The sequence below is a fragment of the Rugamonas aquatica genome (assembly GCF_009380215.1).
GTDB classification, from domain to species: Bacteria; Pseudomonadota; Gammaproteobacteria; order Burkholderiales; family Burkholderiaceae_D; genus Rugamonas; species Rugamonas aquatica_B.
In genome coordinates this window covers 1-113,608 of the sequence record NZ_WHUG01000008.1, presented here as the reverse complement: position 1 = coordinate 113,608, position 113,608 = coordinate 1, and the positions used below count along the sequence as shown (strand labels likewise).

Annotated in this window: 109 protein-coding genes, 1 tRNA gene and 1 pseudogene (1 of these 111 cut by a window edge); 44 read left to right on the top strand and 67 right to left on the bottom strand. The window is 63.6% G+C overall.

Annotation, left to right across the window (positions count from 1 at the left end; translation table 11 throughout):
- The 10 genes from GEV02_RS19720 to GEV02_RS19675 form a co-directional block, all read left to right on the top strand.
- On the top strand, positions 1-167 hold the 3' portion of the coding sequence (locus tag GEV02_RS19720; RefSeq protein ID WP_152839600.1) for a hypothetical protein. 64 nt of this gene lie to the left of the window's left edge; only the last 167 of its 231 coding nucleotides appear in the window; the start codon falls outside the window, past its left edge; its stop codon occupies positions 165-167.
- A 15-nt stretch (positions 168-182) separates the two neighbouring features.
- Positions 183-1,139, top strand: coding sequence for a beta-ketoacyl-[acyl-carrier-protein] synthase family protein (locus tag GEV02_RS19715; RefSeq protein ID WP_152839598.1), 957 nt, complete (start codon positions 183-185; stop codon positions 1,137-1,139).
- Positions 1,140-1,150: 11 nt separating this feature from the next.
- Positions 1,151-2,797: an asparagine synthetase B family protein gene (locus GEV02_RS33705; RefSeq protein ID WP_152839596.1), complete on the top strand. Its 1,647-nt coding sequence runs from the start codon at positions 1,151-1,153 to the stop codon at positions 2,795-2,797.
- Entirely contained in the window at positions 2,784-4,325 is a 1,542-nt protein-coding gene (locus tag GEV02_RS19705) for a class I adenylate-forming enzyme family protein (protein WP_152839594.1), read from the top strand. Before GEV02_RS33705 ends, GEV02_RS19705 begins: the two co-directional genes overlap by 14 nt.
- Complete coding sequence (locus GEV02_RS19700; RefSeq protein ID WP_174999189.1) at positions 4,322-5,035, top strand: phytanoyl-CoA dioxygenase family protein; 714 nt, start codon at positions 4,322-4,324, stop codon at positions 5,033-5,035. The genes GEV02_RS19705 and GEV02_RS19700 overlap by 4 nt, the downstream gene beginning before the upstream one ends.
- Positions 5,032-5,643, top strand: coding sequence for an alpha/beta hydrolase (locus GEV02_RS19695; protein WP_152839590.1), 612 nt, complete (start codon positions 5,032-5,034; stop codon positions 5,641-5,643). Before GEV02_RS19700 ends, GEV02_RS19695 begins: the two co-directional genes overlap by 4 nt.
- Positions 5,631-6,620, top strand: a complete 990-nt coding sequence (locus tag GEV02_RS19690) for a TauD/TfdA family dioxygenase (RefSeq protein WP_174999187.1) — start codon at positions 5,631-5,633, stop codon at positions 6,618-6,620. Before GEV02_RS19695 ends, GEV02_RS19690 begins: the two co-directional genes overlap by 13 nt.
- The gene (locus GEV02_RS19685; RefSeq protein WP_152839587.1) at positions 6,617-7,378 is read left to right on the top strand and encodes a class I SAM-dependent methyltransferase; all 762 of its coding nucleotides are present in this window, start codon (positions 6,617-6,619) and stop codon (positions 7,376-7,378) included. Before GEV02_RS19690 ends, GEV02_RS19685 begins: the two co-directional genes overlap by 4 nt.
- 14 nt (positions 7,379-7,392) lie before the next feature.
- A complete protein-coding gene (locus tag GEV02_RS19680; RefSeq protein ID WP_152839586.1) occupies positions 7,393-9,093 on the top strand; it encodes a 2-isopropylmalate synthase in 1,701 nt (566 codons plus the stop codon).
- Positions 9,094-9,213: 120 nt separating this feature from the next.
- Positions 9,214-9,507: a hypothetical protein gene (locus GEV02_RS19675; RefSeq protein WP_152839584.1), complete on the top strand. Its 294-nt coding sequence runs from the start codon at positions 9,214-9,216 to the stop codon at positions 9,505-9,507.
- A 2-nt stretch (positions 9,508-9,509) separates the two neighbouring features.
- Here GEV02_RS19675 and GEV02_RS19670 read toward each other — a convergent pair whose 3' ends face one another.
- From GEV02_RS19670 to GEV02_RS19655, 4 genes are read right to left on the bottom strand one after another with little or no spacing between them, the layout of a single operon-like run.
- Positions 9,510-10,484, bottom strand: a complete 975-nt coding sequence (locus tag GEV02_RS19670; protein ID WP_152839583.1) for a ribonuclease T2 family protein — start codon at positions 10,482-10,484, stop codon at positions 9,510-9,512.
- A gap of 47 nt (positions 10,485-10,531) precedes the next feature.
- Entirely contained in the window at positions 10,532-11,143 is a 612-nt protein-coding gene (locus tag GEV02_RS19665) for a response regulator transcription factor (RefSeq protein ID WP_217433150.1), read from the bottom strand.
- Entirely contained in the window at positions 11,140-12,255 is a 1,116-nt protein-coding gene (locus GEV02_RS19660; protein WP_328595868.1) for a sensor histidine kinase, read from the bottom strand. The genes GEV02_RS19665 and GEV02_RS19660 overlap by 4 nt, the downstream gene beginning before the upstream one ends.
- Positions 12,256-12,270: 15 nt before the next feature.
- Positions 12,271-14,082: a CIA30 family protein gene (locus tag GEV02_RS19655; RefSeq protein WP_152839579.1), complete on the bottom strand. Its 1,812-nt coding sequence runs from the start codon at positions 14,080-14,082 to the stop codon at positions 12,271-12,273.
- 170 nt (positions 14,083-14,252) lie between these two features.
- Here GEV02_RS19655 and torT point away from each other — a divergent pair, with 170 nt between their 5' ends.
- The gene (gene torT / locus GEV02_RS19650) at positions 14,253-15,413 is read left to right on the top strand and encodes a TMAO reductase system periplasmic protein TorT (RefSeq protein WP_235922841.1); all 1,161 of its coding nucleotides are present in this window, start codon (positions 14,253-14,255) and stop codon (positions 15,411-15,413) included.
- On the opposite strand, the gene GEV02_RS19645 is transcribed toward torT, so the two are convergent.
- Complete coding sequence (locus GEV02_RS19645; protein WP_174999185.1) at positions 15,414-18,944, bottom strand: indolepyruvate ferredoxin oxidoreductase family protein; 3,531 nt, start codon at positions 18,942-18,944, stop codon at positions 15,414-15,416.
- A gap of 118 nt (positions 18,945-19,062) precedes the next feature.
- Between GEV02_RS19645 and GEV02_RS19640 the strand changes: the two genes are divergently transcribed.
- Positions 19,063-19,530: an Lrp/AsnC family transcriptional regulator gene (locus GEV02_RS19640; protein ID WP_152839575.1), complete on the top strand. Its 468-nt coding sequence runs from the start codon at positions 19,063-19,065 to the stop codon at positions 19,528-19,530.
- Positions 19,531-19,576: 46 nt separating this feature from the next.
- Here the strand turns inward: GEV02_RS19640 and GEV02_RS33135 are convergent, their stop codons facing one another.
- Positions 19,577-20,164 carry a PEP-CTERM sorting domain-containing protein gene (locus GEV02_RS33135; protein ID WP_217433149.1) on the bottom strand — a complete coding sequence of 196 codons (588 nt, stop codon included), beginning with the start codon at positions 20,162-20,164 and terminating at the stop codon, positions 19,577-19,579.
- Between the two features lie 252 nt (positions 20,165-20,416).
- Between GEV02_RS33135 and GEV02_RS19630 the strand changes: the two genes are divergently transcribed.
- A complete protein-coding gene (locus GEV02_RS19630) occupies positions 20,417-22,444 on the top strand; it encodes a M13 family metallopeptidase (RefSeq protein WP_328595867.1) in 2,028 nt (675 codons plus the stop codon).
- 74 nt (positions 22,445-22,518) lie between these two features.
- On the opposite strand, the gene GEV02_RS19625 is transcribed toward GEV02_RS19630, so the two are convergent.
- Positions 22,519-23,016 (bottom strand): DUF4240 domain-containing protein, encoded by a 498-nt coding sequence (locus GEV02_RS19625; protein WP_152839572.1) that lies wholly within the window; start codon positions 23,014-23,016, stop codon positions 22,519-22,521.
- A gap of 325 nt (positions 23,017-23,341) precedes the next feature.
- Between GEV02_RS19625 and GEV02_RS19620 the strand changes: the two genes are divergently transcribed.
- Positions 23,342-24,070, top strand: coding sequence for a substrate-binding periplasmic protein (locus tag GEV02_RS19620; RefSeq protein ID WP_235922840.1), 729 nt, complete (start codon positions 23,342-23,344; stop codon positions 24,068-24,070).
- Positions 24,071-24,453: 383 nt separating this feature from the next.
- Here the strand turns inward: GEV02_RS19620 and GEV02_RS19615 are convergent, their stop codons facing one another.
- From GEV02_RS19615 to GEV02_RS19525, 19 genes are all read right to left on the bottom strand, one after another.
- The gene (locus tag GEV02_RS19615; protein ID WP_152839568.1) at positions 24,454-25,488 is read right to left on the bottom strand and encodes an HNH endonuclease signature motif containing protein; all 1,035 of its coding nucleotides are present in this window, start codon (positions 25,486-25,488) and stop codon (positions 24,454-24,456) included.
- A 407-nt stretch (positions 25,489-25,895) separates the two neighbouring features.
- Entirely contained in the window at positions 25,896-26,669 is a 774-nt protein-coding gene (locus tag GEV02_RS19610) for a hypothetical protein (protein WP_152839566.1), read from the bottom strand.
- A 60-nt stretch (positions 26,670-26,729) separates the two neighbouring features.
- Positions 26,730-27,140, bottom strand: coding sequence for a hypothetical protein (locus tag GEV02_RS19605; protein WP_152839565.1), 411 nt, complete (start codon positions 27,138-27,140; stop codon positions 26,730-26,732).
- 60 nt (positions 27,141-27,200) lie between these two features.
- Positions 27,201-27,623, bottom strand: a complete 423-nt coding sequence (locus tag GEV02_RS19600) for a hypothetical protein (RefSeq protein WP_152839564.1) — start codon at positions 27,621-27,623, stop codon at positions 27,201-27,203.
- A gap of 343 nt (positions 27,624-27,966) precedes the next feature.
- A complete protein-coding gene (locus tag GEV02_RS19595; protein WP_152839563.1) occupies positions 27,967-28,452 on the bottom strand; it encodes a hypothetical protein in 486 nt (161 codons plus the stop codon).
- A gap of 73 nt (positions 28,453-28,525) precedes the next feature.
- Positions 28,526-28,855, bottom strand: coding sequence for a hypothetical protein (locus GEV02_RS19590; protein WP_152839562.1), 330 nt, complete (start codon positions 28,853-28,855; stop codon positions 28,526-28,528).
- A gap of 51 nt (positions 28,856-28,906) precedes the next feature.
- Complete coding sequence (locus GEV02_RS19585; protein ID WP_152839561.1) at positions 28,907-29,365, bottom strand: SMI1/KNR4 family protein; 459 nt, start codon at positions 29,363-29,365, stop codon at positions 28,907-28,909.
- An 87-nt stretch (positions 29,366-29,452) separates the two neighbouring features.
- The gene (locus tag GEV02_RS19580; RefSeq protein WP_152839560.1) at positions 29,453-29,908 is read right to left on the bottom strand and encodes a hypothetical protein; all 456 of its coding nucleotides are present in this window, start codon (positions 29,906-29,908) and stop codon (positions 29,453-29,455) included.
- Between the two features lie 67 nt (positions 29,909-29,975).
- Positions 29,976-30,251, bottom strand: a complete 276-nt coding sequence (locus tag GEV02_RS19575; RefSeq protein WP_152839559.1) for a UbiA prenyltransferase family protein — start codon at positions 30,249-30,251, stop codon at positions 29,976-29,978.
- Positions 30,252-30,306: 55 nt separating this feature from the next.
- Positions 30,307-30,993 (bottom strand): hypothetical protein, encoded by a 687-nt coding sequence (locus GEV02_RS19570; RefSeq protein ID WP_152839558.1) that lies wholly within the window; start codon positions 30,991-30,993, stop codon positions 30,307-30,309.
- A gap of 238 nt (positions 30,994-31,231) precedes the next feature.
- On the bottom strand, positions 31,232-31,378 hold the full coding sequence (locus GEV02_RS19565; protein ID WP_328595866.1) for a DUF1737 domain-containing protein: 147 nt from the start codon (positions 31,376-31,378) through the stop codon (positions 31,232-31,234).
- A gap of 174 nt (positions 31,379-31,552) precedes the next feature.
- On the bottom strand, positions 31,553-32,287 hold the full coding sequence (locus GEV02_RS19560; protein ID WP_152839557.1) for a serine protease family protein: 735 nt from the start codon (positions 32,285-32,287) through the stop codon (positions 31,553-31,555).
- Between the two features lie 80 nt (positions 32,288-32,367).
- A complete protein-coding gene (locus tag GEV02_RS19555; RefSeq protein ID WP_152839556.1) occupies positions 32,368-32,997 on the bottom strand; it encodes a hypothetical protein in 630 nt (209 codons plus the stop codon).
- 67 nt (positions 32,998-33,064) lie between these two features.
- Positions 33,065-33,469, bottom strand: coding sequence for a WapI family immunity protein (locus tag GEV02_RS19550; RefSeq protein WP_152839555.1), 405 nt, complete (start codon positions 33,467-33,469; stop codon positions 33,065-33,067).
- A 482-nt stretch (positions 33,470-33,951) separates the two neighbouring features.
- A complete protein-coding gene (locus GEV02_RS19545) occupies positions 33,952-34,404 on the bottom strand; it encodes an HAD domain-containing protein (protein WP_152839554.1) in 453 nt (150 codons plus the stop codon).
- Positions 34,405-34,454: 50 nt separating this feature from the next.
- Positions 34,455-34,874, bottom strand: coding sequence for a hypothetical protein (locus GEV02_RS19540; protein ID WP_152839553.1), 420 nt, complete (start codon positions 34,872-34,874; stop codon positions 34,455-34,457).
- 374 nt (positions 34,875-35,248) lie between these two features.
- Positions 35,249-36,586, bottom strand: coding sequence for a M20 metallopeptidase family protein (locus tag GEV02_RS19535; RefSeq protein ID WP_217433148.1), 1,338 nt, complete (start codon positions 36,584-36,586; stop codon positions 35,249-35,251).
- An 883-nt stretch (positions 36,587-37,469) separates the two neighbouring features.
- Entirely contained in the window at positions 37,470-38,696 is a 1,227-nt protein-coding gene (locus GEV02_RS19530; protein ID WP_152839552.1) for a tyrosine-type recombinase/integrase, read from the bottom strand.
- 165 nt (positions 38,697-38,861) lie between these two features.
- Positions 38,862-38,946 (bottom strand) — tRNA-Leu (locus GEV02_RS19525).
- A 106-nt stretch (positions 38,947-39,052) separates the two neighbouring features.
- Here GEV02_RS19525 and GEV02_RS19520 point away from each other — a divergent pair.
- Positions 39,053-40,699, top strand: coding sequence for a mechanosensitive ion channel family protein (locus GEV02_RS19520; RefSeq protein WP_152839551.1), 1,647 nt, complete (start codon positions 39,053-39,055; stop codon positions 40,697-40,699).
- Here the strand turns inward: GEV02_RS19520 and GEV02_RS19515 are convergent.
- From GEV02_RS19515 to GEV02_RS19500, 4 genes are all read right to left on the bottom strand, one after another.
- Positions 40,668-41,435 (bottom strand): hypothetical protein, encoded by a 768-nt coding sequence (locus GEV02_RS19515; RefSeq protein WP_152839550.1) that lies wholly within the window; start codon positions 41,433-41,435, stop codon positions 40,668-40,670. The two genes, GEV02_RS19520 and GEV02_RS19515, sit on opposite strands and share 32 nt — an antisense overlap.
- Positions 41,436-41,502: 67 nt before the next feature.
- The gene (locus GEV02_RS19510; RefSeq protein ID WP_152839549.1) at positions 41,503-42,762 is read right to left on the bottom strand and encodes a voltage-gated chloride channel family protein; all 1,260 of its coding nucleotides are present in this window, start codon (positions 42,760-42,762) and stop codon (positions 41,503-41,505) included.
- Between the two features lie 60 nt (positions 42,763-42,822).
- Positions 42,823-43,062, bottom strand: coding sequence for a DUF6566 family protein (locus tag GEV02_RS19505; protein WP_070272096.1), 240 nt, complete (start codon positions 43,060-43,062; stop codon positions 42,823-42,825).
- An 83-nt stretch (positions 43,063-43,145) separates the two neighbouring features.
- Entirely contained in the window at positions 43,146-44,588 is a 1,443-nt protein-coding gene (locus GEV02_RS19500; RefSeq protein ID WP_152839548.1) for a M20/M25/M40 family metallo-hydrolase, read from the bottom strand.
- Between the two features lie 135 nt (positions 44,589-44,723).
- Here GEV02_RS19500 and GEV02_RS19495 point away from each other — a divergent pair, with 135 nt between their 5' ends.
- The 8 genes from GEV02_RS19495 to GEV02_RS19460 all read left to right on the top strand — a co-directional run bounded on the left by GEV02_RS19495 (position 44,724) and on the right by GEV02_RS19460 (position 54,366).
- Positions 44,724-45,254 carry a GNAT family N-acetyltransferase gene (locus tag GEV02_RS19495; protein WP_152839547.1) on the top strand — a complete coding sequence of 177 codons (531 nt, stop codon included), beginning with the start codon at positions 44,724-44,726 and terminating at the stop codon, positions 45,252-45,254.
- Between the two features lie 141 nt (positions 45,255-45,395).
- Entirely contained in the window at positions 45,396-45,827 is a 432-nt protein-coding gene (locus GEV02_RS19490; RefSeq protein WP_152839546.1) for a glycine zipper 2TM domain-containing protein, read from the top strand.
- Between the two features lie 109 nt (positions 45,828-45,936).
- On the top strand, positions 45,937-46,974 hold the full coding sequence (locus tag GEV02_RS19485; RefSeq protein ID WP_152839545.1) for a protein kinase domain-containing protein: 1,038 nt from the start codon (positions 45,937-45,939) through the stop codon (positions 46,972-46,974).
- 125 nt (positions 46,975-47,099) lie between these two features.
- Entirely contained in the window at positions 47,100-49,430 is a 2,331-nt protein-coding gene (locus tag GEV02_RS19480) for an FtsW/RodA/SpoVE family cell cycle protein (protein ID WP_328595865.1), read from the top strand.
- Between the two features lie 3 nt (positions 49,431-49,433).
- Positions 49,434-51,038 carry a hypothetical protein gene (locus tag GEV02_RS19475; RefSeq protein WP_152839544.1) on the top strand — a complete coding sequence of 535 codons (1,605 nt, stop codon included), beginning with the start codon at positions 49,434-49,436 and terminating at the stop codon, positions 51,036-51,038.
- A 17-nt stretch (positions 51,039-51,055) separates the two neighbouring features.
- The gene (locus GEV02_RS19470; RefSeq protein WP_152839543.1) at positions 51,056-51,595 is read left to right on the top strand and encodes an SH3 domain-containing protein; all 540 of its coding nucleotides are present in this window, start codon (positions 51,056-51,058) and stop codon (positions 51,593-51,595) included.
- A gap of 89 nt (positions 51,596-51,684) precedes the next feature.
- Positions 51,685-52,692, top strand: a complete 1,008-nt coding sequence (locus GEV02_RS19465; RefSeq protein WP_152839542.1) for a PP2C family protein-serine/threonine phosphatase — start codon at positions 51,685-51,687, stop codon at positions 52,690-52,692.
- A gap of 138 nt (positions 52,693-52,830) precedes the next feature.
- Positions 52,831-54,366 (top strand): FHA domain-containing protein, encoded by a 1,536-nt coding sequence (locus GEV02_RS19460; protein WP_152839541.1) that lies wholly within the window; start codon positions 52,831-52,833, stop codon positions 54,364-54,366.
- 10 nt (positions 54,367-54,376) lie between these two features.
- Here GEV02_RS19460 and GEV02_RS19455 read toward each other — a convergent pair whose 3' ends face one another.
- From GEV02_RS19455 to GEV02_RS19445, 3 genes are all read right to left on the bottom strand, one after another.
- Positions 54,377-55,255 carry a pirin family protein gene (locus GEV02_RS19455; RefSeq protein ID WP_152839540.1) on the bottom strand — a complete coding sequence of 293 codons (879 nt, stop codon included), beginning with the start codon at positions 55,253-55,255 and terminating at the stop codon, positions 54,377-54,379.
- Positions 55,256-55,259: 4 nt separating this feature from the next.
- On the bottom strand, positions 55,260-55,658 hold the full coding sequence (locus tag GEV02_RS19450; protein ID WP_008447752.1) for an OsmC family protein: 399 nt from the start codon (positions 55,656-55,658) through the stop codon (positions 55,260-55,262).
- Positions 55,659-55,734: 76 nt separating this feature from the next.
- Positions 55,735-56,022 (bottom strand): DUF1330 domain-containing protein, encoded by a 288-nt coding sequence (locus GEV02_RS19445; RefSeq protein WP_152839539.1) that lies wholly within the window; start codon positions 56,020-56,022, stop codon positions 55,735-55,737.
- A gap of 101 nt (positions 56,023-56,123) precedes the next feature.
- Here GEV02_RS19445 and GEV02_RS19440 point away from each other — a divergent pair, with 101 nt between their 5' ends.
- A complete protein-coding gene (locus tag GEV02_RS19440) occupies positions 56,124-57,008 on the top strand; it encodes a LysR substrate-binding domain-containing protein (protein WP_152839538.1) in 885 nt (294 codons plus the stop codon).
- Here GEV02_RS19440 and GEV02_RS19435 read toward each other — a convergent pair whose 3' ends face one another.
- The 8 genes from GEV02_RS19435 to GEV02_RS19400 all read right to left on the bottom strand — a co-directional run bounded on the left by GEV02_RS19435 (position 57,009) and on the right by GEV02_RS19400 (position 69,753).
- Entirely contained in the window at positions 57,009-57,353 is a 345-nt protein-coding gene (locus GEV02_RS19435; RefSeq protein WP_152839537.1) for a zinc ribbon domain-containing protein YjdM, read from the bottom strand. It lies immediately after the preceding gene.
- A gap of 44 nt (positions 57,354-57,397) precedes the next feature.
- Positions 57,398-59,707 (bottom strand): SUMF1/EgtB/PvdO family nonheme iron enzyme, encoded by a 2,310-nt coding sequence (locus GEV02_RS19430; RefSeq protein WP_152839536.1) that lies wholly within the window; start codon positions 59,705-59,707, stop codon positions 57,398-57,400.
- Positions 59,708-59,741: 34 nt separating this feature from the next.
- Positions 59,742-62,009 carry a hypothetical protein gene (locus GEV02_RS19425; RefSeq protein WP_152839535.1) on the bottom strand — a complete coding sequence of 756 codons (2,268 nt, stop codon included), beginning with the start codon at positions 62,007-62,009 and terminating at the stop codon, positions 59,742-59,744.
- Positions 62,010-62,110: 101 nt separating this feature from the next.
- Positions 62,111-63,241 (bottom strand): hypothetical protein, encoded by a 1,131-nt coding sequence (locus tag GEV02_RS19420; RefSeq protein ID WP_152839534.1) that lies wholly within the window; start codon positions 63,239-63,241, stop codon positions 62,111-62,113.
- Entirely contained in the window at positions 63,238-64,338 is a 1,101-nt protein-coding gene (locus GEV02_RS19415; protein ID WP_152839533.1) for a hypothetical protein, read from the bottom strand. The genes GEV02_RS19420 and GEV02_RS19415 overlap by 4 nt, the downstream gene beginning before the upstream one ends.
- 3 nt (positions 64,339-64,341) lie before the next feature.
- A complete protein-coding gene (locus tag GEV02_RS19410) occupies positions 64,342-64,926 on the bottom strand; it encodes a hypothetical protein (RefSeq protein ID WP_328595864.1) in 585 nt (194 codons plus the stop codon).
- Between the two features lie 11 nt (positions 64,927-64,937).
- Positions 64,938-66,290 carry a hypothetical protein gene (locus GEV02_RS19405; RefSeq protein WP_152839531.1) on the bottom strand — a complete coding sequence of 451 codons (1,353 nt, stop codon included), beginning with the start codon at positions 66,288-66,290 and terminating at the stop codon, positions 64,938-64,940.
- A 100-nt stretch (positions 66,291-66,390) separates the two neighbouring features.
- Positions 66,391-69,753: a penicillin-binding transpeptidase domain-containing protein gene (locus GEV02_RS19400; RefSeq protein WP_152839530.1), complete on the bottom strand. Its 3,363-nt coding sequence runs from the start codon at positions 69,751-69,753 to the stop codon at positions 66,391-66,393.
- Between the two features lie 223 nt (positions 69,754-69,976).
- On the opposite strand from GEV02_RS19400, the gene GEV02_RS19395 reads away from it, so the two are divergent.
- The 3 genes from GEV02_RS19395 to GEV02_RS19385 all read left to right on the top strand — a co-directional run bounded on the left by GEV02_RS19395 (position 69,977) and on the right by GEV02_RS19385 (position 71,952).
- The gene (locus tag GEV02_RS19395) at positions 69,977-70,234 is read left to right on the top strand and encodes a hypothetical protein (protein WP_152839529.1); all 258 of its coding nucleotides are present in this window, start codon (positions 69,977-69,979) and stop codon (positions 70,232-70,234) included.
- Between the two features lie 255 nt (positions 70,235-70,489).
- The gene (locus tag GEV02_RS33825) at positions 70,490-71,242 is read left to right on the top strand and encodes a chromosomal replication initiator protein DnaA (RefSeq protein ID WP_408014859.1); all 753 of its coding nucleotides are present in this window, start codon (positions 70,490-70,492) and stop codon (positions 71,240-71,242) included.
- Positions 71,242-71,952, top strand: coding sequence for a ribonuclease HI family protein (locus GEV02_RS19385; protein WP_152839528.1), 711 nt, complete (start codon positions 71,242-71,244; stop codon positions 71,950-71,952). The genes GEV02_RS33825 and GEV02_RS19385 overlap by 1 nt, the downstream gene beginning before the upstream one ends.
- 19 nt (positions 71,953-71,971) lie before the next feature.
- Here GEV02_RS19385 and GEV02_RS19380 read toward each other — a convergent pair whose 3' ends face one another.
- The 3 genes from GEV02_RS19380 to GEV02_RS19370 all read right to left on the bottom strand — a co-directional run bounded on the left by GEV02_RS19380 (position 71,972) and on the right by GEV02_RS19370 (position 74,524).
- Entirely contained in the window at positions 71,972-73,606 is a 1,635-nt protein-coding gene (locus GEV02_RS19380) for a methyl-accepting chemotaxis protein (protein WP_152839527.1), read from the bottom strand.
- On the bottom strand, positions 73,606-74,100 hold the full coding sequence (locus tag GEV02_RS19375) for a chemotaxis protein CheW (RefSeq protein ID WP_152839526.1): 495 nt from the start codon (positions 74,098-74,100) through the stop codon (positions 73,606-73,608). The genes GEV02_RS19380 and GEV02_RS19375 overlap by 1 nt, the downstream gene beginning before the upstream one ends.
- 94 nt (positions 74,101-74,194) lie before the next feature.
- Positions 74,195-74,524 (bottom strand): hypothetical protein, encoded by a 330-nt coding sequence (locus GEV02_RS19370; protein WP_152839525.1) that lies wholly within the window; start codon positions 74,522-74,524, stop codon positions 74,195-74,197.
- Positions 74,525-74,683: 159 nt separating this feature from the next.
- On the opposite strand from GEV02_RS19370, the gene GEV02_RS19365 reads away from it, so the two are divergent.
- Genes GEV02_RS19365 through GEV02_RS19355 form a run of 3 tightly spaced genes read left to right on the top strand, consistent with a single transcriptional unit; the run spans position 74,684 to position 77,428 of the window.
- The gene (locus GEV02_RS19365; protein ID WP_152839524.1) at positions 74,684-75,343 is read left to right on the top strand and encodes an HD domain-containing protein; all 660 of its coding nucleotides are present in this window, start codon (positions 74,684-74,686) and stop codon (positions 75,341-75,343) included.
- 19 nt (positions 75,344-75,362) lie between these two features.
- Positions 75,363-76,631 carry a TCR/Tet family MFS transporter gene (locus GEV02_RS19360; protein WP_152839523.1) on the top strand — a complete coding sequence of 423 codons (1,269 nt, stop codon included), beginning with the start codon at positions 75,363-75,365 and terminating at the stop codon, positions 76,629-76,631.
- On the top strand, positions 76,628-77,428 hold the full coding sequence (locus GEV02_RS19355; RefSeq protein ID WP_152839522.1) for a substrate-binding periplasmic protein: 801 nt from the start codon (positions 76,628-76,630) through the stop codon (positions 77,426-77,428). The genes GEV02_RS19360 and GEV02_RS19355 overlap by 4 nt, the downstream gene beginning before the upstream one ends.
- Before the next feature lie 7 nt (positions 77,429-77,435).
- On the opposite strand, the gene GEV02_RS19350 is transcribed toward GEV02_RS19355, so the two are convergent.
- Positions 77,436-79,349, bottom strand: a complete 1,914-nt coding sequence (locus GEV02_RS19350) for a CocE/NonD family hydrolase (protein WP_152839521.1) — start codon at positions 79,347-79,349, stop codon at positions 77,436-77,438.
- Positions 79,350-79,646: 297 nt separating this feature from the next.
- On the opposite strand from GEV02_RS19350, the gene trpS reads away from it, so the two are divergent.
- Genes trpS through GEV02_RS19335 form a run of 3 tightly spaced genes read left to right on the top strand, consistent with a single transcriptional unit; the run spans position 79,647 to position 81,987 of the window.
- On the top strand, positions 79,647-80,699 hold the full coding sequence (gene trpS, locus GEV02_RS19345; RefSeq protein ID WP_152839520.1) for a tryptophan--tRNA ligase: 1,053 nt from the start codon (positions 79,647-79,649) through the stop codon (positions 80,697-80,699).
- A 5-nt stretch (positions 80,700-80,704) separates the two neighbouring features.
- Positions 80,705-81,013, top strand: coding sequence for a DUF1294 domain-containing protein (locus GEV02_RS19340; protein WP_328595863.1), 309 nt, complete (start codon positions 80,705-80,707; stop codon positions 81,011-81,013).
- A gap of 11 nt (positions 81,014-81,024) precedes the next feature.
- Positions 81,025-81,987 (top strand): DMT family transporter, encoded by a 963-nt coding sequence (locus GEV02_RS19335; protein ID WP_152839518.1) that lies wholly within the window; start codon positions 81,025-81,027, stop codon positions 81,985-81,987.
- Here the strand turns inward: GEV02_RS19335 and GEV02_RS19330 are convergent.
- Both GEV02_RS19330 and GEV02_RS19325 read right to left on the bottom strand, forming a co-directional pair.
- Positions 81,984-82,613, bottom strand: a complete 630-nt coding sequence (locus GEV02_RS19330; RefSeq protein ID WP_152839517.1) for an FMN-binding negative transcriptional regulator — start codon at positions 82,611-82,613, stop codon at positions 81,984-81,986. The two genes, GEV02_RS19335 and GEV02_RS19330, sit on opposite strands and share 4 nt — an antisense overlap.
- Before the next feature lie 104 nt (positions 82,614-82,717).
- Complete coding sequence (locus GEV02_RS19325; protein WP_152839516.1) at positions 82,718-83,332, bottom strand: LON peptidase substrate-binding domain-containing protein; 615 nt, start codon at positions 83,330-83,332, stop codon at positions 82,718-82,720.
- Between the two features lie 218 nt (positions 83,333-83,550).
- On the opposite strand from GEV02_RS19325, the gene GEV02_RS19320 reads away from it, so the two are divergent.
- Complete coding sequence (locus GEV02_RS19320; RefSeq protein ID WP_152839515.1) at positions 83,551-84,294, top strand: PEP-CTERM sorting domain-containing protein; 744 nt, start codon at positions 83,551-83,553, stop codon at positions 84,292-84,294.
- 232 nt (positions 84,295-84,526) lie between these two features.
- Here the strand turns inward: GEV02_RS19320 and GEV02_RS19315 are convergent, their stop codons facing one another.
- The 6 genes from GEV02_RS19315 to GEV02_RS19290 form a co-directional block, all read right to left on the bottom strand.
- The gene (locus GEV02_RS19315) at positions 84,527-84,817 is read right to left on the bottom strand and encodes an H-NS histone family protein (protein ID WP_008447725.1); all 291 of its coding nucleotides are present in this window, start codon (positions 84,815-84,817) and stop codon (positions 84,527-84,529) included.
- Positions 84,818-84,995: 178 nt separating this feature from the next.
- Positions 84,996-86,159: a PepSY-associated TM helix domain-containing protein gene (locus tag GEV02_RS19310; protein ID WP_152839514.1), complete on the bottom strand. Its 1,164-nt coding sequence runs from the start codon at positions 86,157-86,159 to the stop codon at positions 84,996-84,998.
- A gap of 74 nt (positions 86,160-86,233) precedes the next feature.
- Positions 86,234-87,148: a LysR family transcriptional regulator gene (locus tag GEV02_RS19305; protein WP_328595862.1), complete on the bottom strand. Its 915-nt coding sequence runs from the start codon at positions 87,146-87,148 to the stop codon at positions 86,234-86,236.
- On the bottom strand, positions 87,145-89,472 hold the full coding sequence (locus GEV02_RS19300; protein WP_152839513.1) for a GAF domain-containing protein: 2,328 nt from the start codon (positions 89,470-89,472) through the stop codon (positions 87,145-87,147). The genes GEV02_RS19305 and GEV02_RS19300 overlap by 4 nt, the downstream gene beginning before the upstream one ends.
- Positions 89,469-89,744 (bottom strand): hypothetical protein, encoded by a 276-nt coding sequence (locus tag GEV02_RS19295; RefSeq protein ID WP_286159256.1) that lies wholly within the window; start codon positions 89,742-89,744, stop codon positions 89,469-89,471. Before GEV02_RS19295 ends, GEV02_RS19300 begins: the two co-directional genes overlap by 4 nt.
- 126 nt (positions 89,745-89,870) lie before the next feature.
- A complete protein-coding gene (locus GEV02_RS19290) occupies positions 89,871-92,132 on the bottom strand; it encodes a TonB-dependent receptor plug domain-containing protein (protein ID WP_328595861.1) in 2,262 nt (753 codons plus the stop codon).
- A gap of 151 nt (positions 92,133-92,283) precedes the next feature.
- Between GEV02_RS19290 and asd the strand changes: the two genes are divergently transcribed.
- A complete protein-coding gene (gene asd / locus GEV02_RS19285; protein WP_328595877.1) occupies positions 92,284-93,132 on the top strand; it encodes an archaetidylserine decarboxylase in 849 nt (282 codons plus the stop codon).
- Between the two features lie 3 nt (positions 93,133-93,135).
- On the opposite strand, the gene GEV02_RS19280 is transcribed toward asd, so the two are convergent.
- Entirely contained in the window at positions 93,136-94,047 is a 912-nt protein-coding gene (locus tag GEV02_RS19280) for a LysR family transcriptional regulator (RefSeq protein ID WP_152839510.1), read from the bottom strand.
- 117 nt (positions 94,048-94,164) lie between these two features.
- Here GEV02_RS19280 and GEV02_RS19275 point away from each other — a divergent pair, with 117 nt between their 5' ends.
- Both GEV02_RS19275 and GEV02_RS19270 read left to right on the top strand, forming a co-directional pair.
- Positions 94,165-94,764, top strand: coding sequence for an FMN-dependent NADH-azoreductase (locus GEV02_RS19275; RefSeq protein ID WP_152839509.1), 600 nt, complete (start codon positions 94,165-94,167; stop codon positions 94,762-94,764).
- A 46-nt stretch (positions 94,765-94,810) separates the two neighbouring features.
- Entirely contained in the window at positions 94,811-95,680 is an 870-nt protein-coding gene (locus GEV02_RS19270; RefSeq protein ID WP_152839508.1) for a pirin family protein, read from the top strand.
- Positions 95,681-95,720: 40 nt separating this feature from the next.
- On the opposite strand, the gene GEV02_RS19265 is transcribed toward GEV02_RS19270, so the two are convergent.
- Positions 95,721-98,108: an acylase gene (locus tag GEV02_RS19265; protein WP_174999183.1), complete on the bottom strand. Its 2,388-nt coding sequence runs from the start codon at positions 98,106-98,108 to the stop codon at positions 95,721-95,723.
- Between the two features lie 128 nt (positions 98,109-98,236).
- Positions 98,237-98,503: a hypothetical protein gene (locus GEV02_RS19260; RefSeq protein WP_152839506.1), complete on the bottom strand. Its 267-nt coding sequence runs from the start codon at positions 98,501-98,503 to the stop codon at positions 98,237-98,239.
- A gap of 119 nt (positions 98,504-98,622) precedes the next feature.
- On the opposite strand from GEV02_RS19260, the gene GEV02_RS19255 reads away from it, so the two are divergent.
- Positions 98,623-99,087: a hypothetical protein gene (locus GEV02_RS19255; RefSeq protein ID WP_152839505.1), complete on the top strand. Its 465-nt coding sequence runs from the start codon at positions 98,623-98,625 to the stop codon at positions 99,085-99,087.
- Here the strand turns inward: GEV02_RS19255 and GEV02_RS19250 are convergent.
- The 3 genes from GEV02_RS19250 to GEV02_RS19240 are packed head-to-tail and all read right to left on the bottom strand — an operon-like array spanning position 99,084 to position 101,190.
- On the bottom strand, positions 99,084-100,244 hold the full coding sequence (locus tag GEV02_RS19250) for an acyltransferase family protein (protein ID WP_152839504.1): 1,161 nt from the start codon (positions 100,242-100,244) through the stop codon (positions 99,084-99,086). The genes GEV02_RS19255 and GEV02_RS19250 overlap by 4 nt on opposite strands.
- Before the next feature lie 17 nt (positions 100,245-100,261).
- Complete coding sequence (locus GEV02_RS19245; protein WP_152839503.1) at positions 100,262-100,552, bottom strand: hypothetical protein; 291 nt, start codon at positions 100,550-100,552, stop codon at positions 100,262-100,264.
- Entirely contained in the window at positions 100,552-101,190 is a 639-nt protein-coding gene (locus tag GEV02_RS19240) for a DUF1906 domain-containing protein (RefSeq protein ID WP_152839502.1), read from the bottom strand. Before GEV02_RS19240 ends, GEV02_RS19245 begins: the two co-directional genes overlap by 1 nt.
- Positions 101,191-101,364: 174 nt before the next feature.
- Between GEV02_RS19240 and GEV02_RS19235 the strand changes: the two genes are divergently transcribed.
- The 3 genes from GEV02_RS19235 to GEV02_RS19225 all read left to right on the top strand — a co-directional run bounded on the left by GEV02_RS19235 (position 101,365) and on the right by GEV02_RS19225 (position 106,068).
- Positions 101,365-104,637 (top strand): nSTAND1 domain-containing NTPase, encoded by a 3,273-nt coding sequence (locus tag GEV02_RS19235; protein ID WP_328595860.1) that lies wholly within the window; start codon positions 101,365-101,367, stop codon positions 104,635-104,637.
- The gene (locus GEV02_RS19230) at positions 104,634-105,002 is read left to right on the top strand and encodes a hypothetical protein (RefSeq protein ID WP_152839501.1); all 369 of its coding nucleotides are present in this window, start codon (positions 104,634-104,636) and stop codon (positions 105,000-105,002) included. The genes GEV02_RS19235 and GEV02_RS19230 overlap by 4 nt, the downstream gene beginning before the upstream one ends.
- 106 nt (positions 105,003-105,108) lie before the next feature.
- Complete coding sequence (locus GEV02_RS19225; RefSeq protein WP_152839500.1) at positions 105,109-106,068, top strand: M14 family metallopeptidase; 960 nt, start codon at positions 105,109-105,111, stop codon at positions 106,066-106,068.
- Here GEV02_RS19225 and sugE read toward each other — a convergent pair whose 3' ends face one another.
- Positions 106,069-106,386 (bottom strand): quaternary ammonium compound efflux SMR transporter SugE, encoded by a 318-nt coding sequence (sugE, locus tag GEV02_RS19220; protein ID WP_008447704.1) that lies wholly within the window; start codon positions 106,384-106,386, stop codon positions 106,069-106,071.
- A 115-nt stretch (positions 106,387-106,501) separates the two neighbouring features.
- Between sugE and GEV02_RS19215 the strand changes: the two genes are divergently transcribed.
- Positions 106,502-106,858: a DUF1304 domain-containing protein gene (locus tag GEV02_RS19215; RefSeq protein ID WP_152839499.1), complete on the top strand. Its 357-nt coding sequence runs from the start codon at positions 106,502-106,504 to the stop codon at positions 106,856-106,858.
- Between the two features lie 34 nt (positions 106,859-106,892).
- Here the strand turns inward: GEV02_RS19215 and GEV02_RS19210 are convergent, their stop codons facing one another.
- A complete protein-coding gene (locus GEV02_RS19210) occupies positions 106,893-107,951 on the bottom strand; it encodes a hypothetical protein (RefSeq protein WP_152839498.1) in 1,059 nt (352 codons plus the stop codon).
- Positions 107,952-108,079: 128 nt separating this feature from the next.
- Here GEV02_RS19210 and GEV02_RS19205 point away from each other — a divergent pair, with 128 nt between their 5' ends.
- Positions 108,080-108,376 (top strand): ArsR/SmtB family transcription factor, encoded by a 297-nt coding sequence (locus GEV02_RS19205; protein ID WP_008447701.1) that lies wholly within the window; start codon positions 108,080-108,082, stop codon positions 108,374-108,376.
- A gap of 10 nt (positions 108,377-108,386) precedes the next feature.
- Positions 108,387-109,442, top strand: coding sequence for an alkene reductase (locus GEV02_RS19200; RefSeq protein ID WP_152839497.1), 1,056 nt, complete (start codon positions 108,387-108,389; stop codon positions 109,440-109,442).
- Between the two features lie 9 nt (positions 109,443-109,451).
- On the opposite strand, the gene GEV02_RS19195 is transcribed toward GEV02_RS19200, so the two are convergent.
- The 6 genes and pseudogenes from GEV02_RS19195 to GEV02_RS32950 all read right to left on the bottom strand — a co-directional run.
- Positions 109,452-110,405: an MBL fold metallo-hydrolase gene (locus GEV02_RS19195; protein WP_152839824.1), complete on the bottom strand. Its 954-nt coding sequence runs from the start codon at positions 110,403-110,405 to the stop codon at positions 109,452-109,454.
- A 73-nt stretch (positions 110,406-110,478) separates the two neighbouring features.
- On the bottom strand, positions 110,479-111,528 hold the full coding sequence (locus GEV02_RS19190; RefSeq protein ID WP_152839496.1) for an acetate kinase: 1,050 nt from the start codon (positions 111,526-111,528) through the stop codon (positions 110,479-110,481).
- Between the two features lie 21 nt (positions 111,529-111,549).
- The gene (locus GEV02_RS19185) at positions 111,550-112,041 is read right to left on the bottom strand and encodes a hypothetical protein (RefSeq protein WP_152839495.1); all 492 of its coding nucleotides are present in this window, start codon (positions 112,039-112,041) and stop codon (positions 111,550-111,552) included.
- A gap of 12 nt (positions 112,042-112,053) precedes the next feature.
- Positions 112,054-112,728, bottom strand: a complete 675-nt coding sequence (locus tag GEV02_RS19180; protein WP_152839494.1) for a C39 family peptidase — start codon at positions 112,726-112,728, stop codon at positions 112,054-112,056.
- Positions 112,725-113,126: a hypothetical protein gene (locus tag GEV02_RS19175; RefSeq protein WP_152839493.1), complete on the bottom strand. Its 402-nt coding sequence runs from the start codon at positions 113,124-113,126 to the stop codon at positions 112,725-112,727. Before GEV02_RS19175 ends, GEV02_RS19180 begins: the two co-directional genes overlap by 4 nt.
- Positions 113,127-113,182: 56 nt before the next feature.
- Positions 113,183-113,608: pseudogene (locus tag GEV02_RS32950) on the bottom strand (hypothetical protein); the annotation flags it as partial.

Here is a 113,608-nt window from a genome sequence, read left to right as displayed (position 1 = left end):
CGTCGACCCTGTTGGCGGACGTGCTCGATTCGCTGACGTTCCTGGATTTTTTCCTGTTTCTCGAACAGGCGCTGGACGACACGCTGACGCTGGACCAGGTCGCGCAGTGCGCCACCGTCGGCGAGCTGGTGTCGTTGCTGGACACGGCCGCTTGCCCACCCAAATAGGCCCCGGAGCCACGCATGTCAGCTAAACAAGCCTTTTTGCATTCGATCGATTACGCCGTCGGCGCCGCCGTGCCGATAGCCAGCCTGGCGGACCAGGGGGTCGCCATCGAGACCGTCGATGAATTGCTGGCCAAGGGGGTGCAAGCGTTCTCGCTGCTGGAGCGGCCGCTGGACCAGGTGATCGGCGAGTGCGTGCGCGCTTCGCTGGACCGGGCCGGCTTGCAGGGCGACGCCATCGACAGCGTCATCCTGGTCACCGAAAGCTTTGCCGAACTGTTTGACGGCGGCCAGACGGATCTGAGCTTCCGCCAAATCCGCAACCGCTGTTTCGATCTGTTTTACGGGCTCGGCATCACCAAGGCCTCGCTGCTGTGCGCGACCTATGGCGGCTGCACCAATTTCCTGCAAGCGAGCCTGATGGCCAAATCGATGATCCAGCAAGGCCTGGGCCGGCACGTGCTGCTGGTGGCGGCCGAGCGCTTCAGCACGCTGGCATCGCGCTTGATGGACGAGGCCGTGTCTGTCGCCGGCGATGGCGTGGCGGCCTGCGTGGTCAGCGCCGAAGCGCCGGCGGGCAGCGCCTTCCGGCTCGATTTCATCGGCCTGGCGCCCTACAAGAATATCGTCCCCGACGCCGACATGGCGGCCAAGCTGCTGGAAATGTTCCGGTCGATGAAGCACGCGGCGGCCGACTGCTACGACAGTTGCCGCATGCAGCCCGGCGACTTTCGCTGGGTGGTGCTGGGCGACTATAACCGCAGCACCACGCTGACCTATTCCAAGCTGCTGGGCTTTCCGCCGGAGCGCGCGTTTCTGGACAATGTCGGACGGCTCGGGCACATCCCGTTCGACCCGCTGATCAACCTGGCGGACCTGCACCGCTCACGCCAGGTCAGCCAGTGCGACGCCGTGCTGCTGTTCCTGTGCGGCCCGCTGTCCTGCGGCGCCGTCGCCGTCACCCTCTGCCCATAGGAGCGCCATCCATGTGCGGCATCGCAGGATCATTTGGCACGGCCCCGGCCAGCGTCTTCGACGCGGTCTTCGACGGCATCCGCCACCGCGGCCCGGACGGCCTGGGCGTCTTTCGCGACCAGCGCCTGGCGCTGGGCATGAACCGGCTGCGCTTTCGCGGCGCCGACATCGCGCTGCCGGTCCGCCAGGCCGACGCGGTGTCGGCCTACAACGGCCAGGTCTACGGCCAGCACGCCGGCCGCCGCTATCTGACCGCGGTCGAGGGCCTGGACAGCGAAATCGCGCTGGCGGCGCACACCCCCGGCGCGGACGGCATGTACGCCTACTCGCGCTATGCACCGCGGCAGGGGCAAGTGACGCTGGCCACCGACTGGCACTTCATCAAGCCGCTGTTTGTGCGCCAGCTTCCCGACGAGATCGTCTTCGCCTCGGAAATGGCGGCGCTGCTGCGGCAGGGCGCGCCGGCGCGGCTGCACCGGGGCGCGCTGGCCGAGCTGTTTGCCTACGGCTGGTACCTGAGCGACCAGACCTGCGCGGCCGGCGTTTCCCTGGTGTGGAAGGACGATGTCGCCATCGACGCCGACGGCCTGCGGCGCACGCCCAAGCGCGCGCAACGCCCGGCGCCGCCGGCGGCGCCGGACGCCGCGCAGCTGCGGCAGGCGATCGCGGCATCGGTGCGGCGCAGCGCCCAGGGCTCGGGGCCGCTGGGGCTGGCCCTCAGCGGCGGCCTCGATTCCAGCATCCTCGCCTGCGAGCTCAACGCCCAGGGCGTGGAAAACGTGGTCTGCGTCACCGTGCAGACCGCGGACGGCGACGACGACCTGGGCGCGCTGGCGCAGCTGGGCCTGCCCCCGGCAGGCGCCTGGCAGACCTGGAAGCACGTCGTGGTGCCGGTCGGCGACCAGGATTTCCTGACCGGCTTCGCCGCCGCCACGCGCGCCTTCGGCCAGCCGACCACGATGTCCAGCCTGCCCCTGTATCAGCGCCTGGCCGATGCCGCCGCCGCCCACGGCGTGCGGGCGATGCTGCTGGGCGAAGGCGTGGACGAGTACTTCGGCGGCTATGGCAGTTACGCCAAGGTCGACGGTCACGCCGCGGTGCAGGACTACTACCGCAACGCCGCCAGACGCCGGCTGGTCGGCGACCTGTTTGGCGACGCCGCCGCGCACGCCGTCGAGCAGCGCTTTGCGCAGCAATACGGCGCCTGCCATGACTTGCGGGCGATCGAAACCCAGATGCGGCTGACCAGGCTGCTACTGCGCAGCGACGTCTGCCTGATGTCGCGCTCGATCGAAGGGCGGGTGCCCTTCCTGTACAACCACATCCCCGACCTGGCGCTCAGCCTGGACTGGCGCACCCTGACCGGCGGCCTCGGCAAGACTTTCCTGCGCCAGGCCTACCACCAGCAGCTGGGCCCGCGCGCGCTGCGGCCCAAGGTGCGCTTCAAATCGTCCGACGCCATGTTGCTGCGCTGCCTGGCGCGCGACGAGATGGCGCTGCGCATCCGCCGCCAATGCGGCCGCCTGTTCGGCGCCGGCGCCGTGGCGCAGGCGCTGGCCCGCCTGCATGCCGCCGACGGCTTCGACGCCGACATCCTGTGCCTGCTGATGTCCCTGACCTTTTTACTGGAAAGCGAACTGCTCGATGCAAACACCTGAATCCCATCTGGCTCCGGCCGATTTGCGCCTGGACCAGGTTGTCAGCTACTGGGCCGCCCGCCGCCCCGAGCACAGCGTGCTGCGCGATGCCGCCGGCCGCACCGGCCTGGTCTGGCGCGAATTCGAGGCGGCGGTCGCCAGCGTCGCCCGCCAGCTGGACGGCGCCATCGCCCCCGGCCAGGTGGTGGCGCTGGTCTGCGCCAACGACGCCCCCTTCCATGTGCTGCTGAACGCGCTGTGGCGCATCGGCGCCGGCGTGCTGCTGCTCGATCGCCACTGGCGCGCCGCCATCGTCGACGACCTGTTGACGCTGCTGGGCTGCGACACCGTGTTTGCCGACGCCGAGGCCAGCGTGTCGAGCAACCTGGCCGGACTGCGGCGGCATGCGTTTCCCGGCTGGCAGGACGCGCCAGCCCTGCCGCCGGCGGCCGGCGCCGCGCGCGGCCACGGCCTCGACCAGGTCGCCCTGTATGCGACCACCTCCGGCACCACCGACAACCCCAAATGCGTGGCGATCACGCACCGCCAGATCCGCAGCGCCTACCGCAGCTGCCTGGCCAGCCATGATTTCAGCACGGTGACGCGCTGCGCCTGCCTGTTCGACATCAATTCGCTGGGCGTGCTGGGGGTCTGCTTCCTGTTGCCGCGTGAAGTAGGCGCCGGCACCCGCCTGTTCCCCAGTTTTACGCTGGCCAATGTGGCCGCCAGCTGGAACGCCGTGCTGGACGATGCGAGCGATTTCGTCTACCTGGTGCCGCCCCTGGTACGGCTCATCAACACCCTGCCCGCGCGCCCGTCCGCCGGCCCGGCCGCGACGCTGGCCTTCTGCTCGGCGGCGCCGGTCGCGGAGCAGGAATTGCAGACGCTGGAGGCGCGCTTCCCGGTCCGCGTCTTCAATTGCTACGGCCTGACCGAGCTGACCTTTGCCGTGTTCTTCGGCAGCCGCAGCGACGATGGCCTGGCCAGCGCCACCATCGGCCCCGCGCACGGCGTCGCCGCCCGCCTGGTCGACGCCGACGGCCGCATCCTCGACGGCCCGGCCCAGGGCGAGCTGCACCTCAGCGGCCCGATGGCGACCGGCGCCTATCTGCACAATGCCCGCGCCACCGGCGACAGCTGGGAGCATGGCTGGCTGAAGACCGGCGACATCGCCGAACGCGACAGTGCGGGCCGTTACTACATCCGCGGCCGCCAGAAGGATATGGTGCTGCGCGGCGGCTACACCTACTATCTGCACGAGCTGGAACACTATCTGCGGCGCGCGCCCGACGTCGTCGATGCCTGCGCCTTCAAGGGCCGCGACCTGCCGTCCGGCGACGAATTGTGCGTGGTGGTGCAGACGGCGGCGGCCACCACGGCCTCGCCCCTGCTGCAATGGATACGCGACAACCTCGGCGTCACCAAGGTGCCGAACGCGCTGTACGTATCGGCGCGCGGGCTGCCGCGCAACTCGAACGGCAAGATACTGCGCAACGATCTGTCGCGCATGCACCTCGACGGCACCCTGGGCCGGTGGGTGAGCGCATGACGCCCGAGCGCTACCAGGCCGAGGGCTACGCGCGCTTCGACGCCGCCATCGGCCGCGCCGCCGCGGCGCAGGCCGCCGCCTGGATCGTCACCCATCGCCAGCGCGCGGACCTGGCCGCCACCCGGGATCCCCTGAACCGGCACAACGCGCTGCCGATCAAGCTGCGCCGGCTGTGGCACAGCGATCCGGCGTTCTGGCAGGGCTTCCTGGCCGACAGCGGCGTGCTGGCGCTGCCGCGCGCCCTGCTGGGGCCGGAGTTTTTCCTGATCCGCAGCGCCGCCTTCATCAAGTATCCGCACAGCAGCTCTTACGTCGGCTGGCATTGCGACGCCGATCTGTGGGGACATCCGTGCGACGCCGGCCTGACCGCCTGGGTGCCGTTGACGCCGATTCCCCAGCAGAGCGGCTGCCTGCAGTTTTTACCCGGCAGCCACCTGGCGCCGCCCGGCAAGCTCTATTGGGACTTGCGCCACCCGTTTCATAAGGTCATGGACGTCAGCGGCCTGGCGGCGCCGCAGGCGCTGACGGCCGAGGTCGGCGACTGCATCGTGATGGACCGGCGCACCGTGCATGCCAGCGGCCCGAACACCTCGGACTGCGAGCGCATCGGGCTGGTGCTGGCGTTCGCCCGCTGCGGCCGCGGCGATCTCAACGAACCGGCCGTGGCCTTCGGCCCCGGCCAGCGGCAGGAGGAGGTCTTGCCGCCATGATCTGGATCTGTTTGCATGGCTGGGGCAGCTCGGCGCAGCTGTTCCAGGCCGAATGGGAGGCCGCCGGCAGCGGCGCGCTCGGGGACGACGCGCCGACCCGGCTGTTTCTGGACGGGCTGGAAGCCGAGCCGGTCAGCGGCAACCGGCGCTGGTTCCCCTTCACCGGCCGGCACGACCGGCTGGCGGCGGCGCTGCGCGACTGCGGGCCCCGGCTGGAAGCGCTGGTGGCGCACAGGCTGGAGCAGGCCGGTATCGCGCCGCAGACGCCGCTCGGCATCCTGGGCCACTCCCAGGGCGGCATGCTGGCGCTGGCGCTGGCGGCGCGCCAGCGCCTGAATATCGTCCGCGCCGCCGCGTTTGCGGCATTCTTGCCGGCGCCGTATATGGAGCGGGCCGAACCGGGCCGGCGCGGCGGCGTCAGGGTGGCGCTGTACTCGTCGACGCTGGACCCGTATGTGACGCGGGCGCCGGTGCACGCCACCGCTGAATGGCTGCGTTCGCTGGATATCGGCAGCGTCGACCACCATATCGTGGCCGGCCTGCCGCACGCCTTTTCACCCGCCTGGATACAGGCCGCCACCGGGGAGCCCACACCATGCCCGCTTTAAGCTGTGCCGCCCCGTCCGCCGCGCTGCGCGCCCAGGTCCTGCGCTGGCTCGCCCGGCCCGTCCCGGACGGCGCCGACGCGGCCGAACTGGCGCAAGCCGTGGTGGCCGCCGTCGCCGCGCCGCTGGCCCGGCATGGCGTGGCCAGGCTGGCGCTGGTCGAGCGCCCCGAGCTCTATCCGCTGGAGCGCATCGAACAGTTGCTGTTGCTGGTCTCGCGCCAGATCGGCTTCGTGCTGCCGCAGTCCTATTCGGAGGGCGAGCTGGCCCACGTCCAGGACCAGCGGCGCGACTATGCGCTGCCCGGCACCCGCGGCCACCAGACCAATAACGCGCTGGCCTTCCACAGCGACCGCTGCGACCTGAACCTGTTGCTGTACGTGCGGACCAGCAGCAACGGCGGGCAGCTGAGCGTCGTGCCCTATGCGCAGGCGGTCGAGCAAGTGCGGGCCCAGGCGCCGGCCATGCTGCCCGATCTGTTCGACGGCTTTCCGCTCGACCTGCGCGAGGAGCGGATTTTCCCGTCGCTGCTGTGGCACTGGCGACCCATCCTGTGGGAACGGGACGGCGTCGTCTACGGCCACTACATTCGCCGCTTCATCGCCGACTCGCAGCGCCATGCCGATTGCCCGCGCCTGAGCACACGCCAGCTGCAGGCCCTGGACCGCTGGGATGCCGTACTCGACGATCTGCGCCAAGCGCACAGCTTCGCCCCCGCGCCGGGCGAGCTGCTGCTGCTGGATAACTACCGCGTGATGCATGCGCGCAGCGCGTATGTCGACGCGCCGGCGCACGACGCCCAGCGTCTGGCGCTGCGCACCTGGGTGGCGCCGTTCGACAGCCCGCCGTTGCCGCTGGCGCTGCATCCGCTGGCCGGTTCCTGCACCGCCGGCAGCTTCCGCGGCGGCGTCGGCCAGGGGTCATCGTATCTGAACCGGCTGGGCAGCACCGGCCACGTCCATTCCACGGAGTCCACATGACGCAACCGCCCAATACCTTCGCCCAACGCTCGGACCAATACGCGCTGGCGCGTCCGCACTATCCACCCGCGCTGTTCGACTGGCTGCGGCAGCAGACCGCCGCGCACGACCTAGCCTGGGACTGCGCCACCGGCAACGGCCAGGCCGCGGTCGACCTGGCCCGCCACTACGGCCAGGTCATGGCGACCGACCTCAGCCCGGAACAGGTCGGCCAGGGCCTGCCCGCGCCCAATGTCCAGTATTCCGCGCAACCGGCCGAGCGCACCGCGTTCGCCGCGCATAGCTTCGACCTGATCACCGTGGCCCAGGCGCTCCACTGGTTCGACTACGCCGCGTTCTGGCCGGAGGTCCGCCGCGTCGCCAAGCCCGGCGCCCTGTTCTGCGCCTGGGGCTATGCCTGGTTTGACTGCGAAGCGGAGGTGATGGCGGCGCTGGTGATGCCCATGCGCGAATTGCTCGCGCCTTACTGGGCGCCCAACAACCGCATACTGTGGGACGGCTATCGCGACGCCGACATCGCCTTCCCCTTCGCGCATGTCGCGCCGCCGCCGCTGGAGATCCGCGAACGCTGGAGCGTCGCGCAACTGATCGGCTATATGCAGACCTGGTCCTCGTATAAAAAGGCCATGCTCGACAGCGACGTCGCCGCCCGCCTGACGACGCTGGTGGCGGCGGCGCAAGCGCGCTTCTCGCAGCTGGCGCCGCTGCACATCAGCATGCCGCTGGCGATCGTCGCCGGGCGGGTCCATCCAGATTGAACAGGGATAGTGCCATGCAAAAGATCCGCATCGTCGACGCCACGCTACGCGAGGGCAACCAAGCGCCGGCAGTCCGTTTTTCTGTCGAGCAGGCCTGCCATATCGCCACCCTGCTGGAGGCGGTGGGCGTGGACATGATTGAATGCGGCCACGCACTGGCGGGCGAAGAGGAGCGCCGCCGCATCCGCGCGCTGCGCGGGCTCGGACTGGCCACGCCGCTGCTGTCGCACGCGCGGGCGCAGCGCGCCGACATCGACGCCGCCGCGGACAGCGGCGCCCAGTGGGTGGGCATCTTTTGCGGCATCAACCGGGTGTCGCGCCTGACCCGGCTGGGCGGGCGGCCAGCCGCCTCGGTGATGGAGATGGTGCGCCGCAGCGTGGCGTATGCGAAATCGCGGGGGCTGGGCGTGCGCTACACGGTGGAAGACGCTTCCCGCACGCCGGACGAGCTGGTGATCCGGGTGCTGCGCGCCGCCATCGACGAGGGCGCGGACCGCATCTGCTATGCCGACACGCTGGGCGCCATGACGCCCAGCGTGTTTGGCGCCAAGGTGGCGGCGCTGCGCGCGGCGCTGCCCGGCGTCGACCTGGAGGTGCACATCCATGACGATCGCGGCTTTGCGATGGCCAACGCCTGGGCCGCGCTGGAGGCCGGCGCCAACTGGATCTCCACGTCGGTCAACGGCATCGGCGAACGCTGCGGCATCACCGACCTGGCGCTGCTGCTGGCCAACCTGGATCTGGAAGGATACCAGCCGCTGCGGCAGCCGCAGGCGCTGCAACACCTGTCGGCCTTCGTGGCGGCCGCCACCCGTTCCGCGCCCGACCATCGCCGCCCCGTGGTCGGCCAGAACGCCTTCACGCACACCGCCAGGCTGCACACCCAGGCGATGCAGCGCAGCCCGCTATCCTATGCCGTGTTCGACGCCCAGCGCTGCGGCCGCGCCGTGCAACTGGCGCCGCCGCCCACGCCACGCACCATAGACAGGCTGGTGGTGTCGCCGCAGGTGATCAGTGCGACCGAGCTGAAGTATCACCGCGCCGGACCGGGTTCCCGCTATGTGATGGTCGACAACCGTTTCGTCGACGACGCCCGGCAGTACTGCATCGTCCGCGACATTCCGCCGCAACACACGCCGGCGGCGGCCCATGTCGATCCCCACCGGCATGGCTGCGACAGCCTCTTCCTGTTCATCGGCAAGGAAGACGGCCTGACCGGATTGAGTGTCGAAGTGTTGTTGGACGGCGAAATCCGCGTCTTGCACAGCCCGGCCTCCATGCTGATTCCGGCCGGCGCCGAGCATAGCTACCGCGTGCTCGGCGGCAGCGGCCTCTACATCAATCATGTGCTGGCCGGCGACTACAACGCCAGCCTGCTGGAGATGCCGGACCGGGCGCCGCAGGACGCCGTCGCCGTCGCCGACACCTCGTCGATCACCCTGCTGCGCCAGTTCCTGGCCGATTTGTCGGGCGTCCGCGGCGACAGCCTGGGCATGGACGCCGATCTGATCGAGGGCGGCGTCATCGATTCGATCGGCATGCTGGAACTGTTCGTCTTCATCGAGACCCACACGCGGCGGCCGCTGCCCGACAGCGGCCTGAACACGGAATACCTGCGCACCATCCGCTCGATCGCCGATACCTTCTTCACCGGGCCGGCCGGCGTGCAGCCGAACGCCGCGCAAGCGGCCACCGCGCACTGCGCGGCAGACTGAACAGGCATTGATCCCATTTGGCATGCCGCCGCGGGCGGCGCGTTTTCCATCGTCCAATGGAGGGTTGCATTTGCAGAAAGCTTGGCGCATGATTCATGCTTCCTCAATAAGGGCGTGACCATGATCAACTACATAATCTATGTGTCCTTTACCGATGCTGCGCCAGACTCGATCACGCGGCTCAGCACCGAACTGGCGAAATACAACATCGCCGGCGGCATCAAGGCCGACGACGGCCGCGGCTACTTCCTGCCGCCGGGCACCTTCATCTACCACGGCAAGGAAACCATCAACGAAGTGCGCGACGCCATCCACCGCCTCGCCGAAACCATCCAGCCCGGCGCTTCGGTCGTGGCGACCGAAACGACGACGATCTCCTGGACTGGCTTGAAGGAAGTGCCGAACCCCGCCTAGTTCTAGTGCTTGCCGGCTGCCTCGACGTAGACTTCGTCGTCGCAGCCGATCTCGCGCGGCGCCGCCTGTCCGCCGCTGCCCACCAGTTGCGGCAGCTCGCGCTCGGTGCTGAAGTCCAGCGGCAGCGCTACCCTGATCTCTTGCAGGTACTTACGGTCGGTGCACACCAGCGTGACGCGCGCCGCCACCTGCTCGCCGTAGCGCGCCTTGAGGCGGTCGAAGAAGTCGCCGACGCGGAAGCTCTTGCCCGCGCTGCCCAGCACGATCTTGCCCACTTCCGAATCATTCACCACCCGCACCGCCGACACAGCCCTGATGAAGTACGCGTCCGGCGGCAGCGCCTGGCACTTGCCGTGCTTGTTCCACTCATAGGCGCCGAAGGTGCGCTCGAAATAGAAGTTGGGCATCCACGGCGAGATCTGATCGATGGTTTCCTTGGTCAGCGCGAACTGCGGGCCGTCGCAGCTGCCGTAGTGCGTGCCGCATTCCTTCTTGTTCGGCCACAGGCCGTGCAGGCTGAGCGTCTTCGCCGCCAGCGCGCCGCTGTTCATGGCGTCGCATTCCGGCTTCTTGCCCTTGTACTGCACATGCTCGCAGAAGCCCGGCTGCCAGGTGATGGCCAGCACGTAGCTGTCCTGCTGGTTGGGGATGCTGCAGCTGTCGCCGCCGCCCGACGGCGCCTTGGCCGGGTGCTCGGCCAGCGCAGGCGTGCCGCAGCTGCGCTGCACCCAACGCAGTTGCGGCTCGGCGCCAGGCACCTCCACCCGCAGCCAGTCGTAATCGACCTTGTTAATTTCGCGCACCGTGTAGGCGGTGCCGGCGACCACATGCGCGTCGCCCGGATTGCTGCGCTTGGCGAAGGACGAGTAAGCCTCGCAACTGGCGTTGGCGGTGAACTTGCCGCTGGCCGATTCGCTGGCGTGGGCGGCAACGACAAACAGCGTGAGGAATAAGGCGGCGGAGAGTTGGCGGGACATGGCGACTCCAGTATTGGACGGAAAGGCGCTCATTTTACCGGAGGCGCTTAAAGCCAGCCCGCGTCACGTGCGAGGCGGAAGGCTTCGACCCGGTTGCCGGCGTCGAGCTTGCTGATCGCCTCCGACAGATAGTTGCGCACCGTGCCCTCGGACAGGTGGATCTGGCGGGCGATCTCGCCGCTGCTCCTGCCTTCCCCGGCCAGGCGCAGCACCTGGCGCTCGCGTTCGTTGAGCGGATCTTCCCGGCCGCTCCAGCTTTCCAGCGCCAGCTCCGGCGCGATGGCGCGGCCGCCCGCATGCACGGTGCGGATGGCCGCCGCCAGCGTCTCGGCCGGCGCATCCTTGAGCAGGTAGCCGCGCACGCCCGCGCCCAGCGCACGCCGCAGATAGCCGCTGCGGGCGAAGGTGGTGACGATCATCACCCGCGTCGGCAGGCTTTCGCCGGCCAGCGCGGCGGCCAGTTCCAGGCCCGTCATCAGCGGCATCTCGATATCGGTCAGCAGGATGTCCGGCCGCAGCGCGCGGCACAGCGCCAGCGCCTCCTGGCCGTTCGAGGCGCGCCCCACCACATCCAGATCGCCCTCCAGTTTCAACAACGCCGCCAGCGCGCCCAGCACCAGCGCCTGGTCTTCCGCGATCACCACACTAATCATCGTCATGCAACCCCTCCCATGGGCAAACTCAATTCCAGCGCCACGCCGCGGTCCACCCGCAAAGCCAGCCGGCCGCCCAGCGCCGCCACCCGCTCGCGCATGCCGCGCAAGCCGTTGCCATGCTCGATGGCGCCGCCGTCCGGCAGCGCGCGGCCATTGTCGCGCACCCGCAGCACCACCATACCCGACTCCAGCGACATCCGCACCTCGCAGTGGCTGGCGCCTGCGTGGCGCAGGATGTTCGTCACCGCCTCGCGCAGCGCCAGCGACAGCACGCTCTCCAGCGTGGCCGGCAAGGCGCACGGCTCCACGTCCTCGGTGAGGCCGACGCTGGCCGCCGCCAGGCTGGCGCGCGCCGTCGCCAGTTCATGCGAGAAGCCGGTCTGGCGTATGCCCGTCACCGCCGACCGCACCTCGCTCAGCGCCTGGCGCGCGGTCTGCTCGATATCGCGGATCTCGCTGCGGCAGGCTTGCGGGTCGCGTTCCAGCAGCTTGCCGGCCAGTTCGGCTTTCAGCGTAATCATCGACAGCGTATGGCCCAGCAGGTCGTGCAGGTCGCGCGAGATGCGTTCACGCTCGGCGATGCGGGCGATGTGGGCCACTTCCTCCTGCTTGTGCATTAGCTGCAAGCGCGAGCGCCGCAGGCTTTCTTCGACGATCGCCGCCACGCCGACCGGCGCACCGACGATCAGCACCGGCACCAGGAAGTTGATCTTCAGGCTCACATACGGCGTAATCAGGCAGGCGCACAGCAGGACCAGCGCGATGCCCAGATAAGCGTAGCGCCGGCGCTCGATGCGCGCGCACATGGCCGCGGCAAAGATGAAGAAGTTGCTGGCGCCCGGATTGTAGGGTGCCCACAGCACGCCCAGCATCAGCACCACCAGCAGCTGCGGCATCGCCTTCAGGTTGCTGTGCCAGAAGCTGTTGAAGTACACCGGGAAGAACACCAGCAACGTCAACGCCAGCAAGGCCAGCTCCAATGCGCCGGGACGAACGTAGGCATACTTCCACAGCATGAACATCAGCGACAGCGTCCACATATACGGTGCCTTGCCCAACGCCGGCGGCACCCACGGGCCGCGCAGCGTGGCCGCCAGGCTGTGTTGTATTCCCACGTTCATCCGCTCCCTTTACTCGTTCAGCAGACGCACGTCGGCGATCTGGAAGCTGTACTCGCCCAGTTCAGGCCCGGCGTTAAAGGCGATCATGGTGACGGCGCCGAAGTCGATGCCCTTGAAGCCGTCGAACGGCAGCACCACTTCCTGCCACTGCTCCGACGCCTGGAACGACTGGTTGACCGGGATCGACACGCCGGTCGACATCACGGCGACGTTGTAACGGCGGCCATCGCCCTTGACGCGGAAGCGCAGCACCTTGGCGCCGCGCAGGTCGGCCGGCTGCATGGGCTGCGCGCCCGGCATGAAGGCCAGGCCCGCCCATGGATAGGCAAAGCCCTGCGCCACTTTCGCATTCACCGCCAGCGGACGCTGGCCGTCCGCACCGGCGTCCTGCACCTTCAACTCGACGCTGGACTGGCCGCCCATGAACTTGTCGACCGACGGTCCCCAGCCCAGGCCGAACGGGCTGGCCAGCTTGTCGGCCGTGAATTGGCTGATGCGGCCATCGGCCGGCAGCGCCAAGGGCTGCTGCGTGCGCGGCGCCAGTTCGGCCGCGACCTTCTCCTGCTGCGCCTTGCGCAGCGGGCTGACGGCGTCGCCGTCCTTCCACACTTCGACGATGTTGTGCAGCGCGCCGATATCGCTGCCGGCGTCGCCCTGCACCAGCAGCAGATTGGCCTTGTAGCCTTTGGCGATGCGGCCACGGTCGGCCAGCTTGAAGGCGCGCGCCGGCGCCGACGTGGCGGAGGCCAGCGCCTGCGGCGGCGTCAGGCCTGCCTGCACCAGCGAGCTCAGTTCGTGCAGCAGGCTCACGCCGTACTGGGTGCCGGAGTTGCCGGCGTCGGTGCCGGCCAGCAGCGGTACGCGCGCCTTGTTAAGCGCGGCCACCACCTGTCGCGGCGCCTCCATCAGCACCGGATTGGCCTGCTTGCCATAGGTGACTTTGAGCGGCGCCGTCTGCTCCTTGTTCAGCAAACCGGTCAGGCCGGCGTCGCCCAGCACATCCTCCTCGCGCAGGCCGGCGACACTCTCCAACACGCTCATGGTCGGCACGATGAAGGCGTGCTTCTGCCGCGCCAGTTTGACGAAGGCGGCCAGTTCCTGATCGCTCAGACGGCCGCGTTCGAACAGGTGGGCCAGTCCGTCCGCGCCGGCCTCCAGCGCGGCGCTGGCGCTGGCCAGGCTGCTGATGTGGACCACCGCCAGCTTGCCGCGCGCATGGGCGGCGGTGATCACCGCCTTCACCGTCGGCAGGTCCAGCGTTTTCATCGGGTGGGCGGGCGAGCCCTCTTCCATCACGATCTTGATGAAGTTGGAACCCTCGGCGATGCGGGCGTCGACGAAGGCCTGGGCATCCTCGGGGCGGGTCAGCGTCGGAATCGCCATGCCGTATTCGGTGCCGTGGCCGCCCGGCGCCGTGATCAGGGTGCCGGACGAGTAGACGTCGGCCTCGCCGCGGTTGTCGTTGCTGCGCATCTTCTGGTTCATCTGCTGCATGGTGGCGACGGCGGTGAACATGTCGATCTGCGTGGTCACGCCGAACATCAGCGGCAGGTCGAGGAAGCGGTAGGCGTGGACGTGGGCGTCGATCAGGCCTGGCATCAGCGTGCGGCCGGCGCCTTCGACGATGCGCGCACCGGCCGGCGCGCGGCCACGGAAATCTGCATCGACGATCTTGTCGCCCTTGACCAGCACCGAGCGCTTGGCGTGCATCTGTTCACCGTCGAACACGCGGGCATCGCGTATCAGCCAGGTATCGGCCAGCGCCGGAATGGTCAGGCCCAGGCCACAAACAAACAACACTTTCGACAATACAGGTTTCATGGAACTCTCCAAGGTTGGTATGGTGTCAGTGTGCCGCCATGAGGACGATGCGGCCAGAAGCAAATGCCACAACTTTGACATGACAATTGTCAGCTTGCCCGGCGGCCTGCCGATGCGGTTAGAATTGTACTAAACAAGTCCTGTCCGCCGATATGGAAGAAAAACACCGCATGCTCACCCGCCGTTTACGAAACTTCGCCTGCATCGGCGCGCTCGGCCTGTGCGCCTGGCCGGCGCTGGCCGTGCCGCCCGCGCCCGCGCTCGCGCCCACGGTCAAGTTCGCGCCGGTGCCGGTGGACTCGATTTTCCGTCCGCTGCAAGCGAAGGGCTCGGCCGACGACGCGCTGGCCAGCGGCCGTGTGGTGCCGGGCACCTATCCGATGGCCGCCAAGGCCGGCAAGCACTGGCGCATCGCCTTCCTCTTCCCCCATTTGAAAGACCCGTACTGGGCCGGCTGCAGCTATGGCGTCATCAGCGAAGCACGCCGGCTGGGCGTGGCCGTCGACATCCTGCCGGCCACCGGTTACGACGACCTGAAAGGCCAGCTGCGCCAGATGGACGCCGCCATCGCCGCCAAATACGACGCCATCGTCATCTCGCCGATCGGCATGACGGCCAATAACGCCTCCATCGCCAAGGCGCGCGCCGCCGGCATACCGGTGTTCGAACTGGCCAACGACAGCCGCAGCGACGACCTGGCGATCAAGGTGACGACCTCGCTGCGCAGCATGGGCATGGAAGCGACCCGCTGGGCGGTGCGCGACGCCCAGCAGCGCGGCCTGAAGTCGATCAACATCGCGCTGCTGCCCGGCCCCATGGGCGCGGGATGGGTCAAGGGTGAAGTGGATGGCACGCGCATCGCCGCGCAAGAAGCGCAGATCGCGGTGAACATCATCGATATCCGCTACGGCGACAGCGACCGCAAGGTGCAGACGCAGCTGGCCACGCAGATGCTGGCCAAGCACGGCGCCAAGCTCGATTACCTGATCGGCTGCACCGGCTGCGCGCCGGCGGCGGTACAGCCGGTGAAGGACGCGCGCCTGAACGGCAAGCTGCGCGTGGTCGCCTACGACCTGACCGGCGAGATCGCCCACATGATACACAGCGGCGACATCTACGCCGCCGCCGACACCAAGGGCGTGAGCCAGGCGCGGGTGGCGATCAACGCCGCCGTCAATCTGCTCGAAGGGCGCGGCAAGGAGCTGCCGCACACCATCCTGATCAAACTGGGACTGGTCGACCAGCAGAACTTTGCCACCTACCCCTTCGACACTTCGATCGCGCCGGAAGGCTACAAAGTCGTGCTGTCCTACGACCCGGCCAAGAACTGATCAGGCCTGGCGCTTCAGCTCCACCACCGGCGCGGCGCGGTGGCGGGCTGTCAGCGCGGCCCATTCCGCATCCGCCTTGTCCAGCGCCGCCAGCTTCACGTGGCCGTAGCCGCGTACCTGGTCCGGCAACTGCGCCAGTTTCAATGCCACTTCCTTGTTGTCCGCCCACGCGCCGGCCGCCACTTCGCGGGCAAAGGCCAGGTAGCGGTCGCGCAGCGCGCGCTCGCGCTTGCGCTCCTGCGTGTAGCCGAAGACATCGAACGCCGTGCCGCGTAAGCCCTTGAAGCGAGCCAGCGCGCCGAAGGCCGGCATCATCCAGGCGCCGAAGGTCATCTTGGCCGGCACATCGGAGCCGGGCTTGCGGCGCGCCAGCAGCGGCGGCGCCATATGGAAGGCCAGCTTGTAGTCGCCGTCGAACTGCGCGGCGATCTGCGCGCGGAAGGCAGGATCGGCATGCAGGCGGGCCACCTCGTACTCGTCCTTGTAGGCCATGACCTTGAACAGATTGCGCGCCACCGCCTTGCTGAGCTGCCGGCGCGAGCCGCTGCCATCCAGCGCCAGCTCGCGTTGTTCGACGGCGGCCACCGCGTCGGCGTACTGGCGCGCGTAGGCGGCGTTCTGGTAGCCGGTGAGCCAGTCGACGCGGAAGGCCACCATCTCGTCCAGCGATTTCGGCGCGGCGAACTGGATCACCTGCTGCGCCGGTTGCGCCAGGCGGTTCAGCGCCGAGCTGTCCGCAGCGGCCAGGCGGCCCAGCATGAAGGCGCGCTTGTTCATGTCGACGGCGACGGCGTTCAGCTCTATCGCCCGCATCAGCGCCTCCAGCCCCACCGGCACCAGGCCCAGTTGCCACGCGTAGCCCATCAGCAGGATGTTGCCGCCGATAGGATCGCCGAGGAAGCGCGCTGCGGTTTCCTGCGCGTCGAGCTGCAGCACATTGGCCGCGCCGGCGGAGGCGGACAGCTTCTCCAGCAGGCCGGCCTTGTTGATCGAGGCGTCGCGTTCGCGGGTGAATTCGGCGGTCGGGATCTCGCGTTCATTGGCCACGACCTTGGTGTGACCTTGGCGCATGACGGACAGGCTATCCGGCATGGCCGCCACCACCAGGTCGCAGGCGAACACCGCGTCGGCCTGGCGCAGATCGATGCGCACCTGGTTCAGGCGCGACGGCGACGACGCCACCCGCACATGCGACAGCACCGCGCCGCCTTTCTGCGCAAAGCCCATGAAGTCCAGCGTCGAAGCGCCCTTGCCTTCCAGGTGAGCCGCCATCGTAATCAGCGCGCCGACCGTGACGATGCCGGTGCCGCCGACGCCGGCCACCAGAATCTCGAACGGCTTGGCCAGCGCGTGGTGCGGCGGCGTTGGATAGGCGGCCAGCGCCCGTTCCAGGTCCGCCAGCGACAGCTGCACGCTGGCAGGCTTGCGCAGCGAGCCGCCCAGCACCGAGACAAAGCTCGGGCAGAAGCCTTCAACGCAGGAGTAGTCCTTGTTGCAGGACGATTGCTCGATCTGGCGCTTGCGTCCCAGTTCCGTCTCCAGCGGCAGGATGGACAGGCAGTTCGACTGCACGCCGCAATCGCCGCAGCCTTCGCACACGGCCGGGTTGACCACCATGCGCCGCGCGGGATCGGGGAAGACCACCTTGTCCGGCTTGTTCTTCTTGCGGCGGCGGCGCTTCTCGGCCGCGCAGGTCTGGTCGTACACCAGCACCGTCACGCCGGCGATCTCGCGCAGCATGCGCTGCATCGCATCGAGCTCGCTGCGGTGGTGCACCGTCACGCCTTCCGGCAGCGCCACGCCCTGATAGTTTTCCGGCGCGTCCGTCACCACCACCACCTTCTTCGCGCCCTCGCTGCAGACCTGCTGCACGATCTGCGGCACCGACAGGCTGCCGTCCACCGGCTGGCCGCCGGTCATCGCCACCGCGTCGTTGTAGAGGATCTTGTAGGTGATGTTGGTGCGCGCCGCAATCGCCTGCCGTATCGCCAGCGATCCCGAATGGTAGAAGGTGCCGTCGCCCAGGTTCTGGAACACGTGCTTCTCGCCGACGAAGCGCGACGAACCCACCCAGCTGATGCCCTCGCCGCCCATCTGCGCCAGGTAGTTGGTGTCGCGCTTCATCCACGTCGCCATGAAGTGGCAGCCGATGCCGGCCAGCGCGCGGCTCCCTTCCGGCACGCGGGTCGATGTGTTGTGCGGACAGCCGGAGCAGAAATACGGCGTGCGCTTGACGCTGTCCGCGCCGTTGGACAGCAGCTCGGCCGCGCAGAAGTCGGGCAGCATGCGCGCCAGGTCCAGCTGCGGGAACACCGGCGCCAGCCAGCGCACCAGCGCCGGCGCGATGCGCGAAGGCCGCAGCTCGCCCAGCGCCGACAGCAGCGCATGGCCATCACGGTCTTGCTTGCCGACGACGATGGGGCGCTGCGCTTGCGGCAGATTGTAGAACAGGTTCTTGACCTGCTGTTCGATGACGGCGCCCTTCTCTTCCACCACCAGGATTTCCGTCAGGCCTTCGGCGAATGCGGCCAGGCGGGTGCGCTCCAGCGGATAGGTCAGGCCCGGCTTGTACAGCCGCACGCCCAACTGCTCCAATTTTTCAATCGGCAGCGCCATGCGCTCCAGCGCCTCGATCAGATCGAGGTAGGCCTTGCCGGCGCTGATGATGCCGATGGTGGCCTGCGGCGCCCGCACCACCATGCGGTCGATCGAATTGGCGCGGGCGAAGGCTTGCACCGCCTCCAGCTTGGCGGCCACGCGCACCTCCAGCGCCAGGCCGGGCAAATCGGGCCAGCGGTTGTGCAGGCCGTCCGGCGGCGCCACGTAATCGGTCGGCTCGACGTAACGCGGCAGCGGCGGCAGCTCGACCACGGCGCCGCCCTCGACGGTTTCCGAGATGGCCTTGAAGCCGCTCCACGCGCCGGAGTAGCGCGACATGGCCCAGCCGTACAGGCCGAACTCCAGGTACTCCTGGATGTTGGCCGGATTAATCACCGGCATGCCCCAGGCGATCAGCGCCTGCTCGCTCTGGTGCGGCATCGACGACGATACGCAACCATGGTCGTCGCCCAGTATCACCAGCACGCCGCCATGCGGCGACGAGCCGTACACGTGGCCGTGCTTGAGCGCGTCGCCGGCGCGGTCCACGCCCGGCCCTTTGCCATACCACATGGCGAACACGCCATCGACCTTGCGCGTGGGGTCGGCCTCGACCTGCTGCGAGCCCATCACGGCGGTCGCGCCCAGCTCTTCGTTAATCGCCGGCAGGAACTCGACGTGGTGGCGTTGCAGCAGCTCCTGGGCGCGCCACAGTTCCTGGTCGACGGCGCCCAGCGGCGAGCCGCGGTAGCCGCTGACAAAGCCGCCGGTGTTGAGCTGTTGCGCTTCGTCGCAAATCTTCTGCATGCACAGCAGGCGCACCAGCGCCTGCGTACCGGTCAGGAAGACGCGGCCTTCGGCGCGGGTCAGGTTGTCGTCGAGCGCATAGTGCGGGTCGGCCAGGAACGGCGCCGGGATGGTCATGGTATTCATAGTCTCGTTATAGGTTTTTTGATGAGGAAGGATATGCCGCACGGGGCGAAAAATTATTTCTATCTCATCGATTTCCAGCGCTAGAATGGCGAAAATCTTTCTCAAAACGAGCAAATAAATGAAAAACACTTCTATCGACCCGGCCTCGGTCAAAATCCTTGCCGAACTGCAAAAAAACGGCAGGATTTCATCGAACGAACTGGCAGAGAAGATCGGCATGTCGGCCAGCCCGTGCTGGCGCCGGCAGAAGGAGCTGGAAGACAGCGGCTATATCGTCCGCTACACCGCGCTGGTCGACCGCCGCAAGCTGGGGTTGGCGGTGGTGTGCCTGCTGCACATCTCGCTGCTGCGGCATGCGGAAGGCGTGGTCGAACAGTTCGAGGAAGCGATGCGGCTGCGGCCGGAAGTGGTGGAATGCTACGAAACCACGGGCAGTTCGGACTACATGGTCAAGGTCATCGTGGCCGACATGGATGCGTATCACGACTTCCTGCACAATGTGCTGGTCAAACTGAACGGCGTATCGCAGGTCAACACCAGCGTGGCGCTGCGCGAGGTGAAGTACGAAACGGCGCTGCCGCTGTAGGCGAAAAAAAAAGCCGCCCGCAGGCGGCTTTAGCGAGCGCGGGGGCTCAAGCGCGCTGCTTGCGCCGCGCGACCACGCCGACCAGGGCCAACCCGGCCAGCATCATGCCGTAGGTTTCGGGTTCAGGCACGGTGGTGATCTGCACATCGTCGATGCCCGCCTGGCTCGCGTTGCCACGCAAAACGAAGGACTGCGCGACGCCGCTGAACGTCACCGAAGTAGCAGAAAAGGAGAAAGGATCGGTGCCCAGTTGTACCGAACCCAGCAACGTTCCGCTGCCGCCCAGGCCCGAATACACGTCCATATAGGCAGTCGTAAACGCGCCGGAGGTAAACGACAGGCTGGTGAAACCCGCCGCCACGTTGGCCACAGCCAACTCCGCACCGTTGTAAGCCAGGTTGGGCAAGGAGGTCTGGCCGAACGCACCATCGGTCGCAATGAAATCGTGATAACTAACGCCGTAATTCACGCCCGACGCGCCGGCGCCGTCGGTTCCGCCGTTGTAGAACTCGTTGACCGCGGCGTTGGAGGTGACGCCGTCAAAATTCATAATGATCGTCGCGGCCTGCGCTTGCAGCGCCAAACCCAACAGCCCGGCCAACACACTAGTCTTCAATGCAGATTTCACCGTCATGATATCCCCGTTTCGTAGTTTATTGATAGTATTGAAAGATAATTGCCATTTTGAAAACACAGCAAGTCAACAATAGCACGCTGTCGAAATAATAACAATCGATAGCGGACTGGACTGTAGCGTGCCTGCAAAAGCGGCTTGACTTTCACTGATTTATGGTTTTTTAATCATCTTTACCAAAACTGTCCGGCGAGTATAATCTGGGGTCGCATGCCTGGTCCCGGCATGCTCTTTAACATTAAAGGAATCTTCGTGAAACGTTCGCTTATCAGCGCCGCCTGCTGCGCCCTGCTCGTCCTTTCCGCGCCATCGCTGCACGCCCAGCAGACCTCCGGCATCGATCTGAAAACCCTGGATACGGCGGTACGTCCTCAGGACGATTTCTACGGTTACGTCAACGGCATCTGGACCCGCAACACCGACATCCCGGCCGACAAATCGACCTGGGGCACCTACATCGAATTGCGCGAAACCGCGCAGGTTCAGCTGCGCGCGCTGATCGAAGCCACACTCAAGAATCCGGGCAAGCCAGGCAGCGACGCGCACAAGATCGCCGACCTGTACACCAGCTTCATGAACGAAAAAGCCCGCGACGCCGCCGGCTTCAAGCCATTGCAGGCCGATCTGGCCCACGTGGCCGCCGTCAAGGACAAGAAGGATTTGCCGGCGCTGTTCGCCTACCTGCAACGCAACGGCATCCAGACGCCGTTCTCGGCCGGCGTCGCCGCCGATGCGCAGGATCCAGAGCACTACACCGTCAACGTCAGCCAGTCCGGACTGGGCCTGCCTGACCGCGACTATTACCTCAAAGGCGACGACGCCAAGCTCAAGGCCGTCCGCACCAAGTACCAGCAGCACATCGAGACCATGCTGGCCATGAGCGGCGACAAGGAGGCCGTCGCCCACGCCGCCCAGATCCTCGACATCGAGACCCGCTTGGCCGAAGCGCAATGGACCCGCGTGCAGATGCGCGACCCGGTCAAATCGTACAACCGCGTCGACTTCGACAAATTCACCGCGCTGGCGCCGGCCTTTGACTGGAAGGCATACTTCGCCGCCGCCGGCCTCGCGACCAAGGCATCGTCGGCCGTGGTGCGTCAGCCGAGCTTCCTCGGCGGCTTCTCCGAGACCGTGGCCAACATCCCGCTGGAATCGTGGAAGAGCTACTTCACCTGGCGCATTATCGAAAGCTACGCATCCTATCTGGACAGCGCAGCCGTCAAGGAACGCTTCGCCTTCGAAGGCACGGTGGTGCGCGGCGTCCCGCAAAGCGAACCGATGTGGCAACTGGCCCTGCGCTTCACCGACGGCGCGCTGGGCGATGCGGTCGGCAAACTGTATGTGCAGATGTACCTGCCGCCGGAAACCAAGCCGCGCGTGATGGCCATGTTCAACAACTTCGTCGCCTCATTCAAGGACGGCATCGAGAAGCTGGACTGGATGGGTCCGGAGACCAAGAAGGAAGCCCAGCTCAAGCTGGCGGCCCTGAAGCCGAACATCGCCTATCCGGAAAAATGGCGCGACTACAGCGCCATGAAAACCCAGCCGAACGACCTGATCGCCAACGTGCGCGCGGCGCGCGTGTGGAGCCGCCAGCGCAACCTCGAAAAACTGGGCAAGACGGTTGATCGTGACGAATGGTCGATGACGCCGCAAACCGTCAACGCCAGCTACAGCCCTGCGCTGAACGCGATCACGATCCCGGCCGCGATTCTGCAGCCGCCGTTCTTCAACGTGAAGGCTGAAGATGCGGTCAACTACGGCCTGCTCGGCATCACCTTCGGCCATGAGATCAGCCACGCCTTCGACGACTCCGGCAGCCAGTACGACGCCAAGGGCCGCCTGCGCAACTGGTGGACTGCCGAAGACCGCACCGCCTTCAAGGCGCGCGCCAACGGCCTGGTCAAGCAATACGGCGCTTACAGCCCGGTGCCGGGCTACTTCATCAACGGCGAGCTGACGCTGGGTGAAAACATCGGCGACAACTCCGGTCTGTCGATCACCTACCAGGCGTATCAGCGTTCGCTGGGCGGCAAGCCATCGCCGGTGCTGGACGGCCTGACCGGCGAGCAGCGTCTGTATATCGGCTTCGCCATGAAGTGGCGCGCCAAACTGCGCCCTGAAGCGGCGATCGCCCAGATCAAGAGCGATCCGCATTCGCCGGGAGAGTTCCGCGCGAAAGGCACCGTGATGAACCAGCCTGGCTTCTATCAGGCGTTCGACATCAAGCCGGGCGATCCGATGTACCTGCCGCCTGAGCAGCGCGTGATCATGTGGTAATGCGATAGTTCAAATTGAAAAAACCGCGTTCTCCTTGGAGATGCGCGGTTTTTTTTGTCCGTCTCATGAACGAACTACTTTCCAGTATATTTTGCGGCCAACGCAGGAAACAGCTGAGGCAACTCCGATTCGAGCCATTCATGTCCGGCGGTGACGGCATATTCCACTTTGAAATCGCGCTCCAACTCTCCTGCTCCCTTTGCGGCGTATGCCTTCAGAGCGGCATACCCGAATAGCTCAAGTTCAAAATGGTCGAGACGCGCAACCGAGGCCAGCGAGTCAGGGTTCGCAACCGCTTCCTTGAAGCGTTTTTCACCTTCAGAAATCAGCCAGTCACGGAAGTACTTAAATCCATCGTCGGAGCATCCTTCGTTCATGAGGTAAGCCGCGCCCCACAGACTCCAGCTATTGGCTTCGAGCAGGAGAGCTTCGTATCGTTGCTGGAAGGCCTGAATTTCCTCGGGTCGGAGTGATGAGAGATGCTTTTGTAAAACTGCCGGTCTGGACTCGATGTGGATGCCCGCCTCATTTTTTACTGCGTCAATTAACTGCCAAAATATTTTTTCGTTCATAGGTGCCGAAGCTGCAAAAATTGATGGCGACAAACCACACGTCGCAAGGAAACTCGCCATAAGAAGGATGGAACGACGTTGAAAGAACATAGGTACAAGTAGTAAAAGTGATCAATTCATGCGGGGCGCAGCATATCATTCTGCCCCACGGAAAAAGTCACAGATTCTCACGCAACAGGAAATCATGTGGCATTTGCGGGACAGCTTCCGCATATCGCTACTAGCAAACAGTGACTGACGTTGATAATGTGTGCTTCGGCACATATCTCAATTGGCGGGCAGGTTCTCAATGCGTGGATGTAAATTTCTTGTAGGCGTCTTCTCCTTGTTCACCGCTGCAATGCTGTCCGCGCATGCGGTTCAGCCTGTCCGGTTTCTCATGCTGGAGAACCGCACCATGCCGTTTGGCCTGGTGGAGCGGGGACCGAACGCGCGCTTGATACTGGCTGCCGGCATCACCAAGGATTGGCAGGATGCGCTGGCTAAGGAGTTGGGACGGACGCCTGCTTACGTGCTGTTGCCGCGCAAGCGCCAGGATATGGCGGTGGCCCAAAAATTGGTGGATTTGCGTTGCTTCATCAGCCCTGATTGGCTCACAAGCGAACAGGTCGAGCAGTATGATTGGCCGGCCCCGTTCTTCGATGTCGAGGAACGTCTGATCGGCCCGTTGAACGGCAAGCCTGTGGAAAGCATAGATGAGCTATCCGGAGCGCGCATCGGAACCGTGCTCGGCTATAGCTACCGTAGCCTGGACCCGTTGTTCGCCGATGGCCGCGCCAAACGGGACGATGCGAGCAACGAAATGTCCTCGTTACTCAAGCAAGTGGCCGGACGGACCGATTTCATGGTCATGCGTACCTTGGACTTCGAGTATCAACAAAAGACCGATCCTACCCTTAAAGGGCTGCGGCTCACCCCGGTTGTGGTCAGCCGTTTTTCCATGTATTGCGCGCGCCCCAAATACAGCAGCGTGACGCTGCGGGACTTGAGCAACGCGCAAACCCGTTTGCTTAACACCGGCGTGCTGAGCGGGATTTTGGCCAAGTATCGCTAGCAATGTGATGAGCTGATGCAGAGGAATGGAGCCCGAGCCGGAATCGAAAATCGGCTTGGAAGCGTGATGAATCCAAGCTTTGGGCTGGGTCCACAAGGAGCTCCCCCCCTCAAGTGCTCCCTCGAATAAAAGCAGAAATTCTCGTTCTTATACACTTTATTTATTTTATTTCAAACGATAAAGAAGTGCCAGAACTGATTAGGCAGATAAAATATCTGGCGCATATAAAAATTTAAAAAATTAAAAAAACCACATAACTTCATTACAAATGCTGGGTCCGCTTTCGCCCCGAAGCCGCCTGTGGCCTCGAAGCTAACTTTGCCTAGCAAAGCGGCTATTATTACTTTTCAATAGTTCCCTTCATCGCCCTTGGAAATAAGTTTTCAGTTGCCAGTGCCAGCCAGCGCCTTTCGTGCATTTAACCAACCTATGCGATCTCCTTTGGCTAAAGCAAGCAACTCTCGGAATAACAGATTATTTTCGCTTTCTAATATCGCCTTCTCGTTCTGTAGAACGAGGTCTCGGGAATCGTCATAGCGGCCTAATTCTTCGAGTGCACGCACCTGCCACCAAAGGTCATTCCGTTTTTCGGCATCGTGCAATGCTAGCTCAAAGAGTCGCTCTATAAGTCCAGACTCGGCAAGTTCTTTAAGATAGTACGCTGCGGTGAAATACCTCTTCTCTTGAAGACGAGTTGAAATTCCCTCCAGATAGTCAGAAGTAGCGGCAAGCGGATCCCCGATATGTTTAAAAAAACGCGCCTTTGCAAGAATCCACTTCTTATCTTCGAGTTCGCTTAAACGTTGTTTCAAAACGTCTTCAGGAATAATTTCTGTCTTCTTCTGAATACTCCGAAGATACACATGAGTTGCCGCATCACAGCCTACCGCTATCGCTTTCTCTACGTACTTATCCCTAAGCTCATTATTTCCCAAAGCATGATAGTGGCGTGCTAAAGCTTCAAAGTTTTCATCTTCTCGATAAATTTCAGCGATAGTTGTTGCATATGTAATGTCGAATAGCGATTCGTCCTCATTATGCGAATCATGATTGCTTGCTCGCGAATTCTTTACAATCTGATGCCAGTCATTCCGATAAAGAATCACTTGATCAGCATCTAGTTTTCGACTAAATCCGCCACGAATCATAGTCTCATTATGACAATCCAAGCATAATACGGCTAAGTTAACATCGGCATGATTGTCTGGATTGTCGTCAATGTGATGAATCTGGATTGGCTTATCAGGCAGACGGCAAACACAGCAAATTCGATCAGAAAAAAACTGAACACGCGCTGCAACATCTCGCGGAATTTCTGTTCTAACCTTCTTTGGTTTTTTTTGCGGAGGCGGAACTTTAGCAGTGGGTTTTTTTGTTTTCTTTGGGGCGGGCGGAGCTTTAGTAGTGGTAGGCGACATTTCTATATTAATTTTCTTGAATGAACTATTAAGGAAATTTCTTACTTTGATATTTATCGAACGGATTTCGCGCCAACGGTTTTATGAGATGGATTTGATTTCATAGTGTCTGAATTTTTTTTACGGCAGCCTTTGTACGTTAGGCACCGGCTCTCTCCGCATGCTTGCTGCATTTTTGAGCGGGAGAAAGCATGAGTTGACCGCTTCCCATAAAGCTAATTCGGCACGAGCAATGCGAGCAAATCATATACGGACCTTCCGCATCTTGCTCAAGCGGAGGTCCGCTAACTTTACCGAAATATGGCCCTTCAATTTGGGCCGTTGCATATAACTCTTTGGCGCAACACGGACAAGGCACTGATTTCATAACTCTTTCTCCCATATATTGAATGGCTGCTGCTGGCCGATTACGGCAAGCTAACTGCATCGGCCTTGGTAGCGTTATTCGGAACCGTTAATTCAAATTCCACCAGCGTGTCATCCGGCCAGCTTTGATCATGCAGCGGTGGCGCATAACGCGCGCGGTCTTTTGCATCTAGACGCTCTGCCGGAAGCCTTTCGCGGCGCGAGCCCGACACCAGCGTAGCTCCCGTAATGGGGGCGTTAGTCGAATAAAAAACTCGGCTTCTAGAGGTGTGACAAACTCCGCCCAACGGAACTAGATAGGCCAGTTTGATCAACGACGCGTCAAATTTGTCGACAGCCCATCTCACTTCGCATTCCAGACGTAGATCACCCAGGCGCCTTGTTCCGGGAGGGATGCCAGCGGAATGGATGTCGGGCCGCCAGCGAAACAAGCCCTTTTTGGCGCTGAGTCGGAGGTCTGCATCATCTTTTGCTGCAGAATCGTCGCGGGGTACTGAGAAAGTCATGTCGGCCGCAATCGGAATCTCGACGCTCACATTATCCCCGACGATGCGAAGTTTGAGATCGGCTGTTGCCAGCTGAGGCTGTTGTGGGCGTAAAATAAATTTCAGCTGGGCTTGCGGCGCCAAAGAATGGTAGCGGTCGAATGCATCGATACCGTCCAGCATCTTACGGTACGGCTTCCAGTCCGGATCTCGGCTGCTTGCCACATTCACTTGCTGAGTTGCTTCCGTAAGGGGCAGGTCCGTCTCGGCCTGCGCCATGACAGAACTGGATACTGACGACAGCAGAATGAGTGACAGAGCGATATGCATAAATAGGGAATCATTTTTGTTAGGCGCGGACTCGATTGAGCTAAGGTCCGCATGTGGCCGTTATGCGCCACATCCACCGGCAACTAAGAAGTGCTTCCTCACGCTGCCACGTTGTACATCGACCGTGCCCCTGAACGAGGCTGAGTCATCGCCTCGTCCGGTTTCAACCAAGTCTATGTAGACAGTGACTTCATCAGCTTTTAATACCTCATGCCAGCGTTTATTTTTCAGCTGACTCTCAACTTCGACATCTTTCTTCTGGCCTTCGAACTCGACTGTCTTGCCATCAATTCTCATCCAAAATTTCTTATTCCAATCGCTAATCAACACCGTGTCTCGCTGCGCCCCGAATTTGCAATAGCGGCCCGCGACGTGAAGACTATCCATTGCAATACTATCGATGCTCAACGTTTGGGCCGACGTAGGCAGCGCGAACCCCGCGATGGCTATAAGAAATATCGTTCTTTTCATACTTACGCCCTCTCGTTATGAGTTTAGTCCGGGTTTGGCCGGAAGCCGGCGCAAGATGAGTTACTTCTGATGTTCGTGTGCGAGCTCCAGCCGACCATCTGCACTGGGTAGCCATACTGCGCCAGAATCCGAACTCGCGTCGAAGAATCCCACCTTGTGTTTTGCTGCGAGCCGATGAAGCTCAGAATAAGCTTGGTCAACCTTATCCCAAGAGAATCCGATGTAAAGAACTGGCTTACCGATGCAGTAATCTGCCAGCGAGGACTCATCTTCCGGCAGCTCGGCAATAGCATACGGGCCGTTTAGCGCAGGAAAAATAGTCACCAATTCTTTAAATAGATTTCTTAGCGATGCTGCAGTTACGCTTGGATCATCGTAAGAATGTCCCTCATCCCACTCGGTCTGATTATCATACCAATCGAGAAATTCGTTTCTGTCAGCAGGCGCGGACTCGGGCAAAAACACCATTAAATCATAACTCATCGTCAAAAATCCCTATCAATACATTATTGTTTATCAAACCAATGTCCGCAAATATGGCCGCAATGTGTTAGTCCCAAAGCATTGCTCTAGCCCGCCGACGCTTCTCACGCTTTTTTTCTTCGGGTGACATCGCGTTAAATTTATCACTCCGCTTCTTCCTCAGCCTGAAAAAACCGTAGATTATTGCAATAGTAGTCAAAAGCGGAAACACAGACATAAATTTCGTTCCAATTATTCAAAATTTTCATTATTCGACCAGCAATCGTACTTCGGCAGCTTCTGGCCGTAGTGAGTTCATCGCGCCGAATGTAATTCCACTTGCCGGCACTCGGCTTTACCACGTTCAGTAAAGCTCGTTTTGAGGTGCGCGTTTCAACTGGCAGTTCTGTGGTGCAGACATACTACTAGGGCAATCAGAGGTCGAGCAATCTGCAGGCTTGCCCTCATTTCCCGCTGCGCATTCACTAGGGGCTGTAGCCTCCATCCTCGTATCAACCTTTTCAGCATCAGGAGGTGCATTGCCAGAGTCGATTGGCGCATCTTTTTGCTCTGGTGCCAAATGCGGCCGAAGGGCTTGATGGTCCGCTACAGTTTGATCTTCAGCATTAACGGATGGCGCTGGTGGAGCTTCCACAGGCGTTTCTTTTTTGCTGCCACCGAAGACCAGGATTGCAATCACAATTAAGGCCACTATACCGATGCTGGGTCCTGCAAATCCAACTTCCGAGCTGCCACAAGATGGGCATTTCAACGAAATATGCTTCCCCCTTGGGTACCAAGTGTATCCACATTTTTTGCACTTATTCTGTAAGCGCTTGGTGGCAGCCATATTCGATCCTTACAAACAATGCACGACAATTAGGCGACAGCTAATGGCCGATAACGGTGGACAATCAAGCCTTTCAAATTTTCTCGTCGTCTAAAAATACCACTGCCGAGCTTAGGTCATTTGGGACAACAATCCTCACCTGGCGACCGGACTCAGTCGTTATGCTCAAAGTGATACTTCGTGGCGGCGGACGAAGGTCGTCGCCAAGAAAACGATTGATGAATAACCTGCAGGCCTCTCCTACCTCATGCATTGGGTAGACATCGCCGTTTACTAGTGGTGCGTAAGCTTCAAGATTGCTCACAATCGCTTCTCCATAACGTGTTTCATTGCAAGTCAAATTTCTTGGTTTAAAACCAAAATATTGAACCGACCGCTCTTGGCCGCTTACAGTCAGACGCATTTATGCGCCATGACTGCCGTAGTCTTGGCAGTTTCATGCAAACGCCTGCGTCTAATTTCTCAGACAGTCTCGTAAAGAGTCCAAAAAATCAGTAATCGACTCTGCAAGGAATTTGGCATTATCATTATTTGGTTCACCGTCATAAGAAAAATATTCATGGTCTGCAAAAAAGACCTGACCTCGCGTTTCATCAGCAATCGATATACATATTAGGTTGCCTCCCGGGTCATTCCCGATTGGGATAAGGTGAGTCGGAATCCGCCCTTTGTACTCAATAAAATTTTCCGGAACCGAATACAAACAATACGCGCCTGTTTGCAAACCGAAAAATGAAACTTCGGTCTCCCAAGTTTCGTCGCCTTCGTCAACTACAAATGAATTTCCCAGAGGCGTGTCACCACCAGTAGAGAGTAAAAATTGCCGGTACGCAGCAGGAAGAGTCTGATTGATAGTGCGTTCGAAATCACGCAACACACACTCTCTTTTGTCGGGTATATCGCCTTTTAACATTTCCTGAATTCACCTTAATAGTTGGGGCTTATCATGCTTGCTGCCGAGAGGCCGTTCTTGGCCGTGGCCAGACATGAGTGCGGCGCTTCACTTCTCAGTTAGCTGGATTCTCCGGCCATCACCAAAGCCATCATGAACATCGAGCACTGCTGGCACTCCATAGTCCCAGCCGCCAGCCTTCTTCCAACATTCGGCGAACCAGGACGTTAGAGCGTGGGCTATCATGTTCACGCCACCAAAATCGAAGTCCGTGAAGTACCGATCATCTAGTTCGTCCAACTCATCGAGCTTGAGTGCCATTTCGGAAGACCGTTCGCTGGTCTTTATGTTATCGCCAATAAAGTAGACCCATATGGAAGGTGCACCATGATTCTCGGCATCTACGAACACTTGAAACTCAACGCTTCGGACTGCAGCATTAATGGGCTGACGGAGTAAGTTGCTTATGCATTGAATTGAGTGGGCCGATAGGCCATCTAGCGATTGCAAATAGCCCTGAGTGAATTGTTTCTGAGTCAGCCCAAATTGAATCATCTTCGTCATTTCTTCATTGTTTCAATGTCCGCAGTTGGCCGTTTACTGCCTAAGGTTTTTTGATTAAAAATTAATTTTATTCCTCATACTTTTCGCGATCGACGATTCGTTCTTTGTATATTACTGCGCCCTGATTAGCAAAGAAAATTGCAAGCGGACCGAATAAGAGACCTGGACTAAACTTTCCTAAGTAGACAAACCCCAATATCGCCATAGTCAGCAGTCCGCTGCAAAGAAAGTATAAATTCATTTGGTATATTTTATTTTTCATAAATTTTATTCCGAAATTTAAGCGGCCTTCACGGTTCGCATCGGCAGCTTGTGGCCGTTTGCTGGCACCCGTTGTAGCCATACGAGATATCTAAACTAAAGATGAGTTTAATGTACTATTAAGCAATACGAGTAAGTCACCTGCATAGTAGTCCGATCGAATGCCGTACCGCCGTTGCCTCTACCTGCTCAGGAAAAGTGAAATACCGACCTCGCTCTGCCTGCACAAGCGCGCCTACCACGCCAGCAGCGACCCCACCCGCAACCCCAGCTTGCAAAGGAGGAAGCGAAGCGCTATTGACGGCGGGGCTTATGGCTATATTATTACTTTGTGCTCCCCGATCCTTTGAATCTCCAATCGCAATAGCATTGGTTCCGGACTGTGTAGTGACGGCAATAGCTCGCTGAACCTGCTCCTCGGTATCGCCAAGTAGCATACTTGCTCCTGTTCCGGTAACGATGTACATGGAGACCTTGTTACTAGAATCCTTAGGTACATACAAGCCGCAGTCCGACACAAGAACTACCTTTCCTACTAATTCTCCTTTCAGTCCCCCAGCAACCACCACTTTCTCTCTATGGCAGGATGGGGCTCCTTGATAGTAAGTGCCGCCTTGGTCAGTAAAAATGGCTCTATAGTCTCCTTGCACAGTACGAAACTCATAACGCGTTCCAAAAATGCCACGATTCGCCTCAAAGACCAGATCGTCAGAAAGTTTTATGGTGCATCCATTTTGAATTGGTATAAGATTGGATGGAGCAATACCGGCGCAGCCAGATAATAAACAGCCAAACACTGTAGCTAAAAAAATGCAATTTTTCATTTTAAATTAAAATTAAACCTTAATTATTGACCATGCTGAAAAAATACGCCAAACTCAGCTTCTAACGAACTTGATAATTTAATTCTTAGAAATTGAAAATTAGCTCAACGTCCACTTCTAGGGAAGCGCTGATTTATTCGTTTTTTGAAAATCCACTTCTTGATAAATCAAGGGCTCACAACGCGCAATGGACCGAAAAATCGATTAAATCAGCGGTTCCCTAGACGGATGAGGCTAACTAAACATCAATCGCATGCCAGACGACAGCCTGGGCTACGCTTTCCCCATTAAACGTCACTGACGGCGAGCCGTAAAGCACATAACCTAAAGCTAGCGCCTCGCTAACGCGACGGCAAAAATTAGCGTCGTTGGGGCCCGTTAGCACTCGCTAAATAGGCAAATCGTCTGGTGGCACCTTCATCTTTTCCTTTCGCTGTTAAAGCGGCCGCTATTGGCCGGACCCGGTCAGCAGCAAGAGGAACACTCCCGCGCTCATGCCAAGTATAAAGGAATTGTCGCGCCGACACTATATCGCCGTTAGTAACTACAAGGCTTAAGCCTAAGTGCTTTCGAGCCGAGATTTCACATCCAAGGCATCTATTATCACTGAAGCATCGAGGAAATGAAAAAGTGCTGAACTTGAACTGCCACGAATGGCCATCCCGCATAGAACCGGTTTCACGATACCAACGGCAATTTGGCGTAAAGCAAACACAGGTCCTCCACTAAAACCACTAAAAGATTCAAATTCTTCGGAACCACTTACTCGGAGAAGGTGCAAATAAGGAAGTGGCGATGGACCTTCATATGAACCAGAAAGTATGATTCGGTCTGTTCGCAAGTTTCCCGTACTAATATCAATTTCAGAACGTTCGGAGGGATACCCTACAACATAGAGCGGAATACTTCTCGCGTTGCTGGTCCAGTCAGGTTCGTATGCCTTAATCGCATCGATGAGCGATGCTTTTCCTAATTCCGTATCCGATTTGGCAGATGGCGCAATATCGATAACTGCGAGGTCCATAAAATCCTCAGGCTCGTCTTCTAGCGGCACAGAGAACATATGCCCCAAAGGCAAAAGTTTATGCGATGTGTCTGTAGGGAATACACAAATGGCAGGTAGATTTTCTGCAGCTAAGCCATGCCGCGTCGTGATCACATATGCCTTACCCTTATAGCCAACAAGGAAGACCGTGCCAGAAGTGCTATACGGGAATTCTGGGACACCCGTCTCAAATACTAGCGGTTGAACAGATGGAGCAAGCTTAGTAATAAATTCTGGGACAACAAGCATTTTGTTAGCACAATGGAAAGTACGTCGGTTTCGAAACGGTGACTTAGCTCGATGTCAGGTATTAGCCGGTTGAAGTCTGCTCAGCACTGCCAGAACAGCTTTGTCTGGTTCGTGTCGCAGTTGCATCGGTAAACGTAAGCAGAACCGCCACCTCCAAAATTCATAGCGGTTTTCCAGTCAGGGCCTTCTTCTAACTGAGCAACAAACGACATCGGAGAATCACACAAATTACAAGAAGGTATTTCTTCACCTTGAATCCAAGAAGGACTCCCTCCTACTTGGCCAAGAACATCCCGCATACTTTGGTCCGTAGTGCTACTCCATTCTTCCCGTGCGCTATCGTAGCTATCGCTGTCCACATGTTCAATTTTTGCACCATGCCGAAGAGAACGAATGACTTCCCCAGCCTTAGGTGGTTCAACCAGTTTCAAAGATTCACACCCAACCGAAATCACTTGATTTCCGCCTGCATCCGCATCCCACTCATCACACAATCCAGGGTCATTCTGGCACATGAACAATAAGAGTAATGTGTCGCCTCCACCTTGGCTGCGTGAGCGAAGTTGGCCAAGAAACTGCATATTCCCATGGCATGTTGTACAGGTGGGCCATTTTAATAAGCCTTCAGGGGCACTAGGTTGACCGCCGAATCTATTTTCATCGCTAACGCCAGTGTCGGAAACAGGTGTACTTATCAGAAGTGAAATCATAATTTCTACAATTCGGTGTTGAAGAGCTGGAGTCTATTAACAATGTCGGCTTTTGGCCGATAACTGACTAAAGCTTATTCGACTCTGCTACTTCTAATAGCCCTTGGATAAAGGGACCTAACGCAGTCTGGTCCGTTCGAAATTCAAATTCTAACCGCTGCATGTGGTCTCCAGACACCTGGAGTACCCCATCGACAATCACATGCCCCATGCCATTCCCTACGAACCGGATATATGGGTCTTCGTAAGTATTGCCTAACCGTGCTTGTCCTTCGAGAGTATTCTCTAGACCCTTTAATTGTTCGACGAATGCAGACAAGCTTGGGTCATCAAAGAAGAATACCACTTGAGCTTGAAACGGGGACGTTTGAACATGCAAAGTACAGCTACCGCCAGAGCCGTCATCGAACAAGGACACGTCACGCATCTGTAATCCGTTAGTTTCGCTTTGCGTGAAAAGATTAGCGTCCAAATCTTATCCTTAAGTAATTACATCAACCGTCGGCTAATAGCCGATCTTTGCCGATTGTACTCGACCGTTGAAGTTGGGTACCGGCCTCGGCAGCTGGTGCGGCAAAACGCACGGGGCTAAGCCCACAATACTTCCATCGTATCAATGTTCACACGCAAAATCGCCGGTCCGTCGAGAACACTGCCGTTGCTTGACCACTCCACGACCACGGCCCACGAGATAACGGTTTTGCGGTTCTTTGTGTGAGTTGCCGATAGATCGGGGGTAGCATCAACCGCTTTGGATTGCCATTCTGGTCTGGATGGTTGTGACGCGAGGTAAGTTGTTGCCAGGACGATGGCCTGCTCCTTCGCTTCCTGATTAGAAATCCGCATTAGGCCTTGCTTTCGCATTAAGTTTTAGAGGCGTCCGACCGACCGCTCTTGGCCGAACACCCTCGTTCCTGGAGGCCAGAGGCAACATCGAGAACTGCTACGCTCACCTCACACAACCGTTTTGAACCAGAGTGCAATCGCATCAACATCATCGTCCGTAAGGCCTGTCACGCCATCAACAAGGTACAAATTTTTGCAGGTCGAATCGAAATACTCTTCAATGTCGTCCAAAATTATATAAGGTTCTTGTTCGACTGCATTATCCATCAGCCACGATTCAATCTCACGTTGGCGAATGCCTGGTACGTAATCGGTAGCGCTTTCCATGATGGGCGTAACGCCGATAAAACGCGAGGCGAAACGCTCGCCGCCGCGAGCCATCAGTAGTCCAACCAATTCCGCGAAAGAATATCGTTCGCGCCACGTAGATGTGATGACTACGGACGCATCTGGGATTGTGTCTAAGACCTTCCACAGTGCCGATGTTGCCGACAGATGGCTGTCAGTCGGCCCCATCGGAAAAGGGTGGAGTACGCCATCAAAGTCCAAAAATAAAATCATCCGTAGCAATTCTCAAATATTCGATGGAAGGTCCGCAGCCGCAAGTCGCCTCAGCTACCGCTTGAATTGAATTTTTCCGACAGATACTTGCAGACCACAGCCAATGACAGTGAAATCATGAACCCGCTAATTACACCACCCAATGCAGTTATAAAGGCTGCGGATGATACGCCAGTTAATGCGGTGAAGGTGATGGTAATCACCCCGCTAAACGCAGCACCAAACGCACTCCAGCGGCCCACTCGCTTCGTTTCACCCTCAACCTGGCACCCGTGATCAACGGATCGAGAACGCTTGGCGTAAGAAATGTAGAGGAACAGCACCACAACAAGAAAGGCCCCAACGAACATACTCCGACTGAAAATTTTAGTTTCGCGAGAGTTCGGCACCAGATCGATGACTTCGATGGCGGCAATACCAATACCCATGCATCCCAACAATGGTGCCGCAACCAATCCTTCGCGTTTCATTTAAATCCTAATAATAATTAACCGATCGCGTTAGCGCCACCACGTTGGACATAGCACCGTTGAGTGCGATATAAGACGCCATAGTCAAAGACACCAAGGCCACAAAGGCGCCAGGATCAAGTCTGACATTCGTACACAAACTCGACAATGATGGAGGACTGTGGTGATGTCAGTGTCCGATTGTCAGACTTCCCCCTGTCGCTGTGAGAGTCCGTTTTTGGCCGAACGCGGCCGAAGATGGTGAAGATAGCATCTTGCTCGCGTGCAAAGTTCACGGTTTGTCACGATGGGGCAGAAGTCGCCCCCCGATGCAGACGTGGCGCCAGTCGATCTGACCGCCACAAAGCGACCACGCACGCTGCGCGTAGCCCGCCCTAGTCTCGCCCAGCCTGGTCAGGCGTTCCTAGCCGCGCAATGATCAAGGACGAGAAGCCGCTTACTCCGACTCGGATGCTTTCTTCATCTACTTGAAAATCCGGCGCGTGGTTCATTGCAACGAAACCTTTCTCGGCATTTGATCCACCGAGGAAAAAGTACACACCCGGAATTTTCTGTTGAAAGTAGGCGAAATCATCATTGAAGAACGGTGCCTGCCCAAAAGCTGGCCTGACCGCGTCAACTCCGCGGCTTCGCTGCAGTATGCGGATGGCAGAGCGAGTCAGTGAGGCGTTATTGAGCACAGTGGGATTCTCTTGTACATACGACACGGAGATCAATTCGCTCTTGTGACCGCTGGCATCAATCACGCGCTGGACGCGAGAAATGATGCCATCCAGCTTGGATGCGTTTGTTTCATATATATAGAAGTTAAGAACAAGCTCTTCGTTTTCTGTGCGAGTATCAAAGGTCGCATCCATGATCAGGTAGTCCTGAAACGCAGTATTCGGGGACGTCAAACCGATCACAGGATCGTCAATATTCTGAATCTCCCAAGGCTTCGCACCAGTCCGGCTCCGAGACAGATCACTGTTCACATTGTTCGTCAACTGCACTATATCCGCTCCCGACAATTCGTTTTTCAGCCTGATGCTGACTCGCCGCTGATATGCGAACATTTCATTCGCCTTGACCACAATCTGCCCAACGGGCAATGCCGTCACGTGCACGCCGTAGATCTCATCCGGGGTGATGGACGAAAAAACGCCCCGGTCGATCAGGCCCTTGGCGCCTTTGAAGGTCTCCTCTTCCGCCTGAAACACGAAGACAACCGTTCCATGCAAGAACTCTCGCTGCTTCGCAAGGACCTCGGCGATTCCTAAGGCAATTGCAATGTGGATATCGTGCCCGCAGGCGTGATGAACACCGGGATTCTGCGACCTAAAGAGTGCGGGATCACGGAACTCGCCAGGAAGCGCATCAAGCTCGGCTCGCCATGCAACCGTCTTTCCCGGGTGCCCGCCTCGTAGTATGCCGATAACACTGTGGCCGTACTGACCAGTCTGAACTTCAAGCCCCATTTCACGCAAGTGCGCGCTTATTGTCGCTGAAGTTCGAGACTCATAGCCGGCCAGTTCAGGGTGCTGGTGGAGATCTCGCCTGACGGCGACAAGCTTCTCGAAAAGGCCATCAGTCTGCAAATGAATCGCATCCGGAGCAGTGCGCTGGCTTGGGTTATATTGGCATCCGCCAAGTAGCAGTCCGAAGACACTTGAGAGAATTATTAAAAGTCGCTTCATGGTTTTGGGCTTCATGGTGGTGGGATGAAATTGCATCTATGACCTCGAACGTCATTCCTGAAATGTCGCCTGAACGGGAATAGCGAAGAAGTGCAACTGGCGAATCGAGTGTGTCACATCGTCCATTCACGTGACACCCCAATTGCGATGAACTGCAGTTCGCTCCGATGAACTGCGGTTCGCTGCGATAAACTGCAGTGCTGGGTCATACAGGCATGGTGTAATCAAAGCTGGTAAGTGTTTCTGGCCACCGTGCTTGCCGCAGCAAGGACGGTTTGTAAAGGCCCCGGGACACCACTCCCGTGTATGCGGTCTATTCACTGCTTGCCCGCGCCGCATGCGCGTATGGCGCCGCGATCCGCTCCTTGTAGAAGCCTGATCGCGGTGGGACCAGTTACCCAGGGTCCATGGGGTGTGCTTCGCACACGTTGTCGGCCCACGAGGGGCAAGGTGGCAAGCAGCGTTCTGCTGCGCTGATAGCGGTAGATCCGCTGTCACTGGCCGCCGTCACTGAGAAAACAGCGGCGGAGCCCATATAGCGCTTGGTTGCTAGCGCGTCGTCACTGGCAGCAGGCCGCCAGTAACGACGCGCGGTTTGCGCCGCGGACTAGGGCGGCGCTTCGACATGCACGCGGCGGCAGATCGCCGCGTGCGGTGGGGACGGTGCGTGAATGCGCACGATGTGACGCGCATCGCCCTCTGGGGAAGGATGCGCAATAAGGATGCAGCCAATCCAGGCTGATCGCAGGTTCGCTCAAAGGCGAAGCCAATCTAAAAACGAATGTGGGGACTAAGGGCGCGTGACGAGCGCTACGCCTGGCGCGATGCCAAGATGCGCGAAGGGCGATCCTTCGCGACGAAAAACATATTGTGCGCCATCCGGCTCGTGGCGGCATCACTTAGATAAAACTATCTTCGATTATTTGTAGTCGAGGCTATTTTGCATTGCGCGCAGTCCGTCAAGATAGTCGGCCCAGCGCTGCATCATCTCTCGTCGTGCCGGCAAATGAGCGGTCCGGTTGTAGGCACGGCCATTCGGGTCTTTGACGCGATGCGCTAGCTGGTGCTCGATCAGGTCAACGCGCTCGCCAAGAACTTCGTCCATGATCGTACGCGCCATCGCGCGGAAGCCGTGTGCTGTCATCACCTCTTTGCTGTAGCCCATACTGCGCAAGGCGGCGTTGATGGTGTTCTCGCTCATACAGCGGTCATGAGTGCGCATACCTGGGAACACATACCTGCCCTCCCCGCTCAATCGATGCATCTGTCGCAGTATGTCGACCGCCTGCTTAGGAAGCGGCACGATATGGTCATTCTCCATTTTCATCTTGACGCCAGGTACGCGCCACTCGCCTTTAACAAGATCGAGCTCCGACCACTCCATCGCGCGGATCATGCCAGGGCGCTGGAATAGCATCGGTGAGATCTTCAGCGCAGCCATGGTGTATGGATGCCCTTCGTATCCGTAGATGGCTCGCAACAGTGCGCCGACCTTTTCAGGCTCCGTGATGGCCGCGTAATGCCCCTCTGGCACGGACGCCAAGGCGTCGCCCAGATCGCGCGTTACATCGCGCTCTGCGAGCTCACAGGCCACGGCAAAGCGAAAGACCTGCCCCACCGCGCGCTTGACGTTATGGGCCGTCTCCAACGCGCCGCGATCCTCGATGTGCCTCAGCGCGGCGAGAACCTGGCGTGGCCGGATCTCCGCGATCGGCATCGCGCCGATGACAGGGAAGATATCCTTGCGCAGCCAGTTGAAGATTTTTCGCCGTGTGCCCTCGGCTCGTTCGGCCTTGGTCTTTTCGAGCCACAGAAGGGCCACCACCTCGAAAGTGTTGGACGCCGCCATCTGTCGCACGGCCTTGGCGCTGCGACGCGCTTGCGCTGGATCTTTGCCACTCCGTTGAAGTGCGCGCGCCTCGTCGCGGCGAGCACGCGCCTCACTAAGCGACACTTCCGGATATGGTCCGAACGAGAGCCGGCTTTCCTTGCCCGACGCCTGACGAAACTTCATGCGCCACAATTTGGAACCGGAGGGGATGACTTCAAGGTAGAGCCCGCCACCATCGAAGAGCTTGTAAGTCCGCTCCCGGGGCTTGGCTTTCCGGATCTGGGTATCGCTCAACGGTACGACGGGGATCGGCATTATGGGGGCATTTTAAGGGGGCATCCCAAAAACTGCCCCCTAAAATGCCTCCAAAACCGCGAGCTGTCAACAGACCTCAGCAGCTTTTGGTGGACTCAGATTTGAGATTTCTCCTATGAGAAGGAGAAAAACCGTGACGCGCGCGGACGTCTGCGGATGAGGTAATGGTGCTCCGAGCCGGAATCGAACCGGCACGCCTTGCGGCGGGAGATTTTAAGTCTCCAGTGTCTACCAATTTCACCATCGGAGCGACAGAGCCCGTGATTATGCCACGAACCGTTCATAACTGCCATACCGGCAACTGTCGAATCCGATAACATGGCATCATTGCTAATATCTACGCCACAAGGAAAGCCATGTCCGTTCTGCGCCGCCTGCTCTTCGCGATGCTCTTGATATTGTTCAGCGGCCTCGCATCCGCCGCCGACACCACCACCCTCCCCGCCCCGCAATCCGCCGCGCCCACTGCGGCCAAGCTGGTCTTCGCCAACCGCACCATCTTCGTGTTCCGCTCCGCGCTAGCCGGCTATCCGCCCGAAGACCGCGCCGGCGGCGCGCACAAACGCCTGGAAGCAGCACTGGCCCGCAACGGCGCACAGCAACCGGGCGTGCATCCGATCAGCGAAGGCACGCAGGTGATGTTGGACGGCGTCCTGCTGTTCCTCGTCACGCCGGCCGACATCAACCCGCTGGCCGGCGATACCACCGACAGCGTCGCCAACGAAAGCGCCGCGACGCTCGGCAAGGCTTTGCTGGAGCGCCGCGAACAGGCCAGCCCGCGCTATCTGCTGATCGCGGCGGCGCTGTGCGCGGCGGCCACCTTGGCATACGGCCTGATTCTGCACGGCCTGCGCCTGATGCACCGCTGGGTGGGCAAGCGCTCCACGCAGGCCATCAGCCGCCGCCTCGGCCAGGTCAAACTGAAAAACGTGCGCGTACTCGACGCCGAACATTACGTGGCCTTCATGCGCCAACTGGTCAACCTGCTGATCTGGGGTCTGCGCCTGATGGCGACCTATCTGTGGCTGGCCTTCGTACTCGGCAAAATTCCCTACTCGCGCAGCTGGGGCGAGCGCCTGCAGGACTACCTGATCGACGTCGTCACCGGCGTCGCCCAAGGCGTCATCGAAGCGCTGCCCGGCCTGGTGCTGGTGGGCGTCATCGCCGCCATCGCGCGGCTGGTGATGCTGACGGCAGGCTCGGTCTTCCAGCGCGTGGAAAGCGGCGAACTGCAAATCGCCTGGCTGGACCGCGATACCGCCACGCCCACGCGCCGCATCTTCAACGTCGTGGTCTGGCTGTTCGCGCTGGCGATGGCCTACCCTTACCTGCCCGGCGCGCACACAGCGGCGTTCCAGGGCGTGTCCGTGCTGGTGGGCCTGATGGTGTCGATCGGCGCGTCGAGCATAGTCGGCCAAGGCGCCAGCGGTTTGATACTGATGTACGCACGCTCCCTGCGCAAAGGCGAATACGTACGCATCGGCGAATCGGAAGGCACGGTGGTCGAACTGGGCATGTTCGAAACCCGCCTGCGCACCGGCCTCGGTGAGGAGATCACCATGCCCAATGCCTGGGTGCTGTCCAACACCACCAAGAACTATTCACGCGCCCACGCCGGCACCGGCTATGTGCTCGACACCACCGTCACCATCGGCTACGACACGCCATGGCGCCAGGTGCACGCGATGCTGGAGCTGGCCGCCACGCGTACCGAGGACATCGCCGCCACGCCCAAGCCTTACGTGATGCAGATCGGGCTATCGGATTTCTACGTCGAATACCGTCTGGTGGCCTATGCCACCGTGGAGACGCCGCGCCGCCGCGCGGAGGTGCTGAACCAGCTGCATCAGCACATCGTCGATGTGTTCAATGAGTTCGGTGTGCAGATCACGTCGCCGCACTTCACGCAGGAGCCGGCCGCGCCGCATGTGATCCCGAAAGAGCAATGGCATCCGGCGCCGGCCGTCGCGCCTACCGATTTGGCGCGGGACGAGCAGCCGTAGGCGCCGCAGCTACCGGTTTGTCGAGCTGATAGTAGGCAGCCACGCGGTGCCTGGCCTCGGCCCAGGCCTGGTCCCATTTTGCACTATCGAGTTGCGGCAGCGGCGCGCACCGGCTGTGGTCCTGAAGGCAGGTCGTGCGCTCAAGGCCATAGTAGGCGGGCCAATGGCGGTCGTAGTTTTGCGTTTCACGGAACTGGTCCGCCACTGCAAATGCGCGGGCCAGCGCCTGCCGGACCTCGGCCGGATGCTCTTCCAGATACTTGACCGCCTTGGCGCTGGCCGGCGGACCGGCCACCACCAGCGGCATCTTGAAGAAGCCCTCATTGTTGATGATCTCAACGCGCCCCGATTCGGATGCATAGCGCAGCGCGTCATACCAGCCCAGCACCTGCTCGGCGGCGATCATGGGAAGGATTTGTTCCGCACCCTGCGCTGGCAAATAAACGGCGCCAAGTATCTCCAGCGATTCCAGCGGTGTGTAGCGGAACGGCGTGCTTTGAAAATCGGCCAGAATTTTATCGAGTGCCGGCCGCGCCGCTGCATCATTGCGCGAGAAGCCCTGCACCACAGCGTTGAATATGCGGCGCCGCACCTGGAACGGCGGCGGCGCGGTATTGGACAACACCAGCGATTGCGGCGCAGGTCCTGGCGGTGTCGGTGTGATCGTGGGTATCGCTATCTGCGCCTGCGCCGACCATGCCGCCGCTGCCATCAAGCCCGCCAGTATTCTTCTCATGCACCGCTCCAAAAAAAGGGGCAACTATACCTCGCGGCGTGCCCCTCAAAATGCGCGGTTTGTCACGTCATGCAGGCGGCTTGCGATCGCGCGCCACCGGCGGCAGGCGGTGCTTGAGCATGCCGACCTTCTGCGCGCGGTAGATGCCGGCGTGGCCGGAGAACAGATAAGCCACCACACAGGCCAACGCCGCAAAAGGTCCGATCTGTGGACCGAATAATTCGATCGCCATGATGGTCGAGGCCAACGGCGTGTTGGCCGCGCCCGCGAACACGGCGACGAAGCCCAGCCCCGCCAGCATGGGGAACGGCAGATGCAGCAGCGGAGCCAGCGCGTTGCCCAGCGTCGCGCCGATGTAGAACAGCGGCGTCACCTCGCCGCCCTTGAAGCCGCTGCCCAGGGAGGCCACGGTGAAGGCGAACTTGCCGAAAAAATCCCACGGCGCCAGCGGCTGCTGGAACGCTTCGACGATCACCGGAATACCGAGGCCGATGTAGCGCGTCCCCACCAGCCACACAGCCAGCGCCACCACCACGCCACCGATCAGTGGACGCAACGGCGCATACGCCACGTGCCGTTTCATGAAGGCCGATGCGGTGTGGGTGGCTTTGGCGAACAGCATGCCGGTCAGGCCGAACACGATACCGCCAACCAGCACGGCGGCCAAGCTCCAGAATCCGATCGCCGCGATGCCGTTCATCGCGTAGTGAGTGTGGTGCACGCCCCACGCCATGCCCACCTGGTCGGCGACAATGGCGGCCACCATGCAGGGATAGATCGCGTCGTAACGCAGGCGGCCGATGGCCAGCACTTCCAGGCCGAAGATGGCGCCGGCCAGCGGCGTGCCGAACACGGAGGCGAAACCGGCGCTGATGCCGGCCATGAGCAGGATGCGCCGCTCGGCGTGGCGCAGGAGGAATACGTGGGTGAGCTGGTCGGCCAGGGTGCCGCCCATCTGCACGGCGGTGCCTTCACGGCCGACCGAGGCGCCGAACAAATGCGAGATCACGGTGCCGATCAACACCAGCGGCGCCATGCGCAGCGGGACGACGCTCTTGGGATCGTGGATTTCGTCGATCAGCAGATTGTTGCCCGCTTCGACGCTGCTACCCAGCTTCAGGTACACCCAGCCGACCGCGAAGCCGGCCAGCGGCAGCAGCCAGATGATCCACGGGTGCGCCTGGCGCCAGCCGGTCGCGCGGTCCAGGGAGAACAGGAAGAAGGCGGAGGCGGTGCCGCTCAGCAGCGCAATCAGACCCGCGATGAAGGTCCATTTGCCGATATACGGCAGCAAGGCGATTTGTTCGGGATAGCGGCGTGATTTCATCTGACTTGCATACTAGCAAATTCGCCAGATGACGGCAATCTGCCGCCCGGGAACGCAAGCTCAGGCCAGCCGCACCAGCGGGTTGGCGATGATGTTGTCGATCTGTCGTATCGCCTCGTCGCAGGCGGCGGCGATGGCTTCGTCTTCGGTGTCGCGCACGAACTGCATGGTCGCGCCTTCGAACACCTCCACGCCGTCCGCGCCGGCGCGCTCGATGTCGCAACTGGCGGTCCAGCGGCGATCCGTGGTCGGCAGCGCGGTGGGCACGATCTCCCAGCCTTTGTAGTGAATCTTGTCCATGACGGTCTCCTTGTTAAGTAAGCAGACTATCACGACGAACAGCCGCGCCGCGCACGGATGCGCGCGGCCTCGGCCTCTGCCGGTCAGTCTTCCTCGGCGTCCTGATGGGCGGTGCGGCCGATCGGCTGTTCCATATTCGCAAGGAACCAGCTCAACGAAGTCATCACGGCGACGTGGCGCTTCAGCTCCAGCGTGCTGACCTTGTCCAGCGTATCGGCCGGCGTGTGGTGGTAGTTGAAGTAGGCCGAGGTATCGACCATCGGCTCGAACACCGGCACGCCCGCGCGCTCCAGCGGGCCGGTATCGGCCGCGCCGGCGATGTCGCGGCGCTCGAACAGGCCCGCGCCGATCGGCGCCAGCGCATCCTTCAGCGGCGCGAAGTACTTCACCATCGGCGGCGTCACGCTGCCGATGAAGCCGAACGGACGGCCACCGCCGCTGTCCGACTCGATGGCGGCGAAGTGTTTATCCAGCTTGTCCTTGTTCGCGTCAAAGTAAGCCTTGCCACCACGGGTGCCGTTCTCCTCGTTCATCCAGGCGATCACGCGGATGGTGCGGCGCGGATGCAGGTCCAGTTTTTTCAGCGTCTCGATGACGCCCATGGCGCCGGCCACGCCGGTGCCGTCGTCGTTGGCGCCGGTGGCCAGATCCCACGAATCCAGATGGCCGGAGACGATCACCACTTCGTCGGCCTTGTCGGTGCCCGGCCAGTCGGCGATGACGTTGAAGCTGTCGGCGTCGGGCAGGTTCTGCGGGGTCAGCGTCAGGTGCATCTTGACCGGGCCGCGCGCCAGCAGGCGGTCCAGCAGCAGCACGTCTTCGGTGGTGATGGCGGCGGCCGGGATGCGCGCGGCGTCGGTCAGGCCGGTGACGCCGGTATGTGGAATGCGGTAGTTGGCGCCGCCGACCGAGCGCACCAGCGCTGCCGCCGCACCCAATTCAGCCGCCATCTTCGGACCGATGTAACGGAAGCCTGCGCCGGGGCCATAGGCCTGGCCGGCATGGCCACGGTCGGCCAGCTCCTGGTCGAACGGCACATCCATCAACACGATGCTGCCTTTCACCTGGGCCGCTTTGGCTTTCAGTTCATCGAGACTGCGCACCACCAGCACCGGCGCGGTCAGGCCGGCGGCGGGCGTGGCGCCCGAACCGCCCAGCGCCGTCAGCACGACCTTCTGCGTGATGCCGGCCGGGCGGCCGTTGTAATCGACCAGTTCCGCCGTCTCCACGCCGCGCACCCAGTGCGGCACCTTGACCGGCTGCAGCGTCACCTTGGCGCCCAGCTTGCGCATGGCGGCGGCCACCTGCTCCACCGCCGCAGCGGCGCCCGGGGAGCCGGAAAGGCGCGGTCCCACCAGATCGGTCAGGTCGGCCAGACGCTCGTAGGCCCAGTCGTCCTTCATCGCGCTGTCGCGGATCTTCGCCAGCGTGGCCGGGTCGTTGGCCGGCGCGGCGATGGCGCCGGCGCTCAGCAGCGCGCCAGCAAGAACGGTCAGGGACAACGGGAATTTGAAGACGGATCTCATGCGTTTCCTAAGAATGGTAGGGGTAAGTGCCAAAACCATCTAAACGATAACCTATCGTGGAGATCTTGTCATCAATGTTGATTTGTCATGGCCGTTGCACTACCATGAAACTTCAACTTTGCGACGAAGGCGCCTATGCTCAAGGGTTCACTCTGCACCGTGCGTCACCTGCTGACGGCCGACCTGAACACGTTCATCGCGCTGGTCAACGACCTGCCCTCGCGCGGCGATCATTTTTCTTCCCACTTCAAGTCGCCGGAAGCGATGCGCAAGGAATTCGCGCAAAACAGCTTCGTCACCGACGACAGCGAGCTGTTTGTCATCGAGGACAGCCTGCACCACATCGTCGGCGTCATCACCCATTTCAAGAGCCGCACCCCGACAACGCGCGAAATCGGCTACCGCCTGTTCGACGCCAAGCTGGCCGGGCGCGGTTATGTGACCGAGGCGTGCCGGCTGCTGGTCGACCATTTGTTCAAGGCCTATCAATACCACCGGCTGGAACTGCTGTCCGCGCCGGAGAACGCGGCCTCGGTCCGGATCGCGCAAAAATGCGGCTTCCGCGCCGAAGGCACGCTGCGCCAGAGCTTTTTTATCAACGGCAGATACCAGGATGTGCAGATTTTCAGCCTGCTGCGCCCCGAATGGGAGGCCCAGCGGGGGTGAGGGCTAATTGTTACAAGCCATTACCGGATCGGCCGGTTTGTAAGCATGTGTATAAGACGTGGTGTATTCCTACCCAGGCTATATAGTGCAGTTACTGGCTAACGAATCATTCCGATCCGGGCCGCAGCAAGGGGAACTACCATGTTGAGCAAAAAATTGATGGGTGTCGCGTTACTGGCCGCAGCAGCAGTATCGTCGTCGGCCTACGCAGGCGACCGTGATTTCAACACGGTAGCCGGTGCTGTGGTCGGCGCCGCAATCGGCCACAATGCCGGTGGACGCGATGGCGCCATCGTCGGCGGCCTGGTTGGCGCGGCGGTCGGCAACAGCATCAGCACCAATGACCGCTACTACGATCGCGGCGGCCGCAGTGGCCGTTATGTGGAGACTCGTGTGTACACGCAGCCCGCACCGGTGTACTACGAACCGGCCCCGGTCTACTACGCTCCGGCGCCACGCTACTACGCCCCGCCTCCGCGCGTGGTGTATGTTGAACCGGCCCGCCCCTACTATCGCGAGTATCGCGAAGAGCGCTGGGAGCGCCACCATCATCACGATCGCTGGGACCGTTAAGCTCCCGGTCTGCATAGAAGCCCCGCCCAGTGCGGGGCTTTTTTCATTCCGCGCGGTTTTCCGCCTCCCCCGGCTAGCCCAGACCAACGGCGCGGGCCGAGGGGAAATCATGACGACAGCAGACGCAATCATCGCTTTGGAACTGGGCCACTACCGGCTGCGCGAGCAGATCGGCGGATCGGCCTACGGCATCATCTGGCGGGCCAGCGGGCCTCCCGCCACGCGCGATGTCGCCGTCAAGTTCATCAACCGCGAACAGATGGAGCGCGCCCTGCCCGCCCAGCGCGACCGCTGGATCGCCAGCGCCAACAACGAAATCGGCTTCCTGCAATCGCTGGAACCCTGGGACGAGCGCCACATCGTGCGCCTGCTCGACAGCGGCTGGCATGAAGGCTTGCCGGTCCTGGCGCTGGAACTGATGGCGACGGACCTGGGCAAGCACATGGTCGCCCTGAAAGGCCGTGGCGAAACGATTCCGCTGCCACGCATCCTCAATTGGCTGGCCCAGATCAATCAGGCGCTGGCCAAGGTGCACCAATACGGTTGGCGCTACCTGGACCTGAAGCCGGCCAATGTGCTGCTGGATTGGGATCTGGCTACCGTCAAGCTGGCCGATTTCGGCACCAACCGCCAGTTGGCCAGCCTTCAAGTTCACTCGTATGCCGGCACCGCCAATTGGCAGGCGCCGGAGCAGTTTTTCCCGGCCGACGGCGGCGGCTACGCCACCGGCCCGCGCAGCGACTATTTTTCGATGGGCGCGATGTTCTACTTTCTGGTGACGGGCGGCCTGCCGCTGCGCTTCTGCAGCGACTGCGGCCAGGCCTATCGCGAACATCACACGGCCGGCGCCGATCTGCTGCGTCGCCTGAACGGCGGCGCAATTCCGACGGCGCTGCATGCAGAGGAAGCGGCGCGTTTCGCGGCCGCGATTCCAGCGCCGGTGCGCGATGCGGCGCTCGATCTGCTGAAGGCTTTGCTGCATCCCGATCCGGCGCAACGCCCACGACACGCGCTCCAGATCAGCCGCATGCTGCATGCGATCCAGGGCGTCAAGCCGGAACGCGGCGCGTTCGACGCCGCCGATCCGGTTCACAGCATGAACCGTCCAACCGCCGATAACGGCTGGCGTCACATCGGGGGGGTATGATGGGGATCTCTTTGCGCTTGCCTTTCATGACGGCGCCGGCTGCGCGGCCAGCGGTACGTTCTCCAGTACGCCGGGCCGCGTTCGACAGGCGAAGCTTCGGCGAGCTGTTCGCAGTGATTGTTCGCGTGGCGGCTCGCAATACGGGCCTCGCCATCACGCTTGCTCTGCTGGCAGTGCTGTGCAGCTTTCAGGCGCTGGCCTTACTGCGCGCTCCGGCCGCGTGGATGCCGGCCGCCATCACGGTCAAACTGGCGCCGGGCGAAGCGATCGCGCTGGGCCAGCACGAACTGGCGGCGCCACAGTCCGACCGCAACCACCTGTCGCTGCGCCGCGATGCGCTGGATGGCTGGATGCTGCGCAATCTGAGCGCGACGCGCCAGGTGATACTGCTGCGCGACGGCGGCGAACAGCGCATGGGCAGCACAGCGCTTCAAGCGGGCCAGCGCTTCCAGATCGACAGTGCGCTGTTCGAGGTGCGAGCCGCCGATGCCGGCAGCATCACCTTCGCCCGCGATGGTCATGAGTGGCGCTATGACGGCGCGGTGCTGTATCGCGACGGCCATCAGCAAGCCAATTGCCCGGAGTCGCACGTGGCGGCCAAGCTGCTGTCGTTATGGAACCGCGCCATGCCGGGTGTGTTGACGATAGCCCGTCCGCTGTCCTTCGGCGGCAATCTGTATTGCGACAACCGCCTCGGCCTGGCGCAGGTGACGCCCGGCGCAGCGCAGCTTGCGCGCAGCAACGGCGGGCTGCAACTCTCGGCCGGCAATCCCGACGGCGACCGCGCGGCGCTGCTGGTGCACAGTGCAGGATCGCAGATCGACTTACGCAAGCAGGAGGCATCGCTGGCCGGCGTGAACGCGATCGTGGTTGGACATACCCGCTTCCAGTTGAACGCAGACGGCGGCCAACTGACGCTGCACCCAAGCCGCCACGTGAGCCTGTTCAGCGCACCGGACCTGAAACTGCCGGAACGCGTAACCTGGCAATGGCAGCAACGGACGCTGTGGGAAGGCGGACAATCGACAGCCACCTGGATCGGCCTCGCCGCCAGCATGGCCTGCATGGCCGCCGCCCTCGCGTTTTCCGCGTTCCGCCATGGCGGAACGGCGATGCTGCTGGCTGCTGGCGGTGTGCTGGCCTGCGGCGTCATCGCGCTCGTATCGCAGCGCGCCGGCCACCCGCCGAGCGCCGCCTGCTCGATGCTGCTCGCGGCCTGCGCGCTGCTGTTATGGCTTGCACTGCCAGGCCGCCTGACATTGCTGACCGCCGCCGGCGTGGTTCTGCTGGCCGCCGGCCTGCTGTCGCAACTGGAGCTCGGCCTGGGCGCCCCCGAATCGTCCTGGCTGCGCTACTACCAGAAAAGCGCCGCAATGCTGGCAATAGGCGTCGGCCTCGGCGGCCTGCTGCGCCTGTGGGCGCAACGTCAGACCGCACACCGCGCCCACCTCCAGCAACGCAGCATCGAATGGCTGCTCGCCCTGTTCGCCGCAGTCGCACTGGCCGCGCTGGCCGCGCAGGTATTGTGGGGCGACGAAACCGGCGTCTTCGACCTGCAACCGGTGGAACTGGCAAAGCTCGCCCTGACCGCCCTCACCGCGCACTGCCTGGCCCTGCGTTTCAGCTGGCACGCAGGCCCGCAAAAGCTGTCCGAACACGGCGCCCGCTGGCTGCAATTGATCGCTCCTGCGCTGCTGTTCCTGGCCCTGCTCGGCCTCTCGCTGGTGCAGGTGGACGACTTCTCGCCACTGATCCTGCTGCTGGTATGGAGCACCGCCATGGCCTTCGCCTACGCCCTGGCCGCCCGCAACCGCAAGCTGGGCGGCGCGCTGATCGCCATGGTGCTGACCGCCATCGGCGCCATCGTCTACCTGCGCTGCGTCGGCACGGACGACCTGATACGCTGGGGCTTCTACGCCGACCGCTTCCTGGTCTGGCTCAACCCCACCGAACACCCGCACACCGGCCAACAACTGCTGCTGGGCGCGCGCGCCATCAGCGACGGCGGCTGGCTGGGCGCCGACCATTGGCTCGGCCTGCGCTCGCTCGGCATGACGGCAGGCAGCGCCGTGCAGATCCCGGCCGTGCAGGACGACTTCGCCGCCTCCTTCTTCCTCAACCGCCACGGCCTGGTCGGCGGCCTGCTGCTGTGGGTCGCGCAGGCCGCCTTCCTGGCCGGCATCGCCTTCACGGCCGCCCGCGCCTACCAGGCCGGCGCAGCGGCACGCGACTTCCGCCACGCATGGTCCGGCCGCTTCCGCTACTTCGCCTTGTGCGGCGGGGGCGCCTTCGCGCTGGGCCACTTCCTGCTCTCGTGGGGCACCAACCTGGCGATCTTCCCCATCATGGGCCAGCCTATGAGTTTTCTCTCGGCCGGCGGCAGCCACCTGCTGTTTTTCCTCTGCCCCCTGCTAGCGTTTAGTGCCATCAGCGCGCAATCTTTAGAAGGAGAATGAATCATGCCGATCTATGTCCAACACGAAGTCCTGGGCAGCATCCCCGACGTCTTCAACGCCGAAGCGATCTGGCAGGCGCCCGGCCTGGCCTTGTTCTCGCGCCGCCCGCTGCTGCGCGACCTGCTCGAACGCAGCCCGCGCGAGCACAAGGGCCGCGCCGCCACGCGCTGCTTCTCCCATGTCACGCTGATGCTGCCGCAAGAAGAAGTCGACGACGACTACCACCTGACTCGCGGCGCCCGCGCGCGCGACCTGGCGCAGACGCTCACCGCGCTGCACCAGAAGGACTTCGGCGATCTGCTGGGCGGCGACCAGGTACGCTACGACGTGACCGGCACATCGTCGCTGGCGCCGGGCGAGATCGAAGTCAAGTTCGGCCACGCCGTGTACCTGCCGGCGGCGGACGAGAAGATCCTCTACAACGTCAGCGTGTCGCGTGACAGCGCGATCTGGCACCCGGTCTGCCCGATCTATCCCAACCAGCGACTGGCCTTGATTGGCGGCGAAGGCGGCGAAGCGAGCTTCGTCGCCAGCGGCTGGCCGTTCGGCCCGGACGGCGCCATCCTCATCATCAACGACGGCCCGGATGCGCCGCCCGTCGTGCAGATGCGCCCCAAGGACGCCTACGATTGCCGCTTCGATCCGCGCAGCGGCTACTACACCATCAAATCCCTGCGCGAGACGCCGGGCGGCAGCCCGCGCCTGATGCTCAAGATTGCGCGCACCTCGGCTGCCGCGCCGCGTCCTCAAGCCAGCGCGGCGGCCGACACCATCAGCATCAACCCAGTCTCCGCCGCCGTGCGTGACGTGCAGGCCGCGCCCAGCGCCGCCATCGCCAACAAGCCGGCCGTCTGGCAAAGCCGCGCCGGTATTGGCGCCGCGCCGGACATGACAGCGATCCCCGTCAGCCACAAGCCGGTCAACAACGCAGGCGAAAGCGACGCCACCTACGCGCCGGTATCGCAACAGCGCGTCAGCCTGGTGGCGCTGGCCATGCCGCGCCTGAGCCGCTACCGCGACACCGGCGCGCAGGCGATGGAACTGCCCTTCAGCCGCGCGCTGGCCTTGTGCAGCGATGGCCGGCCGGCGATCAGCTTCGTCGTCGACGCTGCCGACGAACTGTATGCCTGCACCGCGGAAGGACGCCAGCGCATCGCCGCGCCGGCCACTTTCACGCCGGTCGATACGCAGGCGATCCGCGTGCTGGCTGCCGCACCGCAGATGGCGGACCGCTACCGCGCCGTGATCTGCCTCGCGCAGCCGGTCGGCGCCTCGGTCGCGAGCGGTGCGCGCTTCACCTTCGGCCGCAACTCGCCGATGCTGGCCGCACTGCGCCTACTCGATTCGCCGCGCTTCCTCAAGCGCAGCGGCGACGCCAACACCGCCAGCGCCGACCGCATCGGCCTGTCGCGCAACGCTTTCAGTTTCGAAGCGACGGCGCAGGGCTACAGGATCGGCCGGTTGAGCGCCTCGCAGGCCTTGTTCCATCTGGACGACAAACTGGAATTCGTCGCCAGCATCGGCGATGCGGGCAATGATGCGCCTTATCTGCTGCCCAATGGCCATCACCTGGTCGCGGGCCATTATGTGCTGCGTTTCGACGCCTGAGCACCGAAGGAGCTTGCATGGAAACGGCTAAACTTTACGCGGCGGGCGCCTTTGCGGCGGGGCTGGTGATTACGCTGTTCCTGGCCGCCTATCTGACGCCGCGCCAGTGGTGGCGACGTCCGAACGCGCGCGCGCTCTTCATTTCGCTGGCCGGAGCGTGGGGTTTCGGCAGCCTGATACTGTACGCGGCGCACGCCCGCCAGAACGACCGCGACGACGCACCGGCCGTCGCCGCCACGTCCACTGCCGCCCAAGCCGCCCCTGACCGGCGCGCCGAAGCCCGCGCAATCACAGCGGCCGTGGCGGCGCGGGACGCCGCATCGGCATCCGCGCCGGCAAGCCTGATCGCAGGCCATCCGTTCGCCGTTCACCGCGATCTGAACCTGCGCACAGCCGCAGGCGTGCACGCCGCCCGCCTCATCACCGTGCCTGCCGGCGCCATCGTGACGCCGACCGGCTTGCGCAGCGGCGACTGGTGGCAGATCAAGGCCAGCGTGGCCGGCCACGAGAACACCGGCTGGGTCAACAGCCTGTGGCTGCGCCGGAGCGGCGAATGACACCCGCGCGCGCCGGGGCGCCGTCCCACGCCAGCATATTTTCGGCTAAGCTGTGGCCTTTCGCATCCCGCGCTGCGGCGCCCTCACCGATGACTAGAATTACCGACTCGCTGGACTTCGGCCCCGCCCTCGACGTGGCCGCGCGCAGCAGCGCCAGCATCAGCAAACTGCAGGTGCCGGAGAACCAGGACAACCTGCTCATCATCGATGCAGCCGGCCGCGCCGCCTTCCTGCGCGACCAGATCCCCCATAGCGTCACGCTGCCCGACTGGCCGCGAGGCCACGTGCGCCTGGCCGTGTTGGACGGCATGGGCGGCCACGGTCACGGCCGCGAAGCCGCCGAAGCCGTGGCCACCGGCCTGCTGCTGATCCCCGCGTGTACCACGCTGGAAGAACTCGGCGCCCGCCTCGACGCCCTGCACGCCCGCCTGCAAGAGCAGTTCCGCCGCCAGGGCGACGACGACAGCTTCCGCCGTCCCGGCACCACGCTCACGCTGCTCGAAATCCCGCCCGGCGCCGCACCGATGCTGTACCACGTGGGCGATTCGCGGCTGTACGAAATCACCGCGCAGACGGCCGATCCGCTGACGGTCGACCACGTGCCCGCCACCTCCTTCGCCATGCACGGCCTGCTCGGCGAGCAGGAATGGTGGCAGCAGGTGCACGGCGAACATCGCGCGCAGATCACGCAAGCCTACATCCTCGGCAACGCCTTCATCAATCCGCAGGTGCTGGACGACGGCCTGCTGCCGCTGAGCGACGCCAACCTGCCGCCCTTCCTGCGCCGCCTGGCCGACCGCCGCCTGCTGACCGTGCGCAGCGACGCTACCTACCTGCTAGCCACCGACGGCTTCTGGTCCTGTGGCCGGCCGCTGCAATGGACCGCCCGCTGGCCAGCGCTGCTGGCCCACCCGGACCACGCGGCCGCTGCGCTCGACGCGCTCTTCAACGACTACGCCGACCACCCTCCGCCCGAGCTCCACATCGACAACCTGAGCGCCATCGTGCTGCGCTTCGCCCGCGCACGCGATCCCGCGCACGGCGAAAACATTGACGAAACGGCACTGCCTCACGCATCAATGCCGTCGCATTTTTGATAACACGCGAGCGCCTGGTGTTGCGTCCCCGCCCAATGATGCAGCGTGGGTCAAAAATAAGTCGATTGCCGGGGCCTTTGATTGCCAAACAGAGTGAAAACCGCATAAACTGACGGGTATCCCATCGGTCGGTTAGTCATGAAAAAATGCAGTAATGCCCAGCACCCGCATTGCACCTACTGGGTCATGCCAGGAGCGCAAACTTGCGAAGGCGGCCACGCCCAAGCAGAGCCCTCCAGCTTCGACCTGCTGAGTGCCGTGCGCAGCACCCGTTCCGGCGTACCCGGCACGATGCTGGATGCCGCCCCTGCCAATGGCGCCGCCCACGCGCCCACGACCTACGCCCGCCCTCTGCAGCGCGCCCAATCCGAGCGCCCGCAGTTGCACATCAGCGGCTTCGACCCGCGCGCCGCCGGCGGCCGCCAGACCCTGAAGATGGAATTGCGCGGCATGCCGGAAGCCTGCGCCCCGCAACTGACGCTGCAAGTGCAGTCCGACCTGATCCCCAACGGCGCCGCGCGCCAGCAGTTCGTGCGCGCCACCAACGGCGAATGGCGCCCCGTGTTTGTCGAGTTTTCCTCCCGCGGCAAGGAACACGGCCAGTACCAGATCAGCATCGACCTGCTGAGCCAACACGCCGAACTGGCGTCGCGCAAATGGGTGTGCACCTTCGTAATCCTGGTGCCGCGCCTGGACGCGACGCTGACTGAAATCCACCGCATCTTCCTCAGCACGCACAAGAACGTGCGCGTGATGGCGGACGATGCCTCCATCGCCCGCGTCAGCGCGCAAGGCGGCGACAGCCTCGATATCGATGTCACCGCGCGCAACGCCGGCATCGCCCATCTGGACCTGAACGCACCGGCCGGCAAGGTCGACCTGGGCTTCTCGACCATCGCCTGGGACGAAGACCTGATCGAAATCGACATGCCAGTGGCCGCCGCCATGCACCCGCATCCAAGCCGCGCGGCCTGCCTGGTCAACGCCGCGCCGGAAGCCGGCGCCCAGCGCCAGATCCGTTTGTTCGCGATGGAAGAATGCGTGTTGGGCCGCTTCGAACTGGTCGATCCCGAATCCGACGTGCTGCTGACCCACTACAGCGCCGACGGCCAGGACACCAACGGCCTTACGCGCCGCCTGTCCGGCCGCCATGCGGTGATACGCCGTGCCGGCCAGGGTTTTGAAATTGAAGACGTGTCGCGCTACGGCGTGCTGCTGGACGGCGTCTGGCCGGGCAAGCACAAGCCGACCGCGCTGCGCCTCGGCATGCGCATAGAACTGAGTGCCAGCATCAAGGGCATCGTGGTGCTGTCGGTGTCGGCCATCATGCCGCACGGCGTGATCCTGCACCGCATCGACCAGGGCGCCAACGCCGAATGCTTCTACCTGCTGATGCCGGAAACGCATCCCGGCTATCCGCTCAAGGCGTTTGCCGCCGCGCCGCATGCGGCCGCGCTGCCGCTGCTGCTGCACCGCGACGGCGGCTTCTGGCACCTCGATCAGCTGACCGGCAAGGAAACCGCGCTGGCGCCGACGGTGCCGCTCGATAAACTGAGCCGCGTGCCGCGCCACAACCGCTTCGCCAGCGATCCGTATCCGGAACACTGGATCATCCGCACCAGCGGCACCGATCTGTATAGCACCGTGGCGGCCAACGCCATGTCGACCGCCTGAACCTGGGTGCTTAGGCCGGCCGTTTAGCCGGCAGCGGAATGAACTCAGTCTCTCCCGGCACCTTCTCGAAACGCTGCGCTTCCCAATCCTCGCTGGCCTGGACGATGCGCTCCTTGCTGGACGAAACGAAGTTCCACGACATGAAGCGATGGCCATCCAGCGGCTCGCCGCCGATCACCACGAACTGCGCATCCGCATCGGCCTTGATCAACTGCGCGCCGGCGGTATCGAGCAACGCCATGCTGTGCAGCGCCAGCGGCGCGCCGTCGATGTACAGCTCGCCGCTGATCGGATAGATCGCCGCTTCCGCCGGCAGGCCGCTCAGCGCCAGCTCATGGCCGACCTTCAGCGTCACGTCCAGGTACAGCGTCTGGCTGTAGGTCTTCACCGGTGAGGTCTTGCCGAAGGCGGAACCGACCAGCACGCGCACGCGCGCACCGTCGACATCGAATTCCGGAATATCGGACGACGGCGTGTGGCAGAAGCCCGGCTCGTCCTCCTCATGCGCGACCGGCAGCGCGGCCCACAGTTGCAGGCCGTGCGTGCGGTGCGGCTTGCCGACCAAATCCTTGGGCGTACGCTCGGAGTGGACGATGCCGCGGCCGGCCGTCATCCAGTTGATCGCGCCAGGTTCGATGCGCTGCACGCTGCCGATGCTGTCGCGATGGTCGATCGCGCCTTCGAACAGATAGGTGACGGTGGACAGGCCGATATGCGGATGCGGACGCACATCATGGTCGGCGTCCAGCGGCACATCGACCGGGCCGAAATGGTCGAAGAAGATGAACGGGCCTACCGCCTGCTTGATGGCGGACGGCAGGTAGCGGCGCACGACAAAGCCGCCGCCCAGATCTTTTTCATGGCCCTTGAGCAGATTCGAAATCGTCATGATCTTATCCCAGCACGGTGGTGACTTCGGTGGTCACGGAGGTCATCAGCTTGTGGATCGGGCATTTCTGCGCGGCGGACAGCAGCTCTGCGCGCTGGGTCTCGGTCAGGTCGCCGGTCAGGTGCAGCGTGGCGGCCAGGCGGTAGGTGCCCTGGCGCTCTTCGCTGGCGTCGCGCTCCATGCTCACTTCCACATGCTCCAGCGGGATGTTCTTGCGCTTCGCGTACCAGACCACGGTGAGCGCTTTGCAGGCGCTCAGCGCGGCATCGTACAGGTCGTGCGGCGAAGGGCCGGCGTCGTTGCCGCCCTCCTCCACCGAGCCGTCGGTTGACAGAATGTGGTTGCGCACATGGACGATATGGCGCATTGGCAGCGACTGGTCGCGCAGTACTTTGATAGTCATACGGTGTTCCTTGAAAACGGCATTATCAAAACCGTCACTCTACACCGTTTGACCGGGTTTCGCCTCTACTAAACGTCTACAGACCGTTCACCAGCACCATCGAAAACTCGGCGCCGCCCTGGCGCAGCTTCTTCAGCGGCGCGTGGGCCGGATCGTTGTACCAGGCGTGTGCGTGTTCCATCGACGGGAACTCGATGATGATCTGCGTCTCAGGCACGGCCGGCGTACCTTCGATGATCACCGGCGCCCCTTTTGCCAGCGGCTTGCCGCCGTGTTTTTGCGCCAGTGCCGGCATGTGCGCGCTGTACTCCGGCACCCAGTCTGCGTTGAGTAAGGTGAGCGAACCGATTGCATATGCTGCCATGATGACCTCCTGCTGTTGAATGAGGCTCCATTGTCATTCAAAGCCACGAAAGCATAAATGAGCTAGAATTTAACAGACTCGTAACTAGTACTTTCGAATATATGAGCGATAAACTCCGCAGCATGCAAGTCTTCGTGGCCGCCGCCACCGCGCCCAGCTTCGCCGCCGCGGCGCAGACGCTGGACATCTCCCCGGTCATGGTCGGCAAACACGTGCAGGCGCTGGAACTGGAACTGGGCGCTCGCCTGATCGAGCGCACCACGCGCAGGCAGGCGCTGACGGAGATCGGCGCCGTGTACCTGGAACGCTGTCGCGACGTGCTGGTCGGTGTTGAAGCGGCCGACCGCGTGGCCGAACATCTGCGCGCCGAGCCGCAGGGCAGCCTGCGCGTCTCCGCGCCCGCCACCTATGGCGAACAGCGGCTGATGCCCGTCATCGGCGCCTACGCGGCGCTGTACCCGCAAGTGAAACTTGATCTACTACTGACTAACCGCGTCATCGACATGGCCGAGGAAGGCGTCGATGTCGCGATCCGGTCCGGCGCGCTGGTGGACAGTGGCTTGATCGCGCGGCCGTTGCGGCCGGGGCGCGTGCTGCTCGCCGCCAGCCCGGCCTACCTGAAGCGGCACGGCACGCCGCGCCATCCGACGGATCTGGAGAAGCACAACTGCCTGGTGTTTTCGGATTGGCGCCCGCATGCCGCATGGCGCTTCTGCAAAGGCGGGGAGCAGGTCGAGGTGGCCGTGCGCAGCGCATTCACCAGCAATACCGGCGCCTCGCTGGTGTCGGCCGCCATCGCCGGCATGGGTGTCGCGATGCAGGCGGACCTGCTGATGGAGCCTGCGCTGAAAGAGGGGAAACTGGTGCGGCTGCTGCCGAAGTGGGAACTGCCGTCGCGGCCCATGCACATCCTGCGCCGGCCGGAAGCGCGCCCCAGCGCCAAAGTCCGCAGCTTCGTGGACTTTGCGCTGGAGCGGCTGGGGTGATTACACGACTTTTTTAACGAATTCGGTTTTCAGGCTCATGGCGCCGAAGCCGTCGATCTTGCAATCGATATCGTGGTCGCTGTCGACCAGGCGGATGTTCTTGACCTTGGTGCCTACTTTGACGGTACCGCCGCCGCCCTTCAGTTTCAGATCCTTGATGACGGTGACGGTGTCGCCGTCCTGCAGGATGTTACCGACGGAGTCGCGATAAACCTTGGCGCCTTCTTCCGCCGCCTCGGCCGCGGTGGCGCTCCACTCGTGGGCGCACTCCGGGCACACCAGCTGGGCGCCGTCTTCGTAGGTGAATTCTGAGTGGCATTTGGGGCATGGAGGCAAGGCGCTCATGGTACGGTCCTGGTATTTTTAAGAAGGCAGCATTATACCAGCGGCTATACCAGTTTCCGAGCCACGCGGAAGCCGACGATGTCGTTGGCCAGCACCGCCGAGAAGCCATTGCGCACCGACGAGCGCAGATAGCGCGGGTTGTACAGCCACGAGCCGCCGCGCAGGATGCGCCGCACCTGGTCGCCACCCTCTTCCCATGCGCTGCCGTCGGCCGGTGCGCCGACGTAGTTATCGTGCACCACATCCTGCGTCCACTCCCACACGTTGCCGTGCATGTCGAACAGCCCCCAGGGGTTGGGCTGGAAGGTGCCGGCCTTGTTGGTCGCCTGCAGATAGGCGCCGCGTGCGCTGCCGTTGTAGGTGTAGTGGCCGTCGTAGTTGGCCTGCTCGGTGGAGATGGTGTCGCCGAAGCTGAACGCGGTCTTGGTGCCGGCGCGGCAGGCGTACTCCCATTCCGCCTCGCTCGGCAGGCGGTAGGTCTGGCCGGTCTTCTCCGACAGCCAGCGCAGGTACAACTGCACATCCATCCAGCTGACGCCGACCACCGGATGCTCGTCGGTCTGCGCGAAGCCGGGCGCGCGCCAGTCGGTGTCGGACTGCGATTCCCAGCCGGTGGCGCGCACGAACTGCCGCCACTGGCCCACCGTCACCGGGAAGCGTCCCATCGCAAACGAGTGCTCGATGCCGACCCAATGCAGCGGCGTCTCGCGTTCCAGCCAGTTCTTTTGCGCGCCGGCCTTGATCGCCGCCGCGTGTTCGTGTTCGTGGGAGCCCATCTGGAAGCGGCCGGTCGGTATCAGCACCAGGTCCGGGCCGACGCCGGTGCCGTCGACAAAGCGGTCACGCAATACGCCGTTGGCATCGGCCACCGGGCTGCCCGGCGTGGGCATCAATGCGGCCAGTTCCGCCGCGTTGCGTTCGGCCTGCTGCTTGCGGTGGCGCTCCTGCTCGGCGCGATACGCAGCTTCGGCCTTCAGTTGCGCGGCCTTGCGATGCTGTTCTTCACGCTCATCGCGGGCTTTTTTTGCGTCGGCGTCGCGGCGCGCTTGCAGCTGCTCGCGCAAGGCTTGCTTGCGCGCTTGCGCGGCGGCTTCAGATTCGGCGCGCTGCTTCGCTTCCAGCAGGCGGCGCTGCTGATCCAGCTTGGTCTTTTCCGCAACCGCTGCCTGAGCCTCTGCCTGACGGCGCGCGGCCTGCTCCGCCGCCAGCGCCTGACGCTTCATCTCGGCGATGCGCGCCTGTTCCGCCTGCGCCGCCTTGGCTGCGGCGTGGGCGGCCTGCTCCGACTGGCGCTGCTGCTCGCGGTCCTGCGCCTGCCTGGCTTGCGCGGCCAGTTCCTCTTCGCTCGGCCCGTCGGCGCGGCGCAGCTCCGCCAGCAGCTCGCTGACCGAGGCCGGGCGGCGCTCCTGCGCGTAGGCGAAGCCATTTTGCAGCACCTTCCATTGTGCCGGGTTGAGGCCTTGCGGCGGCGATGGGTGGAAGTCGGCTGGGCGCATGTCGTCGAATGGCATGCGGCCTTCCAGCAGCTGGTAGATCATCACCGCGACGGCGTAGACATCGAGCTTGGGCGCGGGCTGGCGCTGATGCGTGCCCGCTTCCGGCGCGCGGTAGCCGACGGTGCCTGCGTTGGGCGTCTGCAAACCGAGGCTGCTGCCGGCGCTGCGCGCGCGCGAGGCGATGCCGAAGTCCAGCAGCTTGATTTCGCCGCGCTGGGTCAGGAACACATTGCCGGGCTTGATGTCGCGGTGTACCAGCTTGTGCTTGTCCCAGGCGTATTGAAGCGCGTCGCCGACAGGCGTCAGCAGGCGGTAGATGGCTTCCATCGGCAGCGGGCCTTGCGCCGCCAGATAGGCGTCCAGGTCCTGCCCTTCCAGGTATTCCATGATGATGAAGTAGCTGGAGGTGGCCGGATCCTGCGCCCATTCGTAGACACGGACGATGTTCTCGTGCGCCAGCTTGCGCGCCTGCGTCGCTTCCTCGATCAGCAGCTTGGCGTGGGTGGCGCTTTGCGTCAGCTGCGGCGGCAGGATCTTCAGCGCCACCATGTCGCTGTGACCCAGCTCCGCGTGGGTGGCGAGGTCGGTCGCCTGCCATACCTGGCCCATGCCACCCATGCCGATCAGGCGCTCCAGCCGGTAGCGGCGGTTCTGCGGGCCGATCTCCTGGCCCGACATCAGCCCCAGCTCCGTCCCCTGCCGCACCGGCGGCGGTGCAGCCGTGACGCTGCCTCCCGGCGGCGCGTACTCCGCATCCAGGATGGCATTCTTGCGGCGGTCAAACTCCTGCAAGCTCAGTAGACCGTCATCATGTAAGGCCCGCAGTTCGCGGATCTTTTCTCTTGCTGTTTGCATCATTAAACGAAGTGTACCCGTTCCTGCTCAAAGCTGTTCAAGCTAAAGGCACGCCGCATTGGGCGCAGAATTTGTCCAGCGGGTGGCCGGCCCGCGTCGGATGGCCGTTGGAGCAGTAGCGTGCCGGCGCCGGTGACGGGGCGGCTGCTCCGGCCTGCGCCACACCCACACCCAGCTGGCTCTGGGTCGTCAGCGCACTGGCGCTGGCGGCGTTCTGCACGTTCAGCAGATCGAGCTGGTGGCGGCGGTCCTTGTCCATTTCGCTGTCGCGGTGCGCGCGCTCTTCCAGCACGCGCTCATGCGCCAGCCGCGCCGCTTCGGCCGGGGTCACGCCATGTTCGGCCGCCACCACCTGCGCCAGCGCCTGTATCTGTTCGGCCGTCATGCCGCCCTGTATTTGCAGTTTCATGATCTGCGTGAGCGCTTCGGCGTTCGGCGCGGCGGCGGTGGCGACCTTGCCGCTGTCGCTCAAGCGGCCGATGGTTTCGATGCGCGTGATCTCGTGTGACTGCTGCGCCAGCAGGACATCGTACTCGCCCTTCCAGCGGGCGAATTTTTCTTCGCGCTCGTGCTCCAGCTTTTTCAGCTCGCGCTGCCACTGCGCCTCCTGCTCCTTCTGCTTGAGGATCTGGCGCTGCTCGTCCACTTCCAGCTGATCCAGCATGGCCTGCTTGTTGACGGCCAGGTTCTGGCGCTGATGCACGCCGTCTGCCTCGATGGTGCGCAACAGCTTCTCGTACTGGGCGACCGCGTCGGCCTGCGCGCCGGCACGCTTCAATTCCTCGATCTTCTGATTGATCTCGGCCACCTGCACGGCATTGGACGCATCCTTGACGGCGTCGCCGCGCAGCAGCTCGCGCTGGCGGGCCAGCTGGAGCTGGTCTTCCCACTCCTGTACGCGCTCGGCCTCGCGGCGGCGCGCGGCGTTGGTCAGGCTCAGACCCTGGATACGTTCGTTGTGGCCTTCGGCCTCGATTTCAAGCTCGCGTTCTTTTTCGGCCTTCTCGCGCTGGCGCAGCGCGGCCAGCTCGTTGCGGCGGTGCGATTCGTCCTCGATCAGCAGCGCCTGCGCGATCTGGCTTTCGATGGACTGCTGGCGCAACTGGTGCGACAACCGCTGCTGCGCCAACTGGCGCTGGCCAGCGGCCGTCTGCTGCAGCACTTCCAGATCGGTGCGCATCTTGATCTGGGCCAGCTGGCGCACATGCTCCCAGTCGGCCTGCTCGCCGGCGCGGTGCGATTTGCTCTTCGCCAGCTCGTGTTCCAGGTCGGCCAGGATGGTGCCCGCGCCCTTGTCGATGGCGACCTTGCGGGTCTTCGATTCCATCACGCGGCTGTACAGGTCCACTTCGCGCGCACGCAATGCCTGCACGCGCTCGGACTCCTTGAAGGTCAGCTCGGCCTTGTTGACGCTGGCGTCCTGGCGCAGCTCGGCGCGGCGCAGCTCGGAGCGCATCTTCTGCTCTTCGCGCCAGATGGCTTGCCATTCCTCTTCGTCGTAAATCTGGTCGAGCTGCTTGACGTGCTCCAGCTGCACATGGCGCTCGTCCGCCACCAGCCACAGGGTGCCGATGCGCTCGCGGTTGTGGTCGAATTTATCGTGGCGCAGCGCGGCCGTCTCCACCCGTTCGACGGCCAATCCGTAGCCGGCCAGGCGCAGCTTCAGCGCGGCTTGCAGCCGTTCGTCCAATTGCAGGCGCAGCTCGGCGTTGTGCGCCATGTCGCGCATGGCGCGGCTGCCGACGAATTCGGCCGCCACCTGGTGCACCGACGGCGCCAGCAGATCATGCAGGTGCAAGGTGCTGACGACGCCTGGCACGGTCATGAAGTGCTGGGCGAAAGCCGGCACGTTTTCAATGCGGATGCTGACGGTGAAGCGGGCCGATACCTTCAGGTGTTCCGCCGTCTGCAGATCGCTGAACGAAAACTCCACCGGCAGCGCGGCGCTGCGGGTGATCAGGATTTCGGCGTTCTGGTTGCGCAGCAGGTGGTTCAAGCGGGTGAAGAAGCCTTCGATTTCGTATTCGCCCTGCGGTACTTCGGTGGCTTTATCGGCTTGCAGGATGTAGGCGCGCGAGGTGGCAGGCACGCGCAGCGTTTTGGTGAAGATGCCGGACAAGGCGCTGACGCCGAAGTACACGGCCAGCTCGTCGTCGCCCGGTATCCAGCGGTTGTCGCGCAGGACCGGCTCGCTGCGCGGGGCGCCCAGGGTCAAACCGCAGTGTTTGCAGTAGCCCGACTGGTCGTCGTTTTTGTGCTCGCAGCGCGGGCATTTTACGCCGCCAAAACCAAACATTTGGAACATGTCAGACTCCTTCTTCGATTCATCTTCCGGGCCGCCCTGGCATCTGCCGATTTTAGCAGGGCACGCCCGTTTTCATTCTTGCGCACGATACGTGCGCCGCTTCAAATCATGCCGATCCGGTCGATACAGGCCAAGGTGGCGCCTTTTTGACGCAGTTCAGCCGCAAAACCGGCCGGCAGCTCGCCCTGCCAGGCCTTGGGCAACAGCACCCGGTCGCCCGGCACCGCTTGCTTTAGTATCAATTCCAGCTTGGGCTCGCGGCCCTCCACAGTGTCCACGCGACCGGCGTGCCAGGCGCTGGAGCAGCCGGTGGCGATCAGGCGGCCACGCGGCACGAACTCGCGCCCGCGCGCCAGGCGGTCGGCCATCACCAGCGCCAGTTGGTACGATCCGCCCTGAAAACGCGCCTGGCCGAAGCGCACCACGCTGCGCCAGCGCCCCAACCCTTTGCCGTCGAAGTGGCGGGCGCCGGCCAGGGTCTGGCGCACTTCCAGTTGGGCGCTGAGGTCCAGGCCGGGGGCGGCGATGCTGTCTTCCTCGGTCGCTGCGGCGTCGCTTTCGATTGGGAAGACGCTTACTTCCACCCAGGCCAGGCTGTCGTGGACGCCGCCGCTGTGCAGCGGGAACCAGGCGCGCACGGTGGAGACGGCGGCCGACGGATCGGCGTGGCCGCTAAGGGCGCCCAGGTGGGCGATGTGCTGGATCTGCGGGGAGGCTTCGCCATTGGCCGCCGGGCCGCCGGCGATGATGCTGTCTTCGGGAGCGATATGCGGCTGGGTGCCGGCCGTTGCGGGCGTCGGGCCGCCTTGCACGCGGCCCAGATGCCAGCTATCGGACCAGCCCTGGGCATAGACGCGGCCCGTTGGCGCGGGCTGAAACAGGCCGCGCACCATACGGTCGGCCAGCACGGCGGCCAGCTCCCAGTCGCGGTCCGCGGCGCCGGGAGGGATGTCCATGCTGAGGACGACCTGGTCACGGCTGTCGAGGCGCACCTCAGTGTGGCGGGCCAGGCGGACGACTTCCTGCATGCGCTCGGCGACGGCAGGGGCGCCGGCCACGGTGCATTTGACGTCGGCGCGGTTGGCGCGCGGGCGGCGGCTGGCGGTGATCGTCACTACGCGGCCGTCGGCCAGCACGCTGCGGCATTCGGCGTTGGCGGGGACGTGGCTGGCCGATAACGTGGAGGACACGGTGGGCATGGTCGACGGCGTCGGCGTGATCGGCGTGGTCATAGCGTTGGCTCCGTGCGGGGCGCGTACGGGGCGCGGCGGAAGGCAAGGCCCGTTTCCAGGTTGGCGCAGATACGGTCTGCTTCGTCCAGCAGCCCTGGCCATTGGACATGGGCGGCAAGCTGCAGGCGGGCCAGCAGCGCCCAGGCTTCGTCCAGCGCCTGCACAGCGAGCAGGGTCTGGCCGGTGCGGCGTGCCTGCTCCTCATGCGGCAGCGGCTGGTCGGGTGCGGCCCAGGCCAGCGAGGGCATGGTGTTGACGTTCAACGCGGCCATGCCGAGGCGCAGCAATAGGGCCTGGTGCTGCTGGAAGACTGGCAGACCGTCCGGCAGGACCAGCACACGCAGGCCGCCGCTCAGGCTTGGCAGTTCAAGGAACAGGCGGCGCAGGCCGAACGCGTCCTGCCTTGCGGTTGCCGGCGCGGCGTCGGGCCGTGTGGCGCCAGCCGGTGTCACCGGGGCCATCGATGGCTGGTCGGGCGGAGGCGCGGCAATGGCGGCAGAGACGGCGATGGCGGCGGCTTCCTCGGTGGCGCGGGCTTTCAGCACATCGGCGAAATCGATCTGATCGCCCAAATCGACCGGCACGCAGTCGTCCACCGTCACGCCAAAGCGCGTGTACATCAGCTGATTGAGCCCGGCACGGAAGGCGTGCCACTCTTCGAGCGAGGTGCAGGGCGGCAGATCCAGCGCGCCCTGGGCCAGCTCGATTTGCAGCGCCGACTGCGCCGATGCGCGGAACGCCGTGACATCGAGCCGCTCCGCCATCTCGCTGTAAAGGTATAAATCAAAACGCTGCTGCTCGACGCGCGGATTGGCGACATCGACGACAAACCGCAGCCGCAGCGCCCATTCCGGCGCCGCCGCGAACGGCGTCAGATGCATCGTGTACGGCCCCGGATGAAAACACACAGCCATCTCGCCCGGCTCGCACGCCACCTTCCCCGCCGCCGCCCTACGCGCATGGCCGCCCGCATTGAACACCACCACCGTGCTATGAACCGGCGCAACATCCCCCGCCTCCAGCCTCAACGCGATCAAGCTGGTTCCCAGACCGCCCGTATCGGCGGCCAGTTTGCGGCGCAGGGAAAATATGCCCATGGTCTAAAGCGTCACCGGCTCGACGGCGAAACCCGCGCCGTACATCTGGAAGTGCCGCGCCGGCGGCGTGACGAAGGGCCAGTTGCATTCGCACTCGCCATCCGCATCCAGACGCCCCTGCAAAATGATCGCGCCGCCGCCGTCAATCACGCGCACCATCACATGCTCACGCAGCAGGCGCGCGGCAAACGGCGCCTCCGCCGACAAACCCAGGATCACCTGCCAGCCCTCGCCTTGCGGCAGGAAGTGCAGCGTCCAGCAGTCGTCGTCGGTCGACAGCGATTCCAGCGCCGTGGCCGTGGCGGCCGCGCGCAGCATGCCGCTGCTGCCGGTCCATACCGGGTCGTTGGCCGCCTGCGGCGATTGCGCCGACGCGGCCTGCCGCTCCAGCGACAACTGCCGGAAGCGCCGCAGCGTCAACGGCGAGGCCGATAGCGCCTGCCGCTCGTTCGGCGTCAGCACCCGGCTGCCGTCGAGCGCCGCCAGCAGCGTGGCATCGGCCAGCATCAGCCGGTCGCCCGGCACGGCGCGGCCCAGCAGCAGGCGCTCCCGCAGCCGCGCTTCTTGCTCATCGTGTGCTGATTTCAATTCGTTCTCCTTCATTGCGCGGCCTGGCCCTTGCCGGTATTGGCCGCGTGCAGCTTGTCGATCGCTTCGTTGCGACGCTTGCGCAGCGTCGGCATCGAAATCTGGTCCAACGCCGCCAGTTGCTGCAAGGTCGGCAGCTCGCCGGTGGCGGGGTCCAGCCAGTCGTCGGGATAGGTGTCGTCCGCGACGCCGAGCAGTTTCTGGTACACGGCCAGCCGGATCGGCAGCGACTCCGAGCTCAATATGCGCAGCGCCCAACTTCCGGATTCCTGCGCAGACCGCGCCAATTCAAGATAGCGGGGGGGCAGGGAAAGCGTTCCGGCCAGCGCCTGTTCGGCCGCCAGATCATGCGCCAAGTCGCGTGCATCAGGCTCCGACGACGCCGTGGCGGCGCCACCCTCATCGTCCTCGTCCGCGTCGCCAGGCGCCTCGTCCACCGCAGGTTCGGGCAGGATACGGTCCTCGTCCTGCTGGCCGCCGTGCGCCTCCAGCTGCTCGGACTCGCCGATCACGCGCCAGTAGTCTTCCAGCCACAGGGCTGCCTCGCCGGCATCGCCCTGCCAGTCGTCGGCCCGGTCCATATTTGCGGACAGCTCCTCATAATCGCCGATCTCCGCCAGCATCGCCGCGATTTTATCGGGACTGTTTTTCAGGCTGGCGAAACGCTTGGAGCGCGTATGCAGCGGCCCCGGCGAACCGGCGTAGCGCTCCTGCGACTCGCTCCAGCGGATGATCCACTCCGCCTTGCAGCCGCCGATGGACTTCATCTGCCGCACCTCGATCGGGCTGCCATCCAGCGGACGCCCGAGGATCGCGCCCACCTGCCCCGCATGCTGCCGCCAGTCTGCGAACAGGCCGGCGATCTCGCGATACGCGGTGTCGAGCATGCGGTAGGTGTAGATTTTGTTGGGCGAGCAGTCGCGCCCCGTGGTGGCGATGTAGCTGTCGGCGTCGACCTTGTCGCGCAGGCCGGCGTACATATCGTTGACCTTCTTGCGCATCACGCCCTCGGCGGCGGCATCGAGCCAGAAGGCGCCGCTGCGCGCATGCTCGGCGGCGACGGCGGCGACAAACGCCAGCCAGAACGACGGCTGCGCCTGAAGTTCGAACAACAGGCTAAGCGACAGCTCGTACACGCTGTCGCCATAGCTGTTGCCCTCGGCCTCGGCGCGCGCCGAGCGCGCGCCCGCGCGCAGCGCTGCGGCTACCGCATCGGTATAGCTGTCGAGCAGCGGTGCGTGCTGCCCGGGGTCGAGCAGCTGGTGCATCTCAAGCTGCCGGAATGCCTGCAGCGAGCAGTGTCCGAGCAATTTGCGCACCTGTTCCCAGCCGTGCTCCTGATAGCGGGTTCCTGGCAAGCGCATACAGTCCTGTCAATAATAGAAAAACGAAAATAAGCGCGCTATGGCGGACGCCTCAAAATCATGCCACAAAAGCGGCGATTTCATTATCCCGTTTACAAGGCTATTTCTCCTTCTGTTCGCGGTTCTGCGACGCCAGCGTGGACAGCACCGCCGCCAGCACTGGCGCCGCGTGCTCGCCGCCGGTGACGCCCGAGTGGCTGACGAAGGCCGCCATCGCCAGCCGGTGCGTCTGGCCGGGCAGGCTGCCCGGCTCCAGCCAGCCGGTGAACCAGACCGTGGCCGTGTCGTCGCCGCTGGGCGCGGTGCCGGTCTTGCCGTACAGGCCGGGCCGCACGCCCGCCAGCGCCGCGCCGCCGAACGCGCCGGCGCCGGTGCCGACATCGATCACGCCTTTCATGCCGGCGCGGATGCGGTCCAGGCGGATGCCGACCGGTTTCATGTCCGGCACCACGCTGTTGCTGCGGCCCAGCGACAGCAGCATGCGCGGCGCCACCACCTTGCCCTGCCCGACCGCAGCGGCGGCCAGCGCCATTTGCAGCGGCGTCACCTGCATGCGCAGGCCGATCGACATCTGGCGCAGTTCGTGGCGCGTGTGGATCGGGTCGATGTGGGCCGGCGTCGCCTGCAGCGCGTCCCAGCTGCGCCAGTTGAAATCGGCCGGCAGCAGGCCGCCGTCCAGGCGCAGCGTCTGTTCGAAGCCGAGGCGGTGTGCGGCGGCGACGATGGGGCGCACGGAGTCCAGCGCATCGGCGTCGAGCGCCTGCAGATCGGGGGCGCCGCCGTCGGCGCGGCCGAACAGGCTATGGTCGCTCAATTCGCCGGACCAGGCGAACCAGGTATTGAGGCTGTAAGTCAGCGCCTGCGCCAGTCCAAGCCGGCCTTCCTGCGCGCGGCGGTCCAGGCTTTGCTCGTGATAGTTGGTGATGTGGGCCAGGCGCGGATTGAGCGGATAGCTGGCGGCGTCGGTCTGGAAGCCGAAGCCGCGCTGCTGCGCCAGGCGGTTGATGGCGGGCAGCGGCATGCCGCCCAGCAGCGCGTCGATCTGCGGATCGCTCTTGGCGGCCAGCTCCAGGCCCAGCGCGCTGACCACCTTGAAGGTCGAACCGGGGCTTTGATGCGCGCCGCCGTCGTGCTGCAAGGCGGGCAGTCGCAGCGGGCTGCGCGCGGGACTGGTGCGGTCGAAGTCGCGCACCTCGGCCCAGTTAGCGGCGCTGACCTCGCCCGCACCGGCGCCGGCGGCGGCCAGCACGTCGCCGGTTTCGGTGTCGAGGATGACCAGGCCCGCGTGGCGACCTTCCGGCGCCGGCTGCGCGCCGTTGCAGGCCTTGCCGTCCCAGCGGCCGCGATGCATGCCGATGCAGTCCAGCACCCGCTGGCTCAGGGCCTGCAGCGGCAGGTCCAGCGTCAGGCGCGCGCCGACCGCCGCGCCGGATGCGCGCGAGACGGTGGCGTCGGATGCGGGCAGGCGCGCCAGCATGCCCGCCACGCTGTTGGCGTGGTCGCCGCTGACGCCAAGCAGCGGCGCCAGGCCGGCTTCGATGGCTGGCTGGGTCGGCGCGCCGTCGACCCACAGCAGCGTGCCGTTGCGGTCTTCCAGCTGGACCGGCGACGGCGCGGCGGGACGCGGCATGCCGGGCGCTGCATCGCCGGAGACGGGCGACAATGCCTGCCACACCAGGCGGTCGCCGACGACGCGCAGGTGGCGGTACTTCTGATCTTCCGGCGCATGGAAGTCCAACGGCTGCACCGTAAGCTGCACGGCGCGTGCGCCGGCCAGCAGCGTCAGCGAGATCTGCTGGACATCCGCATCGCTGGCACAGGCGCGGCCGGTGCAGGCGGGCGTCAGTTGCGCGCTGGCGCCGACCGTGCCGGTGACGCGGCCTGCCAGCAGCATCCGCAGCACTTCGCCGCCGGCGGCTGCGCGCGGCAGCGAGAGGCTGAGGCGGACCACCGGACGGGCGCCCGACATTTCAGCCGCCTGCGGCCAGCGCGCCACGCGGGTCCAGGGCTGCCAGCCTTGCGGCAGCGATGCGAACAGGCGCGAGGCGGCGACCGGCATCTGGCTGGTGATGGCGACCATCGCCGGCGCGCTGCCCGATGCGGCGTCGCTGCCGGTGGTGGCACTCCAGTCCATGACCGTGCCTGCCGGGGCCTTCACGCGCCAGGCCAGCAGGCGGCGCTCGCTGTTGTAGATGTCGATCTGCTGGCGAACGTAGGCGCCGTCTGCCTGGTAGTACAGGCGCTTGAAGAGTTTGTGGGTGGCGGCGCCGGGCTTGACCTGCTTCCAGCTGTCCAATTCGGCCACGCGCTCGGTGGCGCCGGCGGCCTGCCATTGAGGCAGATCGCGCGGGGCGAGTTCGATTGCGCCGGCGGCGTTCAGGCGGATCAGGCCCTGTGCTTGCAGTGCGTCGAACAGCGACTGGTCTTCCAGCGCCGCCGGTGCGGCTGCCGGCACTTGATAGGAACCCGCTGCCAGATTGGTGCCGACCGCGCGGCCGCGCGCGGGGAACGCCACCACGAGCGCACTGGCAGGCGCTTTGGCCGATGCGGCGTCCTGTGGCGCCAGCCGGTACATCTGCACCACCAGCTCACCGGCCTGGGGGCACATGGCGTTGGAGCGCCGTTCGATGCGCAGCGCGGAGGCGGCGCCCCACAGCAGCCATCCCTGCTGGCGCAGCGCCACCTGGCCGCTGGCGCCCTGCTCGACCTGGCCGAAGCTGGCGTCGCTGATCCAGCGCGTGTCGGCCTGCGCGCTGCGCCAGCTCAGGCGCAGCGGCTCGCCCAGCGGATCGACGAAGTCGGCGCGGGCCGTGCCTTCGATTTGTATTTCAGGGACGGCGTCCGCACCGGCGCCGCTGTCGGCCACCAGCAGCACGTTGCGCAGCGATATCTGGACATTCGATTCCTCGTTGCGCTTGACCCAGCGCTTGACGTCGTCGAAACGGTAGCCCAGCCGCAGCGGCAACAGGCGAGCGTCGGTGGGGCTGCGCATCTGGGTGCACAGGTCCACGCGGACCGGCGGCGCGGCCTGCATGCCGACGGCTACCAGCAAGGCGCCGCCGGGGTGGATGCTGGTGCCGATCCCCGCTTGCGCCGGCACCGTGAAGGCGGCGCCGGGCAGCGCGGACTGGAAAGCATAGGCGGCGCGCACGCTGTTGACGGCTTGCGGCGTGCTGACCGTCGCCGCAGCCAGATGGCGGGCGTGACCGGCGATCAGCGCGCCACCTCCTGCCAGCACGCAAACGGCGCCGACCGCGATCCACATGGCGCGCTGCCGGCCCGCTGGCTGTGCCGCGCCACTGGCGGCGCAGCCAGCGTCAACCTGGCGGCGTCCGGCATGCGAGGCCGGCACGATCCGCACCGCGGGACGGCCGCTCATGCCGGCGCGCAGATTGGCTTGCCGGCGGCGTGCGCGGCGGCGCTCGGCCCAGGCTTGCAGGATGGTGGTGATGTATCGCGGCATAAGCCCCTCGCGCTGGTGGTCGGTATCTGCCCAGCCTTAGCGGAGGGCCCGGGAAAACCCGGCCGCAGTGGCATTCCATGGCCTAAAAGATATCGTCTTATCGCGTTTATCTGCATTTGGGACCGCCAAAAACGCACCTCGTCGCAATCCGGTGGCGGCTGGACGGGCCTTTGCATAAAGTGAGCACATCGAAACACACTTTTAACCACCGAAAGGAAGCAAAATGAACGTCCTGAAAAACTTCGAAGCCCTGTTTGTCGTGACCCTGGGCCTGGCCTGCGCCGCCAACTACGTCCTCGACGACACCACCGCAACGCCGGCGCCAGTGCAAGCCAGCTACACCGCACCAGCTGCCGCCAAAGGGATGCAAGTCGTGGTCGTCGCCGCAAAACGCCTGACCGCCGAACAGAAAAAACAGTCGCTGATCGACGAAGGCAAATCCGTGCTGGCCGCCGACACCACCACTGCGAGCAAAATTTGAACGCCCGAGACCACTTCGCCTGGACGCGCCGCCACCCTGCCGCGTAACAGGCGAAGCCTTACACAGCCTCGCGCCGTTTCAAGCTCCGCCCGCACTACCTTCCCCTGCAGCAGTTCCTCTGTGCGCCAACGCGCACAACTCCACTCAGCTTTGTGTCAGATGTAAAAAGTTGCATCTCTGGGAGCCAGCCTCCGGTGCCGCTTGCTATAGTTCGTTTCAAGCGTTGAAGCAGAACGCGCAAACGGAGAACACATCATGATCAAGCGCTCGCACAACATCTACGCTGCCGCCATGCTCGCCTTGAGCGCAGCAGCATTCGCTCCAGCCATCGCGTCCGCACAAGTCGGCGTCAGCGTCGTGATCGGCAATGCCCCACCGCCTGCGCGCTTCGAAAGCATCCCGGCGCCGCGCCGCGGTTACGTCTGGGCGCCTGGCTACTGGAACTGGGACGGTCATCGCCATGTCTGGCTGGCCGGCCGCTGGGAAAATGAACGTCGCGGCGCCGAATACCGCCGCGCCGAATGGATACGCGAAGGCGGCGGCTGGCGCCTGGACCCGGGTGGCTGGGTGACGGTGAGTTCAGTTCCGGCGCGGGTCGACTACGTGACCGTCGCGCCACCGCCGCCGCGTTATGAGGCGGTGCCCGGGCCGCGTGTCGGCTACATCTGGGCTCCCGGTTACTGGGACTGGCGCGGCAACCGCCACGAATGGATAGGCGGCAGCTGGATCTCGGCACGGCCGGGCTATGTGTACGCACAACCGCACTGGGTGCAACGCGACGGCCGCTGGCTGCGCGAGGAAGCGCGCTGGGAGCGAGGACCGTACGGCGACCGCGATCATGACGGCATCCCCAACCGCTACGACCGTCACGACAACCGGGGCGAACACGGACGCGGTCACGGAGACCGCGATCACGACGGCATCCCGAACCGCTACGACCGCGATCGCGACGGCGACGGCGTGCCTAACCGCTACGACCGCCGTCCGGACAACCCGCGCCGCGATTGATGATCGACATTGAATTCGAAGTATTGGCCACGGCCGCCTACAAGGGCGAGCGCGTGGCCGCTCGTCGTTTGGCCGTCCGTTTGAATGTGAGCGAGGCGGTGGCGCTGCATCAGGTGCTGGTGCAGGTGGCCGGTGCGCAGGGCTTGCCGCAGTTGCTGGCCGAGCGTGATGCGCTGCGCCTGCGCGATGAGGAACGGCGTTCGGCAAGGATCGCGGAGAAGGCGCGGCTACTGGCACAGCGGGCGGCGCGCATGCAGCCCGCTGCAGATGGTTGGCGCGGCTGGTTCGACGGCTCCGCGCATCCGAATCCGGGACAGATAGGCATAGGTGCGCTGCTGTGCGGGCCGGGCGGCGAGCGGGTCGAGATCAGCCGCCGCGCCGGTTACGGCAACAGCGGCGAGGCGGAGTATCTGGCGTTGACGGCATTGCTGGAGGCGGCCGGGCAGCTGGGCGCCACAGGGCTGGTGGTGCATGGCGACAGCCAGGTGGTGGTCAATGATGTGAATTTGAGCGAGCAGGCAGTGGTGGCCGGCCGTGGCGCGAAAGGCCTGGAGGAACATCGGCAGCGCGTGATGGCGTTGATGGCGCCACTGGGCGCGGTCAGCCTGCGCTGGGTGCCGCGCCACCGCAATGGTGACGCGGACCGTTTATCCCAGCAGGCGATTGACCGCACGCTTGCGGAGTATGGATTCCCGCCTTCGCGGGAATGACGCGGAGGCGTGCTGCGGCTTAGGCGCGGCTGGTCAGGCGCAGCGCTGGCGATGCGGAAGCAGCGCGCGGCGCCTTGGCGCGCGAACGCGACGAAGACGACGACGAACCATCCACCTTGAACACGCTGACCGCCTGCGCCAGCGCCGCAGCCTGCTGCTGCATCGATTCCGCCGCAGCTGCGGCTTCTTCGACCAGCGCGGCGTTCTGCTGCGTCACGCCATCCATCGCGCCGATGGCCTGATACACCTCGTTGATGCCCGCACTCTGCTCGGTGCTGGCCGCCGTGATCTCGGTGATGATGTCGCTGACGCGATGCACGCTGCTGACAATTTCATCCATCGTCAAGCCGGCATCGGCCACCAGTTTGCTGCCCTGGTTGACCTTCTCGACCGAATCGCCGATCAGCGTCTTGATCTCCTTGGCCGCAGAAGCCGAGCGCTGCGCCAGATTGCGCACCTCCGACGCCACGACCGCGAAGCCGCGACCCTGCTCACCGGCACGCGCCGCTTCCACCGCCGCATTCAAAGCCAGAATATTGGTCTGGAACGCGATACCATCAATAACGGCAATGATGTCGACGATCTTGCGCGACGACTGGTTGATCGAGTCCATCGTATCGACCACCTGCGACACCACCTGCCCGCCCTTCACCGCCACCTGCGCGGCCGATGCCGCCAGCTGGTTGGCCTGGCGCGCATTGTCGGCGTTGTGCTTCACGGTCGATGTCAACTCCTCCATCGACGACGCGGTTTCCTCCAGCGCGCCGGCCTGCTGCTCGGTGCGGCGCGACAGATCCTGGTTGCCGGCCGCGATTTCGCTGGACGAGGTGGTGATATGGTCGGTACCGCTGCGCACTTCGGTGACGATGCCCAGCAGGCTGGCGTTCATCTCCTTCAGCGCCGACAGCAGCTGGCCCGTTTCATCGCGGGCGCTGTCGTCGATATGGCCGGTCAGGTCGCCGCCGGCGACGCGGCGCGCTGCAGTCACCGCCTCCTGCAGCGGGCCGGTGATACCGGTGGTCAGCAGCCACGAACTGACGGCGCCGAACGCCAGCACCAGCAAGGCCAGCACGTACAACAGATTGCGGCTGCTGGCCGCCACTTCATCGATGTGGACCGCGGTGGCGTCGATCTTCGCGCGCTGCATCTTCAGCAGCTCCTGCATCAGCGCCTGGTAGCTGGCCGAACCGGGACGGAACACATTGGTGAACACCTTCTCGGCTTCATCCAGCTCGCCGGCGGCCTTCAGCTTGGCCACCTGGTCGCGCGACGACAGGTAGATCTTGCGCTGCTCGCCGATGCGGCCGAACAGTTCCTGCTCGTCGGCGTCGACGATCAGGGCTTCCACTTTCTTTTGATATTCGGCCGAGATAGCCGACGAGGCCTTCGATTCTTCGGCAAAGAACGCCGCCAGCGACTGGTCGCTGCTGCGGGCGATGGCCGTGGTGCGGCGGATAGCGCTATCAATCTTGCTGGACCAGTCGGAGATCATGCGCTCCTTGGCCAGCGGCACCTGCATCATGTCGCGCGTGGCCGAGGCCACGCCTTGCAGCCGCCACACGCTGATGCCGGTGATCAGCATGGCGAACGCCAGGATGATGGTGAAGCCCAGGGCCAGGCGCTTGCCGATGCTGATATTGGCCAGCATCGTCATCACGCCGCCAGCGCGGTGTTTTCGATCAGACCCATATCGGCGCTGGACATCAGCTTGTCGATATCGATCAGGATCAGCATGCGCTCGTCCAGCGTGCCCAGGCCGACGATGTGGTCGGTGTTCACCACCGAACCGATTTCCGGCGCCGGCTTGACTTGCTCGGGCGTCAGCGTGGTGACGTCGGAGACGCGGTCCACCACCATGCCGACCACGCGGTGGCCGATGTTGAGGATGATGACCACGGTGAACTGGTCGTACGACGGCGTGCCCAGACTGAACTTGATGCGCATGTCGACGATCGGCACGATGATGCCGCGCAGGTTGACCACGCCCTTGACGAAGTCCGGCGCGTTGGCGATGCGGGTGGGGGTTTCGTAGCTGCGGATTTCGGCTACTTTTTGGATATCAATGCCGTACTCTTCCTGGCCCAGTGTGAAGGCCAAATACTCGCCGGCGGGGGTCGTTGCGTGCAGTTCGGTTACATTACCAGACATGGGATTTTCCTTCATTGCTAAAGTGACTGGGCGCAATGTTACCTCAAGTCAAGTAATTGCGCACCAAATAAATGCACTAGAGCAATAAATAGACTTACCGCAATTTCCACCTTGGTTTTTCAGCCATCTGGCCGGCCTGCGCGGGCAGTGGCCGCAGCACGGTGGTCATCACGCTGCGCGGCGTCAGGGCATGCCGGGCATCGTCCCGGACGGCGTCCATCTCCGGCGGCAGGCGCCTGGCGGGCGGTGCGGCGGCGGTGAAGGCAGGGTTGAAGGTGTTGACGGTGGCCGGGCGGCCGGGCTGGCGGTTGTCTTCGCCCTTGATCTGGAAGTGCGGCGCGACGGTCGGCGTGTCGTCCAGCGCCAGCGCGGGCGCGCAGGCCAGGGCCAACCACATCGGTGCAAACGCCAGCAAGTTACGCATCAAATCGCCTGTTATTGTCAAATATGGTTGTATTTTGCACAATCTCATCGTACTTGGCAAGCGGACAATTTTTTATCCCCAAAAAGTTCCACTGCACAAGGGCTGAATCAGGCTGTATGATCTTCCAAAAACAGAACGTCCAAACATCACGGGAGACCGATGAATAGCTTGCTCAACAGCTGGCACCCGCGCCTGGTCGGCCTGGCCAGTGCCGCCGCCGATGCCGACGGCGCCCACGACACCAACCACCTGCACCGGGTCTGGCGCAACGCCGCCCTGCTGCTGGACGACTATCCCGAGGCCGACGCGCTGGTCGTGCTGGCCGGCTGCTACCTGCACGACCTGGTCAACCTGCCCAAGAACCATCCCGAACGCCACCTGGCCTCGCGCAAGGCGGCGCTGCTGGCCAGCCGCCAGCTGGCCGAACTCGATTTCCCGCCCAACAAGCTGGCCGCCGTCGCCCACGCGATCGAAAGCCACAGCTTTTCCGCCGCCATCCGCCCCGAGACCATCGAAGCCAAGATCGTCCAGGATGCCGACCGCCTCGACGCGCTGGGCGCGGTCGGACTGGCGCGCCTGTTCTACACGGCCGGCCGCATGGGCACCGCGCTGGCGCATGCCGACGATCCGATGGCGCTGCACCGCGAGCTCGATGAAAAAGCCTACGCGATCGACCATATCGACACCAAGCTGGCCACCCTGCCGGGCAAGATGCAGACCACGGCCGGACGCCGCCTGGCGCAAACCCGCTTCAATGAACTGACCGACTTCCGCGACCGCTTTATCGCCGAGTGGGCCGCCAGCCCGGCCACGCCCTGACCCTCTTCCCTACGCTCACATGACCACACCCGATACCGCAGCATCCGCAGCACCGGCCGCACCGCCCGCCGGCGCGCCGGGCAATCTGAATTTCGTCCTGATCTGCGTCTTCATCGACATGCTGGGCATCGGCCTGATCGTGCCGGTGCTGCCGATGCTGGTCGGCGAGTTCACCGGCTCGCGCGAGAACCAGGCCCACTGGTTCGGCATCATGAGCGCGGTGTTCGGCCTGATGCAGTTCATCTTCATGCCCATGCTGGGCGCCATCAGCGACCGCATCGGCCGCCGCCCGGTACTGCTGTATTCGATGGCCGGCATGTGCATCAACTTCCTCACCACCGCCTGGGCGCCCAACCTGGCCTGCCTGTTCATCGGCCGCGTGGTGGGCGGCATGTCGTCGGCCAGCATGTCGGTGGCCTCGGCCTACGCGTCCGACATCTCGACGCCGGAAAACCGCGCCAAGAGCTTCGGCAAGGTCGGCGCGGCGTTCGGCCTGGGCTTCATCTGCGGCCCGATGCTGGGCGGCCTGCTGGGCAGCGTCGACCTGCACCTGCCGTTCTACGTGGCCGGCGCGCTGTCGGCGGCCAATTTCGTCTACGGTTATTTCGTCGTGCCGGAATCGCTGCCCGCCGGGCGCCGCTCGCCGTTCAGCCTCTCCAAGATCAATCCCTTGGCCGCGCTGTTCAAGCTGGCCGGCCGGCGCGACATCCGCGGCCTGATTATCACCTTCTCGCTGGTGACCTGCGCGCAGATGATGCTGCAGACGACCTGGGTGCTGTACACGAATTTCCGCTTCAACTGGACGCCGGGCCAGAACGGCGCCGCCATGTTCTGCGTCGGCCTGACGGCGGCCGTGGTGCAGGCCGGCCTGCTGGGCATACTGATCAAGCGCTTCGGCGAAGTGCGGCTGTCGATGCTGGGGCTATGCTCCGGCGGCATCACCTACCTGCTGTACGGCCTGGCCACGCAGGGCTGGATGATGTATGTGCTCATCCTCTGCAACGTGCTGTCGTTCGCGATCGGCCCGGCGCTGCAGGCCATCGTCTCCAAATCCACGCCGCCCAACGAACAGGGCGAGTTGATGGGATCCCTGCAATCGATCAGCAGCCTGGGGGTGATCTTCATGCCGCTGCTGGGCACCGCCATCCTCGGCGAGGTGAGCCACCTGCCGGCCAACGACTGGCGCATCGGCAGCACCTTCTTCCTGTGCGCGGCGATGCAGGCGGTGGCCATCGTGGTGGCGCAGCGCTACTTCACCCGCCACCACATGCAGGCGGCCAAGCCATGAGAGTGCGCGGCGCCGCCCTGTTGATGGCGCTGTGCGCGGCGCAGGCTGCCGCTGCCGATTGCTCGCGCGACATCGCCGTGCCGGTGTCGGCCAGCGGCGCCAGCGTGCAGGTGGAAGGCGCGCATATCGGCGGCATCTATCCCGACCTGCTGCGCAGCATGGGCGCGCGCAACGGCTGCAACTTCGTCTTCAACCTGGTGCCGCGCGCGCGCCAGGTGGCGATGTACAAGGACGGCAAGGCGGACGTGCTGGTGCCGGCCTCGCGCACGCCGGCGCGCGACCTGCTGGGCACCTTCGTGCCGATGATAGGCCATCGCGCCATGCTGATTTCCGTGGCCGGCCAGCGGGCGCCGATCCCCGACGCCAAGGCCCTGCTGGAACGGCGCGAACTGCGCGTGGCCGTGGTGCGCGGCTTCGACTACGGCGATCACTACACGGCGCTGCTCAACGAGCTGGGCAAGCAGGGGCGATTGTTCGTCGAAGTCGATGTGGTGGCGGTGGCGCGGCTGCTGCACGCCGGCTCGGCCGACCTCACCATCATGGGACCGACGCTGATGGCCGGCGCGATCCAGCGCGACCAGCGCGTCAAGGGCATGCAGGACAAGCTGCGCATGGAGCCCATCCCCGAACTGCCGTGGCACGAAAGCGGCGCCTACGTGTCGCGCGCGCTCAAGCCGGAAGACCAGCGGGTGCTGATCGACATGCTGGAAAAAATCGGCAGGTCCAACCAGGTGATGGACGGCTACCGCCGCTATTTCCGCGCGGACGTGCTGACCGACAGCGTGCGCCCGCGCTAAGTCCCGCCTACTTGTTCTCCACCACCGGCAGCTCCAGCGCGCTGCTTTCCGCGCCTGCGTGGTACACGCGCAGCGTGGCCTTCTGATAATCGGCCGGCTTGGCGTAGAAGATGTTCGGCACATAGGTCTGCGGGTTACGGTCGTACAGCGGGAACCAGCTGGACTGGATCTGCACCATCACCCGGTGCCCCGGCAGGAACACGTGATTGGCGTTCGGCAGCGCGAAGCGGTACTTCTCCACCACGTTCGGCACGATGGCCGACGGATGCTCCAGGCTGTTGCGGTAGCGGCCGCGGAAGATATCCATCGCGATGCCCAGCTGGTAACCGCCCAGCTCCGGCTGCGACGGCACCTCGTCCGGATATACGTCGATCAGCTTGACCACCCAGTCGGCGTCGCTGCCGGTGGTCGATGCGTACAGGTTGACCATGGGCGCGCCGGCGATCTGCAAACGCGTCTTCAAGGGCTCGCTGACGTAGCTGAGCACATCGGTGCGGTCGGATACGCCGCGCTGGTCGCTGACCAGCCATGGCCGCCACACATTGCCATCGTTCATGTGCACCGGGCGCGGCACGAAGGGCACCGGCTTGGCCGGGTCGGACACGTATTCATCGTAGGCCGCGCCATCCTTGGGCGCGTCGAAGTCGAGCTTGAAGCCGGGCTTCAGGTAGACCGGTTTCAACGGCGCCGGGCAGCCCTGCTCGCAGGCCAGCGGCCAGCGCGGCAAACGCTGCCAGCGGTTGACGCCGGTCTGGTAGAACAGCACCGGCGGCGTGTCGGCCACTGGCGCTCCATCCTTCAGGTACTGGTCGAGGAAGGGTTGCATGACGTCGCGGCGGAATTCCAGCGCGGTGTCGCCGGTGAACTTGAACACGCCCAGGCTGGAGCCGTCGTAATTGACGCCGCTGTGGCGCCACGGTCCCACCACCAGGAAGTTCCTGTTGTTGTCCTTGTCCTGCGGCTCGACCGCCGAGTAGAAGGCGTGGGCGCCGTAGATGTCTTCCTGGTCCCAGTAGCCGACCACGGTCATGGTCGGCACCTTCATCTGGCGCTTGCCCAGGATCTTGTCCAGCGCCTGGTGCTGCCAGTAGCTGTCGTAGGCCGGGTGCTCAAACAGCTTGCGGGTGAAGTTGAGCTGGTCCAGGCCGAACTGTTTGGCGTAGTCGGCGGTGGAGCCGCCGCGCAGCACGCCTTCGTAATCGTCGTAGACGCCGGTGGCCATGGTCTTGCCGCTGCCCTTGGCGGCGGTCTGGCCGGCGATGTAGGCCAGGTTGGGCAGGCGGAAGGCGCCGTTGTGGAACCAGTCGTCGCCGCGCCAGCCGTCGACCATCGGGCTCATCGGCACGGCGACCTTGAGCGCCGGGTGCGGGTCGACCAGCGCCATCAGCACGGTGAAGCCTTCGTAGGACGAGCCTATCATGCCGACCTTGCCGTTGCTTTCCGGGACGTTCTTGACCAGCCACTCGATGGTGTCCCAGGCGTCGGTGGTGTGGTCGGTGCGGGTGTCGTTGAGCGGGCCCTTGACCGGGCGGGTCATCACGTAGTCGCCCTCGGAGCCGTATTTGCCGCGCACGTCCTGGAACACGCGGATGTAGCCGTTTTCCATCATCACTTCATCGCCCTGGCCCACCGTGGCCAGCACGCTGGGGCTGACGTTGCGCTGGGCGCGGCCGCTGGCGTTGTACGGCGTGCGGCTGAGCACCATCGGCGCATGCGCGGCGCCCCTCGGGATGACGATCACGGTATGCAGCTTGACGCCGTCGCGCATCGGTATCATGACGTCGCGCTTGACGTAGTCGGCGTTGGGGACGGCGGTGTCGAACTTGGCGGGAATGTCCGGCGCCATGGCCGGGGTGGACGTTTGCGCCGTTGCGGCGGAGACCATCAGGGTGGAAAGTACTGCCACTGCGAGTACGCGCATATCTGCTCCGGTAAGGGGTATTGCCAAGGATGGGCAATACTACCTCATCGTTACGAATAGTGCATGGGCCCGGGGAGCACGGCCGCGTACGCCGCACCTTGACAGACCGCCGCTGAACTGCAACCATACGCGCATGAATTTTTCGACCACACCTCACGCCTGCCTGAATTGGCGCCGCTCCTAGCGCGCGGCCACTGTCTACCCATAGTGATGTGATATTTTTATCAACGCCGCCCTTTGTCTGGTGGCGTTTTTTATATTCGTCGCGCCAGACCGGGGCAACGTAAAGGAACCCTGATGAGCCTGACCGAACAGTCCGAAGTTATCGCCACCCCGCCGGCCGCGTCCAAAGGCCCCACCGTGATCCTGACCGGCGACCGCCCGACCGGTCCGCTGCACCTCGGCCACTTCGTCGGCAGCCTGCGCAACCGTGTCGCCTATCAGCACGATTACAAGCAGTTCATCATGCTGGCCGACGCCCAGGCGCTGACCGACAATATGGACGACACCAACAAGGTGCACCGCAACGTGGTCGAAGTGGCGCTGGACTATCTGGCGGTCGGCATCGACCCGGCCAAGTCGACCGTGTTCATCCAGTCGCAGATCCCGGAACTGGCCGAGCTGACCTTCTACTACCTGAACCTGGTGACGGTGGCCCGCCTGGAGCGCAACCCGACCGTCAAGACCGAGATCGCGCTGCGCGGCTTCGAGCGCGACATCCCGGCCGGCTTCCTGACCTACCCGGCCTCGCAGGCGGCCGACATCTCGGGCTTCAAGGCGTCCATCGTGCCGGTCGGCGAAGACCAGATCCCGATGATCGAACAGACCAATGAAATCGTGCGCCGCTTCAACCGCCTGGTCAACCAGGACATCCTGGTCGAGTGCAAGGCGCTGGTGCCTGAAATCGGCCGCCTGCCCGGCACCGACGGCAAGGCCAAGATGAGCAAATCGCTGGGCAACACGATCAACCTGGGCGCCACCGCGGCCGAGATCACCGCCGCAGTGAAAAAGGTTTATACCGATCCGCTGCACCTGCGCGTCGAAGACCCTGGCCACCTGGAAGGCAACGTCGCCTTCATCTATCTGGACGCCTTCGATCCCGAAAAAGACAAGCTGGCCGAAATGAAGGCCCACTACGTGCGCGGCGGCCTGGGCGATTCCATCGTCAAGAAGCGCCTCGAAGTGGTGCTGCAGGAAATGCTGGCGCCGATCCGCGCCCGCCGCGAAGAGCTGGCGCAGGACAAGGGCTACATCATGCAGATGCTCAAGCAAGGCACGATGGAAGCGCGCGAAGTGGTGGCCCGCACCGCCGATGAAGTCAAGGCCGCCCTCGGCCTGAGCTACTTCTGAACCCGGTGACGCCGGACGCCCTGCCCTCGCAGCTCGCGCTGCTGTGGCTGGCGGCCGTGTACGGCGTCGCCAGCGTCATCTGCTTCATCGTCTACGCGGTCGACAAGTCGGCCGCCATCCAGGGCCGGCAGCGCACTCCCGAAAGCACGCTGCTGCTGTGGGGCCTGGCCTGCGGCTGGCCCGGCGGCTGGCTGGCGCAGCGCTGGCTGCGCCACAAGACCGTCAAGACGTCATTCCAGATCGCCTACTGGTGCAGCGTCGTGCTGAACCTGGCGGCGCTGGCCGCCGTCTGGTGGCTGTGCACCAACTACTGAGGAACTCCACCATGTGGCATGGCGTGTTGTGCGGATTGCTGGCGGGCGCCATGTGGGGCATGGTGTTCATCGTGCCGGAATTGCTGACGGCGTTCACGCCGCTGGAAATGGCTTGCGGGCGCTACATCGCCTACGGCCTGATCGCCGCCGGCCTGATGCTGCCGCGCCTGCCCGCGCTGCTGCGCCGCCTCGACCGCGGCGACGTGATCGCCATGGTCAAGCACGCGCTGGCCGGCAACATCGTCTACTACATGCTGCTTGCGCTGGGCGTCAAGTTCGCCGGCGTCGCGGCCACCTCGCTGATCATCGGCGTGCTGCCGATCTCGGTCACGCTGATGGGCCAGAAAGACCACGGTTCGGTGCCGCTCAAGCAGCTGATGCTGCCGCTGCTGCTGGTGGCGGCCGGCATCGCCTGCATCAATATCGACGTCTTCACCCACGACAGTGGCAACGGCGCGCCGCTGCCAGAGAAAATCCTCGGCGTGCTGTGTGCGGCCGGCGCGCTGCTGTGCTGGACCTGGTACTCGGTGGACAACGCCCGCTACCTGAAACGCAACCCGCACTTCAGCAGCGGCGAGTGGTCGGCCTTGTACGGCGTGTCGAGCGGCTTGATCGCGCTGGTGATCTCGCTGGCGGCGCTGGCGCTGTTCCATGCCGACGTGACCGGGGCCGGCGCCGTGGCCAGCGGCCGCGACTGGACGCTGTTCTGGATCGTCAACGCCCTGCTGGCACTGGGCGCCTCGGTGATCGGCAACCACCTGTGGAATATCGCCAGCCGCAAGGTGCCGCTGACCTTGTCCGGCCAGCTGATCCTGTTCGAGACCCTGTTCGCGCTGCTGTACGGCTTTATCTACAAGCAGCAGCTGCCGCGCGTGCTGGAGATCGCCGCCATGCTGCTGCTGGTCGCCGGCGTGATGTGGTCGATGCGCGTGCACGCGCTGGACGCGGCCGGCGACGCCCACGCCGGCGATTAATCGGGCTTGAGGCGCTCCGCCACCAGCTGCGCCATCGGGCCATCCTGCAAGCCCTCCACCACGCCGCGCTGATCGGCGGCGCTGCGGTTCTGGCTGACCTTCCATTTGCCCACCAGACTGTCGATCGGAATCTCGATGCCGACGATGGCTTTCATCGTCGCCGCCAGGAAATCGGCCGGCGCGTCGTCCACCTTCCATGGCTGCGGCAAGCTTGCTTCATGCTGCTTGGTCAGGTCGTCGAGCTGGCGGCGCAGCCAGGCGGCATCGTCCACCACGCGGGCGGCGCCGCGCGCGTGCACCGTCGCAAAGTTCCAGGTCGGCACGACCTTGTGCGTGGTGCGCTTGCTTTCGTACCAGCCAGGGCTGATGTAGGCGTCCGGCCCCTGGAACACCACCAGGCATTGCGCACCCGCCTCCAGCTTGCGCCACAGCGGATTGGCGCGCGCCACGTGGGCGCGCAACACGCCCAGGCCGCTGCTGCCCTCGTCGGCGTATAGCATGAAGGGAGTCAGGTCGGCGGTAATGCCGTCGGCGTCGGCCACGATCAGCGTGGCCAGCGGATAGGCGCGCATCAGGCCGTGGCGGACTTCCAGGCGGTCTTCGGCAAAAGCGGGTTGCAGATACATGGCGGTGGCGATGGCGTGGATGACCAGGCCAGTGTAGCAGCGGCACCTGCGCGGCGACAGAGCCAGCGCGGCGCCCGGCAATGGGGCCAGCGACGAGGCCGAGATCAGTCGAGCAGGCCGTTCTCGCTCAGCACGTCCTGGATCAGCTCCAGCCGCAGCACGGGATTTTCCTGCAGCAGCAGGCGCTGCTTTTCTTCCACGTCCAGCCGCAGCAGTTCGCACCAGCGGTTCGCCACCCAGCCGGCTTCGTCCAGCCGGTACGGCGGCGCCAGCGGCATGTTGGCGGTGGAGATCTGCTTCTTCTGCAGCGAGCGGATCAGCGCGCCCAGCGCGTTGGCCACGTCCTGCTGCTCGCTCGGAATCGGCACCACCATGTCTTCGGCCACCTCGTCCACCTCGGCCATCCACAGCCCGTGCTTGAGCTGCTCGGCCGATTTGATCTGGAAGCGCGTGGTGCCGATGCAGGAGATTTGCAGCAGGCCCGGCAGCGGCGCGGTCCAGTCGAGGATGCGCGCCATGGTGCCGGCGTCGGACAGGGTTTCGTGCCTGTCCGGCACGCGGGTCTCGCTGCCTTCGAGCAGCGGCACCACGCCGAATTCTTCTCCTCGGGCGATGCAGCGCTTGACCAGGTCGAGGTAGCGCACTTCAAACACCTGCAACGGCAAATGCCCGTCCGGGAACAGGATGGTATTCAGCGGGAAAAGAGGGATGGATGCCATTTCGCTATCATCGCACGAAATGACCCCAACCGGTCTAGACAGGTACGTCTAACCTTACGGCTTTTGCGGCGGCCGGCGCTTTTGCTTTATCCGCGCCTGTGTGACATTTGGTGAATTTTCTACATTGAAAAAATGATATTGTTTCGGACATAGTATTTCCCTCACGTCAGGCCCCGGCCTGGATTTCATAGACCGTTCACCTTGTCCCGGAGAATTTGATGAAACTGATATCGCGCTGTTTCGTTTCCACCATCGCTGCCGCTGCCCTCCTCACCCCAATGCTGTCGGCGCAAGCCAAATCCGTGACGACGCCCATCATCACGCTAACTGACAACGGCGCGAAGCCGCTGGACTTCCATCTGGTATCGCAGGTTACCAACGCTTACGGCCGTAGCTACACCACAATTCAGCTCGACGGTTTGGGCGCCCTGCTGAACGGCGCGATCTCCAACCAGCCAGGTGAAGCTGACGTGTACAAGCAGTTGAGTGCCGCGCAGTCCTTAGCGATGCTGATTGATCCGCACTATGCACCAGTTACAACCACACTGAAACTCAACTTCACGTATGACGTCTCGAGCGGCTCATCCTGGGCTGCCAGCCGCCTGGATGTCAACTCGAAATTGGGCTACCAACAGGACGGCTTCACTGCTACGGTTTATGGTTCGGGCACTACCGACCTCACTTCGCTCCAAATGTTTGGCTATGCCTTTGATCCATCGTGGTATAGCCCCAGTGAGAACCGGCAGCAGATGGAGATTCAGTACGATGCATCCATGAAAGCCGGCAGCTCGCCATGGTATGGCGGCGGGGTGTCCTTCAAGGCAAATAGCGTGACACTGACCTTTGAAACGCAGCAAATTTCTGCGGTTCCGGAGCCGGACGCAGTGATGTTGATGCTGGCAGGACTAGCGGTGGTCGGAGTGGCAGCCAAGCGCCGTCAAAAATCACGCTCCGCCTCTTAACCTGTCCCTTTCAATGGCACCCAAGCCGTGACCTACACAGTTCGGTGACATTTTGCGATATTGAAGCGCCGGAATTTGATATTCCGGCGCTTTTTTTCTAACGGGTGTAGGCGCGATTCGGTGAAAGTCTGAATCTATGAAAAGAGAAAGGCCGGGGCCGGGTTTATAAGAAATATAAACCCGAACACCCCGGCCCTGCAGCAAGCTCGCTGTGTAAGCGTACTGAGTAAGCTTACTTAATCAGATACTGCTCTTTGTCCTTGCCTTCCAACCATTTCGGAGCACGGCCACGGCCGGTCCAGGTTTGGCCGGTAGCGTCGTCGCGATACTTGGTCGGCACCGGCGCGCGGGTTTTAACCGTCTTCACCTTCGCTACACCGCCCAGATCCGCCACGGTCAGGCCGTATTCACGCATGATAGCCGTGACTTTCTCTTTTGCCTGAGCGATTTCATTTTTACGGGCGCTTTCGGCCAGATTTTCCAGCTCGGCGATCTTTGCTTTGTATTCCTGGTAAGTCGTCATCTTATTTCCTTCTTATCGGCGGGTTAGATTTAAAAAAACCACTGGTGACAATGTGTGAGAATTGATAAACGCAATTTACCATAACTTTGCGCTGATTCTCCAGAGATATACGCGACAAATACCAATATAGCGATAAAAATGAATATTTTCCACCACTGTTGTTCAAGCGGATCGCATATCAGACGGATTTACGACGACGCCGCAATATCCAGGTGGAGAGGCCGGTAATAAAGAATACGGTGGGCAGCAAACCGGCAATCACCATTAGCCAGCGGCCTATGGCGCCGCCGAATTGGCCTGAATGCAGAGGGAATAAAGCCGCCAGCAAACGATCGCCGCCCGTGCCGGCCAGCGGATTAACTGTTTCAATCACCGCGCCATTGCGCAGATCGATCAGCAGGCGCAGCGTACCGGTACGCTGCCAGTCGTCGGCGCGGCGCAGGCGCACCTGGTAGATGCCGCGCTCCGGCAAGCGGTTCAGCGCCAGCAGGATGGCGCCGTCGCTCAGGTGCTGCTCGGCGATGGCCTTGGCGTCGTTCCAGGAAATCGTCGTTTCCCCCTTCTGCAAGGCCGGCAGGGCGATGCTGCGGTGCTCAGTGCTGACCGGCGCCACCTGCCCCACCAGCGCGCGCGCCAGCTCCGGCAAGCCGTTGTAGAAACCGGTCACCGCCACCGTCAGCATCAGCACGATCGCCACCAGCCCGGCCGAGCGGTGCAGATCGAAATGGGTGCGGTAGGCGTTCTGCCGCCAGTTGACGCGCAGCGCGCGCCGCCAGCCCTGCGCCGGGGTCGGCCAGGCCAGCAGCAGGCCGGCGATCAGCAGCGCCGCCCAGGTCAGCGCCAGCCAGCCGAGCGCGGCGCGGCCGGACTTGCCCTGCATCAGGCTGGAGTGCCAGCGCTGCAGGGTCGGCATCAGATGGCGGCCGTCGAGGCCGGCTTCTTCGCGGTTGCGGCTGCCCAGCAGATCGCCGCTGCAGGAATCGAGCATGACTTCGTTGTCGGCCACGCCGGGCGCCTTGAAATACAGGCGGTAGCTGGCGCCTTCGTGGCTGGGCAGATAGACCGAGCCGACCTTGGCCTGCGGCCAGATGCGCTGCACGCTGGCGACCGCGCCGGCGATGTCGAGCGGCGCGACGCAAGGCTCGTAGTTGTGGACCAGTTCGGGATTGAGCTCGGCGTCGAGCTCGTGATGGAAGACCAGCAGGCTGCCGCTCAGGCCGGCCAGCACCACCAGCAAACCCAGCGTCAAACCCAGCCAGCGATGCAGCCACAGCACGCCCGGGCGGATGGCCTGGCGCAGGCTGCGCGGTGGTCGCTGGGCAGGATGGGGCTTGACGGACATTGGACTCGGCTGCAAAGGAGGACGCCGATTATACAAAAGTTTCACGTCAAACAGGAATAATTCTCAATTACACCTCATTCGCATAGCGGGCGCAGCGTGAGGCCCTGCTTCACCACCGTGCGGATCAGATTCGCCAGGCGGCAGGTGGCGGGACCGGCCAGCTCGGGATTGGCGACGATCAGCGTGAGCGACTGCTTGCGGCGCTGCCCCACCCGCAGCGGCAGCGGCTTGAGCAAGCCTTGCTCCAGCTGGGTCCGTATCTTGTGCTCGGGCAGCCAGCCGAAGCCCAGGCCGCTGCAGATCATCTCCAGCCGCGTGTGCGGGCTGGTGACGGTCCAGCGCTGATTGCTGTTGAGCCAGCCATGATCGCGCGGATTCAAGGTGCCCGAATCGCGCACCACGATGTGCAGGTTGCGGCTCAGATCGTCCGCCTCCAGCTCGCGGCCCAGCGCGTGCAGCGGATGGCAGGGATGGGCCACGGCGACGAATTCGATGTCCATCAGCGCATCGCCGAGGAAACCGGGCGGCACGCGGCTGACGATGGCGATGTCGACGCGCTGCTCCAGCAACGCATCCTCCGAGCCGGACAGCACGGTCTCCTCCAGGTTGACGCGGGTATGCGTGGCCGATGGTTCAAACTCGCGCAGCACCTGCACCAGCAGCTCGACCGGGAACAGGCTGTCGACGGCGATGCCGACCTGCGGCTCCCAGCCTTCGGCCAGGCTGCCGGCCAGTTGCTCCAGCTGGAAGGCATCGCCCAGCAGCTCGCGCGCCCGGGCCAGCAGGGCCTCGCCGTTTTTGGTCAGGCGCGCGCGGCGGCCGTCAATCTCCAGCAGCTCCACGCCCAGCTGCTCCTGCAGCTTGGCCACCATGTAGCTGACCGACGACTGGCTGCGATGCAGCGCCTCGGCCGCCTGCGCATAGCCGCCGCATTCCACGATCGCCTGCAACACCTGCCATTGCTCCAGCGTGCTACGGGGGATCTTCACTTCGATTCCATCACAAAAGTTCCGTCCCAGTCGTCGGGCGGCGGGGTGGCCGCCATGTGGGCGCAGCGTTCGATGTACAGCGCGGCCACCTTGTCGTGCGGGTTCAGGGCCAGCACCTCGTCGAACAGCTTGCCGGCGGCGGCCCAGTTGCGCTTGCGGTAGCTTTGCAGGCCGTTGCGGAACAGGCCCATGGCCTCGACCAGGTTCGGGTAGCTGTCCTCGCCATGGAAATCCATCACCTCGTAGATCGACACCGGCTGCGTCTTGCCCTTGACCACCACGATGTCGACCTCGCGCAGGCGGTAGGTGCCGCGCAATGCGCGACGGGTGAATTCGCTGATCAGGATGCGGGCGCCGTACTGCTTGCAGGCCGATTCCAGCCGCGCCGCCAGATTCACGCCGTCGCCGATGATGGTGTAGTCCATGCGCTTCTTGGAGCCGATATTGCCGGAGACGACCAGGTCGGTGTTGAGGCCGATGCCGATCTCCACCGGCGGCTTGCCCTCGCCCGCGCGCGCCTGGTTCCAAGCGCTCAGCTCGGTCATCATGGCGATGGCGGTGCGCAGCGCGCGGTCGGCGTCGTCGTCGTGGCCGACCGGGATGCCGAAGGCGGCCATGATGGCGTCGCCGATGAACTTGTCGAGCATGCCCTCCTCGCGCTGGATGCAATCGACCATCAGCGTGAAGTATTCGTTGAGCAGCGTCACCGTGCCCTGCGCGCCCAGCTGTTCGGTGATGGTGGTGAAGCTGCGGATGTCCGAGAACAGCACCGTGGCCGGCACGTTTTTACCGCCCAGCATTTCGGCGCCGTTGGCCACCATCTGGTCGGCGATACCGGGGTCCATATAGCGCGACATGGTCGAGCGCAGCCGCTTCTCGCTGGAGATATCCTCGATCATCAGCATCCAGCCGATGCGCTTCTTTTCCACCGACAGCAGCGGCTGCACGCTGAAGTTGACCGACAGCGTGGCGTCTTCCAGCACCAGCTCGGCATCCATCAGGTGCTCGGCGGACTGGTTTTCCTCGACGTGGCGCAGCTTGTCCATCACCCAGGTGTTGGCGGCGCCGAAGAAGTCCGCCGCCGAACGGCCGACGATGCTGCCGGCTTCGGTGCGCAGGATGCGCAGGCCGGCCGCGTTGCAGGTGACGATTTTCTCCTGCCCATCCAAAGTGATGACGCCGTTCGACATCGACTCCAGCATGGCCTCGTTGTAGTTCTTGATCTGCTGAACATCGGCAAACAGCTTGGCGTTTTCCAGCGCGATGGAAATCTGCGCGGTGAAGGCGCGCAGCCGCGACTCATCCTCGTGGGTGAACGGGCCGCCGCGCTTGTTGAGCACCTGCGTCACGCCGATGATCTTGCCGGCCTTGTTGACGATGGGGACGCACAGGATGGAGCGCGTGAAGTAGCCGGTGCGCTTGTCGAACGCCGGATTGAAGCGCAGGTCGGCGTAGGCGTAGGGGATGTTGATGGTCTTGCCGGACGTGAAAACGGCGCCGGCGATGCCGGCCGAGTTGGGCAGACGGATCTGCAGCGACTCCAGGCCCTGCCCCACTTCCGACCACAGCTCGCCGGTCTTCTCATCGTTGAGGAAGAGCGTCGAGCGTTCGGCGTTGAGCAGGCGCGTGGCCTCGCCCATCACCTTTTGCAGCAGCGAGCCGAGCTTGATATCGGCCGTCACCTCGGACACCACGTCGATGAACTCCATCTCCTGGCGCCGGATCTTCTTCATGCTTTCGAGGAAGCGCGCGCTTTGCAGCGCCAGCGTGCCCTGCGTGGTCAAGGCTTCGAGCAGCTGCAGGTCGGCGCGCGTGAACTTGCCGCGCCGCTTGTTGAGCGTCTGCGACACGCCGATGATCTCGCCCTTGAAAGTCTTGATCGGCACGCACAGGATGTTGCGGGTGACGAAGCCGGTCTGCTCGTCGATGGAACGGTTGAAGCGCGGATCGGCATAGGCGTCGGCGATGCTGACGGCCTCGCCGGTGGTGAACACATGGCCGGCGATGCCGGTGTGGTTGAGGAAGCGGATCTCGCGCTGGATATTGCCCTGCGCCACGCGCGAGAACAGTTCGCCCGTTTCGGCATCGTTGAGGAACAGCGTACCGCGCTCGGCGTCCAGCTCCTCGGTGGTGACTTCGACCAGCGCGGTCAGGATTTCATCGAGCGTATCGTAGGCGGCCATGCGGCGCGACACTTCCAGCAGCAGCTCCACCTGGCGCAGCCGCTTGCGTTGCGCACCGGCCGCGGCCTGCGCGGTGGCGGCCTCGCTTTTGGCGGCCACCGGCTTGGGCTGCACGCTGCGGATGGCGGGCTTGACGCTCATGCGCGCGCCTCCAGGGCGTCGCGCAGCGCGCGTATGGTCTCGTGCAGCAGCGCGACTTCGGCATGGTGGACGGTGCCGGCCTGCTGCAGCGCGTCGATTTTTTGCTGCGTGAGTTTTTCCAGGCTGGTGCGCAACGCCGCGATGGTGTCGCGCAACTGGGTGATCTCGCTGTGGGCGAAGGACAGCGCGTCCTGCACCGCGTGCTGGCGTTCCTGGTGCGAGGTTTCCAGTTCCGAGCGCAGCACGACCACGGTGCGCTGCAAATCGCGCACCTCGGCCAGCGCCAGACGCAGACTGTCGTCGTCGGGCTGGATGATCTCGGTAACTTTAGGCTTTTTCAGAGGAGGCCCGCGGCAATTAAGTACACCGCAGCATCATATCACCTCATTATCCCGCCTTCAAAAACGCTTTTCCACCGTCACGCGCAGCTGGGTTTCGCCGCCGGCCACCGTCGTGCGGTTGCTCGTGCCGTTGCTGTCGTTGTACAGGCTTTCCATCACGTAGTCCTGCGCCAGCAGATTGGAGACGGCCACCCGCAGATTGTTCTGGGTGTCGATTTTCCACAGGGCGTAGACATCCAGGTCGCGGCGCACGCTGGTGTAGCCGCCCTGCGTGCCGCTCACGCGGACCAGGCCGCCGTTGCGGAAGCTGAAGCTGCTGCCGGTGGTGAGCACGCCGCTCGGGCTCTTGTAGTCGATGCCCAGCGTGGCGCTCAGCGGGGTCTGCTGGTCGAGGCGGTTGTCCGGCCCCGGCACGCTCTCCACCCGCGACCAGTTGCGGCTGACGCTGGCGCGCAGGTCCAGCGCCGGCGCATGCTCGACCAGCGCGCGCATGGGGAACTTGGCCTCCAGTTCGATGCCGCGCGTTTCGGCGCGGCCGTCGTTGATCGAGGTCGAGACCCAGCGCTGGTTTTCATACAGCAAGCCCTGGTGGGTGTAATTGTCGATGCGGCGCATCGAGGCGCTGGCGCTCAACAGGCCACCCTCGCCCCAGTAGTGTTCGAACGACGCATCCAGGCCCAGCGCCAGTTCCGGTTTCAGGTGCGGATTGCCGCGGCGGTCCGGATCGGTCGCGCTGTTGTTGGTCGAGGTGAACTTGCGCGGTATCAGGCTCGATGTCGACGGCGCCTTGTAGGTGCGGGTCAGCGCCACGCGCAACTGGTCCTTCTTGTTGGGGAACTTGAACAGCGTCTGCATCAGCGGGCTGAACACGCTGGAGCGCTGCTGCACCGCATCGAAGGTATTGCCGTCGCTGCGGGTGTCCAGGCCTTCCCAGCGCAGGCCGGTGTAGAGCGACCACTGCGGCGTCAGGTTCCACTCGTCCTGGCCGTACAACGCCAGCCGCGTGACCTTGGCCGAGAAGCCCTCGTCGCTATTGTCCGGCGTGCTACCCGGCAGCGCGGCCTCGCGTTGCGTGCGCTGGTCGTCGCGCTGGGTCAGGCCGACATCCCAGCCCATGGCCAGCGCATGTTCGGTCGGCGCCTCGCCCTTGCCGTCGGCCGGCGCGGCGCCGAAGGTCAAGGGCCGCGAATACTTGCCCTGGGTGCTGAAGCCGTGCTCGGTGCCGACCGAGGTGACGGTGCGCGCCAGCGTCGGCGGCAAGCCATTGTTGCCGCCGATTTGCAAGGAATCGGAAGTGTTACGGTTGTCGCTGACACCGGCCTTCAGGTCCAGCTTGGCGCCCTCGCCCAGCTTGTGCACCCAGTTCAGGTCGGTACGGCCGAAGCCGTTGTGGCTGCTGTAGGTGCTGTCGATGCGGTCATAGTCCGGGCCCCGGCCCAGTGCGGTGGCGGTGCGGCTGTGGCTGTTGCTGGCGAACTGGTTCAGGTTGATGAAGGTCTGCGACGTCACCGTGTCGCCGTTGTCCAGGGTCCAGTTGATGCGCGGCGACAGGTTCATGCCGTCGGCGCGGCCCTGGTCTTGCCACGGGGCGGAGCGGCTCAGGTTGGGCAGGCCGGCGGCGTCGGTGCCGCTGTCGAACACCGGCGTCAAGCGGTTGTACATATAGCGCCAGGCGTTGCCGCCGAACGAGTAAGAGGCCGCGCCCATCTTGTCCGACATCTGCAGGCTGAGCGACGGCGAGCTGAACTTGCTGCCCTTGGCTTCGCTGAACTTGAACTCGCGCTGCGCGGCTTTCAACGCCTTCTTCAGCACGATGTTGATGGTGCCGGCGATCGACTGCGTGCTGAACTCGGCGCTGGCGGCGCGCAGGATTTCGATGCGCTCGATGACCTCGGGCGACAGGCTGTCGATGGCGAAGCCGGCCGGCGCGCGTTCGCCGTTGATCAGGATCTGCGTGTAGCCATTGCCCAGGCCGCGCATGCGGATCTCGCCACCGCTGCGTCCAGCCGCGCCGCTGACGGTGATGCCGGGCACACGCTTGAGCACGTCGTTGACCGAGGTGTCGCCGTATTTCTGGATCTCCTCACTGGTGACGACGGTCTTGCTAGCGGTATCATCGCGGCGCGCGTCATAGCTGGCGGCCGCGCCTTTGACTTCCACTTTCTGCATAGTCGCGGCCTCGGCCGGCTTGGCGGATTTGAGCGGTTTGGCGGGCGCTTCCGGCGCCTCGGCCTCGGCCCAGGCCGCGCCAGCGGCCATGTAGAGTGAGAAAACGGCGGTGGCTATCTGCGTCAGGCGGAATTGGCGTACAGGCATCATTCTAGAGGGCAAGTTGTCGGACAAGTGGGAGCGTGCATTATGCCTTGTTTTATTCAAAACGTTCAGTAAATAACAAGGGCTTCAGATTGTTTAGTACGAATTCCTAAACCCCGGCGCTATAATGCGCAGTCGTTCACCACATGGATTCCCTATCGTGTCCCGTCTTGCCGTTCTGCCGCACTACCTGCTCCCCAAGGGAGCGTTGACCAATTTCGCGGGCCGCATCGCCGGCGCCAAGGGCGGCGGCAAGACCACCTGGCTGATCCGCTGGTTCGTCGGCAAATACAACGTCAACATGGACGAGGCGCTCGATCCCGACATCGCCAACTACGCCAGCTTCAACGAATTCTTCACGCGCGCGCTGCGCCCGGAAGCCCGTCCTATCGCCGATGTCGACTTCATCTGCCCGATCGACGGCCGCATCAGCCAGTTCGGCGACATCAAGGAAGACCAGATCTTCCAGGCCAAGGGCCATAATTTCAGCACCACCGCGCTGGTCGGCGGCGACGCCGAGCTGGCCGCCAAGTTCCAGAACGGCAGCTTCGCCAACCTGTACCTGAGCCCGCGCGACTACCACCGCATCCACATGCCGTGCGACGGCAAGCTGACCCGCATGATCTACGTGCCGGGCGAGCTGTTCTCGGTCAGCCCGGCCGCCGCGCGCGGCATCCCCGGCCTGTTCGCCCGCAACGAGCGCGTGGTGTGCGTGTTCGACACCGCCCACGGCCCGTTCGTGATGACCCTGGTCGGCGCCACCATCGTCGGCAGCATGGCGACCGTGTGGCACGGCGTGGTCAATCCGCCGCGCCAGCCGCACGTGTGCGAGTGGCAGTACGACGACCAGAACATCGTGCTGAAAAAAGGCGAGGAACTGGGCCGCTTCCTGCTCGGCTCCACCGTCGTCATGCTGTTCCCGCAAGGCCTGATGAATTTCAACCCGGACTGGCAGCCTGCCGGCCCGGTCCAGCTGGGCCAGGCCATGGCCACGCTGAAAAAGTAAGCCTTACCCCCCGTACGGCCGCCCTTCCTCAAAGGCGGCCTCCAGCATATCGAGGAACACCCTGGTCTTGGCCGGCATCAGCCGGCGGCCGGGGAATACCGCCCAGCCGGTGACGATGGGGAAAGCCCACTCCGGCAACACCCGCACCAGCGTCCCATTCTGCAAATGCTCGCGCGCGAACAGCTCGGTCGAGGCGGCGATGCCCACGCCGGTGGCCGCCATGCGCACCAGCAGTTCCGGCGAATTCGCCAGCAAGCGCACCGGCAACTCCCGCGCCCACTCCGTCTTGCCACGCAGGAGCTTCCAGCGTATCAATCCATTCTGCCGAGGCGGCAGGCTCAGCAGGTCATGCTTGAACAGGTCGTCCGGATGTTCCGGCAACCCGCGCAGCGAGGTGTACAGCGGCGACGCGTACAGCGCGATCTTGCTCAGCGTGACCCGGCGCGCGGCCAGCGAGGCATCGTCCGGCAGATCGCCCATGCGGATGGCCAGGTCGAAATTTTCCGCCACCAGGTCGACCCGGCGCGGCGACAGGTCCAGTTCCAGCGAGATGGCCGGGTACTGGTGCATGAAGCGCGTCATCATCGTGCCCATCGCCACGTTGGCGAAGTCGGCCGGCATCGACACCCGCAACAAGCCGCTCGGCGCGCCCTGCCGGTGCTGCGCCAGCGCGGCGGCCTGTTCGGTTTCATCGGCCACCCGGCGCGCATGCTCCAGCAGGCTGGCGCCAAACTCGGTCAGCACCAGCTTGCGCGTGGTGCGCTGGAGCAGGCGCTCGCCCAGCTGCGCCTCCAGCAGCGAAAGGCGGCGCGACACCGTCGATTTGGGCAAGCCCACCCGCTGCGCCGCCAGGCTGAAGCTGCCGCATTCGACGATGCGGGCGAACAAAAGCAGGTCTCCCGGGTCAATTTCCATAGGACTGTTCCATCAGTGGATTAATGTTATCCATTTTAGCGTCTTCCGGAATGAATTTGAAACGATTAAAGTGACTCCATCGCAGCACACACCCGACTACAGACAAGGAGCAACACCATGAACATCCTGCAAATCAACTCCAGCGCCCGCAGCACCGGTTCCGAATCGACCCGTCTGGCCGACGCCATCGTCGCCAAAGTCCGCGCCGCCAATCCAGCCGCCGCGCTGGTGCGCCGCGACCTGGCAGCCGATCCGCATCCGGTGATCGACGAGCCTACGCTGCAAGCCCTGTTCACCCCGGCCGACCAGCGTACCGAAGCCCAGGCGACCCGCGTCGCGCTGGATGATGCGCTGATCGCCCAGGTGCAAGCGGCCGACGTGATCGTCATCGGTGCGCCGACCTACAACTTCGGCATCACCGCGCAGCTGAAAAGCTGGTTCGACGCGATTGCCCGCGCCGGCGTGACCTTCAAGTACACGCCGACCGGTCCGGTCGGCCTGCTGAGCGGCAAAAAAGTGTACGTGGCCCTATCGCGTGGCGGCGTGCACCGCGATGGTCCTAGCGATACGCAGCTGGCGCACATCAAGATGTTCCTGAACTTCGTGGGCCTGAGCGATGTGCAATATGTGTTCGCCGAAGGTTTGGGCATGGGTCCGGAAGCCGTGGCCAAGGCCCAGGCGCAGGCTGAAGCAGAGATCAACGCAGTACTGGTGTAACACTGGCGCCGCACGGGCGGCGCTACAACGAACCAAGGAGCATGACATGACCGATCAAGTAAGCACCCCTCGCAGCGTAGAGCGCGTTATCACCGGCCAGGCCGTGATGGACGGCGCCGGCGTCAAGATCAACCGCGTCCTGACCCAACCGTTACAGCGCCGCCTAGACCCGTTTTTGATGCTGGATAATTTCGGCAGCGACCAGGCCAACGATTACATCGCCGGCTTCCCCAGCCATCCACACCGGGGCTTTGAAACCGTGACCTATATGCTGGAAGGCCGCATGCGTCACAAAGACAGTTCCGGCAACGAAGGCTTGCTGACCAACGGCGGCGTGCAATGGATGACCGCAGGCCGCGGCGTGATCCACTCGGAGATGCCGGAGCAGGAAGAAGGCGTGATGGAAGGCTTCCAGCTGTGGCTGAACCTGCCCGCCAAGGACAAGATGCGCGCGCCGTGGTACCGCGATTTCAACGGTGCCGATGTGCCGGCCTACACCACGGCCGATGGCGTGGCGGTGAAAGTCATCGCCGGCAGCAGCCACGGCGTGGCCGGTGCGGTGCAGCGGGAAGTGACGGAGCCGATTTATCTCGACATCCACCTGCCGGCCGGCGCCAGCTTCAGCCAGGCGCTGCCGGAAGGCCACAACGCCTTCATCTTCACCTATCGCGGTGAAGTGAGCGTCGGCGACAAGGCGGTGGCATCGGGCCGCATGGCGATACTGGCGAACACGGCAGGCGCCGATGGCGTGACGGTGCATGCGGAGCAAGCCAGCCGCTTGATCCTGGTCGCCGGCCAGCCGCTGAACGAGCCGATCGCGCAGTACGGCCCGTTCGTGATGAACACGCAGGCCGAGATCTTCGCCGCCGTTGAAGATTTCCGCGCCGGCAAGCTGGGCGAGGAAGCTCACGCTTGAAGCGCAAACGCCGCCGGGATGCTAGTCCGGCGGCGTTTTTTTACGGCGTGCTGATGCGCTTGGTTTTATAGGCGGCGTCGCCGGTGATCTGCGCCTCCGTGTACGGCTGGGTGATCCAGGCCTTCTGCGAGAAGCGCTCGGTCTGGTCGGCAAAGTATGGCGACGACGACTGGCTCGACTGCGAGTAGCTCAGCATCGCCTGCGCCACCGGGCCGTTCTTGTCGAAGGTGACGGCCTGGATGTAGCTGGTGCCGTCGGTGACGTCGCGCTGGCCGCCGCCGATATCGACACTGCTGATGGCGTTGTAGACGCCGTAGCTGTCTTCGCCGCCGTGGATCGGAATTTTCTTCGATCCGCGCACCGCCACCTGGATATCGCCCCACTTCGCTTCCGGCGACCAGCCCTTGGCGGCCGCGGCGCGCACCGAATCCTGCAGCGCCAGCCGCAGCGTCGACAGCACGCCCTGATCGCCCAGGTTCAGGCCGCGCGGCGTGCGCACCGGGTCGGCCGCATCGAAGGGCACCGCCCACACCTCCTGATCGCCCACCCGGTCCCACAGGCCGGCGAAGTAGAGATAGCCGATGTTCGCATCCAGGTTGGCGGTGCGGTCCCATGCGCCCAACTTGACGCAGGCGGCGGCCAGGTCGGCGCCGCCGCATACTTTCAGCACATCGTCCATCACCTGCTGCGCCACGTAGACGCGGTTGTTGAGCGCGATCTGCTGCAGCTGCGCCAGGCTCATGCGGTTGCCAGCGAGCCCGTCGGTGCCGGCCAGCCGCGCCTGCAACTGGCTGATGCCGATGCGCGTGCGGCCGCTCTGCTCCGTCCCCTGCACGCTGACGATGGCCGGGAACGACACCAGCGGCGCGGCCGGATTGGTCATCCAGGCGCTGTCGTTGGAGTTCTGCACGAAGTCGCTGCGCGACAGCGCCGGCAGGCTGGCGCCGGCGAAGATGCCGGCCTGCGGCGCGGCCGGGTCGCTGCCCCAGGCGCAGGCGGCGCGGCTGCCGTCGAGCACGACGATGCCGAAGCCGGCCAGCGCCTGATCGTCCGCCCCGACGCAGGCGGCCTGCTTGGCGGCGGAAACGTTCGGCACGGCGGTCACGTCCAGGTACAGCGCCTGGCCGTCCTTGTCGGCCGCCAGCGTGTTCACCCACGGCAAGCCGACCATGCGCACGATCGCCTCCCTGAACTCGGCCAGCGAGGCGGCGCGGTCCATCGCGTACCACTGCGACAGCAGGCGGTGGTTGTCCTTGTTGGCGTCGCCCAGCGCGTAGGCGCTGCTGCGGTCCCAGCCGGCGATGCCCGGCACCACGGCGATCATGCCGAACTCGGTGCTGTAGAAGTCGCGCGACTGCGGCTTGATGGCGCCGTCCGCGCCCTTCACGTCGATCGTCACGGTGCGCTTGGTCATGCTCTTGCTCTGGCCGTCGACGAGGTAGCGGGTCGGGTCGGCCGGATCCAGCTTGAGCCGGTGCAGCGTGAAGTGCGACGAGGTGTTGACCGTGTGGCTCCACGCCAGGTTCTGGTTAAAGCCGATGTTCACCAGCGGCATGCCGCCGAGCGAGGCGCCCATCACGTCCATCTTGCCCGGTATGGTCAGGTGCAGCTGATAGAAGCGCAGCGGGCCTTTCCACGGGAAGTGCGGATTCCCCAACAACATGCCCTGGCCGTTGTCGGTGGCGTCCTTGCCCAGCGCGACGGCATTGCTGCCGGTGCGCCGATGCAGGCGGCGCCAGTATTCGGGGCTGAGGACATCCGGCTCACCGGCCTGCGTGCCGGCGCCACCCGCGCGTTGGCGCGCGCCCTGCGCCGTCTTGCCCGGCGGCGCGGCGGCGTACAGTGCGCCGATGAACTGGCTGGAGCTGCCTTCGACCGCATAGCGGCGCATCATGCGCATCAGGTCGGTTTCGCTGAGTTCGCGCACCCATGCGGCGCCCTTGCAATCGCCCGGCAGGTTGGCGACGCCGGTCTCTTTCAGGTATTGGTTGTAGCCGGCCACATAACCCTTGACCAGCGCCTGGACCTCGTCCGGCTGCGCCGCCCATGCCTGGTTCAGCGCATCGGCATCGTTGAGGATCTGGTAGAAGTAGTCGGCCTCCAGGTTGCTGGTCGTATAGCCGGTGCGGGTGCCGTCCGGCCCGAAGTAGCGCGAACGCTGGCCGTTGGCGGTGACGACTTCCTCGGCCAGCGCGCACAGGTTGTCTTCCGCATAGGCGTAGCCGACGCCGTAGCCGATATCGCCCTCGTTATTGCCTTTGATGTGGGGAATGCCGAATGCCGTGCGGCGGATGTCGGCCTGGTATTTGGGGACCGGTGTGGCAGGCATGCCTGGTTTGTCGGGTGTGCTGCTGCCGCCGGAGCAGGCGGCCAGCGCCGCCAATAAAGGCAGCAGCGCGCGGCCAAGCCGCAGTGTTGAGGATGTCATGGGAAAGCCCTTTGATCGGAAGGAAACGGCAAGATGCGCAATATTGCAAATCTTGCACGGAAAATCCATCCGATTTTGAAAGGACTCGAAGACCGGGACTACCAGTGGCGCCCAGCAATACCTATCACTCAGCCTTCTTTGCGCTGGTCGCGCAAGGCACACAAATCACGCATCAGGCGCCGGAGGCCGATATCCCGCTCGCGTCGTTCGCGCCGGTCACTGTCAGCCAGCAACTGGCGCACCTGACGGCGCAACTGGAAATTATCGACGGCGTACCCAACCAACACCACCGCCATGACCAAACCTGTCATCGGCTCTCCGCCAAAGTGCAAGGAGGCCCATGCCAACCAGGCGCAAATAGTTCCCACGACGAGCAAAGCGATGCGGTCAACCATTGTCGGCTCCAGGCTGGTGAGTGGTGCTTGTGGTCAAAGAAGCATAGGTATTCTACACAAAGACCGATCGATACCCATCAGGTTCGGTAGAGCATCGCGACTCAGGATAAAATGCCGGCATGATGCCCACACTCCTCAAATGGCTGCGCTACCTGAGCCACGTTCTCGGCTTTGAGACGGCCGATTCCTTCCCGCCCGGCCACCCGTATGAACGGACGCGCTGGAACGGCGCCTATTTCGACATCGCTTCCGACGTCAAGCCGGACCAGATCGAAAGCCGCCTGTGCGAGGCAATCGGCAATACGCCGCTGGTGTTCGGCTACATCATCAACCCGACGCCGCGCATGCAGCGCGCGCTGCTGGCCATGCTGGAAGAGCGCATGCGCAACAACCGCGGCCGCGCCAGCGAACTGGCGGCCCTGCTGGTGCGCGCCTACGACAGCCCGCACATCACCGAAGTGGTGCCCGGCCTGCGCGCCGCCATCGCCGCCACCCGCCATGAAGACATCGGCGAACGCGCACGCAGCGTCATGGCCTTCCTGGGATCGATGCAGTCGCCGTTCGATGTGATCGAGTTGAACTAGGCCACCGCGCCAGCCGGCACGACCGGCCGCGCGAAGTTGCCCGGCACGTAGCGGTCGCGCAGCTTCATGAACGGCGTCTCCACCAGCAGATACAGCAGCCAGCCGGCCAGCACGCTGGCCGCGCTCATCAGCACAATGGCCTGCCAGCTGTCCGGCCCCCACCCCTCGGCCTGCAACGGTGCGCGCAACAGCACGCACAGCGTCTTGTGCGTCAGGTAGATCGCGTACGACCACAGCGCGATGCTGGCCGCGCCCGGCACCCACAGCCTTTGCAGCAGCGAGCCGGGGCTCAGGGCCGCGATCAGCAACAGCGTAAAACTCAACCCCAGCATCGGATAGCCGATCACCGTCATCGCGTAGCCGTAATGGTCTTCGATGAACAGCGACCAGGTCAGCGCCAGCAGCGCCGCACCGGCCGCCAGCGTCCAGTTGCCGCGCGAGGTCAGCCGCGCCCACGCGCCCGCATGATGGTTCTTCAGCAGCGCCAGCGCGACACCGGCCACCAGCTCATCGAAGCGGCACAGCGACGAGTAATAGATCAGCGTGTAGTAGTGAAAGCCGCCCTGCTCCACCGTCGCCGCATGCTCGGTCCACAGATGGCTGCGGATCGCCATGCCCGCCAGCAGCGTGCCGATCACCGCCAGCCAGGCCATCAGCAGCGGCTTGCGGCAGGCTGCGATGGCCAGCGCCACGGCCGGCAGCAGGAAATAAAACTGTTCCTCGACGCATAGCGACCAGGCGTGCGAAAACGCCGTGCCCGGCATCAGCTGGATATTCTGGGTGAAAGTGAGGAACTTCCACAGCGGCGGCAGCACGCTGTTGCCGCGAAATACCGGCCACAAGGCATACAGCGCCAGCACGACATAAAAATTCGGCAAGGTGCGCAGCAAACGGCGCGCATAAAACCGCACCAGCGAAAAGCGCTCACCGCCATCCGACTGCCGCGAGCGGCGGATGCCGCCCAGGATCTGGTTGCCGATCAAATAACCGCTGAGCGCGAAAAACAGGTCGACACCCGTCCAGCCGATTTCGCTGAACCAGCCGAAAGTCGGGCTACCACTGACAAACAGCATGTAATGGTTGGCAAACACCAGCACGATGGCCAGCGCGCGCAAGGTGTCGAGGCCGGCATTGCGGCCAGGGGAACTAGGATTCATCCCCGCATCTTACCAAATCAAGGTGAGATCACCATATTGAGAACGTTGTTGACCACGCTGAGCACCGCCGTGCTGTCGGCCGCGATCGCGTGGTTGTGGCCGTGGCTGGAGTAGTAGTCGGTCCTGCCCAGCCGGATGCAGTCGATCGCCGCGCTGATCCCGTTGCTGATGGTGTAGGCCGACAGCAGCATGTCCGGCGCGGTCACGAACTTCAGCACCACGTCCTGGCCGGTATTGTTAAGGAAAATAGTCTTGGCCGGCTTGACCGTCTTCAGCGACACGACTTCGGTAAATTGTATCGTCAACATCACAGCACCCGGAACAGGCCTGCCGGGTAGCCGTCGTTGGTGCGCGTCAGATCGACGCTGATGCGCTTGCCGTCATCGACCAGCAGGCTGGCCGCCGCCAGCTGCTTGAGGCTGAAGCCGACATAATCGCGCGAACCGTGGTACTCGGGCGACGGCGACAGCCAGCTCAGCGCCGCCAATCCCTTCAGCACCATCGCCTCGCAACAGGCGCCGGAGCCGTACACCCCGACCTGATACTTGGGCTCCCCCGGTCCGGCCGCCCGGAACGCCTGGTTGATCCCCTCGAAATACGCGCTGACCGGGCCGGCGATGGCCTCATCCGACGGATTGAAATCCACCGCAAAGTAAATCGCCGAACCGGACGGCTGGGTGATGACCGACTGCGCCATCAGATACGCGGCCGCGCCATCCGCGCACCCTTGCGCCCGGCTGAAATAGTTCAAGTGGTCGCCGCCCGCCTGCCACAGCGCACCGATCTGGATGCTGGCGTCGGTCAGCGAACGGGCTTCGGCCAGCGACAGGCTCTTGCCCGCCTGGTGGCTGTAATAGCGGATCGCGAAATCAATTCCTTGTTGCTTAATGGCAATTGCGTGCTGCGTCAGTTCAAATGGCGCTTTCAGGCCAGTCAGAACAACCATGACATCTCCAGGTAAATTGGGGGGTGCAGTTTCCCCAGTGTTAATGTTAGTATTTGCAAAATATGTAGATATGAAACAACTGTAAACAAACGCTGCAAAAATGGCCTTCCGAAAACCTTCTGAGCGCCAAGCTGTTGATTACAAAGAAATTCTCTCTGAACAAAGAAGGTCCGTGTGAATCACAAAAGCTTTCGTTTCGGGCAGTGGCGGGTCGATCCAGCCACCAATACTCTCAGTTGCGGCGACCTGAGCCGCCAGCTGGAGCCACGCGCCATGGATGTTTTATTGCATTTATGCAATCATCCGCATGTCGTCGTTTCGGCTGAAACTTTGCTCGATGCGTGCTGGGGCGACATCTCCCCCAGCGACAACGCGGTCCACAAAATCATCACCCAGCTGCGGCGGGCGCTGGACGATTCGGCGGTCGAACCGCGCTATATCGAAACCATCCGCAAGCGCGGCTATCGTTTGCTGGCCGAGCTCAGCTACGACGACGACGTCAGCAACGGCAGTTGGCTGCACGCCTCGCCGTTCCGCGGCCTGGAAGCGTTCGAGGAACAGCACGCCGCCATCTTCTTCGGCCGCAAGCTCGGAGTCGATCAATTGGTGCAAGTGGTGGTCAGCCAGGTGCAGGCCGCCTGCGCGATGGTGCTGGTGCTCGGTCCTTCCGGCGCCGGCAAGACCTCGCTGGTCCAGGCCGGCCTGATCCCGGCCCTGAAAGCGGGCGCCGCACCGGCCGAGTCCGGCTTGGCGATCGCCAGCCATCTGCAACTGGACTGCGCCGACATGGGCCAGGCCAGCCTGCTCGACACCCTGGCCAGCGTGCTGCTCGATGCCGAGCTGGACAGCCAACTGCTGTTTGAAAACACCAGCGCCGTGTCGCTGGCCCAGCGCCTGGCGCAAGACCTGCCCGGCCTGATCGCCCAATTGCAGACGCGGATGCCGGCGATCCGGCTGATGCTGTTCATCGACCGCTTCGAAGCCATCTTCCGCCTGCCGCATATCGGCGAGCAGGAACGGGCCGTGTTCATCCACGTGCTCGACCAGTTGGCGCGTTCCGGCTGCATCTTATTGGTGCTGGCCTGCCGCAACGACTTCTACCCTCACCTGACGGCCTACCCGGCGCTGATGAGCATGAAGCTGCGCGGCGGCCACTTCGACCTGGCGCCGCCCGGCGCGGCCGACATCGCCCAGATCATCCGCCACCCGGTGCAAGTGGCGCAGTTGCGCTACACGGTCGATGCCGCTGGCGAATCGCTGGACCAGGTGCTGATCGACGCCGCCAAGGCCGGCCCGGACACGCTGCCGCTGCTGCAATACTGTCTACAGGAGCTGTACCGCCTGCGCAGTCCCGACGGCGAGCTGAGCCACGCCAGCTTCCACGCGCTCGGCGGGCTGGAAGGCGCCATCGGCGCGCGTGCCGAACAGGTGATCTCGGCGCTGGGCAGCGCGCAGATCGCCGCGCTGCCGCATGTGCTGTCGCAACTGGTGCTGGTGGCGGAGGATGAATCCACCGTCACCTCGCGCCGCGTGCCGTGGTCGGCGCTGCGCAACGAGGCCGATCATGGGCTGGTGCAGGCGCTGGTCGACGCCCACTTGTTCGTCAGCGATCTGCACGGTGGCGCGCCCGCCTTCGGCATCGCCCACGAAGCGCTGCTGCGGCGCTGGCCGCGCGTGGTGGCGTGGATCGAGGAACACCGCCAGGCCTTGCAAGTGCGCAGCCGCATCAGCGCGCAAGCCAGGCGCTGGCAAGACAGCGGCCGCAAGCCCGACATGCTGCTGCCATCCGGCACCCAGGCGAATCAGGCGCGCCAGCTGCTCAAGACCAGCGACTTCAGCTTCACGCCGCAGGAACAGGCGTTCGTCCACGCCTCGCTGCAAGGCGTGCGGCGCGGCGAGCGGCTGCGGTTGACGATCACCATCGTCATGGCCGGTCTGGCGCTGCTAGCCGGCGGCCTGTTCCTGATGGCGCGCTCGGCGCAACAGGCAGCCGAACAGCACCGCACCGAGGCCGAGGAATTGATGGGCTACATGCTGGGCGACTTCGTCGACAAGCTGCGCCCGCTGGGCAAGCTGGACCTGCTCGACAGCGTCAGCAACCGCGCGTTGAAGTACCTGTCCGATCCGATGCGTAGCGATGATGGCGATGCTGCATTGGCCCAGCGCGCCAAGTCCTTGCAAGTGCTGTCTGAAGTAAGGATTTCGCGCGGCGATCCAGCCGGCGCCAACACTGCACTGCTGGCGGGCCGCGACATCCTCCGTCAACAACTGAAATCCAAACCAGATGACCTTGCGCTGCTCAAAAGCGCAGGCGAAAATGCCTTCTGGCTGGGGCAAATTCAGCTCGATCAGAAAGCATGGGACAAGTCTCAGGAGTACTTTGAGCAGTACCGGAGCTACGCCGACCGTCAAGCAACAGTCGCGCCGACCTCTACAGACGCGTGGATCGAACAGTCCTATGCTCACAACAACCTTGGCACCGTCGCGCTGCGGCGCGGAGACCTACAGCGAGCAGCCGATGAATTTGCACTGTCCGTCGATTTAAAACAGCGTGCCTACGCTCAAACACCAAAAAACAAACGCCTCGCTGCCGATCTCGCAGACAGCCTTTCGTGGCAGGCCCGCGCTCAGCTGCAATTGGGCCAGTTGGCGTTGGCCGAAACACTAGGAACACGCGAGCTCGCGTTGCTGCAAACACTGCGTGACGCCCATCCCGCCGAGACATTGTGGGTAAACCGTCTGTCATCGGCCTGGTCGCATCTGTCGGACCTCAGGCTAGCACGCGGCGACCTCGCTGCCAGTCATGAAGCCATGCAGCAGGCATATACGCTGCTACAAACCATCGTGGAGAAAGATACCAGCAACCGGAATTGGCAGCGTAATTTATACATCGCCGAGATCGGTCTCATTGAAACGGAAAGCGAAGACCAGAAACCGGCGTCGAAGCTTGCGCGGCTGGATAAACTGGAACAGAACTTTTCTGAGCTCATCCGCCTGGAACCCAAAAAAATAAATCTTCAAATGGTCCAGGCCAGGGTGCGACGGATCAAGGCGGCGATACACTTACGGGAACACCGGCTCGCAGACGCCAGCGCCAACTTGGACCCAGCTGTCGAGAAGCTGGAGCAGCTTTACTCAGCCACGCCAAGCGACCAACTGATACGCTCTGTCTTGATCGACGCACTACTCCTGGATGCGGAGCTGGGCGCATATCAAAATGCAGACACCGCACATCGTCGCTGCGAAGCAGTGCAGACACTACTGCGGCCGTTGGTCAAAGGAAGCACCGATTTCCGGGTTCTTGCTCCATGGGTCAAAGCCCACGCATGCCTTGGACAACATGAACAAGCGGCGCCTATGCGCAAGCAACTTGAGGCGATGTCATATCGTGATCCTGCCTACCTGCAATACCTTTCCACCCACCCACTGAAGAAAGCAAGTTCATGAGTAAATTCATCGCAAGTACACCATTCATCAACATTTTGGTAAAGGTCCGGCCGGGCGCAAAACCAGGCACCTACAAGGTTGAAACCATGCCTGCCATTCTTCGCGTTTCCCAAACCGATACGATCATCAACTACCAGATTTTCGATAGCGGCACCGACAATATCGTATTCACCGGCATGACCGTGGCACCGGAAGACAACGATCAATTCAGCGAAGAGAGCATCAGCATCAGCGGCAAGCAGCTGACCTTCTGCGATGCCAACACCTCCAAAATGACGCTGAACATCATGCTCCACTTCAAGGATGACGACGGCGTGCAATTCATGCACGACCCGCAAGTCGAGAACGAGCCAGAAGGCGGCTAAACTCATCCAGTCCGATGCCGCAGCGATGGGGCATCGGACTGCACAAGTTCCCATCTATTGGCACAAGGTATAAACTGTTTACTTTGATGACTCTGATGGGGTAGGCATGATCGTCACCGCCGGCTTGCAATTCAAATCCGTTCAATACAGCGGCCAACATCCCGGCACGCGGCTGATCGTCACCGGCGCCGTGCACGGCAACGAGACCTGCGGCACCAAGGCCATCACGCGTGTGATGGGGCATTTGGACAGCGGCCAACTGACGATACGCAACGGCAGCGTCACCTTCGTCCCCATCGTCAATCCGCTGGCCTACGCCAAGGGCGAGCGCTCCGGCGACCGCAACCTGAATCGCAACCTGTTCCCCAGCCCGAACCCGCAAGATTTCGAAGACCGCGTGGCCAACTGGCTGTGTCCGCTGCTGGCGCAGCATGACGTGCTGCTGGACCTGCACTCGTTCAACGCCGCCAGCGAGCCGTTCGCCATGGTCGGCCCGCGCAACAACGATGGTCCGCTCGAACCCTTCAAGCACGAGCAGCAGGAACGCGCAATGGCGCGGCGGCTCGGCGTGCGGCGCTTCGTCGACGGCTGGCTGCGCACCTATGGCGCCGGCGTGCAGCGCCGCCTGCGCAACGAGGGCGAACTGCAAACCGTGCTGCGCTACGGCATGGGCACCACCGAATACATGCGCAGCACCGGCGGCTACGCGCTGACGCTCGAATGCGGCCAGCATGCCGATCCGCAAGCGCCCGAGGTCGGCTACCGCGCCATCCTTAACACCCTGGCCTTCCTCGGCCTGATCGACGCGCCCTCGCCCGAGCCCATCGCCGACGATGCAATGGAAGCGCTCAGCATGGTGGCGGTCTACGACAAGCAGCATGCGGACGACCGCTTCAGCCGCGCCTGGTCCAGCTTCGATCCGGTGCAACAAGGCGAACAGATCGGCACCCGCAACGACGGCACGCCGGTGCTGGCCGAGTTCGACGGCCGCATCCTGTTCCCCGACGCCGCTGCCGGCGCCAACAGCGAATGGTATTACCTCACGCGCGCCAATCCCGCCTTCTGATCAGACGGTCGACAGCTTCAGGCCGACGATGCCGCCGATAATCATCGCGATGCAGCCGACGCGCAGCGCGCTGGCCGGCTCATTGAGCACGACGATGCCGAAGATCACGGTGCCGACGGTGCCGATGCCGGTCCAGATCGCATAAGCGGTGCCCAGCGGCAGCGTGCGCAAGGCCAGGCCCAGCATGGCGACGCTGCCGGCCATGGCGCCCAATGTCAGCACGGTCGGCAATGGCTTGCTGAAGCCGTCGGTGTATTTGAGGCCGACCGCCCATGCCACTTCCAGCAGGCCGGCCAGGATGAGGATTATCCAGGTCATCGAGTGTCTCCAAAAATGCCGGAAACTATAGCATCGCCAGCCAAACTCTGCTGACGCCTTCCCGCCGCGCGCCGAGCAGTACATAATGCTCGTTCAATAATAATGAGGAGCATCCATGCAATTACTGGCGCAGATCGTCACCGGCCTGGTGGCGCTGATACATGTCTACATCGTTCTGCTGGAAACGGTGCTGTTCCAATCGCGCGGCCGCCGCGTGTTCGGGCTGACCAAGGAGAAGGCCGACATCGTCCAGCCGGCCATGTCCAACCAGGGTTGCTACAACGGCTTCCTGGTGGCGGCGCTGGTGGTGGGTTTTGTGCATCCGGATCCGGCGATCGCATCGGCGTTCACCGTGTTCGGCCTGGCTTGCGTGGCGGTGGCCGGCATCTGGGGCGGCGTGACGGTCAAGCGCTCGATCCTGCTGATCCAGACCCTGCCCGCCGTCATCGCCCTGGCCCTGCACTTCGCCTGACATCCGGGGTCAGGTCCGCCATTTCTACACGGCCTCAGCCGTTGGTGGGCTTGACGCCGTTCAGGCTCGGCAAGGTGATGGCCTCGATCACCACCGGGGCCGGTTCCGGCGCCGGTTTGGCGCCGCTGCCGCGCAGCGCCAGCAGCCAGCCGATGCCGTCGAACCAGAACGGCGCACCCAGCGATGAGGCGAAGGCCGTGATGATCCATCCCATCAGCGCGAACACCAGCGCGCCCGCGAAGGCGCACACGCCCCTGTCCCAGGCGCCCACAAAGCGCGGCGACGGCCAGCCGATCGGCAAGACCTGCAACGCTTGCACATCCTTTTTGGCCTCGGCCGCCTGGCTCAGCGCAGTCGGCGCGGGGGCGCCGGGAGCAACCGCAGCAGGCAGCTTCATGGTGCCGGCAGCCATGGTGTCTGAGACTTGCTGCGCCGTCTTGGCCGCGAAGTCGTCGTCACGCCACAGGCGCTGGCTCAGCTGCAGCGCATCGATATTCATCGCGCCCGCATAGAACAGGCCCACGCAGAACAGCACCAGCTGCGAGCGCCGCTTGTACCAGCCGGTGATGCGGTCCATCACCGTGTCGTACCAGATACGCACGGCGTTCTCCAGCGCGGCCACATCGTCCGGTCCTTCGCCCATGATGGCCAGCAGCGTGCGGCTCAATCCTTCATTGCCGACATTGGCCAGCAGCAGCGCCGCCGTCTGCCCCTTGCCGTACTTGGCCGTCAGCGTCGACACAAACGCCCGCGCGAAGATCGCCGACGGAATATAGGACGGCATGCGGCCCTGCTGCGCCAGCCCGGCGATCAGCGGATGCGTCATGACGGCGGCCGACAGCGAATGCGGCCCCAGCTTGGCTAGATTGAAGCCGCTGTCCAGCCGCAGGAAGCGCTTGATCGAGGGAATGATGCCGCGTAGATGAGACTTGCCGGCCGGCTCATGCAGCATGGTCAGCACGCCATCGACCAGGATCTTGGCGCGGGTCTGGAACAGCGAAGCGATGGCTTCGCGCGTGGCGCTGCACAGCAGGCTCACGGCCAGGAAAGTGTAGGACAGCCCGATGGCCACATCCAGGTAATGACTCGACATACGGCCCTCATTAAACTTCGAACAATGTTCCCATAACATAAATGATTTTTTGGCCGCCAGCACGTTTTTCTTTTATATCGTAAGATGACGATATTGAAATCGGAAAAAGACGATCCATATATCGTTACATGCAAATGGACATAGACGCTATCCACAAAGCCCTCGCCAACCCGATGCGGCGCCAGATCCTGGCGTGGCTGAAGGAGCCCGAGGTGTATTTCTCAGACCAGCAGCATCCGCTGAGCCTGGGAGTATGCGCCGGCCTCATCGACCGGCGTTGTGAACTGTCGCAATCGACGGTGTCGGCGCATCTGGCCACCCTGCTCAAGGCTGGCCTGATCACCTCCCACCGCGTGGGGCAATGGAATTACTTTAAACGCGACGAAGCCCTGATCCAGGCCTTCATCGATCAAATGACACTATAGGAAACTCATCATGGCAAACCTTTTCGACCCGCTCACCATCGGCGACATCACCCTGAAAAACCGCATCGTCATGGCGCCGCTGACCCGCGCCCGCGCCATCGGCGGAGCCCGCGTGCCGAACGCGCTGATGGCCAAGTACTACGAGCAGCGCGCCACCGCCGGCCTGATCCTGAGCGAGGCGACCGCCGTCACGCCGCAGGGCGTGGGCTATGCCGACACGCCGGGCCTGTGGTCCGACGAGCAGGTGGAAGGCTGGAAGCAAGTCACCGAGGCCGTACATAAAGCCGGCGGCGTGATCTTTGCCCAGCTGTGGCACGTGGGCCGCATCTCCGACCCGAGCTTCCTGAACGGCGAAGCGCCGGTGTCGGCCAGCGCCATCGCCGCCGAAGGCCATGTCAGCCTGCTGCGTCCGCAACGCGCCTATCCGGTGCCGCGCGCGCTCGATACCGAAGAGCTGGCAGGCATCGTCGCCGCCTACAAGAAAGGTGCTGAGAACGCCAAAAAGGCCGGCTTCGACGGCGTGGAAATCCACGGCGCCAACGGCTACCTGCTCGACCAGTTCCTGCAAGACAAAACCAACCAGCGCACCGACAACTACGGCGGCTCGATTGAAAACCGCGCCCGCCTGATGCTGGAAGTGACCGATGCCGCCATCGCGGTGTGGGGCGCCGGCCGCGTGGGCATGCACCTGGCGCCGCGCCGCGATTCGCACGACATGGGCGACTCCAACCCGGCCGCCACCTTCGGCTACGTGGCGCGCGAGCTGGGCAAGCGCAAGATCGCCTTCATCTGCGCGCGTGAAGCGGTGGGCGAAGACAGCCTGGGCCCGTTGCTGAAGAAGGAATTCGGCGGCGTCTACATCGCCAATGAAAAGATGGACAAGCAAACCGCGCAGCAAGTGCTGGACGCCGGCACCGCCGACGCCATCGCTTTCGGCAAGGCCTTCATCTCCAACCCGGACCTGCCGCGCCGCCTGCAACTGGATGCGCCGCTGAACGAGTGGAAGGCCGAAACCTTCTACGCGCCTGCGGAAGAAGGCTACACCGACTATCCAGCGCTGGCCTAAGCTCCTCGCTTATCGCGGCAGCGCGTAGTTCACCGGCACGAACTCGTAACCCTTGCCGTTGACGCGCACATGGCCCAAGGCCGGGAACGACAGGTGCGGGGCGCCGATCAGGTAGCCCCCCTTGGCCGCCGCCGCGAACGCTTCCTTGCGTTCGGCGATGGCGATCTTGCTGTCGGTGTCGAAGGTGACGCCGACGCCAGGATTTTCAAACTGCACCGCCTGCACGTGCAGCAAATCGCCCAGCAAGGCCAGCTTCTGGCCCTTGCTCTCCACCACATAAGTGATATGCCCCGGCGTGTGGCCGCCGTTGAAATAGGACTTGATGCCCGGCACCAGCTCGCTGTTGGCGATGATGGGCTGGAACTTGCCCGCCTTGACGTAGGGATTCAGCGACATCATCGCGCCCTGGAAGTCTTCCTTCTCCTCGCCGGTCGCCTTGTCCAGGTTGCTCTGGTTCAGATAAAAATCCGCATCCAGCTTGCCGGCCCGGACCACCGCGTTCGGAAACACGCGCTGCTCGTTGGCCGCCAAGCCGCCCACATGGTCGCCATGCATATGGCTGATGTAGATCTCGTCGACCTGCTCCGGCTTGTAACCCGAGGCCTTGAAATTGGCCAGCAGCTTGCCCGCCGTCGGGCCGAACAGGCTGGCGGCGCCGGCATCGATGAGCACCAGCTTGCTGCCGGTATTGATCAGGAAGGCATTGATCGAAGTTTCCAGCGGACTCTTCTCGAACGACCGCGCCAGCGCCGCATTGGTCTTGGCCGCCGGCTGCTTGAGCAGCTTGTCGACCGGCAGGTCGATGGTGCCGTCGTTGAGCACGGTGATTTCGAAATCGCCCAGCGTGGTGCGGTAAAAGCCCGGCGCCTGGAACTTGGCCATCGGCGCGGCGGCCTGTGCCATCGAACTGGCCATAGCCACCGCCAGCACGGCTGCGGTTCGGGTCAAGGTGGTCGTCGTCATCATAGCGTCCCTGTTTTTTTAACAATCAAGAAACGCTACGATACCGCAAAATCCGCCGCTTGGGCCACGCGCTCTACAGGGATAGCGGCATGCGGAACGATAGTTGCACGTCCGGCGTATCGCGCGTGAGCCCGGCGCCGACCGCGATGTTGATGGTGCGCTTGTCGTTGAGCCGGTACGACAAGCCCATCAACAACGTGCCCAGCTGCGTCCGCACCGAGCCCGGCACCGGCACGCCGTTCTGCCGCGTGCGCGCGATCGAGCTGTGGTCGTAGCCAAAGCTGATCAGCGCCTTGTCGTTCAAGGCCAGGCCCATGCCGAAATTAAAGCCCACCACATCGCCCGGCGCGACCGTGCCCAGCGGCTCCCACTCGCCGTTCAACACCTTGCGGTTGACGTTGCTGCGCTTGAAGTTGTACAGGTAGCTGACGCCGCCGAACAGGATGGCCGGGTCGCTGGCATACAGCCACGTCAGGCTGGGCTGCACGGCATAGAAGCCTGAGCCGGTGGGCAATTCCAGCGGCAAGCCGGTGCCGGTGGCGTCCGGTCCCACGCAGCGCTTGCTGCAATCGGTGACGACCTTGAACGGATCGGTGCCGGTGCGCGACTTGACGCGCAAGCCGGCCACGTAATACGGCCGGTCCGGCGCGCCCTGGTTGAGCTGGTAGCGCAGCGCCAGCTCGGCATCGCCCACGCCCTTGCCGCTGGTTTCAAACACCTTGTCGACACCGGTGCCGGTGAACAGCTCGCGGCTGACGGTGGAATCGGTGCGGTACACATAGGGCAGCTTCAACTCCACTTCGGCGCGATTACTGAGGCCGTAGCGCAGCGAGACGGCGCCGGTCAGCGTGTTGCGCTTGATCTCGCGCACGTCCACCAGCCCGATCAGCAAAGCCGGGATGATGGTGTAACCGACCAGCACCACGCGGTTGCTCGACGAATAGCCGAACTGCGCCGACGGCTCCAGCACCAGCTTGCCGCGTGGCGTCAGCACGCCCGGCTGTTCGAACAAGGGCGCCACGGCCGGCGGCGCGGTATCGCCCTGCTGTTGCTGAGCCTGCGCCTGCACCGCCGCGCACACCATCCACACCAGCGCGCTGGTTTGCCATCTCACACTACGCATCGCCACCCTCCGTCGTTATGTTCATTTCGGCCCCACCGCAGCGCTCAGGGCATCGCGCAACATGCTTTCAAAATTGACCGCCTTGAGCAGCGCCAGATTGCTGACCGTGGTGCTGATCGTGGTCTGGCTGCGGATGGCCTGGTCGTTGATGCTGTTCTGTATCAGCAAGGAACCCAATGCCGGCGCGGCCTGCATGGCGTCGGCCACATTGCCCGCACCGTTCTGCACCACCACCGCGGCCAGCGCATCGCTGGCCATGCGGGCTTCTTCAGCGCTCAACTTTGTCACATCGGCGATCGCAAAACGACTGTTTGCTACAACACTGCCATTGATCGAAACCAAACGTTCGACACCTAGCGAGACCATGAGTCCGCTGCCCAGTTCGTAACCGCCGCGCGCCTGCTCCAGCGTGGCGTCATCGACGGCCAGCCAGCCGTCGGTCGGGTCCGGCAAATCGCCGGCGTGCGCCGCCGCCCCGCAGGCCAGCAGCACGGTCAACATCGCTTTGCGCATACGCGCCTCCGTTCAGTAATTGCCGCTGCCGTTCTTGGGCAGCGTAATGTCGGTCAGCGAGCCGCGATTGATGCCCTGCTCCAGCGGCGCGCGCGGCGCAACGCGCCAGTCCGCCGCCAGGTTGAAGTGCGGCTGCCCGCGCCAGTTATGGATCAGGAACAGCAACTGGTCCTGCCACACCGCCTCGAAGTCCGCGCGCCGCATCGCCCGCGTGCCGCCGGCCGGATCGCCCAGCAGCACGCGGCCGTCGTCCACGCCCTTGATGACGACGAAATGTTCATAACCGTTTTCGCGGATGCGTACGATGGCCGGAAAGCGCGCCTCGGCCAGCTTGTGCAAGGGCTGCTGATAGCCGTCGGCGATGAAGCCCAGCCCGGCCAGATAACGCTTCATGTCCAGCAGCGAAAAGCCTTCGCGCTGGATTTTCTGCTGGTCGCCCTGCGCGTACATGGCATCGAACACCTGCCGCTCGCTGACGGGCGTGTCGTAGTGATAGCTGAGCAGCGTCGCCACCGCCGCCGAGCCGCAACTGAAATCGAACTGCTGGCGCACCGTGGAACGGAAGCGCGCCTCCTTCAGGCTGGTGACATGCAGCGCGTAGCTGCTGCCGGCCGCGCCGGGCAAGTCCACCGCGCCCGCCTGGCCGCACGCAATGGCGGCCAGCACTGCAAAGGCATAGGTCTTCATCGCATCTGGATGTTGATGATAGTGGCGTTCTGGATCAGCACATTGGCGCCGGAGTTCTGTATCGCCACCGGCAAACCGGCGGCATTGCTGAACGAGCCGCTGCTGATCGAGTTGGCGCCGGTGTACACATTGACAGCGGAGTTGCCGCTGACCGCACCGCTCAACTGCATATCGTTGTTGACCGCATCGGCGCCCGCGCGCTTGCCGGCCAGCTTGGCGGCCGGTAGCGCGCTGTTCTCGAACCCGGCCGGATCGGCGGTGACAATGACGATGGCGCCGGGCAGCAGCGCCGGCCGGGATAGCGCCGGCGGCGGCAACAGCGGCTCGATCGACGGCGCCGCCAGCGCATTGCCGCCCAGCGCCAGCGCCGCAAACAAACTGAAAACTGGTGTATGCATACCGTACTCCCTGTAGATGGCGGGATGCGCCCTGCCGCGCGCATCCCGCGCCTGCGCTACTTGCCGACCGCCAGATTGGCCTGGACGTTGACACTCTGCTGCACCAGCGAGGCGATGCCGCTGTTCTGCGCCGTCACCATGATGCCGGCGGCCGACTGGCCGACATTGCTCATGGTGTTGGACATATTGAACGTGCCCGCCGTCACGGACACATCGCCACCAGCGCCACCCGTACCGCCGGCTGCTGCACCGCCGGTCGCCGCACCGCCGGTGATGGTGCCACCGCTGCCGCCCGTGCCGCCGGTGTTGCCGCCACCGCCAGCACCGCCTGCGCCGCCCGCACCGCCGGTCGAACTGCCGTTGGTGGGATTGCCGTTGCTGGCCGTGCCGCCGCTGGCCGCACCACCCGTCGCGCCTGCGCCGGCCGTATTGCTGGCCGCCCCGCTGCTGCCGCCATTGCCGCCGGTCGCATTGCCGGTGTT

Coding starts and splice junctions, on each gene's coding strand:
- GEV02_RS19510 (WP_152839549.1), bottom strand. CDS start 42,762: ATGAAATCACGCCGCTATCCCGAACAAATCGCCTTGCTGCCGTATATC.
- GEV02_RS33705 (WP_152839596.1), top strand. CDS start 1,151: ATGTGCGGCATCGCAGGATCATTTGGCACGGCCCCGGCCAGCGTCTTC.
- GEV02_RS19415 (WP_152839533.1), bottom strand. CDS start 64,338: ATGGGCATATTTTCCCTGCGCCGCAAACTGGCCGCCGATACGGGCGGT.
- GEV02_RS19615 (WP_152839568.1), bottom strand. CDS start 25,488: ATGTCGCCTACCACTACTAAAGCTCCGCCCGCCCCAAAGAAAACAAAA.
- GEV02_RS19215 (WP_152839499.1), top strand. CDS start 106,502: ATGCAATTACTGGCGCAGATCGTCACCGGCCTGGTGGCGCTGATACAT.
- GEV02_RS19440 (WP_152839538.1), top strand. CDS start 56,124: ATGAGCGATAAACTCCGCAGCATGCAAGTCTTCGTGGCCGCCGCCACC.
- GEV02_RS19200 (WP_152839497.1), top strand. CDS start 108,387: ATGGCAAACCTTTTCGACCCGCTCACCATCGGCGACATCACCCTGAAA.
- GEV02_RS19275 (WP_152839509.1), top strand. CDS start 94,165: ATGAACATCCTGCAAATCAACTCCAGCGCCCGCAGCACCGGTTCCGAA.
- GEV02_RS19535 (WP_217433148.1), bottom strand. CDS start 36,586: ATGCAATTTCATCCCACCACCATGAAGCCCAAAACCATGAAGCGACTT.
- GEV02_RS19260 (WP_152839506.1), bottom strand. CDS start 98,503: ATGGTTGACCGCATCGCTTTGCTCGTCGTGGGAACTATTTGCGCCTGG.
- GEV02_RS19290 (WP_328595861.1), bottom strand. CDS start 92,132: ATGATGCCTGTACGCCAATTCCGCCTGACGCAGATAGCCACCGCCGTT.
- GEV02_RS19715 (WP_152839598.1), top strand. CDS start 183: ATGTCAGCTAAACAAGCCTTTTTGCATTCGATCGATTACGCCGTCGGC.
- GEV02_RS19465 (WP_152839542.1), top strand. CDS start 51,685: ATGACTAGAATTACCGACTCGCTGGACTTCGGCCCCGCCCTCGACGTG.
- GEV02_RS19485 (WP_152839545.1), top strand. CDS start 45,937: ATGACGACAGCAGACGCAATCATCGCTTTGGAACTGGGCCACTACCGG.
- GEV02_RS19255 (WP_152839505.1), top strand. CDS start 98,623: ATGATGCCCACACTCCTCAAATGGCTGCGCTACCTGAGCCACGTTCTC.
- GEV02_RS19505 (WP_070272096.1), bottom strand. CDS start 43,062: ATGGACAAGATTCACTACAAAGGCTGGGAGATCGTGCCCACCGCGCTG.
- GEV02_RS19645 (WP_174999185.1), bottom strand. CDS start 18,944: ATGAATACCATGACCATCCCGGCGCCGTTCCTGGCCGACCCGCACTAT.
- GEV02_RS19395 (WP_152839529.1), top strand. CDS start 69,977: ATGAACGTCCTGAAAAACTTCGAAGCCCTGTTTGTCGTGACCCTGGGC.
- GEV02_RS19230 (WP_152839501.1), top strand. CDS start 104,634: ATGAGTAAATTCATCGCAAGTACACCATTCATCAACATTTTGGTAAAG.
- GEV02_RS19175 (WP_152839493.1), bottom strand. CDS start 113,126: ATGCATACACCAGTTTTCAGTTTGTTTGCGGCGCTGGCGCTGGGCGGC.
- GEV02_RS19475 (WP_152839544.1), top strand. CDS start 49,434: ATGCCGATCTATGTCCAACACGAAGTCCTGGGCAGCATCCCCGACGTC.
- GEV02_RS19490 (WP_152839546.1), top strand. CDS start 45,396: ATGTTGAGCAAAAAATTGATGGGTGTCGCGTTACTGGCCGCAGCAGCA.
- GEV02_RS19195 (WP_152839824.1), bottom strand. CDS start 110,405: ATGACGACGACCACCTTGACCCGAACCGCAGCCGTGCTGGCGGTGGCT.
- GEV02_RS19310 (WP_152839514.1), bottom strand. CDS start 86,159: ATGTCCGTCAAGCCCCATCCTGCCCAGCGACCACCGCGCAGCCTGCGC.
- GEV02_RS19380 (WP_152839527.1), bottom strand. CDS start 73,606: ATGACGATGCTGGCCAATATCAGCATCGGCAAGCGCCTGGCCCTGGGC.
- GEV02_RS19700 (WP_174999189.1), top strand. CDS start 4,322: ATGACGCCCGAGCGCTACCAGGCCGAGGGCTACGCGCGCTTCGACGCC.
- GEV02_RS19590 (WP_152839562.1), bottom strand. CDS start 28,855: ATGCGTCTGACTGTAAGCGGCCAAGAGCGGTCGGTTCAATATTTTGGT.
- GEV02_RS19430 (WP_152839536.1), bottom strand. CDS start 59,707: ATGATGCAAACAGCAAGAGAAAAGATCCGCGAACTGCGGGCCTTACAT.
- GEV02_RS19625 (WP_152839572.1), bottom strand. CDS start 23,016: ATGAACGAAAAAATATTTTGGCAGTTAATTGACGCAGTAAAAAATGAG.
- GEV02_RS19250 (WP_152839504.1), bottom strand. CDS start 100,244: ATGAATCCTAGTTCCCCTGGCCGCAATGCCGGCCTCGACACCTTGCGC.
- GEV02_RS19560 (WP_152839557.1), bottom strand. CDS start 32,287: ATGCTTGTTGTCCCAGAATTTATTACTAAGCTTGCTCCATCTGTTCAA.
- GEV02_RS19360 (WP_152839523.1), top strand. CDS start 75,363: ATGACCACACCCGATACCGCAGCATCCGCAGCACCGGCCGCACCGCCC.
- GEV02_RS19455 (WP_152839540.1), bottom strand. CDS start 55,255: ATGACGATTTCGAATCTGCTCAAGGGCCATGAAAAAGATCTGGGCGGC.
- GEV02_RS19355 (WP_152839522.1), top strand. CDS start 76,628: ATGAGAGTGCGCGGCGCCGCCCTGTTGATGGCGCTGTGCGCGGCGCAG.
- GEV02_RS19705 (WP_152839594.1), top strand. CDS start 2,784: ATGCAAACACCTGAATCCCATCTGGCTCCGGCCGATTTGCGCCTGGAC.
- GEV02_RS19580 (WP_152839560.1), bottom strand. CDS start 29,908: ATGACGAAGATGATTCAATTTGGGCTGACTCAGAAACAATTCACTCAG.
- GEV02_RS19450 (WP_008447752.1), bottom strand. CDS start 55,658: ATGACTATCAAAGTACTGCGCGACCAGTCGCTGCCAATGCGCCATATC.
- GEV02_RS19210 (WP_152839498.1), bottom strand. CDS start 107,951: ATGTCGAGTCATTACCTGGATGTGGCCATCGGGCTGTCCTACACTTTC.
- GEV02_RS19420 (WP_152839534.1), bottom strand. CDS start 63,241: ATGACCACGCCGATCACGCCGACGCCGTCGACCATGCCCACCGTGTCC.
- GEV02_RS19205 (WP_008447701.1), top strand. CDS start 108,080: ATGCAAATGGACATAGACGCTATCCACAAAGCCCTCGCCAACCCGATG.
- GEV02_RS19515 (WP_152839550.1), bottom strand. CDS start 41,435: ATGAGAAGAATACTGGCGGGCTTGATGGCAGCGGCGGCATGGTCGGCG.
- GEV02_RS19540 (WP_152839553.1), bottom strand. CDS start 34,874: ATGAAACGCGAAGGATTGGTTGCGGCACCATTGTTGGGATGCATGGGT.
- GEV02_RS19670 (WP_152839583.1), bottom strand. CDS start 10,484: ATGTCCCGCCAACTCTCCGCCGCCTTATTCCTCACGCTGTTTGTCGTT.
- GEV02_RS19695 (WP_152839590.1), top strand. CDS start 5,032: ATGATCTGGATCTGTTTGCATGGCTGGGGCAGCTCGGCGCAGCTGTTC.
- trpS (WP_152839520.1), top strand. CDS start 79,647: ATGAGCCTGACCGAACAGTCCGAAGTTATCGCCACCCCGCCGGCCGCG.
- GEV02_RS19180 (WP_152839494.1), bottom strand. CDS start 112,728: ATGAAGACCTATGCCTTTGCAGTGCTGGCCGCCATTGCGTGCGGCCAG.
- GEV02_RS19495 (WP_152839547.1), top strand. CDS start 44,724: ATGCTCAAGGGTTCACTCTGCACCGTGCGTCACCTGCTGACGGCCGAC.
- GEV02_RS19375 (WP_152839526.1), bottom strand. CDS start 74,100: ATGTCTGGTAATGTAACCGAACTGCACGCAACGACCCCCGCCGGCGAG.
- GEV02_RS19690 (WP_174999187.1), top strand. CDS start 5,631: ATGCCCGCTTTAAGCTGTGCCGCCCCGTCCGCCGCGCTGCGCGCCCAG.
- GEV02_RS19500 (WP_152839548.1), bottom strand. CDS start 44,588: ATGAGATCCGTCTTCAAATTCCCGTTGTCCCTGACCGTTCTTGCTGGC.
- GEV02_RS19315 (WP_008447725.1), bottom strand. CDS start 84,817: ATGACGACTTACCAGGAATACAAAGCAAAGATCGCCGAGCTGGAAAAT.
- GEV02_RS19445 (WP_152839539.1), bottom strand. CDS start 56,022: ATGGCAGCATATGCAATCGGTTCGCTCACCTTACTCAACGCAGACTGG.
- GEV02_RS19320 (WP_152839515.1), top strand. CDS start 83,551: ATGAAACTGATATCGCGCTGTTTCGTTTCCACCATCGCTGCCGCTGCC.
- GEV02_RS19270 (WP_152839508.1), top strand. CDS start 94,811: ATGACCGATCAAGTAAGCACCCCTCGCAGCGTAGAGCGCGTTATCACC.
- GEV02_RS19520 (WP_152839551.1), top strand. CDS start 39,053: ATGTCCGTTCTGCGCCGCCTGCTCTTCGCGATGCTCTTGATATTGTTC.
- GEV02_RS19405 (WP_152839531.1), bottom strand. CDS start 66,290: ATGCGCTTGCCAGGAACCCGCTATCAGGAGCACGGCTGGGAACAGGTG.
- GEV02_RS19190 (WP_152839496.1), bottom strand. CDS start 111,528: ATGCGTAGTGTGAGATGGCAAACCAGCGCGCTGGTGTGGATGGTGTGC.
- GEV02_RS19575 (WP_152839559.1), bottom strand. CDS start 30,251: ATGGCTACAACGGGTGCCAGCAAACGGCCACAAGCTGCCGATGCGAAC.
- GEV02_RS19385 (WP_152839528.1), top strand. CDS start 71,242: ATGATCGACATTGAATTCGAAGTATTGGCCACGGCCGCCTACAAGGGC.
- GEV02_RS19400 (WP_152839530.1), bottom strand. CDS start 69,753: ATGCCGCGATACATCACCACCATCCTGCAAGCCTGGGCCGAGCGCCGC.
- GEV02_RS19545 (WP_152839554.1), bottom strand. CDS start 34,404: ATGATTTTATTTTTGGACTTTGATGGCGTACTCCACCCTTTTCCGATG.
- GEV02_RS19470 (WP_152839543.1), top strand. CDS start 51,056: ATGGAAACGGCTAAACTTTACGCGGCGGGCGCCTTTGCGGCGGGGCTG.
- GEV02_RS19610 (WP_152839566.1), bottom strand. CDS start 26,669: ATGCATATCGCTCTGTCACTCATTCTGCTGTCGTCAGTATCCAGTTCT.
- torT (WP_235922841.1), top strand. CDS start 14,253: ATGCTCACCCGCCGTTTACGAAACTTCGCCTGCATCGGCGCGCTCGGC.
- GEV02_RS19325 (WP_152839516.1), bottom strand. CDS start 83,332: ATGGCATCCATCCCTCTTTTCCCGCTGAATACCATCCTGTTCCCGGAC.
- GEV02_RS19605 (WP_152839565.1), bottom strand. CDS start 27,140: ATGAAAAGAACGATATTTCTTATAGCCATCGCGGGGTTCGCGCTGCCT.
- GEV02_RS19300 (WP_152839513.1), bottom strand. CDS start 89,472: ATGAGCGTCAAGCCCGCCATCCGCAGCGTGCAGCCCAAGCCGGTGGCC.
- GEV02_RS19335 (WP_152839518.1), top strand. CDS start 81,025: ATGTGGCATGGCGTGTTGTGCGGATTGCTGGCGGGCGCCATGTGGGGC.
- GEV02_RS19600 (WP_152839564.1), bottom strand. CDS start 27,623: ATGAGTTATGATTTAATGGTGTTTTTGCCCGAGTCCGCGCCTGCTGAC.
- GEV02_RS19555 (WP_152839556.1), bottom strand. CDS start 32,997: ATGATTTCACTTCTGATAAGTACACCTGTTTCCGACACTGGCGTTAGC.
- GEV02_RS19265 (WP_174999183.1), bottom strand. CDS start 98,108: ATGACATCCTCAACACTGCGGCTTGGCCGCGCGCTGCTGCCTTTATTG.
- GEV02_RS19595 (WP_152839563.1), bottom strand. CDS start 28,452: ATGGCTGCCACCAAGCGCTTACAGAATAAGTGCAAAAAATGTGGATAC.
- GEV02_RS19655 (WP_152839579.1), bottom strand. CDS start 14,082: ATGAAACCTGTATTGTCGAAAGTGTTGTTTGTTTGTGGCCTGGGCCTG.
- GEV02_RS19185 (WP_152839495.1), bottom strand. CDS start 112,041: ATGCGCAAAGCGATGTTGACCGTGCTGCTGGCCTGCGGGGCGGCGGCG.
- GEV02_RS19435 (WP_152839537.1), bottom strand. CDS start 57,353: ATGAGCGCCTTGCCTCCATGCCCCAAATGCCACTCAGAATTCACCTAC.
- GEV02_RS19240 (WP_152839502.1), bottom strand. CDS start 101,190: ATGGTTGTTCTGACTGGCCTGAAAGCGCCATTTGAACTGACGCAGCAC.
- GEV02_RS19685 (WP_152839587.1), top strand. CDS start 6,617: ATGACGCAACCGCCCAATACCTTCGCCCAACGCTCGGACCAATACGCG.
- GEV02_RS19280 (WP_152839510.1), bottom strand. CDS start 94,047: ATGGAAATTGACCCGGGAGACCTGCTTTTGTTCGCCCGCATCGTCGAA.
- GEV02_RS19350 (WP_152839521.1), bottom strand. CDS start 79,349: ATGCGCGTACTCGCAGTGGCAGTACTTTCCACCCTGATGGTCTCCGCC.
- GEV02_RS19665 (WP_217433150.1), bottom strand. CDS start 11,143: ATGACGATGATTAGTGTGGTGATCGCGGAAGACCAGGCGCTGGTGCTG.
- GEV02_RS33135 (WP_217433149.1), bottom strand. CDS start 20,164: ATGACGGTGAAATCTGCATTGAAGACTAGTGTGTTGGCCGGGCTGTTG.
- GEV02_RS19675 (WP_152839584.1), top strand. CDS start 9,214: ATGATCAACTACATAATCTATGTGTCCTTTACCGATGCTGCGCCAGAC.
- GEV02_RS33825 (WP_408014859.1), top strand. CDS start 70,490: ATGATCAAGCGCTCGCACAACATCTACGCTGCCGCCATGCTCGCCTTG.
- GEV02_RS19585 (WP_152839561.1), bottom strand. CDS start 29,365: ATGTTAAAAGGCGATATACCCGACAAAAGAGAGTGTGTGTTGCGTGAT.
- GEV02_RS19370 (WP_152839525.1), bottom strand. CDS start 74,524: ATGCGTAACTTGCTGGCGTTTGCACCGATGTGGTTGGCCCTGGCCTGC.
- GEV02_RS19330 (WP_152839517.1), bottom strand. CDS start 82,613: ATGTATCTGCAACCCGCTTTTGCCGAAGACCGCCTGGAAGTCCGCCAC.
- GEV02_RS19680 (WP_152839586.1), top strand. CDS start 7,393: ATGCAAAAGATCCGCATCGTCGACGCCACGCTACGCGAGGGCAACCAA.
- GEV02_RS19570 (WP_152839558.1), bottom strand. CDS start 30,993: ATGAAAAATTGCATTTTTTTAGCTACAGTGTTTGGCTGTTTATTATCT.
- GEV02_RS19365 (WP_152839524.1), top strand. CDS start 74,684: ATGAATAGCTTGCTCAACAGCTGGCACCCGCGCCTGGTCGGCCTGGCC.
- sugE (WP_008447704.1), bottom strand. CDS start 106,386: ATGACCTGGATAATCCTCATCCTGGCCGGCCTGCTGGAAGTGGCATGG.
- GEV02_RS19245 (WP_152839503.1), bottom strand. CDS start 100,552: ATGTTGACGATACAATTTACCGAAGTCGTGTCGCTGAAGACGGTCAAG.
- GEV02_RS19425 (WP_152839535.1), bottom strand. CDS start 62,009: ATGTTCCAAATGTTTGGTTTTGGCGGCGTAAAATGCCCGCGCTGCGAG.
- GEV02_RS19530 (WP_152839552.1), bottom strand. CDS start 38,696: ATGCCGATCCCCGTCGTACCGTTGAGCGATACCCAGATCCGGAAAGCC.
- GEV02_RS19460 (WP_152839541.1), top strand. CDS start 52,831: ATGAAAAAATGCAGTAATGCCCAGCACCCGCATTGCACCTACTGGGTC.
- GEV02_RS19225 (WP_152839500.1), top strand. CDS start 105,109: ATGATCGTCACCGCCGGCTTGCAATTCAAATCCGTTCAATACAGCGGC.
- GEV02_RS19640 (WP_152839575.1), top strand. CDS start 19,063: ATGAAAAACACTTCTATCGACCCGGCCTCGGTCAAAATCCTTGCCGAA.